The sequence below is a fragment of the Kitasatospora sp. NPDC001309 genome, assembly GCF_042896295.1.
In the GTDB taxonomy this organism is placed as follows: domain Bacteria; phylum Actinomycetota; class Actinomycetes; order Streptomycetales; family Streptomycetaceae; genus Kitasatospora.
The window spans coordinates 1-113,448 of the sequence record NZ_JBIAXC010000002.1; the positions used below are offsets into that span (position 1 = coordinate 1).

Sequence of the window (113,448 nt, forward strand, 5' to 3'; positions counted from 1 at the left end):
TTCCTGGTGGACGGCGGCATCTCCGGGGCGTACGTCACCCCGCTGTAGGCCCGCGCCCCTGCCCCAGGCAGGGCGCGGGCCATGGGCTCACCTGGCCATGGGCTCACCTGGCCGGGCGTCCTGGCCGTGTCGGCCCCGGGCGCCGGTCGGGTGGCTGCTGAGCCCCGCAGCCGCCCGGGCCGGTGCCCGGTGCGTTCCTCGTACCTCCTGTCCTCCTCGTGTCTCAGCCCGGCGGCAGTGGTTGCCACAGGCAGCCGCAGTCCGGGTGTCCTCGGAGCCGCAGGCGGCGGGGCATGCCGTCGCCTGCGGAGATCTCGCACCAGCCGTCGACGCTCGGCGGTCGGCCGCCGTCCAGGTACACCTGGACGTGCAGTGCCGCCAGGCCGGCGACGGCCGTGGCCAGGGCCGTGTCGCAGGCCGGGGTGCGGGCCCGGCCCGGGCCGTCGTCCGCGAGCTGGGCGAGGACCCGTGGCCAGGCGGCGTCCTCGTCCTCCCGGCGCAGCACCAGGCAGTGCCCGCAGGCCGACCGCCCGGGGATCACCAGCGGCCCGACGATGCCGAACTCCTCGACCACGCCCACGTACAGGTGCGGCACTCCGGCCCGGAGCAGCAGCCGGGCCTCGTACGTCCCGCCCGCGAAGGCCGCGCTGCCGTCCCGGGGTGCGAGGACCACGAAGTCGGGCGGTGGGTCGTCGCTCTTGGGCCGGGGCACCGGGGCCAGTGGGCGGCCGGTGGCGCGTTGCACCGCCTCGCGGGCGACCGTCGAGCGCAGCCGCCCGATGTCCGAGGGCGGCAGTCCGGCGGGGGAGCAGTCGTCGGGCCGGACCCGCCCGCTGTCGGCCACGGTGACGGTGCCGGCGCCGCCGGCCGCGAGCACGGTCGCCACGGCCGCGCCGACCCGGCCCGCGCCGCGCACCTCGATCCTGGACCTGGCGCGCCGGACCAGGACGGCCGGTGCGGCGCCCGGTCCGGAGTGGACCAGGGAGAGCGAGGCGAGGTCGGGCCCGAGGATGTCCTGGTGGGGCCGGGGGAAGTGCGACAGTGCCCGGCCGGTCGCCTCCGCGTCGTCGAGCAGCCCGGTCTCCTGCAGTTCGCTCAGCAGGGTGTCGGTGGGCTCGCGGCCGAGTCCGATCCGTTCGCCGGCGGAGAGGAGCTCGGGTCGTTCGCGCGTCCCGTCGAGCAGGTCGAGGAACTCGCACAGCGTCTTGTCGGCGTTGCCGAGCACCCCGGCGAACCGGGTGACGGTGCCGAACTGCAGGGTCTCGGAGTCCCGCCAGCTGCGGGACAGCGCGGGCTTGAGCATGAGGCGCACGGTGGTCTCCCTTCCGATCGTTTCCGGACGGCTGACCGCAGCATGCCCCATGGCGGCGGGGGCGTGCGGAAAGTTATCCACAGGCCCGGGCGCATGATCACACCATCTGTTCGGAGGCCCTGTGGATAACTGCCCATCCTTCCTGGCGTCGGTTTCCGGACACCCCTCGTCGGCCTTTCGTTCCCGATCGCTCCATGAAAGATTTCGGCCACGGCACCGGACTTCTGTCAGTGGTACCGGGTAACGTCGTGTGCCATGGCAGCCGAGCGGGACTCCCATCCACCGGCGTTGCGTCGGCGTGCCCGTGCAGCTTCCGGGTCGCAGATGGCGGCGCCGAGTACGCGCGGGCGCCCGGACGAGAAGCAGCGCGAGAAGCCGCACGACAAGCAGCAGGCGAGGCCGCAGCACCCGCCCGCCGGGGCGGTGCCCCCGGAGGCGCACGACCGCAGCCGGGTCGAGGTGCGGCGCAGCGCCCGGCGCAGCCGGACGGTCTCCGCCTACCGCGAGGGCGACCGCACCGTGGTGCTGATCCCGGCCCGGATGTCGCACGCCGAGGAGCAGCGCTGGGTCACGCAGATGCTGGAGAAGCTCGCGGCCCAGGAGCGTCGGCGGGTCCTCGGGGACGACGCCCTGATGGCACGGGCCCGGGAGCTGTCGGCGGCCTATCTGGAGGGCCGGGCCCAGCCGGTGCAGGTCCGCTGGGTGACCAACCAGAATTCGCGCTGGGGCTCGTGCACTCCCAGTGAGGGGACGATCCGGCTGTCGCACCGGCTGCAGGGCATGCCGGAGTACGTGCTGGACTACGTGCTGCTGCACGAGTTGGCGCACCTGCTGGTGCCGGACCACGGTCCGGCGTTCTGGGCGCTGCTGGAGGCCTATCCGCGGACGGAGCGGGCGCGCGGCTACTTGGAGGGTGTGGTGTCGGCGGCCCGGCTGCCGCACATCCCGGGGGCCCGGCACGGTGCGCCGGGGCCGGGGCCGGGGTCGGATCCGGGGGCTTCCTGCGGGTGAGGGCGGACGGCGAGAGGGGGCGCGGACCGTACGGTCCGCGCCCCCTCTTCGTGTCGCGCTTCGATCGGTCAGGCGGTCAGGCGGTCAGCGCCCGGGCCCGGGCGACGAGGTCGCGCACCGAGTGGTCGGTCAGCTCCGGCAGCCGGTCGTAGTCGAACCAGCGCAGGTCCAGCGACTCCTCGCTGATCAGCGCCTGCGCCCCGGCCGGGGCCACCGCGATGTACTGGACGTCCAGGTGGGTGTTCTCCGGCCGGTCCTTGCCGGTGCAGCGGACCTGGTGGCGGTCCAGCTTGGCGGGGACGGGCACGCCGTCCTGGCGCAGCAGGGTGAGGTCGGGGATGCCGGACTCCTCGACGGCCTCGCGCAGGGCGGCGGAGGCGAGGTCGGCGTCGCCCGGCTCGCAGTGCCCGCCCATCTGCAGCCAGATCCCGACCTTGGGGTGCAGGGTGAGCAGCACCCGCCCGGCGGCGGGGTCGACGACCGCCGCGCTCGCGGTGATGTGGGCGGGCAGGCAGGACCGGTAGAGGCCCTCGGGCTGCTCGGCGAGGTGCGCGAGGTAGTCGAGGCGCAGCTGTTCCTGGTCCCGCTCGGCGGGCCGCCAGTCGGTCAGGGTGCGGACGGCGTCCGCGTGGAGGGTGGACGTACCCGTCCCGGTGGCCGTCATGCGGTGGGCTCGCCCTTTCCGTCGGTGCCGTCCTGGTCGCCCTTCGGGGCGTCGTTCTGCGGAGCGTCGCCCTTGGGCGGGTCGTTCTTGGTGAGGTCGGGCTTGCCGGCCGCGGCCTCGCCGAGCAGCTTGTCGAGGGCGTCGAAGTCGAAGCCGCCCTCCAGGTCGCCGCTGCCGCGGTGCACGAAGGCGTCCGGGTCGTCCAGGTCGGCGGCGGTGGGCAGCATGTCAGGGTGCTCCCAGAGCGCGTCGCGGCCCTCGACGCCGCGGGCGTCGGCGAGCAGCGCCCAGAGCCGGGCGGCGTCGCGCAGGCGGCGCGGGCGCAGTTCCAGGCCGACCAGGGTGGCGAAGGTCTGTTCGGCGGGCCCGCCGGCGGCGCGGCGGCGGCGGACGGTCTCGCGCAGCGCGCCGGCCTGCGGCAGGTGGGGCTCGGCGGCGGCGTGCACGACGGCGTCGACCCAGCCCTCGACCAGGGCGAGGGCGGTCTCCAGGCGGGCCAGGGCGGCCTTCTGCGCGGGGGTGTCCTCGGGCTGGAGGAGGCCGCCGGCCAGGGCCTCCTGGAGGGCTTCCGGGTTGCTCGGGTCGAGCTGGCCGACGAGTTCCTCCATGCGGGAGGTGTCGACCTTGATGCCGCGCGCGTAGGCCTCGACGGCGCCCAGCAGGTGGGCCCGCAGCCACGGGACGTGGGCGAAGAGGCGCTGGTGGGCGGCCTCGCGCAGGGCGAGGTAGAGCCGGACCTCGTCGGCGGGAACGTTCAGGCCCTCGCCGAACTCGGCGACGTTCTGCGGGAGCAGGGCGGCCTTGCCGGCCGGGGCGAGCGGCAGGCCGACGTCGGTGGAGCCGACGACCTCACCGGCGAGGGCGCCGAGCGCCTGGCCGATCTGGGTGCCGAACATGGCGCCGCCCATGGAGCGCATCATGCCCATCAGCGGGCCGGCCATGGCCTGCATCTCCTCGGGCAGGACGCCGCCCATGGCGTTGCCGACCCGCTCGGCGACCGGGTCGACGAGGTCCTTCCAGACCGGGAGGGTGGCCTCGATCCACTCGGCGCGGCTCCAGGCGACGGCGGTGCCGGCGCCGGAGGGGAACTCGGTGACGCCGTCGAGCCAGAGGTCGGCCAGGCGCACGGCCTCGACGACGGCGGAGCGTTCGGCGTCGCCGACCGAGCGGTCCTTGCTCTTGCCCTCGGCGGGTTCGGCGACGACGCTCTGCCGGGCGATGTTCTGGGCGAGTTCCCAGTTCACCGGGCCGCCCTCGAAGGAGAGCATCTGGCCGAGCTGCTGGAAGGCGGCACCGAGGTCGCCGGGGTTCATGCCGCCGAACATGGCTGCGAAGGGGTTGTCGGCTCCGGCGCCGCCGGGGCCGCCCGGGGTGCCGGGCAGGCCGAACATCGCGCCGAAGGGGTTGCCGGCTCCGAAGCCGAACGGCTGGGGGCCGCCGGTGCCTTCCTGGCCCTGCTCCTTCTTCTTCTGCGCGTCGTCGGGCTTGGCCTTGCCGTCCTCGGGCTCCTCGGGGGGAACGCCGAATCCGAAGGGAAGGTCGCTCACGGGGTCCTCGATCCGGTCGGCCGTCATACGGGTGTGGCGGGCAGTGCGGTCCGCCCGGGGCTCCGGTGGAGCGGGGGACTCGTGGGCGGCTCCCGAGGGCCAGGCCCGCGCCGGGTGCACCGCCGGGCCTTCGCCTCGGGCAGGATGGACGTACGTGACACACGTCCGTACGCACATAAGCTAACCGTGGAGGATGGCCGGTGAGTTCCCCGCCTTCGGACGTTCGCTCTGGGCTGACCGCTGGAGAGGACGATCCGGACGCCACGGCGTCGCCGCCTCCAGCCTACGGCGGGCGGCCGTTGACCGTGGCCGTGACCGGTGCCGCGGGGGTGCTGGGCGAGCGGGTCGCCGCCCGGCTGGTGGCCTCCCCGCACGTGCGCAGGGTGCTGGCGGTGGACGACCGGCGCGGTGAGGTCCCGGGCGTGCAGTGGCGCGTCCTGGACGTGCGGGACCCCGCGGTGGCCGAGCGGCTGGCCGGGGTCGACGTGGTGGTGCACCTGGCGATGGACTTCGGCATGGAGTCCGATCCGCGGGCCCGCAGCGCCTACAACGTGCGCGGCGCCCAGACGGTGCTGACCGCGGCCGCGGCCGCCGGGGTGCACCGGGTGGTGCTGTGCACCTCCGCGATGGTCTACGGCGCGCTGGCCGACAACGAGGTGCCGCTGGCCGAGGACTCGGAGCTGCGGGCGACCGAGGAGGCCTCGCTGGTCGGGGACCTGCTGGAGATCGAGCGGCTGGCCCGGCGGGCGCCGCGCGCCCACCCGGGGCTGCAGGTGACGGTGCTGCGCCCGGCCGTGGTGGTGGGCCCCGGTGTGGACACCGTGCTGACCCGGCACTTCGAGGCGCCCCGGCTGCTGGTGGTGGCCGGTTCGCGTCCGTGCTGGCAGTTCTGCCACGTGGACGACCTGGCGGCGGCGCTGGAGTACGCGGCGCTGGGCCTGGTGGAGGGCGAGGTGACGGTCGGCTGTGACGGCTGGCTGGAGCAGGAGGACGTGGAGCGGCTGTCGGGGATCCGGCGGATGGAGCTTCCGGCCGCGCTGGCGCTCGGCACCGCGGCGCGGCTGCACCGGCTGGGGCTGACCCCGGCGCCGGCGGGCGACCTGGCGTACACGATGTACCCGTGGGTGGTGTCCGGGAGCAGGCTGCACGAGGCGGGCTGGCGTCCGGAGTTCACCAACGAGCAGGTGCTGGCCGAGCTGCTGGCGCAGGTGTCGGGCAAGCACGCGGTGGCGGGGCGCCGGCTGGGCGGCAAGGAGGCCGCGACCAGTCTGGGGGCGGCCGGGGCGACGGTGGCGCTGGTCGGCACGGCGGCGCTGGTGCGCCGGGCCCGCAAGCGGCGCCGTTTCTGAGTCGGCACCCGCTGGGGGCGCCCGGCGGGCGTCGTTTCTCACGATGCGAAATTTCGGAATCGTGATGCGGAAGCCCCTTGCCCCGATCGGCCCCCGATGGGGAATCATGGGGTCATGTCCGAGAACCACGACCCCATCCGGCTGCTCGCCGTCCGCGACACCCCGCTCTCGCTGGACGAGGTGTACGAGGCGGTCGGCGACGACGCGGCCGGCGGCACCACCGTCTTCGTCGGGACGGTCCGGGACCACGACGGCGGCAAGTCGGTCTCCGCGCTGGAGTACAGCTGCCACCCCACCGCCGAGGCGGAGATGCGCCGGATCGCCGAGAAGGTCGTCGCCGACTTCCCGGTGCGGGCGCTCGCCGCGGTGCACCGGGTGGGCCGGCTGGAGATCACCGACAAGGCCGTGATCGTCGCCGTCTCCTGCGCCCACCGCGGGGAGGCCTTCGCGGCCGCCCGCCGGCTGATCGACGACCTCAAGCACGAGGTGCCGATCTGGAAGCACCAGGTCTTCGCCGACGGCGAGGAGGAGTGGGTCGGCGCCGGGGGCTGCTGACCGGGATCCCGGCCCCCGGGGCCGCTGACCGGACTCCCGTTCCCGGGGCGGTGGGCGGCCGCCCGTCCGCGCGGACGCGGTGCAACCGCCCGCACACGGAGCACGTCCTTCGGGTCAGGCGCGCCGCGGCCTCACCCGAACGGGTCCGGCCGGGGGCGCCGGATACTCCCTGGAAGTGAGCCGATCGGCCGTCCCGTAACCCGGATGGCGCCGGCCGCGTTGTCCGCCGGGGTGGTTAATCTGCTCATAGACCCGAGGAGCTGGGAGTACTGACATGGGTGCGCTCGCCTGGCTGATCATTCCGGTTGTCGCCGTCCTGGTCGCGGCCGCGTGGGCGGGGTGGGCCCAGCGGGCCCCGAGGGCCACCGGCGACCCGGCCTCGCTCGCCGAACACCGGCGCTTCATGGCCGCGATGGAACGGACCACCGCGGGCTCCGCCGCCCCCGGGGAGGGTTCCGGCCGGTAGCCCGGCGGGCGCCGCGTCACGGGCGTCCCGTACTGTCGAGGCATGCCACGCCGCTCCGCGACGATGCTCGCTGCCACCCTGCTGCTCATAGCGCTGCTCTGCGTCTCGGTGCTGATGAAGGTGCCGTACACGGAGATGAGCCCGGGCCCGACGTACAACACGCTCGGGGAGCAGGGGGGCAAGCCGGTGATCACCATCACCGGCCACGACTCGTACCGGACGAGCGGCCACCTCAACATGACCACCGTCCAGGTCACCGGGGCCAAGTACGAGCCCAGCCTGGTCAACGCGGTGATCGGCTGGATGCGCGACGACGTGCTGGTGGTGCCGCACGACAACGTCTACCCCAAGGGGCAGTCGGACGCCGACGCCAAGAAGCAGAACGCCGAGGAGTTCGCCTCCTCCGAGGACAGCGCCCGCACCGCCGCGCTCAAGCAGCTGGGCGTCCCGGTCGGCAACGAGCTGATCGTGAAGTCGGTCACCGCGGGGGCCCCGGCCGAGGGCCGGCTGCACGCGGGCGACCAGATCGTCGCGGTGGACGGCGCCGCCGTCGACTCGGTGGACCAGGTGGTCGCCGCCGTCACCAAGCACAAGCCCGGTGAGTCGGTGGTCTTCACCGTGGTGCCGCGGGCCAAGGACACCTCCGGCAACGGCTCCGCCACCCCGGGGACGAGGACCGACGTCACCGTGCCGACCGTCCGGGCCAAGGACCTCGACCCGAAGGCGCCGGCCGAGCGGGCCGAGCTCGCGGTGGTCGGCATCGGCACCGGGATCCGGCACACCTACCCGTTCCAGATCGACATCGGCCTGCAGGACGTCGGCGGCCCGAGCGCCGGGCTGATGTTCTCGCTCGGCATCATCGACAAGCTCACCCCGGGCGGCGACCTCACCGGCGGCAAGTTCGTCGCGGGCACCGGCACCATCGACGACGACGGCAAGGTCGGCCCGATCGGCGGGATATCGATGAAGCTGATCGCCGCCCGGGACGCCGGGGCCGAGTACTTCCTCACCCCCGCCTCGAACTGCGCCGAGGCCACCAAGAACGTGCCGTCCGGGCTGACCCTGATCAAGACGGACACCCTGGACGGCGCGCTCAAGTCGCTGGAGCAGATCCGCTCCGGGCAGGCCTCGGCGCTGCCGTCCTGCCCCCGCTAGGCGGGCCCTGGGCGGGGGCGGGAACCGGCGTCAGGAGAAGGTCGCCAGCAGCGCTTCGGTCAGGCCGGGCACCAGGTCCGGGCCGGTCAGCACCTCGCGGGCGACGTCCTTGGAGCGCAGCCGCAGGGCGATCTCCTTCTTGCCGTCGCGCAGCACCGCGGCGGTGATCCGCACCTCCTCGCGCTTGGGGTGGTTGGCCACCCACTCGGCGAGCTGGGCGTCGCTGGCACCGCGCGGGCGGGACTGCTCGGCGCCCGGCGGCAGCATCAGCCGCTCGACCACCAGGGCGCAGCCGGCCACCGCGGCGGGCCAGGCGATGGTGCCGAGGAACTTGTCGAGCTCCATGCCGGCCGGGAGTTCGTCCTGCTCGACCGGGGTGAGGCCGGGCTCGTCGCTGTCGGCGAGGCCGAGCTGCTTGGCGATGCGCGGGTCGGCCTTGCGCAGGGCGGCGCTGTCCACCAGGGCGAACAGTCGGGCCGGGAGGTCCCAGCCGAGGGTGGCGGCGTACTCGTCGATCTCCAGCGCGGCCCGGGTGAGGGGGGTGGCGGCGGGGAGCTTGGAGACGTCGTCGGGGGAGTTGTTCAGATCAGGCGCGTCGGACATGACTCAATCCTCACACGCCGGGCGGCGCCCGCTCGCCGGGGCGGTCCCGGGGGCCCGGGGCGGGGTGTCCGGGCGGGGCGGCGGGGGGTTGCGGGCGAACGGTGTCGTAACCGTCTGCTAACGGTGGGAACTCGGTCGAAGACTGGTTAAGTTGCTCTGACGACCGACCGATTCCAGACGACACAGCTGAGGTGCCACCGTGGTATTCCAGATGCCGGAACGCTCAGGGCCGGGTTTCCGGCGGAGGGTGGGCCCGCCCTCCCGGCGGGCGCGGGTGGCCCTGCTGACCCTGGGCGTACTCGCGGTGCTGTTCCTGTTGTTCGTCATGTTCGCCGGGTTCTGGACGGACTGGCTGTGGTTCAGGTCGGTGCGCTACTCCTCGGTGTTCACCACCCAGCTGTGGACGAAGGTCGGGCTGTTCGGGGTCTTCGGCCTGCTGATGGCGGTGATCGTCGGCTTCAACGTGTGGCTGGCGCACCGGCTGCGGCCGCCGCTGTCGGCGATGTCGGTGGAGCAGCAGAGCCTGGACCGCTACCGGGCGGGCCTGGCGCCGTTCAAGCGCTGGGCGCTGATCGGGGTCTCGCTGGTGATCGGCCTGGTGGCGGGCGCGGCGGCGTCCGGCCAGTGGCGGACCTGGCTGATGTGGACGAACGCGACGTCCTTCGGTGAGAAGGACGCCCAGTTCGGCATGGACGTCTCGTTCTACGCCTTCGACCTGCCGTTCTACGAGTTCGTGCTGGGCTTCGCGTTCAGCGCGGTGATCGTCTCGCTGCTGACCTCGGCGCTGGTGCACTACCTGTACGGGGGGCTGCGGCTGCAGGGCCCGGGCCGGCGGGCGAGTGCGGGCGCGCAGGGGCACCTGGCGGTGCTGCTGGGCGTGTTCGTGCTGTTGAAGGCGGTGGCGTACTGGCTGGACCGGTACGCGCTGGCGGTGAAGACCGGCTCCTACAAGGGGGTCTCGGGCTGGACCGGCCTGCGCTACGTGGACGCCAACGCGTTCCTGCCGGCGAAGACGATCCTGTTCTTCGTCGCGATCATCTGCGCGGTGCTGTTCTTCCTGACGCCGATCCGCCGCACCTGGGCGCCGGCCCTGATCGGGCTGGGGCTGATGGTGCTGTCGGCGGTGCTGATCGGCGGGCTGTACCCGGCGATCGTGCAGCAGTTCCAGGTCAAGCCGAACGAGCAGGCCAAGGAGACGCCGTACATCCAGAAGAACATCGACGCGACCCGGCAGGCGTACGGGATCGCGGACGCGCAGACCACCCCGTACAGCCCGCAGGGCTCGACCACGGGTGACGCGTTGAAGCCGGACGCGCAGACCATCGCGGACGTGCGGCTGCTGGACCCGAACATCGTGTCGCAGACGTTCCAGTCGCTGGAGCAGCAGCGCAACTACTACGCGTTCCCGAGCACCCTCTCGGTGGACCGCTACAGCACGCCCACGGGCAAGCAGGACACCGTGATCGGCCTGCGCGAGCTGGACCTCAACGGGGTGCAGCGGAACTGGATCAACGACCACTTCAAGTACACCCACGGCTACGGCGCGGCGCTGGCCAAGGGCAACCAGGTCGACGACAAGGGCGGGCCGGTGTTCACCGAGTCCGGCCTGCCGGCCGCCGGTGCGCTGGGCGACTACGAGCAGCGGATCTACTACGGCGAGAAGACGACGACGTACTCGATCGTCGGCGGCTCGAACAAGGAGATCGACTACACCGACGTCAAGACCGGTCAGAACGTGGAGTACACGTACACCGGTGACAGCGGTGTCTCGCTGGACAACCCGATCACCCGGGCCGCGTACGCGGTGCGCTTCGCCGAGCCGCAGATGCTGTACGCGGGGGCGATCACCGACGGCGCCAAGGTGATCTACAACCGGACGCCCAAGGAGCGGGTGGAGAAGGTCGCGCCGTGGCTGTCGATCGACGCCGACCCGTACCCGGTGGTGCAGGACGGCCACGTGGTGTGGGTCGTGGACGGCTACACCACCTCGGACGGCTTCCCGTTCTCGTCGAAGACGACGCTGGGCACGGCGACCAAGGACTCGCTGACCAACCAGCGCGGTGAGCTGCTGACCGCCGCCAACCAGGTCAACTACATCCGCAACTCGGTCAAGGCCACGGTGGACGCCTACACCGGCGAGGTGAAGCTCTACCAGTGGGACGAGAAGGACCCGGTCCTCAAGACCTGGATGAAGGCCTTCCCGGGCACCGTGGAGCCGAAGTCGGACATCCCGGCGACGCTGCTGCCGCACCTGCGCTACCCGCAGGACATGTTCAAGGTGCAGCGCGACCTGCTCGGCCAGTACCACGTGACGGACGCCAACTCCTTCTTCAACGGCAGTGACATCTGGCAGGTCCCGGTGGACCCGACCAGTGACACCAAGCAGGTCCAGCCGCCGTACTACGTGACGGTGCGGATGCCGGACGCCCAGGCCGCGAGCTTCTCGCTGACCAGCACCTTCGTGCCCAACCAGCGGCCGAACCTGGCGGCCTTCATGGCCGTCAACGCGGACCCGGGCGAGGACTACGGGAAGATCCGCATCCTCAAGATGACCGGCGAGAGCGGCGCCCCCGGCCCCGGCCTGGTGCAGTCGAAGTTCAACTCCCGCCAGGAGGTGGCGAACCAGATCTTCGCGTTGAAGAGCGGCGGCGACACCGAGCTGGAGTACGGCAACCTGCTGACCCTGCCGGTCGGCGGCGGGCTGTTGAACGTCGAGCCGGTGTACGTGCGCGGGCGCGGCGCCAAGTACCCGACGCTGCAGAAGGTCCTGGCGGTGTACGGGGACGACAACGTGGCGTTCGAGAACACCCTGGACGACGCGCTGCGCAAGCTGTTCGCCGGGCAGGCCCCGCCGGCCACGCCGGTGGCGCCGTCCAGCCAGGGCGGGGCGACGCCGGGCACCGGGACGTCCCCGGGCACCGGGACGACGCCCGGCGGCGCCGGCACGCCGACTCCGACGCCCACCGCGCCGGGCACCCCGGCGCCGGGCGGGACGATCTCGCCGGAGCTCCAGCGGGCGCTCGGGGACGCGGAGAAGGCGTACAACGACAGCCAGACCGCGTTCAAGAACGGCGACTGGGTGGCGTACGGCAACGCCCAGAAGGCGCTCGGCGACGCCTTGAAGGCGGCCGAGGCGGCCCGGGCGGGCGGCCAGGCACCGGCGCCGACGGCGACGCCGACCGGCTCGGGGGCGGCCAGTCCGCACCCCTAGTCCCCGCTGAGCTGCGGTGACCGTTTTTGGGTCCACCCCGCGTCCGTGCTACGGTTCTCTTACCGACGCGGGGTGGAGCAGCTCGGTAGCTCGCTGGGCTCATAACCCAGAGGTCGCAGGTTCAAATCCTGTCCCCGCTACTCAGTAGCAGGAAGCCCGGAGGATCACATCCTCCGGGCTTCTGTCGTATCCGGGCCCCGGTCGGGTCCGGAGTCCTGCCGGGTCCGGGGGTGGCGGCCGCGGTGGGCGGGGGCCGCCGGCCGGTGGTGTCGGGCCCCGTCGAAACCGTGCTAGAGTTTGATCAACGACGCGGGGTGGAGCAGCTCGGTAGCTCGCTGGGCTCATAACCCAGAGGTCGCAGGTTCAAATCCTGTCCCCGCTACTCAGTGTCAGAGGCCCGGAGGATCATTCCTCCGGGCCTCTGTCGTACCCGGACGTTTCCGTCCGGAAGCGGCGGGAACCGCTCCGGTACTATCGACCGTCGCCAACGGGGACGGCACCGGGGTTTGTGGGGCGCAAGTGTCGGGAAATCGACAAAGCGCCGAAGCAATTCCGTCGGCTTCGGGTCCGCCCCACTCGAATTCGGCCGGGGCAGGTGTACGCGGGTAGCGGGTGATGCGACGATGGGACACATGGGGGACGGTGCACGGCCGCTGACGGGCCGTCCGGTCCGGCACCTCTCCTGGGAGTCCCCCCGGCCGTCGGCCGGGGCACGATGCCGCGACACTCTGGGGGAGCGGGAGTCGGCATGAGGCTGATCGGCAAGTCAGGCGCCAAGTCCGGTGCGGCCGTCGAGGCGGACACCGACGCCTGGGCGGAGAGCGCCGAGAGCCCCGAGAGCCGCCCCGGAGCCCTGCCCGCCCAGCGCACCAGCGGGCTGTCCGAGCGCCCCGCGGTCGGCGGCTCCGGGCCCGACAGCCTGGTGCACGTCTCCACCCGGCAGTTCTCCGCCGCCGTGGGCCCGTACGGGGCGGGCGGTGAGGAGGCGCCGGCCGGTGCCGCGCTGGACCCGGCCGGGCTGGACCCGACCAGCTTCGAGACCGCGCTGGCCGCCCGGGAGTCCGCCGCCCTGGAGGCCCGGCACCGGCAGGCCGCCGACGGCGGCGACCCGGACGCCGCGGGCCGCCTGGGCACCCTGCTGCTGCGCCGCGGCGACCTGGAGGACGCCGAGCCGTACCTGCGGGCCGCCGCGGCCGCCGGGGTGCGGGCCGCCGCCAACAACCTGGGCGTCCTGCTGCACCAGCAGGGCCACCGCGCCGAGGCCGGCCAGTGGTGGCGCCACGCGGCGGTGGCGGGCAGCGCCCCCGCCGCGCACGCGCTCGGGCTGCAGCTGCGCGACCAGGGCGAGGAGGAGGCCGCCGAGTACTGGTTGCACTACGCCGCCGACCACGGCCACCCGCTGGGCGCCTACGCCCTCGGCGACCTGATGGAGCACCGGCGCGACGTGCGGGCCGAGCGCTGGTTCAAGGTCTCCGCCGACGCCGGGCACCGTGAGGCCGCCTACCGGCTGGCCCGGATGCGCGAGGCCGCCGGGGACAAGGAGACCGCGGAGGCCTGGTACCGCACGGCCGCCGCCCGCAGCCACGCCCGCGCCGCGCTGCGCCTGGGCGTGCTGCTGGAGGAGCGGGCCCGCACCGACCGGTCGCTGCTGGAGGAGGCCGCCCGCTGGTACCGGCAGTCCGCGCAGAACGGGGAGCCGCGGGCCGCCTGCGCGCTCGGCTTCCTGCTGCGCGACTCCGGGGACGTCGCCGCCGCCGCCGAGTGGTGGCAGGAGGCCGCCGAGGCGGGCGACGGCAATGCCGCCAACGCGCTCGGCGCCCTGCACGCGAGCCGCGGCGAGGCCAAGGCCGCCGAGCACTGGTACCGCACCGCGCTCGACGCGGGCGACCAGAACGGCGCCTTCAACCTCGGCCTGCTCTGCGCCGGCACCGGCCGCGACCAGCAGGCCGAGCAGTGGTACCGCCGGGCCGCGTACGCCGGGCACCGGGAGGCCTGCAACGCGCTGGCCGTGGTGCTGCTGCAGCGCGGCGACGAGTCCGGCGCCGAGCCGTGGTTCTCCAAGGCGGCCGAGGCCGGCAGCGTGGACGGCGCCTTCAACCTGGGCGTGCTGCACGCCGGGCGCGGCGAGTCGCGGCAGGCCCAGGAGTGGTACGCGCGGGCGGCGGCCGAGGGGCACGGCGAGGCGGCGCTGCAGCTGGCGGTCGCCCAGGAGCAGCGCGGCAACCTGTCCGGCGCGCTGGAGCGCTACCGGCAGGCGGCGGCCGGCGGTTCGGCGGAGGGCGCCTTCCGGCTGGCCTCGGTGCTGGACCGGCGGGGGGACGCGGACGCCGAGGCCGAGCACTGGTACGCGCTGGCGGCCGATGCCGGGCACCGGCGTGCCCAGGTGCGGATGGGGGTGCGGGCGGCCGAGCGCGGGGCGCTGGAGATCGCCGAGAGCTGGTACCGGCGGGCCGCCGGGGCGGGCAGTCGCAGCGCGGCGTTCAACCTGGGGCTGCTGCTGGCCCGGCAGGACTGCGAGGCGGAGGCGATGCTCTGGTACACCCGGGCCGCCGACGCCGGGCACGGCCGGGCGGCGCTGCGGCTGGCGCTGCTGGCGCTGCGCCGGGGCGAGCCGGTGCAGGCGGAGAACTGGTGCCGGCGGGCGATCGACTACGGTCCGGCCGAGGTCGCGGAGCGGGCCGGGCGGCTGCTGGGCGCGCTGCACGCCGAGCTGAGCGCGTAGGGCCCGTCCGGGCCCGGGGCGTCAACTGCCGCTTCGGTGGCGGCAGTCGGGGCACAGGCCGCGGTAGGTGACCTCGGCGGTGGTGACGGCGAAGCCGAAGCGTTCGGCCGCGGGCAGCGCGGCGAGCGGGTCGCCGTGCGGATGGACGTCGCGGATCGCGCCGCAGCCGGAGCAGACCAGGTGCTGGTGGGCGCGGTGGGCGTTGGGGTCGTAGCGCTTGGCGCGGCCGTCGGTGGCGACCTCCAGCACCTCGCCGAGGGTGACGAGTTCGCCGAGCGTGTTGTAGACGGTGGCGCGGCTGATCTCGGGCAGGCGGGCGGCGGCGCGGGCGTGCACCTCGTCCGCGGTGAGGTGGACGTGCTCGCCGTCGAGGACCTCGGCCACCACGCGGCGCTGTGAGGTCAGCCGCCAGCCGCGTCCGCGCAGTCTCTCCAGCAGATCACTCATGGGACCAGAATAAGTCACGCTCCGGGATTAGGGCCAGTATTGACTTGGACGAAGTCCAAGTTAGGATCGTGTCATCACGATCGGATCCCCCGGAGGCAACCCGCCATGACCACGCAGGACGAGCTTCGCCCGACCCTCACCACCGAGGCGGGTGCCCCCGTCGCGGACAACCAGAACACCGAGACCGCCGGCCCCGGCGGCCCGGCCCTGATCCAGGACCAGCTGCTGTTCGAGAAGCTCGCGCACTTCAACCGCGAGCGCATCCCGGAGCGCGTGGTGCACGCCCGCGGCGCCGGCGCGTACGGCACCTTCACGGTGACCGCCGACGTGACGCCCTTCACCCGGGCGGGGTTCCTGTCCGAGGTCGGCAAGCAGACCGAGGTCTTCCTCCGGTTCTCCACGGTGGCCGGCAACCTCGGCGCGGCCGACGCGGTGCGCGACCCGCGCGGCTTCGCGCTGAAGTTCTACACCGAGGAGGGCAACTACGACCTCGTCGGCAACAACACCCCGGTGTTCTTCATCAAGGACGCCATCAAGTTCCCCGACTTCATCCACACCCAGAAGCGGGACCCGTACACCGGCTCGCAGGAGGCCGACAACGTCTGGGACTTCTGGGGCCTGTCGCCCGAGGCCACCCACCAGGTGACCTGGCTGTTCGGCGACCGCGGCATCCCGGCCAGCTACCGCCACCTGAACGGCTACGGCTCGCACACCTTCCAGTGGCAGAACGAGGCCGGCGAGCACTTCTGGGTCAAGTACCACTTCAAGACCGACCAGGGCATCCGCAACCTCACCCAGGCCGAGGCCAACCGGCTCGCCGGCGAGGACCCGGACAGCCACCAGCGCGACCTGCGCGAGGCGATCGAGCGCGGCGAGTTCCCCAGCTGGACGGTGCAGGTCCAGGTCATGCCGGCGGCCGACGCGGCCGGCTACCGCTTCAACCCCTTCGACCTGACCAAGGTCTGGCCGCACGCCGACTACCCGCCGATCGAGATCGGCCGGCTGGAGCTCAACCGCAACCCGGAGAACGTCTTCGCCGAGGTCGAGCAGTCGGTCTTCTCCCCGGCGCACTTCGTGCCCGGCATCGGCCCGTCCCCGGACAAGATGCTCCAGGGCCGGCTGTTCGCCTACGCGGACGCCCACCGCTACCGCGTCGGCATCAACGCCGACCACCTGCCGGTGAACCGCCCGCACGCCACCGAGGCCCGCACCAACGGCCGGGACGGGTACCTGTACGACGGCCGCCACGGCCGGCAGAAGAACTACGAGCCCAACAGCTTCGGCGGCCCGGTGCAGACCGGCCGTCCGCTCTGGGCCGCGACCGCGGTCGACGGCCCCACCGGCACCCACGCGGCGCCCTCGCACGCCGAGGACGACGACTTCGTGCAGGCGGGCGACCTGTACCGGCTGTTCACGGAGGACGAGAAGCAGCGGCTGATCGCCAACCTGGCCGGCTTCATCGCCAAGGTCTCGGCCGACCGCGAGGACATCGTGGAGCGGGCGATCGACAACTTCCGCAAGGCCGACGCCGACTACGGGCAGCGGCTGGAGGCAGCGGTCCGGGAGCTGCGCAAGCAGTAGGACGGGCCGGAACGAGCAGCGGGCCCTGTGACCAGCTCCCACTGGTCACAGGGCCCGCACCATTGCGCCCGGGGCCCCGGGAGCGCTCCGGGGGCGAACGGGCGAACAACAGCGGCTCAGACGGAGAGCCGCCGCAGGGTCTCGTCGTGCAGCAGGCCGTTGGTGGCCACCGCGTCGGCACCGCCCGGGCCGGGGACGCCGTCCAGGCCGGTGAAGCTGCCGCCGGCCTCCTCGACGACGATGCACGGCGCGGCCATGTCCCAGAGCGACAGCTCGGGCTCGGCGGCGATGTCCACGGCGCCCTCGGCGACCATCATGTAGGACCAGAAGTCGCCGTAGGCGCGGGTGCGCCAGCAGGCCCGGGTGAGGTCCAGGAACGGGTCGAGCCGGCCGCGGTCCTCCCACCCGGTGAGGGAGGAGTACGAGAAGGACGCGTCCTCGATCCGGGACACCCCGGAGACGTGGATCCGGGAGGCCTTGGTCAGGCTGCGGCCCGCGTAGGCGCCCAGGCCCTTGGCGGCCCACCAGCGGCGCTGCAGCGCCGGGGCGGAGACGATGCCGACCACCGGGCGCTCCACGCCGTCCGGGCCGTCCTCCAGCAGGGCGATCAGGGTGGCCCAGACCGGGACGCCGCGGATGTAGTTCTTGGTGCCGTCGATCGGGTCGATCACCCAGCGGCGCGGGCCGGAGCCCTGGAGGCCGAACTCCTCGCCGAGCACGGCGTCGCGCGGGCGGGCGCGCTGGAGGATGCTGCGCACGAGCTCCTCGGCGGCCTTGTCGGCGTCGCTGACCGGCGTCAGGTCGGGCTTGGTCTCGATCTTCAGGTCGAGGGCGCGGAAGCGCTCCAGGGTGACCGAGTCGGCCGAGTCGGCGAGGACGTGGGCGAGTCGGAGATCGTCGTGGTAGTCGGCCATGCCCGAAACCCTAGCTCAGCGGGTCGGCCGGGGAGGGCGGGCGCTCAGTGGGCGGAACCGCTGAGCTGGAGGCCGATCACGCCGGCGATCACCAGGGAGATGGACACCAGTTTGAGCACCGAGGTGGTCTCGTCCAGGAAGGCCATGCCGTAGATGGCGGTGCCGGCGGCGCCGATGCCGGTCCACACGGCGTAGGCGGGGCCGACCGGCAGGCTCTTGAGCGAGAGGGTGAGCAGCCCGAAGCTGCTGAGGGCGAACACGCAGAAGCTGATGGTGGGCCAGAGCTTGGTGAAGCCCTCGCTGAGCTTGAGGTTGATCGCGAAGCCGGTCTCCAGCAGGCCGGCCAGGATCACCAGGGCCCATGCCATCGCGCGCCCTCCCTGTCGATCGACGGACGGGCCGTGTCCGGCCCGACTTTCCTATGATCGCCAGGGAGGGGCGGTCCGACACCTCGAACGGGCCGCGAGCCTCGGGGAAGGGGCGGAGCCCCCGCCGGGCTCAGTCGCCCTCGCGGGCCTCCTTGCTGGCCAGCAGACGGCGCAGCGAGTAGAGCCGGGCGGCCTCGGCGTGGCCGTCGGCGACCCAGGCGTCCAGGGCGCAGTCCGGCTCGTCGTGGCTGCAGGCGCGCGGGCAGTCGACCGTGCCCGGCTCCAGGTCCGGGAAGGCGAGGATGACCCGGGACGGGTCGATGTGGGAGAGGCCGAAGGAGCGGAAGCCGGGCGTGTCGATCACCCAGCCCGGGTCGAGCGCCTTCTTCGAGCCGGGCTTGACGCCGGGCGGCGGGGGCAGCCGCAGGGCCAGGGCGGAGACGGTGGTGTGCCGGCCGCGGCCGGTGACGGCGTTGACGTGGCCGGTCTGCCGCCGCCGGTCCGGGACGAGGGCGTTGACCAGGGTGGTCTTGCCGACGCCGGAGTGGCCGATGAACACCGTGGAGAGTCCGCGCAGGTGCTCGCGGACGGCCTCGGCGCCGGCGGTCTCCAGCTCGTCCCGGCGGGTGACGACGTAGTCGATGCCGAGCGGGGCGTACGACTCCAGCAGCGGCCCGGCCGGGGCGAGGTCGGACTTGGTGAGCACCAGCAGCGGTTCCATGCCCGCGTCGTAGGCGGCGACCAGGCAGCGGTCGATCAGCCGGGGGCGGGGCTCCGGGTCGGACAGGGCGGTGACGATGGCCAGCTGGTCGGCGTTGGCGACGACGATCCGCTCGTACGGGTCGTCGTCGTCCGCGGTGCGCCGCAGCACGGAGCTGCGCTCCTCGACCCGGACGATCCGGGCGAGGGTGTCGGCGTCCCCGGAGAGGTCGCCGACCAGGTTGACCACGTCGCCGACGACGACGCCCTTGCGGCCCAGCTCGCGGGCCTTCATGGCGACGACCTCACGCTCCTGCTTGGTCCCCGGGTCGACCAGGCAGGTGATCCGGCCGCGGTCGACGGTCAGCACCATCGCCTCGTCGGCGTCCTCGTGCTTGGGCCGGATCCGGGTCCGCGGCCGGGAGCCCCGGCGGGCGGGGCGGTTGCGGATGTCGTCCTCGTCGGCGTCCTTGCCGTAGCGGCGCATGGTTCAAGTCTCCGCTCAGGCGTCCGCGGCCGCTCCGCCGAGCAGCTCCGCCCACATCTTGGGGAAGTCGGGCAGGGTCTTGGCGGTGGTGCCCACGTTCTCCACCTCGACGCCGGGCACGGCGAGGCCGAGCACCGCGGCGGCGGTGGCCAGGCGGTGGTCCTCGTAGGTGTGGAAGATGCCGCCGTGCAGCGGGCGGGGGCGGATCCGCAGGCCGTCCTCGGTCTCGCTGACGTCGCCGCCGAGGTCGTTGATCTCCTTGGCGAGGGCGGCGAGCCGGTCGGTCTCGTGCAGGCGCAGGTGGGCGATGCCGTACAGGTGGGACTCGGAGTCGGCGAGGGCGGCGACGGCGGCGATCACCGGGGTGAGCTCGCCGACGTCGTGCAGGTCGGCCTCGATGCCGTGGATCCGGCCGGTGCCGGTGAACTGGAGGCCCTCGTCGGTGTACTCGCAGGCGCCGCCCATCCGGGAGTAGAGGTCGCGCAGCTGGTCGCCGGGCTGGGAGGTGTGGCGGGGCCAGTCGCGGACGGTGACCCGGCCGCCGGTGACCAGGGCGGCGGCGAAGAACGGGGCGGCGTTGGACAGGTCGGGCTCGACGACCAGGTCGCGGCCGAGCAGGGCGCCGGGGGTGACCCGCCAGACGTCCTTCTCGCCGCCGTCCTCGGGGGCGTCGACCTGGGCGCCGGCCAGGCGCAGCATCTCGACGGTCATCCGGATGTGCGGCAGCGACGGGACGGGGCCGCCGACGTGCCGGACCTCGACGCCGTGGTGGTAGCGGGCGCCGGAGAGCAGCAGGGCGGAGACGAACTGGGACGAGGAGGAGGCGTCCAGCTCGACCGGGCCGCCGTCGAGGCCGCCGGTGCCGTGGACGGTGAGCGGGAAGCTGCCGCGGCCGCCGTCCTCGATCCGGGCGCCGAGCGCGCGCAGGGCGTTGATCACGCCGTGCTGGGGGCGCTCGTGGCTGCGCGGGTCGCCGTCGAAGTGGACCGGGCCGTCGGCGAGGGCGGCGAGCGGGGGCAGGAAGCGCATGACGGTGCCGGCGTTGCCGACGTCGACGTTGGCGGGGCCGCGCAGCGCGGGGGCGGGGATGACCCGCCAGGCCTCGCCGCCGCCGGTGCCGCCGGAGTCGTTGTTGACCTTCTCCTCGATGGTGACCCCGAGGGCGCGCAGGCCGTCGGCCATCAGCTGGGAGTCGCGGCTGCGCAGCGGGCGGCGCACCCAGCCGGGTCCGTCGGCGAGGGCCGCCAGCACCAGGGCCCGGTTGGTGACCGACTTGGAGCCGGGAATGGTGACGGTGGCGTCGACGGGGGCGCTGGCGACGGGGGCGGGCCACAAGGAGTCGGTCATGGGGGCCAGTCTAGGGTCCGTGACGGAACGGCCCCCGCTGCGGCCGGATGGCGGGACGGCGGTGATCTAGTGGAGGGGTTGCAGCAGCCAGGTGGCGCCGAGGGCGAGGCAGGCGAGGGCGGTGAGCAGGAAGACGGTGACCCAGGCCAGGGCCGGGACGTGGGTGAGCCGGGCGAGCTGGTCGGCGTCGGAGTCGCGGGCCCAGCCGGTGCGGCGCTGGTGCTGGAGTTCCAGGACCGGGCGGACCGCCCCGAACAGCAGGAACCAGCAGCCGAGGTAGGCGAAGCCGGCCTGGACCTGGGCGCTGCCGAACCAGGACACCAGGAAGAAGGCGCCGCCGGCGACGAGCACGGTGAACAGGCCGAAGGCGTTGCGGATCCGCAGGAGCAGGGCCAGCAGCAGGGCGATGGCGAGCCAGAGCAGCAGGGTGATCCGGTCGGCGGCGAGCAGGGCGGCGCAGCCGAGGCCGAGCAGGGCGGGGGCGGTGTAGCCGGCGGCGGCGGTGAGGACCATGCCGGGGCCGGTGGGGCGGCCGTAGGAGAGGGTGAGGCCGGAGGTGTCGGAGTGCAGCCGGATGCCGGCGAGCTTGCGGCCGGTGGCGAGCGCGGCGAGGCCGTGGCCGCCCTCGTGGGCGATGGTGACGGCGTTGCGGGTGACGTGCCAGAGCGGGCGGGCGAGGACGGCGAGCAGGGCGGCGCAGCCGGTCGCGAGGACGAGCCAGCCGGGCGGGGCGGCCTGGGTGCCGGTGACCCGGTCCCACAGTTCGCCGAGGTTCTGGTTGTTCGGGTTCATCGGCGGGCTGCGCCTCCGTTCGCTGTGCTGTGTCGTGATTCGCCGTTCGGGCCGGGTTGGGCCGTTCGGGGCAGCCTCCCATGCGGGGACGGGCGGAGGGGAGCGGGCGGTTCTGCTCCGTGGATGAGGAAGTGCTGAGCGGGCGCGGTGTGGTTGGCTGGCCCGCATGTGCGGTCGCTTCGCAGCCAGCAGCAAGCCGGAGGACGTCGTCGAGCTGTTCGACGTGGAGTTCTGGGACCCGGAGGAGTCCCTGGACCCGAACTGGAACGTGGCGCCGACCAACAGCGCGTACGTGGTGCTGGAGCGGTTGGCCAAGGGGGCGGCGCGGCCGGTGCGGCAGTTGCGGGCGCTGCGCTGGGGGCTGGTGCCGCAGTGGTCGAACTCCGCCGAGACGGCGGTGAAGATGATCAACGCGCGCTCGGACACGGTGCACGAGAAGCCGGCCTACCGGCAGGCCTTCGCCTCGCGCCGGTGCATCCTGCCGGTGGACGGCTACTACGAGTGGCAGACGGTGCCGGGGGAGCGGGGCAAGGCGCGCAAGAAGCCGTTCTTCGTGTCCCGGGCGGACGGCGCCCCGCTGGCGCTGGCGGGGCTGTACGAGTTCTGGCGCAACCGGGCGGTGCCGCCGGGGCACCCGGAGGCCTGGCTGGTGACCTTCACGATCGTGACCACGGACGCCGAGGAGTCGCTGGCGCCGATCCACGAGCGGATGCCGCTGTTCCTGGACCGGCGGGACTGGGGGCAGTGGCTGGACCCGGGGCTGGGCGACCCGGAGGAGGTGCGCCGGCTGCTGATACCCCCGCCGCCGGGGGCGCTGCTGGCCACGCCGGTGTCGCCGGCGGTCGGGAACATCCGCAACAACGGTCCGGAGCTCAAGGAGCCGTGGACCGAGGTCGAGTACGAGACCACACTGTTCTGAGACTTGGGAGCTGCCGGGATGACCACCTCCGAACTCGTCACCACCGGGGCCGGGGACGCCCGGATCACCTACCACCGGGCGGCCGCGCCGAGGGCGGTGCTGGCGCTGGGCCACGGGGCGGGCGGCGGGACCGGCGCCCGGGACCTGGTGGCGCTGGCCGGGCGGCTGCCGGAGCGGGGGATCACGGTGGCGCTGGTGGAGCAGCCGTGGCGGGTGGCGGGGAAGAAGCTGGGCCCGGCGCCGAGGACGCTGGACGTGGGCTGGCTGCCGGTCGCGGAGCGGCTGGCCGGGGCCGGGCTGCCGCTGGTGGTCGGCGGGCGCAGCGCGGGGGCGCGGGTGGCCTGTCGGACGGGGGCGGCGAGCGGTGCGGTGGGGGTGGTGGCGCTGGCGTTCCCGCTGCACCCGCCGGGGAAGCCGGAGAAGAGCCGTGCCGAGGAGCTGCTGGGGTCGGGGCTGCCGACGCTGGTGGTGCAGGGTGCGGCGGACCCGTTCGGCGGGCCGGCGGAGTTCCCGGAGCTGCCGGCGGGGCACGAGCTGGTGGCGCTGCCGTACGGGAACCACGGGTTCGAGGTGCCGAAGCGGGCGTCGGTGGGGCAGGACGAGGTGCTGGAGCTGATCTGCTCGGCGGTGGGGGACTGGGTGTTGGGGCTGCTGTGACGCCGGTGCCGCTGTGGCTCCGGTGCCCGTGTGAGGGGCCGTGAGCAGGGTGTTTCCGCTCGCTCACTCGTGCGAGTGAACGGCGGGTGCGGGCGGGAATGCGGGCGGGGCCGGTGTGGTTGTCGTGTCCGTCAGCATGAGTCACCGGTGAGAGGTAGGGCAGATGGGTTCGATCGCGTGCCCCGAACGGCCGGAGGAGCGCGAGGCCGCCGCGGCGTTCGCCCCCTCCTGGTCGGACTGGCTCGACGCGGGCGAGAAGCCCGTCAGCCCGATATCCTCCATTTCTGGGCGGCCCGCAGTGGGCCGTGCCCGTCATGCCGAGGAGGTGGGTCCGGTCGTCGGGACCGAGCACGAGGCCGATCCGGGCCGTGGCCCGGACGAGGCCCTGCCTGCGGGCGAGGCGCTCACCGGTGAGGAGCTGGCCGAGGCGATCGGTGAGGACACCTTCCGGGTGTCGGCGGAGGAGTCCGAGGAGGCCCGGCGGGAGCGCTTCGAGCGCGACGCCCTGGGCTACCTCGACCCGATGTACTCGGCGGCGCTGCGCATGACGCGCAACCCCGCGGATGCGGAGGACCTGCTCCAGGAGGCGTTCGCCAAGGCGTACGCGTCCTTCCACCAGTTCCGTGAGGGCACCAACCTCAAGGCCTGGCTGTACCGCATCCTCACCAACACGTTCATCAACTCGTACCGCAAGAAGCAGCGGGAGCCCCAGCGCACCGCGGCGGAGGAGATCGAGGACTGGCAGCTGGCCAGGGCCGAGTCGCACATGTCGACCGGTCTGCGCTCGGCCGAGACCCAGGCGCTCGACCACCTGCCCGACAGCGACGTGAAGGACGCGCTCCAGGCGATCCCGGAGGAATTCCGGATCGCCGTGTATCTCGCGGACGTAGAAGGCTTTGCGTACAAGGAGATCGCGGACATCATGGGTACTCCCATCGGTACGGTGATGTCCCGGCTGCACCGCGGCCGCCGGCAGCTGCGCGGCATGCTGGAGGATTACGCCCGTGAGCGCGGGCTGGTCCCGGCCGGCAGCGGGGCAGGGCAGGAAGCGAAGGGCTCGGGCTCATGAGCTGCGGCGATCCGCACGAAACCGAGTGTGGCGAGGTCCTCGACCACCTCTATGAATTCCTCGACAACGAGATGGCCGAGGGCGACTGCGCCAAGCTGCGCGTGCACTTCGAGGAGTGCTCGCCCTGCTTGAAGCAGTACGGGCTGGAGCAGGCGATCAAGGCGCTGATCAAGCGTTCCTGCGGCTGCGACGACACCCCGACGGACCTGCGCAGCAAGGTCCTGGCCAGGATCGACTCGATCCGGGCCGGGCAGCGCTCGGGCGAGCCGGTGGTGGTCGCCGTGGAGACGACCGTCGAGGTGCACGTCGAGGCGGCCCGTCCGGCGCCCAGACCGGTGCAGGCGCGCGAGGACGCGGGTGACGCGCCGGGCGTGCGCCCCGGTGCGCCGGTCGAGGCCGGAGCGCCGGCCGAGTAGTCCGGCGCAGCGGCCCGTACGGCCCGCCGGCGAGGGCGGTGCCGAGCGGTTCGGGCAGGGAGTTCAGCGGCCCCGGGAGCATGCGCTCCCGGGGCCGCTCCCGTTCTGCTCGCATGCGCCCTCACTCGTTCGAGTGAGTTGGCGGTGCGCCAACTGCGCCATTGCGCGATCATGCGTCCCCACGCCCGGACGGCGGCCTATCCTCCTGACGGACGCTCACCGCCGGTCAGCCCGGCGCGCTGAGGCAACAGGGCCCGGACGCGGGGAGGCCGAGATCGCTACCGACAGTGGAGGCGCGACCCTGCCGCGGGGGGCTGCGCGCTACCTGGTGGCCGTCCCGGTGGCGGCCCTGTGCTGCCTGCTGCCGCTGCTGCCCGAGACCGTCACGCCCGGGGTGCCGCGCTGGCTCGGACACCCGGCGGACTGGCCCAAGATCGGACTGCTCGGCTTCCTGCACGGCTGCTGGGAGTCGCTCGCCCAGGGCCTGCCCACCCCCTGCTCGATCCTGCTGCGCCGGCTGCTGCGCCGCCCCGCGCCCGCCGGACGGGTCCCCGCCCGCCCCGGGGCGAACGCCTTCTTCCCGGTGCTGTTCGCCGGGGTGCTGATGCTCCCGCCGGCCGCGGCCGCCCTGGTCGCCGCCCCCGCCGCCCTGCTCGGCGGCCCCACCGGCCCCGGCTGCCGAGGCCGCCAGCTGTTCAACGGCTCGCAGCTCGCGCTGTGCGCCTTCGCCTCCTCGGTCGCCTTCCACCTGCTGCACGGCCCGCAGCTGCTGCTCGGCTCCCGCTTCCCCGCCGCACTGCTGCCCGGCTTCGCCGCCGTCGGCGCGTTCTGCCTGGTCAACGGGCTGGTGGTGGGGGTGATGGTGGTGCTCAGCGAGAGCCGGCCGGTCACCGAGGTGCTCCGCGGGGCCTGCGCGGTGTGCGGGCTGCCGGTGCTGGTGCACGCGGCCGGCGGACTGATGGTCGCGGTGCTCTGGCAGGGCCCGTACGGGGCGTTCGCCGCCCTGCTGGCCCTGCTGCCGCTGTCCATCTCGGCCTGGGTCTTCGCCCAGGGCCAGCGCGAACGGGACGCCCACCAGGCCACCGTGCAGTCGCTGGTGCAGGCGGTGGAGATCAAGGACGCCTACACCCGGGGGCACAGCGAACGGGTCGGCCGCGCCTCGGTGCTGATCGCCGATCAGCTCGGCATGGAGCCCGAGCGGCTGCGCACCCTGCGCTTCGCCGGGATCCTGCACGACGTCGGCAAGCTCGGCGTGGCCACCGAGCTGCTGCGCAGAAACGGTCCCCTCGACGAGGACGAACGCCGCGCCGTGGAGGTCCACCCGGTGTACGGGTACGAGCTGGTGCGCGGGATCGACTTCCTCGGTGAGGCGCACGCCGGGATCCTGCACCACCACGAGCGGATGGACGGGCGCGGCTACCCGAGCGGACTGGCCGGCGAGCAGATCCCCGAGTTCGCCCGGATCATCTCCGTCGCCGACGCCTTCGACTCGATGACCTCCACCCGCTCCTACCGGCGCGGCCGCCCCGTCGCCGAGGCGGTGACCGAACTGGAGCGCTGCTCCGGCAGCCAGTTCGACCCGGTGATGGTGCGGGCGCTGATCGACGCGCTGGCCGTGCACGACTGGCAGCCGGTGGTGCACTCCGAGGACTGCGTACGGGCCGTCCCGGACATCCCGCTCGGGGTGCCCGAGCCGGTGCGGGCCGCGCCCGGACGGGTGCCCGCCCAGGGCGGGGTCCGCCCCGCGGCCGGGCAGCCGTGACCGGGCGCGCGGCCGGGGGCGGGGGCGGGGGCCGGGCCGAGGGCGGGGGCGGTTCGGGGCACGGGGTCGGGGCCGGTTCGGGGCACAGGAGCGGGCACGGGGCCGGTTCGGGGCGTGGGCGTGGGCGCACCGCGCGGGGTGTGCACGCGGCCGCCGCCGTCTTGGTGGTGCCGGCGTTCGGCGCGGTGGCGGTGCGGGGGATCGCCGAGCCGAGGGTCGCGCTGGCGTTCACCGCGCTGATCGCGCTCGGCGAATGCGTCCGGATCACCCTTCCGGGTGACCGTGAGCAGGCGCCCATCGGCGCGGCCGGCGCGCTGGCGTACGCCCTGCTCGGGCCGCTGCGCGGGGTGCCGACCGCGCACGGCACCCTCCAGGTCGTCGCGGTGACCGGGGTCGGCCTGCTGCTGGGCTGGCTGCCCGGGCTCGCCCTGCCGCACCGGCCGGGGCGCCCGCACCGGCGGCCGCCCTGGGCGGACCCGGCCCGGCGGGACAGCGCGGCCCGCCGGCTGCTCGCGGTCGGCTTCGCCGCTGCCGTGTTCCAGCCGCTCTACAACGGCGGCCTGGTCGACCGCTTCTCGCCCGAGGGGCCCGCCTACGGGGCCTTCCTGACCGCCGTCGCCGCGCTGGCCGCGCTCTGCGACGCGACGCTCGCGGCGCTGCTGCGCTCCTCGGGCCCGTCCTCGCCCGCCCGCCGTTCGACCGGAGGGCGGGCCGGGCGCAGCCGGGGGCACCTGCCCGGCGCCGCCCAGGGAGCCGTCGGCGACCGGCCACGGCGCGACGGGGCGTGCGCCCCGGCGGCGGCCCGCGGGCGGGAGCCCGAGGACGGGCCCGGGGCCGGCGGGCCGCGCTTCCCGGCCGCGCTGGAGGACGAACTGCGCTCGCTGTTCGGGATCGGCTCGGCGATCGTCGCCACCGGGATGCTGGTCAGCCTCGCGGCCGGCGAGGTCGGGCTGTGGGCGCTGCCGCTGTTCTGCACCCCGCTGCTGCTCGCCCAGGTCTCCTTCCGGCGGGCCGCCGCGGTGCGGGCCACCACCGGGCAGACCATCGCCAGCCTGGCCCGGGCCACCGAGGTCGCCGGGTACACCCCGCACGGGCACGCGCGCCGGGTCGCGGACACGGCGTGCGCGCTCGGCCGCGAGCTGGGGCTGGGCACCCGTGAGCTCGCCCTGCTGGAGTACGCGGCGCTGATGCACGACGTCGGGCAACTCTCCCTGGTCGAACCGGTGCCGGACGGCGCCACCGCGCTGCTGCCCGCCGTCGAGCAGCAGCGCATCGCCCGGCTCGGCAGCGAGGTGATCAGCCGCACCGGGGTGCCCCGGCAGGTCGCCGAGCAGGTCGCCCGACTGGCCGACCCCTGCCCCGGGCCGGTGGGCGGTGAGGGCCCGGTGCCGCTCGCCGCCCGGATCATCCGCGTCGCCAACGCCCACGACGACCTGCTCACCGCCGCCCGGGGGCGGGGCCTGGGCGAGGCGGTGGGGCGGCTGGAGGCGCTGGAGGTGCTGCGGCTGGGGCGCGGGCGGGTCTACGACGCCCGGGTGGTGGACGCCCTCGCCCGGGTCGGCGGGCAGGGGCGGGGCTGAGGGCCGGCTGCCGGGGGCGGGGGTCGGTGGGCAGGGTCGGGGCTGAGGGTCGGCCGCCGAGAGCGCCGTCCTCGCGAGGGGTGTGGTGGCGCCCGCCCGGGGGCCCGCCCGCCCGCCGGGGCGCGGCGGTGCGGTCGGGGCGCGGCCGGGCGGCGCCCGTCCGGGGTTGAGGAGGTGCGCTCCGACGGGCAGGCTGGGGAGGGGCGGCCCCAACCTCGGCGGTGGGGAGCGCGGGCGGGGGCGGGCGTGGTTGGATGCGGTCGTAGCGTGGAACACCGACCCGGAGCACCGGGACCCGGGCCCCGTCGAGGACGGGACGGGCCCGGCGGCAAGGGACTTGAGCGGACGACGACGGCAGGGACGAACGTGAGGATCTTCCACCGGGCACGGCACCGGCCGTCCGCCACCTGGCGGCAGACGACCGACCGGGCCTTCACGCTGATCGGCGACGGCCGCTACGAGGACGCCGGCGCCCTGCTGGTGATGGCCGCCGACCTGGAGCCCTGGCTGTCCGACTCCTGGTTCAACCTCGCCCTGCTGCACAAGTTCCGCCGCGACTGGGAGCAGGCCCGCTCGGCCGGCCTGCGCGCCGTCGCCCTGCTCGACCGCGAGCAGGGCGCCCCCGACTGGTGGAACCTCGGCATCACCGCCACCGCCCTCCAGGACTGGCCGCTCGCCCGCCGCGCCTGGCAGGCCTACGGGCTCAAGCTGCCCGGCGGCCCCGGCGGGGACGGCCCGGTCAGCCTGGAGCTGGGCACCACCCCGGTGCGGCTGTCCCCCGACGGCGAGTCCGAGGTGGTGTGGGGCCGGCGCCTCGACCCCGCCCGGATCGAGGTGCTGTCCATCCCGCTGCCCTCCTCCGGCCGCCGCTGGGGCGAGGTCGTGCTGCACGACGGCGCCCCGCACGGCGAACGGGTCACCGACGGCGTCGCCTACCCCGTCTTCGACGAGATCGAGCTGTGGGCGCCCTCCCCGGTGCCGACCTACGTGGTGCTGCTGCAGGCCGCCACCGCCGGCGACCGGGACGCGCTGGAACGGCTGGTCGCCGACGCCGGCTACGCCGCCGAGGACTGGACCTCCTCGGTGCGGCTGCTGTGCCGCGCCTGCTCGGAGAGCCGGATGGCCGCCGACGACGGGATCGTCGCCCACCACGACCCCCACGACGACGGCGACGCCGCCCACCCCGGGCACCTCAGCCACCTCAGCCAGGGCGGCGCGGCCGGGATGTCCTGGCTGGTCGAGCGCGAGTGCGGGCTCGCCGCCCCGGCCCACCTGGTCCGCTCCCTGCTCGACCGCTGGGTCGCGGCCGCCCCCTCGACCAGGGCCTACCGGGATCTCGAAGAGGTCTGCTGATCCCGCTGAGTACCCTGGTGAGGTACGCGTAGACCTATGGGAGCGGAAGACAATGGCGGAGCAGCACGACCACCAGCACGAGCACGACGTGGAGGGGGCGGCGCCCGAGGCCCCCGCGAAGGTGATCGGTGAGGAGCCCGACCTCACCAAGGGCACCGCGCGCCCGATCACCGTGGTCGGCAATCCCGTGCTGCACCGCGAGGTCAAGGACGTCACCGCGTTCGACGCCGAACTCTCCGCGCTGATCGACGACATGTTCCAGTCGATGTACGCCGCCGAGGGCGTCGGCCTGGCCGCCAACCAGATCGGCGTCGACCTCAAGGTCTTCGTCTACGACTGCCCGGACGACGACGGCGTGCGCCACATCGGCCACGTGATCAACCCGAAGCTGGAGGAGTACCCGGCCGACCGGCGCCGCGTGCTCGACGACAGCAACGAGGGCTGCCTCTCCGTCCCGACCGCCTACGCCGAGCTGCCGCGCCCGGACTACGCGGCCGTGACCGGCGTCGACAAGGACGGCACCCCGATCCGCGTCGAGGGCACCGGCTTCTTCGCCCGCTGCCTGCTGCACGAGACCGACCACCTGTACGGCACCCTCTACATCGACAAGCTGTCGAAGCGGGACCGCAAGGACGCCCTCAAGCAGATGGCCGAGGGCACCGCGAAGTACGCGACGGTGCCGAACGAGTAACGGCTGAGCGGTAGTCGGCGAAGGCCGGTGCGGATCTCCCGCACCGGCCTTCGGCGTTTCCGGGGGGCGTATCTTCCGAAACGCATTCCCTTTTCCCGAGGGATGTTGGAGGATTTCACACTGGCCCGAGGAGCCGTCCGGGCGGTATTCGGCAGTCGTCGGGGAAATCTTCGTGAACACGTTTCCCGGGTGGCGGTTCACATGGATTCCGGCCGCTCGGTGATCACATTTCGCCAACCCGCGTACGGGACTTGCGGAGCTCCCGCGCGGCAGCGGTAGTTTCAGGGCGCCGCAGCCCCACCAGGTGCACACGGCACTCCGGGTGAACTCCCCCCACCCGCCGTGCACCTCTGCGAATTCCCCCACATCCCCATGAACGCCCAGTCCGTGACCACTGCTGTGATGTGGAGGCAAGGCATGCGCGACGCCCTCCGGGACGAGCGCCCGACGGTGATTCCGTCGGGCGGGTACGAGGCACTTCCGTATTCCCGCCGCTGCCAGGAGATCTGGCGGCGCGGCGAGCACCTGCTCATCGGCGTCAGTTCCGGCAACAGCTATTTCAGCGCCCGGCGGATCACCGAACTCGTCCGGTGGGGGCGGGAGTTCTTCGAGCGGATCGACATCGTCTACGCCGACCTGCTCGTCGGCACCCAGTTCGAGACCTTCGGCTACGCCCCCGAGCAGGCCGAGCGCCGGGCCCGCAAGGAGGTCAAGGCCACCGCCCGCCGGATCGAGCGGGGCGTCGAGGAGGCCGGCCCGCGGGGCGACGTCCGGGACGTCCCGGACGTCCGGGTGCACGCCCTCTCCTCCTTCACCGGCGACCGCGCCTACCAGCGGCTGCACCGGCGGGCCGTCGACGCCCTGCGGACCGACCCGGAGTTCCGGGCGGCCGCCGAGGGCATGGCCCGCGGCTTCCTGGCCGCCCGGCTGGACGAGGGCCTCGCCCCCAGCGAACCCCAACTCGCTGCCGGTCTGCGGTACATCGCCGCCGAACTGCCGTTCTTCCTGGACACCCCGGCGCTGCTCGGCGTGCGCTCCTCGGTCAGCTGCTACCACCTGCAACTCCCGCTCACGCCCGTCCTGTTCGGCCGGGACGAAGGTCTGCGCGCCGCGGCGGGCCAGGCGTACGCGGTGATCCGGCCGGCTGCCGCGTCCTCCGTCGTCGAGGCCGTAGAAGCCGCTGTGCCCGCGTAGTCGACCGTCCGGACCGCCGAACTTCCCCGAGGAGCAACGCCCGTGAGCACGACCGTGACCGTGAACCACCCGCCGACCACCGACATCGCCTTCCCGCTCTCCCGCCGGGGCGACGTCCTGCCCGCCGAGGCGAACCGGCTGAGGGAGGAGACCCCGATCGCCAGGGTCCGTACCCTGACCGGCGATCCGGCCTGGCTGGTCAGCAGCTACGCGCTGGCCAAGCAGGTCCTGGAGGACGAGCGGTTCAGCCTCAAGGACACCGCCAACCCCGGCGTCCCCCGCCAGTACGCGCTGACCATCCCGCCCGAGGTGGTCGACAACATGGGCAGCATCAACAGCGCCGGACTGCGCGACGCCGTCATGAGGACCCTCTCCCCACGGGCCGACCGCGCCCTCGACGGCTGGCTCCAGGCCGAGGCCCACCGGCTGATCGACGTACTCACCGCCCAGGGCGCCCCCGGCGAACTCCGCGACGGCTTCGCCGACCCCTACTCCGCCGCACTGCACTGCCGACTGCTCGGCATCCCGGCCGAGGACGGGCGGCGGCTGATGGCCGGTGTCGACCTCGCCTTCCTCACCAGCCCGGTGCCCTTCGCCGGTGCGGTCCCCAACTGGTACAAGGACCTCGGCCACGTGCTCGGGCGGTTGAACGCCGATCCGGAACCGGTGGACGGCCTGCTCGGCCGGTTCGCCGCGCTGCGCCGTTCCCCGGACGTCGCGGACCGGGTCGGCGACGAACTGCTCGCCACCGTCGCGCTGTCGCTGTTCGGCGCGGGAGCGGTGTCGACCTCGGCGTTCCTGCTGAACGCGGTCGTCTACCTGTGCGAGCGGCCCGAACTCGCCGACCGGCTCCGGCGGGAGCCGGCGCTGATCGGGCGCGCGGTGGACGAGTTGCTGCGGGTGAACCTGTCGATCGGCGACGCCCTGCCGCGGCTCGCGCTCGCGGACGTCCCGGTGGGCGGGGTGCTGGTGAAGGAGGGCGAACTCGTGCTCGTCCTGGTCGAGGGCGCCAACTACGACCCGGCGGTCTTCCCGGATCCGGAGCGGATCGACTTCGACCGGCCGAGCAACCCGCACCTCGCCTTCGGCGCGGGCCGGCACTTCTGCCCGGCCTCGGCGCTCGGCCGCACCCACGCCGAGATCGCCCTCACCGCGCTCGTCGAACGGCTCCCGGGCCTGCGGCTCGCCGTTCCCGCCGACCAGCTGGCCTGGCGGCCGGGGTTCATCAAGCGGCTGCCGGAGCGGCTGCCGGTGGTGTGGTGAGCCGAGGGCCTTCGGGGCCGGTACGGACCCGTCCGTACCGGTCCCGTCGGTATCGGCCCCGTCGGTATCGGCCCCTGCGCCGTTCGGTCACACCAGGAGCCACTCCGGGCCGTAGGTGAAGCGGGGGTCGGCCGGGAGCTCGACGTCGACGATCTGCTGGGCGGTGTCGCGCAGTTGGCCCATCAGGCCGATCGCGGTGCCGAGCTGGGACGGGTCGCCGCCCCAGGCGCGTTCGAGGGCGTGCAGCATGGCGCTGTCGTGCTGGTTGAAGGCGTCCAGCAGCCCGGCGGTGGGCCCGTCGCGCGAGTTGGGGTCGCCCTGGCGGGGCCAGCCGCCCTTGGGGACCCGGGCGACCGGGAAGGTGTCCGGCAGCGGGACGTCGGCGCCGGCGAACTCCCACGTCTTCGTCGTGGGGTTCTGGACGAGCTTCCGGCCGACGGCGATCTCCTGGAAGGCGTAGTAGTGGGCGAGTTCGCCCGGGGCACTGGGGAACGGGTCCTCCGGGGAGGCGGGCGTACGTGGGGAAGACGTTGGCGATGCGCTGGTAGAAGGCGCCGATCGTGTTGCCGTCGGCGGCGTAGGCGAGCGGGTTCTCGGGCTTCTCGATGCCGGTGCGGCCCGGGAGTTCAGTCGGACGGGCGGCGCGCGGTGGCCGTCGACGCGGTCGCTAGCGCGGGGCGGCTCGGACGGATGTGGCGTCGAGGGCTGCCTCGTTGACGGGTGTGGCGTCGAGGGCCGGGGCGATGGCGGTGAAGGCCTGGTCGGTCAGGGCGGCCGGGTCCGCCGTTCCGCCGCTCGCGCTCCAGCACTGGAGCACGACGTCGAAGGCGGTCAGGGCCATTCCCGCGGCCATCCGGGGGCGGAGTCCGGCCGCGGCGTCCACTCCCAGCCGGTCGGCGAGTTCGGCGGCCAGCTCCTCCCGCCACTGCGACTGGTGCTCCAGGAGGCGGGCGCGCAGCGCGGGTGTGCCGAGGATCAGCCGGACCACGCGCAGGGTTTGCTCGGAGTGGCCGGCGCACGCGTCGACGGCGGCCCAGACGGTGTGCCGCAGGGCGGTGGAGGGGCTCTCCCCGGCGGGCCGTGCGGCGAGTTCGGCGCGCATGCCGTCGCCCAGCTCCGCGAGGAAGCGGACGACCACGTCCTCCTTGGAGGCGAAGTAGCGGAAGAACGTCCGCTTGGACATGCCGGTGGCGGCGGCGATCTCGTCGACCGTGACCGCGTCGAACCCGTGCTCGGCGAACAGGCCCAGTGCGGCCCTGGTCAGTTCGTCGGCGACGAGCCGGCGCTTGCGCTCGGCCAGGCTCGGGGCGGGGAGGGTGGTCATCCCGTGATGCTACACGCGGGGCCGTTCCTGGCGCATGGAGTCGCACTTGACACTTGGTGACATGAGCGGCAGCGTGTGTCGCATGACGAAGCCTCAAGCGTGGAACGCCGACCGGATCCCGGACCAGACGGGGCGACTCTTCGTCGTCACGGGTGCCAGCAGCGGCCTCGGGCTGGCGACCGCCCGCGCCCTCGCCCACCGGGGCGGCCGGGTCGTCCTCGCCGTCCGCGACGAGGCCAAGGGGCGGCGCGTCGCCGCGGAGATCACCGCCGAGCGCCCGGGGGCGTCCCTGGAGGTGCGGCGCCTCGACCTGGCCGACCTCGACTCCGTCCGCGCCTTCGCCGAGCGGCTGCGCTCCGACGGCCTCCGCCCGGACGTCCTCGTGAACAACGCGGGTGTGCTGGCCCCGCCGCGCACGCTCAGCGCGCAGGGGCACGAGCTCCAGTTCGCGGCCAACCACCTCGGACACTTCGCGCTCACCGGCCTGCTGCTCGACCTGCTGGCCGGCGGGACCGACCCCCGGGTGGTCACCGTGAGTTCGGCCAACCACCGGCAGGGGCGGTTCCACTTCGACGACCTCATCGGCGAGCGCGGGTACTCGCCGATGGGGCGCTACAACCAGTCGAAACTGGCCAACGCCGTCTTCGGCCGGGAGCTCCACCGGCGTCTCACCGCCGCAGGCAGCCCGGTCCGCAGCCTGCTCGCCCACCCCGGGTACGCGGCCACCGGCATCCAGGCGGGCTCGGTCGGCCCGGTGAAGCTGCTCTTCGGCCGCCTCCTGCGCCCGCTCGCCCAGACCCCGGACCGGGGCGCGCTGCCCCAACTCTTCGCCGCCACCGCCCCGGACGCCCTCGGCGGGCAGTTCATCGGCCCGGGCGGGATGGGGGAGCTGCGCGGCGCCCCGAAGGTCGTGCGGCTCGCCCCGAGGGCGACCGACGCCGAGACGGCGCGGCGGCTCTGGGAGCTCTCGGAGCGGCTGACGGACGTCCGCTTCGCGCTCTGACGGAGCAATTTTCGCCCTGCGGGGGCGAGTCGGGCGGCGCGCAGGAAGTCGGGCCGGCCGACTTCCTGCGCTGGTGGGGGATTCGGCTCCGCTGTCGGAGGGTGGGTCTAGCGTGCCCGGCAAGATCATCGGCAGGTTCGCCGGGGTCGGGCGGAGCGATCGTGCGGGGGTGTGTCCTGGTGGGCTGGTGGGAGCGGAAAGCGGAGGAGGAGCGGGCCCGGTGGGTGCTCGATCCGCTGGTGGGGGTCGGGCCGCTCCGGTTCGGGATGAGCCCCGACGAGGTCAGGGACGTCCTTGGGGAACACCCTTCCCCGGTGCAGAGCACCCAGGACCGGGTGTGCTGGCAGGGGTACCACCACGGTACGGGCGTGACCGCGATCTACGGGCCGGACGAGCGGCTGGCGGCGGTGGCGGTCGACGCGAACACCGGACCACTGGTGCGGCTGCGAGAGGTGGAGCTGATCGCCCGGGTGCCGTCCGAGGTCCGGGCTGAGGTCCACGCGCTCGCCGGCCGGGAGGGCGTTCCGGTCGGGGTGAACTGGAGCGGCGATCCGGAGGTCGCGGCCTGGGGCGTGTCCATGGGCGCCGATCAGGAGTGGGGCACGTCGCCCGACGGGTACCTGGAGCGGCGGGACGCGATGCTCACCGGTGCCCTGCTCGTCGGCCCTGAGCTGGCCGAGGACCCGTACGGGGCCGAACCGGTGCTCGCCTGGCGCGACGTCCGCAGGCTGGAGACGAACTCCGGCTCCTGGCCGGTGACGTCCGACCAGAACCGGCCCCGCTGGGACTGGACGCCGCTGGAGCGGGTCGGCCCGCTGCGGTTCGGGATGCGGCCGAGGCAGGTGGCGGCCGCGTTGGGCGGTGAGACGCCGGCCGCCCGGCGGGGGTGGGGCTACCAGTCGATGCGGCACTACGGGGCCCGGCAGTGGATCCTGTCGGAGGACCAGTTCGACCGGGCCGGAGTGACCGCGCACTACTGGTACCAGCAGGGGTTTCCCACCCTGGCGGCCGTGACCGTGAACGGCCGTACCGGGCCGCAGCTGGAGTTCGAGGGCCTGCCGCTGATCGGCCGGACGGTCTCCGAGGTCGATGCGGCCCTCACCCGGTACGTCGAGAGCCATGACGGGACGCTGCTCATCGGCTGCGACGGAGACCTCGGGCCGGACGGCTCCGGCATGTCCGTGCGCGCCACCAGGGCCGGGGACACCGTGGTGAGCGGTGCCCGGTTCCATGCGGAGGACTGGGACGACCACGGCTGACCCGGTGCGGTGCGGTGTGGCGTTGTGTGGTGCACGGGAAGTCGGCCCGGCCGACTTCCTATGCAGGGGGCAGGGCGGCGCTGGTGGGGGACTCGGCTCCGCCGTCGGAGGGTGGGTCCAGCGAGGGTGTGGCGTGGTGATCTGGTGGAAGCGGAAAGCGGAGGCGGAGCGGGCCCGGTGGGTGCTCGACCCGCTGGTGGGGGTCGGGCCGCTGCGGTTCGGGATGAGTCGTGAGGAAGTCGAGTCGGCCCTGGACCAGGTGGTCCCCGACCCCGCGTGGGACAGGGGCGGAAGCGCGCCCTGGCAGGAGTACCGTGACGAGGGCGTGACCGTGTTCTACGGGCCGGGGTCGCGGTTGGTCGCGGTGGCGATCGATGCCCTGTCCGGTCCGCTGGTGCGGCTGCGGGGCGTCGAGCTGATCGCCCGCGTCCCGTCCGAGGCTCGCGTGGACCTCCTCGAAGTCGCCCGTCAGGAAGGGCGGTCGGTCGGGGTCAACCGTGGTGGTGACCCGGAGGTGGCCGGATGGGGCGTCTCGATGGGGGCGGACCAGGAGTGGGGGCGGGCGGCGGAGGGCCATAACGAACGGAGGAACCGGGCGATCACCACCGCCCTGCTGGTTGGGCCCGAGCTGGCAACGGATCCGTACGGGTCCGAGCCGGTCGTCCGATGGCGCGGCGTTCGGAAGGTGGGGGCGAAAGCCGGGGCGTGGCTGTCGACTTCGGGGCGGGAGCGGCCCCGCTGGGGTTGGACGCCGATGGAGAGCGTCGGTCCGCTCCGGTTCGGTATGAGCCCGTCGCAGGTGGCGGCCGCACTGGGCGGCGCGGCGCCGGCAGCCCGCGAAGGGGCCTATCCCCGGTCCTGGCCCTCGGTCCCGCCCGAGGCCGGGCAATGGCGCTTGCACGAGGACGTCTTCGAGGAAACGGGGGTGACCGCCCACTACGGGTACTGGGCAGACGTCCCAGTGTTGGGCGCCGTGACCGTGCACGGGCTGACCGGACCGCAGATCGAGTTCGAGGGCATCCCGCTGATCGGCAGGCCGGTCGCCGATGTCGACGCGGACATCATCCGCCACATCGAGGATCGGGGCGCGGGCCTGCGCCTCACCTGTGCCGGAGACCAGGGGCCGGACGGCACCAACATGTACGTCCGAGCTGTCAGGGCCGGGGACACCATGCTCAGCGAGGCCCGGTTCTGCGTGGAGGAGTGGTGGGAGGAGTAGGCCGCACGTGCTGCGCGGGAAGTCGGCGGGGCCGACTTCCTGTGCAGGCTGTCCCTACTGCTGAGGCATCGGCTCCAGGACGAAGCCGCGGAGCGGCACGTCATCGGTGGGCGGGCCGTAGGTGGGTCCCTCGGGCGTTGCCTGTTGCCTGCGGTAGCAGGCAACCAGCTCTGCGTACCGGGGATCGATCCACTCTTCCATTCGTGGTGCCTCCTGTCGGTCGCTCGGCAGCGTACGCCGCTCAGGCCACCTTCGGCTTGTGGCAAGGGTGTTCGGGCTTCGGCATCGGCTTGACCGGGCCGTCCTTGGCGGGGGCGTGCTGGCAGCCAGCGGCGACGGTCACCAGGCTGTCGTCGTCGGGAGCCCGCCACAGGTCCAGGTCGATGTCGAAGTCGGCCGCGCGGATGGCGGCCTGCGTGTGTCGGAGGATGCTTGGGTCGTAGTTCTCGGTGCCGTTTTCCATGACGGGAAAGCGGTTCGGTCGCCCCGGCCCGGCGTGTACGCCGGGCCGGGGCGGGGAGTTCAGGGGCGGTGGCGGGTGGTGATGGTGAGCGGGTGGGCGGTCCAGTCGATGGTGTCGCCGAGGTAGAGGGTGATGGACCAGCGGCCGCTGCGGGCGAGCGAGTGGGCGACGCCGGTGCCGCCGCCCGGGCCGATGCAGAGGCGGAGGAAGTCCCGGTGGGCGGCCCGGACGGGGTGTCGGCGGACATGCTCCCAGAGGACGGGGAGCGCGTGGTCGAGGCTGGGGAAGACGGTCGGCAGCATGATGCCCGCGATCCCGGCTCGGACCGGCTTCACGCGGCGGCCTCGGCGGCGGGCGCGGTGATGTGGCACCAGATGAACTTGCCGATGCCGCCCCTGCGCGGGCAGCAGCCCCACTGGGAGGCCAACTCCTGGACGAGGAGCAGGCCCCGGCCGCAGTCGGAGGTGAGGGAGGCGGGCCGGAGCGAGGGCTTCTCGCTGTCCGCGTCGTGCACCTCGATGCGGAGCGTGGTGGGGGAGGGGAGCTGGAGGCGGACGAAGATCAGGCGGTCGCGCGGGGTGCGGGTGTGGGTGACCGCGTTGGTGACGAGTTCGCTGAGGAGCAACTCCCCGGTGGGGAGCAGGGGTTCGGCGGAGGGGTGGGGGAGGAGGAAGGAGCGGAGCTCCTGGCGGGCGTTGCGGGGGGACTTGGGGTGCCGGGGGAGCCAGCAGGTCTGTTCGCGCATGGCAGGGCCACCTCTGGAGTGTGCAGGTGAGAGCGCTGGAGAAGGCATGGGGATGCCCGGTGAGAGCCCGCCATGATCACTGTGTGTCGCTCGGCGAGCTACGTTTAGTAGCATCCTCCTGGGGACTTCTAAAGTGCAAGTCCCCACTTTGGAAGTGATCAAAGATTGTTGTCGGTGCCGCAGGGGGGCAGACTGGCAACTCACAGAAGTGGGGAGGTCGCGGCGGTGCCTGTGAACAGGAATCCGACGGTTCGGCAGCGGCGGCTGGCCCGAATGCTCAAGGAGCTGCGAGTAGGGGCTGATCTGACGATCGCGCAGTCGGCGCGGCAACTCGATTGCGCGGAGAGCAAGATCAGTCGAATCGAGGCAGCCCAGTCTGGCATTCGACTGGTGGACCTTCGGCTGCTGCTCGACCTGTACGGGGTGAAGGATCCGGAGACGCGGGGCCGGATGGAGGCTCTGTCGAGAGAAGGCCGTTTGCGTGGATGGTGGGATCGATACTCGGACACGCTCTCGCCGCTCTACGCTGACTACATCGCGCTGGAGTCCGACGCATCGGACATGTACAGCATTCAGACCCTGTTGGTGCCCGGGATCTTGCAGACCGAGGACTACACCAGGGCCGTCGTGCGGGCGCAGATAGAGGATGCGACGGCCGAGCAGGTCGAGACGCTGACGAAGGTTCGCCAGGAACGTCGGTCGGTTCTGACGAGGGACGTGCCGTTGCGGGTGTGGGCTGTGCTCTCCGAGTCAGTGCTCAAGCATCAGGTGGGTGGCCCGGTGGTCATGCGCGAACAGCTTGAGTTCCTCGCGGCTTCGGCTGAGCGCCCCAACATCAACGTCCAGGTCCTGCCAGAGGCGTCGGAGATTCACGCGGCGCTCTTCGGGCCGGTCACCATCCTCGGTTTCCCAGAGGTGACCGAGACGGATGTGGTGTACGTCGACAGCCTTCTCAGCACCTTGTACATCGAGGAGCCGGAGGAAGTCTTCAAGTACGCGAATCTGTTCCGTCGCGCGTTGGCGGAGTCGCTGCCCCGCAGTGAATCGATCGCGCTCATCGGGCGCATGGCGAGCGGGAAGGTCTGAGGATTGTGAACGAGCTCTCGGGACTTGTGTGGCGCAAGTCCTCGTTCTCCGGGGCGCAGAGTGAATGCGTGGAGGTGGCCGACGGTGTGATCGGCCTCGTGCCGGTCCGGGACTCGAAGGACCCAGCTGGGCCGGTGCTCTTCTTTCCGGCCGGGGTGTGGGCGTCGTTCGTGGCCGGGGTCAAGGGTGGGGAGTTCTCGGCCGAGTAGAGGAGCGGTGGTGCCCCGGGTGGGGCACCACCGCTTTCTCACGTGAGGTTGTCGGTCCAGAAGAACACTGTCCGCAGGACGATGCCCGGGGCGCCGGCGCCGAAGGCGAGGACCATGGCCTGGCCGACGGCCACGTCCGTCGGGTCGATGGCCTGGGACCAGGTGACCTCGGCGTGGAGGCCCGGGATGCTGCTGCCCGGGGCGTAGGAGCGGAACGAGCCCTGGGCGTGGGCGATGACGGCGCCGTTGCGGCGCAGTTCGGCCTTGCGCAGGCTGGTGGCCCGGAGTTCGTAGGTGCGGTCGCCCAGAACGGCCGTGCGGGTGCGGGACTTCCGGGTCGTCGGCACGTTGTGGCCGTTGACGTTGATCGCGCCGTGGTCGCGGTCGGGCACCACCGTGACGGTGGGCATCCCCGCCCCCTGGACCCGCGCCACGACGGACGGCCAGCGGTCATGACTGATCTGTATCGGTCCGAACGGGCCTTCGATCACGCGTTGTTGGAGCTTGGGCATTCCTGAGTCACTCCCCCGTGAACCGACAGCGGAGCTGCCGTGGTGGCAGCTCCGCTGTCGTGCTGAACGTCGTCGATCTAGTTGATCTAGAAGTCGTCGTCGAAGGCGACGGTGCCCTCGACCGCGACCTGGTACGCCGACACGCGGCGCTCGAAGAAGTTGGTCAGCTCCTGGACGTTCTGGAGCTCCATGAAGCCGAACGGGTTGGTCGACCCGTACCGGATCGGCATCCCGAGCCGCGCGAGGCGCTGGTCCGCAACCGCCTGGAGGTACTCGCGCATCGAGGCGGTGTTCATGCCGGGCAGGCCGTCGCCGCACAGGTCCTGGGCGAACTGGAGCTCGGCCTCGACGGCCTCCTCCAGCATCTCGGTGACCTGCTTGGCCATCTCGTCGTCGAAGAGGTCGGGCTCCTCCTCGCGGACGGTGTCGACCACGGAGAACGCGAAGTCCATGTGCATGGACTCGTCGCGGAACACCCAGTTGGTGCCGGTGGCCAGGCCGTGCAGCAGACCGCGCGACCGGAACCAGTACACATACGCGAAGGCGCCGTAGAAGAACAGGCCCTCGACGCAGGCCGCGAAGCAGATCAGGTTCAGGAGGAACGCGCGGCGGTCCTCCTTGGTCTGCAGCGAGTCGATGTGGTCGACCGCGTTCATGTACTTGAAGCAGAACTGGGCCTTCTGGTGGATGGAGGGGATGTTCTCCACCGCGGCGAAGGCCGCGTTGCGGTCCTCCGGGTCCGGAAGGTAGGTGTCCAGCAGCGTCAGGTAGAACTGGACGTGCACGGCCTCCTCGAACAGCTGGCGCGACAGGTACAGCCGCGCCTCCGGGGAGTTGATGTGCTTGTAGAGGCTCAGCACCACGTTGTTCGCGACGATCGAGTCACCGGTCGCGAAGAACGCCACCAGGCGGCCGATCATGTGGCGCTCGCCCTCGCTCAGCTTCGCCAGGTCGGCGACGTCCGAGTGCAGGTCCACCTCCTCGACGGTCCAGGTGTTCTTGATCGCGTCGCGGTACCGGTCGTAGAACGACGGGTAGCGCATCGGGCGCAGGGTCAGCTCGAAGCCGGGGTCGAGCAGCATCTTCTGGCGATCGTCGGACATTACTGGCAGGCCTCGCAGGACTCGGGGTTCTCCAGGGAGCAGGCCAGTGCGGCCTCTTCCTCGGGGGTGAGGGTCGGGGTGTTCACCGGCACCGGCGTACCAGCGGCGGTGCGGGCGGCACCCGAGGCGGCCTGGGCGATCCGGGTCGCGGGGCGCGAGCGCAGGTAGTAGGTGGTCTTGAGACCGACCTTCCACGCGTAGGCGTACATCGAGCTGAGCTTGCCGATGGTCGGCGCCGCCATGAAGAGGTTCAGCGACTGGCTCTGGTCCAGGTACGGCATACGGGCCGCGGCCAGGTCGATCAGCGCGCGCTGCGGCAGCTCCCACGCGGTGCGGTACAGCGACCGGACCTGCTCCGGCAGCCAACCGAGCTCCTGGACGGAGCCGTTGGCGTCGCGCAGGGCGTCGCGGGTCTGCTGGTCCCAGACGCCGAGCTCCTTGAGCTCGCGCACCAGGTACGGGTTGACCTGGAGGAACTCGCCCGAGAGCGTCTCGCGCTTGAACAGGTTGGACACCTGCGGCTCGATGCACTCGTAGACGCCGGCGATGGAGGCGATGGTCGCGGTCGGGGCGATCGCGAGCAGCAGCGAGTTGCGCAGGCCGGTCTCGGCGATGCGGGCGCGCAGCGTCGTCCAGCGGTCGGTCCACTCCGGGGCGGCGCTCGGGAAGTGGTCGATGTGCAGCTCGCCGCGGGCGGCGCGGGTTTCGCCGTAGGCCTCGTGGCGGCCGAGCTGCTCGGCCAGATCGGCGGAGCGCTCGTAGGCGGTGAGCATGATGCGCTCGGCGATCAGCGTGGACAGCCGGGCGGCCTCGGCGGAGTCGAAGTCGATCCGCAGCTTGAAGAAGACGTCCTGGAGGCCCATCACGCCGAGGCCGACCGGCCGCCAGCGGGAGTTGGAGGTGCCGGCCTCGGTGGTCGGGTAGAAGTTGATGTCCACCACGCGGTCGAGGAAGGTCACGGCGGTGCGGACGGTGGCGTCGAGGCGCTCCCAGTCCATGGCGCCGAGCAGGTCCTCGACGGACGCGCCCTCGGCCACGTGCGCGCCGAGGTTGACCGAGCCCAGGTTGCAGACGGCGGTCTCGGAGTCGTCCGTGACCTCCAGGATCTCGGTGCACAGGTTGGAGGAGTGCACCGTGCGGCCGGGCAGCGCGGTCTGGTTGGCGGCGCGGTTGGAGGCGTCCTTGAAGGTCATCCAGCCGTTGCCGGTCTGCGCGAGGGTGCGCATCATGCGGGCGTAGAGGGTCTGCGCCGGGATGGTGCGGACGGCCTTGCCGGCCAGCTCGGCCTTGAGGTAGGCCTCGTCGAAGTCGGCGCCCCACAGGTCGACCAGCTCGGGGACGTCGGCGGGGGAGAACAGCGACCAGTCGGCGTTGGCGTTCACGCGGCGCATGAACTCGTCCGGGATCCAGTGGGCCAGGTTGAGGTTGTGCGTGCGGCGCGCCTCCTCACCGGTGTTGTCGCGGAGCTCCAGGAACTCCTCGATGTCGGCGTGCCAGGTCTCCAGGTAGACGCAGGCCGCGCCCTTGCGGCGGCCGCCCTGGTTGACGGCGGCGACCGAGGAGTCGAGGGTGCGCAGGAACGGGACGATGCCGTTGGACTTGCCGTTGGTGCCGCGGATCAGGCTGCCGCGCGAGCGGATGCGCGAGTAGGACAGGCCGATGCCGCCGGCGTGCTTGGAGAGGCGGGCGATCTGCGCGTAGCGGTTGTAGATCGAGTCCAGGTTGTCCAGCGGCGAGTCCAGCAGGTAGCAGCTGGACATCTGCGGGTGCCGGGTGCCGGAGTTGAAGAGCGTCGGCGAGGAGGTCAGGTACTCCAGGCGGCTCATCAGGCCGTACAGCTCGGACACCTCGCGCACCGACTGCTCGGAGTCGCCGACCGCCAGGCCGCAGGCGACGCGGAGCAGGAAGTGCTGCGGGGTCTCGATCACCTTGCGGGTGATCGGGTGGCGCAGCAGGTAGCGGGACTGGACGGTGCGCAGGCCGAAGTACTCGAAGCGGTCGTCGCCCTTGGTGTCGACGAGCGCGTTCAGGGCGTCGGCGTGCTTGGCGACGAAGGCCGCGGTGGTGTCGCCGATCAGGCCCTCGGCGTGGCCGACGGCGATCGAGGCGGAGAAGGAGACCGAGCCCTGGCTGTTCGCCTCGTCGACGATCTCCAGGGCGAGCAGGCGGGCGGCCAGCTTCGAGTACTGGGGGTCCTCGGCGATCATCGACGCGGCGGCGTCCACGGCCAGACCGCGCAGCTCGGCGAAGTCCGAGCCGGCGTGGCGGCCGCGCAGCGCGGCGGCGGCGACATGGCCGGGGTCGACCTCGGTGAGGTCGGCGCTGCGGTCGGTGAGCAGCCGCAGGAGAGCACCGCCGGGGTCGGAGACCGTCGGGTCGGTGAAGGCGGTACCGGAGCCCTGGGCGGGCAGGGTGACTGAGGCAGCGGTGGTCAAGGCGCTCTCTCCTGGCGGCGATCGTGCGGCGGTGATCGGGGTCACCCGGGCCGATCTGGGCAGGGGAGCACGGCGCGAACGCAAAAAGCGTCGCGCGAGGTGTCTCCCCGGCCCGCCCGCGAGGCCCGGAGGGGTGGTGCTGGTGCTTGGCGCGGCCTCTGCGGGAGGGCCGTGGCGCACGCTGTTCGGCAGGTACTCGGACTCGCGGTACGGCTGCTGGAGCCGCCCGCACACCGCTGCGGGGCAGTCCCGGATTCCCACCGGGTTCCCCTGCATCGACAGCAGAAGCGAGCATACATGTAGTGGTGTCTCCTCGATGCGACACCACATGTAGTACGGCGTGGTGTGTTGTCGCGATGACGGGTTGTGCCCGGGCCGGTGGCGGTTCGTGGACGTCCGAGGCCCGGAACCACGCTCCGGACGTGTCGCGGCCGCCCGCCGGACACCCCGGATCCGGGTGCCGGACACCCGGGCCCGGCGCGCCGGGCGTCCTGGTTTCGATACGGAACGGTCACCGGGCCGAGGGACGGTGCGGGTGATGCCCTACGATCTGGGCGCATGAGCGACGGAACTGGTGTACCTGGGCACGGGCCGCAGGGGACGCCTCCCGCCGGGCCGGGGGGCGCACAGAATCAGCAGCCGGTGGGGCCGGGTCCGGTACCGCCGCCGGGCGGTGGTTTCGGCCCGCCGCCGGCCTCGTACGGACCGGTGGCGCCGGCGGCGCAGCCGTTCTCCCAGCCCGTCCCGCCGGTGCCCCAGCCGGCGCCCCAGCCGGTTCAGCCGCCGGCTCCGCAGCCGCAGTGGCAGCAGGCCCCGCAGCAGCCGGGTCCCCCGCAGCAGCCGGTTCCCGCGCAGCAGCCGGTGCCGCCGCAGCGCGTCGAGCCGGACTGGGCGGCGCTGGCGGACCGCAACGAGGCCGACGGCAGGCGCAAGCGCCGGGTGAGGATCATCGGCGGCGCGGTGGCCGTCGTCCTGGTGGGTGGTCTGGCCGCGGGCGGAGTGCTGCTGTTCGGCAAGAAGGACGACCCGGCCAAGCCCGGTGGCGGTGCGGTCGCGTCCGCGTCCGTCTCGGGCAAGCCGACCCCCGGCCCGTCGAACGGCGGCCCGTCGACCCCAGGCCCGTCGAACGGCGGTGCGGCCGCGGGAGGGCAGCCGGACGACCCGTCGAAACCGATCTGGGAGGTCGCCACCGACCCGGCGCCGCAGGACGCGGGGGCGCTGTTCTCCGCGCTGCAGGTGACGGTCAACGGCGTGTCCTGGAACCGGACCGTGGTCGCGCTGGACCAGCCCTGCTGGGACGGCAACTCCACCACCGGCGGGCTCGGCAAGGTCCTCGGCGACCAGGGCTGCCAGAAGGTGCTCCGGGCGACGTACGTCTCCGGCGACAGCGCGGTGACCGTCGGCGTCGCGGTCTTCGACCACAAGATCCAGGCCGAGACGGCGATGAAGAACTACGCCGGGCAGCTCAAGGGCCTGCCCGCGCCGGGCGGCCCGGCGTTCTGCGCCAACCCCGGCTGCACCGGCACGCACAGCAGCCTGGGCCGGTACGCCTACTTCACCGTCGAGGGCTCGGCGAAGGGCGGCAACGCCCCTGACGCCGCCGCGACCGCGGCGTCCGCCGGGTTCGCCGAGCACGTGAAGGGCCAGCTGCTCCAGCGGGCCAAGGCGGCGGGCTCGGCCACGCCGGGTTCGCAGGGCACTCCGGCGGCCGCCGCGACCGGCTGACCCGCGGTGACACCCCGGTCCCGGCGGACCCGTTCGCCGGGACCGGGGGAGTGTGGCAGGCTCTCGTCGGAGTCATTCGTACGCGTGTTCCGGTTGCGTCCGCGGGGGTCGGCGCCGGCGAGAAACCGGAGGAGCGGTCGTGGCCCTGCCCAGAGTCCTGCGCGGTAGGCCGGCCGTGCTGGCCGCGGCCGGCATCGTGGTCGCCGCCGGCAGTCTCGTGCTGCTGGACCGCGACGACCGGACCGACGTCGGACCGCCCGTCCGGGTACCGGTGTCGGTCGGCGCCCCCGGCCGCACCCTGCCGCCGGACGTGGGCCGGGACCTGCTGGCCCGGGACCCGCAGGCCTCGCCGAACGCCCGTGCCGTCCAGCAGTTCCTCGCGGACCTGGAGGCCCAGGCCCGCACCGGGCACAGCGGCGGCACGGTGATCGGCCAGCACGTCGAGGCGCACAACGAGCGCAACAACCCCGAGTACGGCGACTACCGGGGCACCAAGCAGGTCGGTTACTACTACAAGAAGGCCGCCGACATCACCGGCCGCCTGCCCGGCTTCATGGAGACCGACCTCGGCCCCGGCTACGGCCAGAACGCCTGGGGCGTCGGCAACCCGCGCTCCTACTCGGCCGGCCGCTGGCCCACCTGCCGCACCGGCTGGCAGTACACCGACGACGCCGTCGACCTGATGACCGCCGTCTGGTCCGGCCACCCGCGCGCCGACGACGGCACCTACGACGGCTCCGGCGTCCAGCAGAACTGCGACGGCAGCACCACCGAACTCCCGGACAACGGCGGGGCCCCGGCCGGGATCGTCGGCATGTCCTTCCACGAGCCCTACCCCGGGTCCGCCGTCAAGTCCTTCGACCGGGTGCTCTGTTCGAACTCCCCGGCGGCCAAGGACCCGGGCTGGTTCGGCCGGGTCGTGGACGCCGGGGGCGACACCCCCGAGTACCGCGCACTCGTCACCGACCTGTCCTACCTGGCCGACCACCTGGAGTACCTGGCCGCCCACGACGTGCCGGTGCTGCTGCGCCCCTACCACGAGATGAACGTCCAGGACTGCGCCAGCCGGTTCTGGTGGGCGGGCCAGAAGCCGGCCGACTACCAGGCGCTGTGGCGGATCACCTACAAGTACCTGGTGGAGACCAGGGGCCTGCACAACCTGCTGTTCGTCTGGACACCGGTGTCCTGGGACGGCGCCCCGGGCGTGGACCCGTGGGACTACTACCCGGGCTCCCAGTACGTCGACGTGGTCGGGGTGGACGACTACAGCGGCAGCCCCGCGCACCCGATCGGCACCGGCGAGGTCTGGACCAAGCGCTACTACGACGGGCTCGCCGCCTACCACAAGCCGAGGATGCTCGCCGAGTCCTTCGCCGTGCCGGTCAACTCCCGCCAGCCGGACACCCTCGGCCGCACCCCCTGGACGATCTGGACGGTCTGGGGGCAGTCCCTCACCTCCGACAACCTGGCCCCGGACCAGCCGCGCAACTCCGGAGCGGACGTCAACGCCACCTACCACAGCCCGTTGGCGATCACCGGCGGCTCCGGACCGTCCGGCGGGAGCATCGACTGGGGCGGGCTGCACGTCCGCTGATCGGGCCCGGATCCGTTGAACGGGCGGAATTCCGGGTCCGTTGTGCCGTGTGGCATCCTGTGGCGGCGAAGCCCGAGGGCTCGGTGAACGGTCGGGAGAGGACCGAAGGGGCGGGGGTACGGGGATGACACAGGCACGTCCGATACGCGGGGCCGGTGGCCTGGCGGTCGGTTGGGGCGTGGTGCTGCTCGGCTGGGCGGCCTACAACTGCTTCGGGCAGGTCGGCTTCGCGACCTACCTCAAGGGCATCTTCTACTACGGCGGGACCTCGGTGGACGCCGAGACCGGAAGCCTCAACTACGGCCTGCTGTACCTGGCCGCGGGCATCCTGCTGCTGCGCGGGCGCTCCTGGGCGCTCGGCGTGGCGGCGGGCGTGGCACTGGTCGAGGGCTACAACCGGGTGCGCAGCCTGACCGGCGCGCTGCTGGACGAACCGCAGCGGCAGTGGTTCACGGGGACGACCGAGGGCGGACTCAAGCTCGCCACCTTCGCGCTCGGCGTGGTCGTCACCGCGACGCTGATCGTGCTGCTCGCCCGCTCCAAGTGGCGGGAGCAGCCGGAGGGTTCTCCGGCCGGGACGCCCTGGCCGCTCGCGCAGGGCGCGGTTCCGGCCGCGCCGCTGCCGTCCGCGCCGCAGCCGGGTCCGTACGGAGTGCCGCAGCCGGGGCAGCCGCAGCCCGGGTGGTCGGCCCAGCCGCCGGCTCAGCCGGTGTGGTACCAGCAGCCGCAGCCGCAGGCCCAGCCCGCCGCCTGGCCGCCTGCGCAGCCCCAGCCGGTGCCGCCCGTGCCGGGTCCGTACGCCCAGCAGCCGCCCCAGGCGGCGCCGACGTACCAGCCGACCGCGCTCCAGCAGCAGTGGCCCGCCGCCCCGCCCGCGCCCGCCCCGCCCGCGCCCGGCCCGCAGGGCGCCGCTCCGGTGGCCCCCGGCCCGGTCGTGCCGCCGCCCGCGGACGCGCCGCCGGCCCCGCACCCGCCGCAGGCCTGACCGACCGACCGGACCGACCGACACCAGACGAGGAACGACTTCCGCCATGACGTCCACAGCCCCTGCGCGGACGGTGCTCACCACGTCCCGCGAGGCCGCCCGGCTCGCCGAGCGACAGATGTCCTGGAAGCCCCGGGTGCTGCCGTTCTACACCGCCTTCGCGATCATCTTCACCTTCTCGATCTGGGCGTACGTGCCCAACCCGACCCCGCTCGGCTGGGCGATCACCATCCTGTGGGGCATGCCGGTGTTCGGTGTGCTGATCGGCTTCCAGGGCGTGCTGATGGTCCGCCGACGGCTGCGGCAGGTGGACCGGATGACCCCGCCCGCGCCGGCCGAGGACGACTTCCTGATCGTGCTGGTGCCGACCATCGGCCGGCACGACACCTACCCGGCGCTGGAGCGCTCGGTGCTCTCGTACGTCGAGCACCTGCCGTCGTACTTCCCCTGGATGAGGGTGGACATCCTCACCGAGGAGGGCTGTGCCGCCGCCGAGAAGATCGACGAGCTGGCCGAACGCCACCCGCTGATCCGGGTGGTGACCGTGCCGAAGGCGTACGAGACGGCCAACGGCACCAAGTTCAAGGCCCGTGCCAACCACTACTCGCACGAGCTGCGGATCGAGGAGGGCGAGGCGCAGGACGACGTCTGGGTGCTGCACATGGACGACGACACCGGAGTCGGGCCGGACACCGCGGCCGCCGTCGCCCAGTTCGTCAACCGGCAGCGCCGGGCCGGGGACGACGCCAAGCACATGGCGCAGGGCATCCTGACGTACCCCCGGGAGAACGCCGTCTCCACCTTCACCTGGCTCGCCGACGCGATCCGCCCGGCCGACGACATCGCCCGCTTCCGGGCGATGACCGGCACCGGAACCCCGATCGCCGGCGTGCACGGCGAGCTGCTGATCGTGCGCTCCTCGGTGGAGGCCACCATCGGCTGGGACTTCGGGCCGAAGACCATCGTCGAGGACGCCCAGATGGCGCTGAACTTCTGCCAGCGCTACCCGGGCCGCAGCGACTGGTTCAACGGGCGCTGCTACGGCGCCTCGCCGGCCGGCGTCAAGGACTTCCTCAAGCAGCGCGAGCGCTGGGCCTGGGGCCTGGTCGCGCTCTGCTTCAACAAGACCATCCCGCTGCGGTACCGGCTGTTCATCGGGATGGGCATGGTCAGCTGGGTGCTCGGCCCGCTGCAGCACGTCGGCCTGGTGCTGATGGTCGCCTGGTTCACCGGCACCTGGAACACCTCGCCGGTCACCCAGTCCGTGGTGCTGCTGTGGGCGATCAACTTCGCCTACGTGATCTGGACCTACTGGGAGGGGCTGCGGCTGAACGTGGTCGCCTCGGCCAACCACCGGCGCAAGTGGTGGGAGCCGATCGTCGTGGTGGCCTGCATCCCGGTGTTCTCCTTCCTGGAGGGCTGGGGCGGGCTGCGGGGGCTGATCAAGTTCCTCAAGCGCGAGGAGAACAAGTTCGTCGTCATCGCCAAACCGGCCTGATCGGAAGTCACGACCGTTGAAGCGCCCCGCCATCTTCATCCTGCCCACCGTCGTCGTCGCCGTCGCCGTGGCCGTCCCCGTGGTGTGGGGGGACCACCCGATCCGGTTCGACCACCAGCGGCCCACCACCGTCCACCTCGCCGCCCCCACCGAGCAGGGCCGGGTCTGGGGCTTCGGCAAGGACGCGCCGCCGGTCGAGGACACCGGCCCCAAGGTGGCCCGCCCGTGGACCAAGGGGAGCCCCGAGTGGGGCGTGCAGGTGTACTGGCTGGACGACCCGGCGGACCCGGACAACTTCGTCCAGGGCAAGGTCGACCGCATCGTCAGGTACGTGGTCGGGTTGAACGCCAACTCCCTGTCGGTGACGTTCCCGTACTACACCACGGGTACCAAGTCGAACGCCGTCGCCGCCCGGCCGACCTCGCCCACCCCGGAGCGCCTCGCCCTGCTGCTGGAGGCCGCCCACCGGGCGGGTCTGCGCACCACCGTGCGTCCGATCATGGACGAGGACGTGTTCGACTACGTCCACACCCTCAAGTGGCGCGGCAACATCACGCCGACCGACCGGGACGCCTGGTTCGCCAGCTACGCCGCCTTCCTGGCGCCGTACCTGAAGACCGCCCAGGAGCACTCCGCGGCGGAGTTCACCCTCGGCACCGAGTTCAACTCGCTGGAGGGCGACCCGCGCTGGCAGGGGCTGGTCGACGAGGCCAGGAAGACCTTCCACGGCGAGCTGGCGTACGACGCGAACTTCGACAACTGGGCCAAGGGCCCGATCGCGGTACCCGTCGACGGGACGGGCGCGGACGCCTACCCGCCGGCCAAGAACTCCGACGACGACGCCCCGATCGCCGACCTGAAGGCCAGCTGGAACGCCTGGCTCGACAAGCGCGGCACGGGGCCGCAGCCGACCACCAAGCTCACCGAGGTGGGCATCCCGGCGCAGAAGGGCGCGTACAAGACGCCCGGTGAGTACTACAAGAAGACCGAGGTGAACGAGGCCGTCCAGGCCACCTGGTTCACCGCGGTCTGCCAGGTCGCCCAGGAGCGCAAGCTGGGCGGGGTCTACTTCTGGTCGCTGTACTTCGGCATCGACCCGACCCTGCCGGTCACCCCGGACACCCCGCGGATGGACTACGCCGGGCGCCCGGGCTCCGAGAAGGCGATCCGCGACTGCTTCGCGCAGACCTACCAGGTCCCGCAGCCGTAGCGGGTCCGCTACGGCTGGGGCTCGGCGGGGTGCTCGCCGGCGCCCGGGGTCCCCTTGGGGGTCGGCGTCCGGGCCGGCTTGGCCGTGGTCGGACGGCCCGTCGGCCGGGTGCTCGCCGTCGGCGTGGGCGTGGGGGTGGGCGTCGGGGTGGAGCTCGGTGTCGGGGTCGGCGTCGGCGTCGGGGTGGCCGTCGGCGCGGCCGGGGACTGCGGCTGGGCCCCGGACAGCCCGTCCGCGATCTGCTTCTCCAGCCACGGGGTCACGAACCGCATGCCGGCCGGGGTCAGGTGCACCCCGTCGTTGGCCGGGGTGACCCAGTGGCCGTCCTTGTCCTTCCACACGCAGGTGTCGTACGGGCAGTAGAAGGTGTCGAGGTCGACCAGCCGGACGGTGCCGCCGGCGGCCTTCACGAAGTCGCCGACCTGCTGGTTGTAGCAGGTGCCCCAGGCCTTGCCGATGGCGCCGTTCTCGACGCGTTCGTTCATCAGCAGCACCCGGGCGGCGGGCGCCCGCCGGTGGACCTGCTCGACGGCCTGGGTGAGCTCGGTGCGGTACCGGCTGCGGTAGTCGTCGTCGCAGGGGTTGAGCCAGGTGCCGTCCAGGTACTGCTCGGCGGCGTCCCAGCCGAGGTGGATCACCACGGCCTCCGGCGCGGTGGCGGCGACCTGGCGGTCCCACTCGGCCGCCCGGTTCCGGCAGTCGGAGCTGGTCTCGAACTCCGTCCCGGAGACGGTGCGCACCTTGTCCGGGTCGAACACCCCGCAGCCGCTGATGCCGCCGTCGACCACCCGGTAGCCGTCGCCGTCCCGGTACAGCCCGGTGGCGAGGTCCTGGGCGAAGGAGTCGCCGAGCACCAGGACCATCGGCCTGCCGCTCGGCCCGGACCGCATGTCGTGGGTGACCCAGGCCGGCAGGTACCAGGCCCCGGCGGTGGCCACCGCGGCGGTGACGGCCAGCAGTGGGACGGCCGGGAGGGCCCGCCAGCGCAGCACCCGCAGCTTCTCGGTCGCGGTGTGCAGCAGCCAGGCCAGCACCCAGGAGACCGGGCCGCCGATCAGCAGCAGCTTCTGCGGCGAGATGTCGTCGACGAAGTGCTGCAGCAGCCAGTACACCGGCAGGTGGAGCAGGTAGAGGCTGTACGAGATGGTGCCGGTGAGCCGCAGCGGGGGAAGCGACAGCAGCCGCACCAGGGGGCCGCGGTCGTGGCAGAGCGAGGCGGTCAGCACGGCGGCGAGCGCCGCGACGAGCGCCAGTCCGCCCTGGTAGAGCCAGGGTTCGTGGTAGCTGCCGACGGACAGGCTGGCCCAGACCAGGCCGCCGAGGGCCGCCGTGCCGACCAGGGTGGGCAGGGCGGCGCCGCCTCGGCGGGCCGAACGGGGGCCGTCGGCGGCGGCGCGGGCCTTGCGGCGCAGCCACAGGTGGACCCCGAAGGCGGCGGTGGCGCCGGCCGCGAAGCCGACGGCGCGGGTCTCGGTGCCGAGGTAGAGGCGGTCGCTGTTGCCGCCGTTCCACATCAGCGGGGCGACGAGCGCGGAGGCCGCGAACAGGACGGCGGTGACGATGCCGGCGGCGCGCAGCGAGCGGCGGCACAGGCCGAAGACCATCAGCAGCAGCAGCGGCCAGACCGCGTAGAACTGCTCGGTGATGCTGAGCGACCACATGGCCGCCAGCGGGTCGATCGAGGCGAAGTGCTGCCAGTAGGCGTCGCCGCGGGACAGCTGGGCCCAGTTGGCGACCTGGGCGAGCGTGGCGAGCGCCTGCGGGCGCAGGTCCCGGACGTCCCGGAGCGGGCTGACCAGGGCGGACAGTCCGACGACCAGGATGATGGTGGCGAGCAGTCCGGGCAGCAGCCGCTTGGCGCGGCGGCGGTAGAAGACGCCGAGCCGGATGCCGTCGGTGCGGTCCAGCTCGCGGATCAGCACCAGGCTGACCAGGAAGCCGGAGAGCACGAAGAAGACGTCCACGCCGAACAGGCCGTTCTGGAACCAGTCGGTGTGGTAGAGCAGCACGGAGGCGATCGCGAGGCCGCGCAGCCCGTCGACCGCCTTGAAGCGGACCGACGGCGGCAGCGGGCCGCGGGGCGCACGGACGGGTGCGGGGATCGCGTAGCGGCTGGAGGCCGGGGCCTCGATGCCCCGTGCCTCGCGCATGTCCTGGAGCGTCGGGCCGCTTCCGGGCGTGCTGGGGCCGGGCCCGTCGTCCATGTGGTGCGTCCCCCCGGTCGATCGACTGTCGCGACCTGTCGACGACATGTCTTGATCTGTGGTTTATATCAAAAGACGCCTGTTGATCGTCTGCCCGTCACGGGGGTGGGGGAGGGGCCGGTGGACTGCCGCCGGGCCGTCAGAACGCCATGGTGTAGACCATCAGGTCCATCCCCGGGTACGGCGCCCAGTCCCGCTCGGGGGTGCGGCGGAAGCCGACCCGCTTGTAGACGCGGTGGGCGGCGGTCATCTCGGGGCGGGTGGAGAAGGCCATGCCGGTCAGGCCGAGTTCGCGGCTGCGGGCGACGCAGGCGCGGACCAGGGCCTCGCCGACGCCGCGGCCGCGGGAGGCGGCGGCGGTGGCGAGCATCCGGATCTCGCCCTCCTGCGGGGTGGCGATGTCGGCCCACTCGGTGCCGCCGACGGCGAAGGTCACGCAGCCGAGGACCTGCTCGTCGGCCGCGTCGGCGGCGACCAGGAGCTCGGCCTCGCGGGAGCGCCGCCCGGCGTCGCGGAGCAGCTCGACGTAGCCGCTGGTGGGCTTGGTGTAGCCGTCGCCGACGAAGGCCTCGACGGTGATCCGGCCGGCGTCTTCGAGGTCCCGGGGGAGGGCGTGGCGGATGAGGTAGTCCATCGGGCCAGTGTGCCGGAGCCCGGTACGGCGACGGGCCCGGGGGTCGGGCGGAGCGGCAGGTCAGCGGGGACGGCGGGGTCAGCGGGGGCGGTGGCAGGAGCGCCGTCGGCGTCGGCGCGGCCCGCGGCCGGGGAGCCGTGCAGCCGGTCGGCGCGGTGCGGGTCGGCGGGGTAGCCGCCGGGGCGGTGGTAGTTGTCGCGGCCGGCCGCGGGGCCGCGGGAGAGCTCGCGGCCGATCAGGGAGCCGAGCAGGCCGAAGCCGCCGACCGCGCCGGCCAGGGCGAGTGCGCTTGCGAGGGTGCCGGATTCCATGGCCACCACTGTGGCCGGGAGCCGGCGGGGCCGACGAGTGGCAGGAACGCCGGGTTGCCTCGAAATCCTGCCAGCCGGGGGCTTCCCGGCGCCCGGCCCGGCGGGGCATCCTGGGCGGCATGCTGAGGAACGTGGTCGCGGTGGTGCTGGAGGAGGTCCACCCCTTCGAACTGGGCGTGGCCTGCGAGGTGTTCGGCCTGGACCGCACCGCGGACGGGCTGCCCGGCTACGACTTCGCGCTGGCCGGCGCCCACCCCGGGCCGCACGCCACCCACTCCGGGTTCACGGTGGACGTCCCGTACGGCCCGGAGCGGCTCGCCGACGCCGACCTGGCGGTGGTCACCGCCTCGGGGATCCGCGACGCCTACCCGGAGCCGCTGCTGGCGGCGCTGCGCGCGGTGGTGGCGCGCGGCGGCCGGGTGCTGTCCATCTGCAGCGGCGCGTTCGTGCTGGGCGCCGCCGGGCTGCTGGACGGCCGCCGCTCCACCACCCACTGGCGCTACACCGACGACCTGGCCGGCCGGTTCCCGGGGACGGCGGTGCAGCCGGACGTGCTGTACGTGGACGACGACCCGGTGGTCACCTCGGCCGGTACGGCGGCCGGCATCGACGCCTGCCTGCACCTGGTGCGCAAGTTCCAGGGCGCCGAGGTGGCCCGGGGGATCGCCCGCCGGATGGTGGTGGCGCCGCACCGGGAGGGCGGCCAGGCGCAGTTCGTGAACCGCCCGCTGCCGGAGGGCGGCGGCGACTCGCTGGCCCCGCTGCTGGACTGGATGCGCCACCACCCGGACCAGGAGGCGACCGTCGAGCAACTGGCCGCCCGGGCGCACATGTCGCCGCGCACCTTCGCCCGGCGCTTCCAGCAGGAGACCGGCACCACCCCGCACCGCTGGCTGGTGGGGCAGCGGGTGCTGCTGGCCCAGCGGCTGCTGGAGTCCACCACCGAGTCGGTGGACGCGATCGCGGCCCGCTGCGGCTTCGGCAACGCGGCGGCGCTGCGGCACCACTTCGGGCGGCGGCTGGGCACCACACCGCTGGCCTACCGCCGCTGCTTCGCCGATCCGGCGGTCGCGCAGCACTGACCCGACGGCCGACGGTCCGTCAGCTGCCTCCACCCATCAGTTGTCCTCCCCCGGCAGCTGCCTCCGCCCGTCAGCTGTCCCCGCCCGTCAGGTGGTCGACGCCGTTCCAGCGGTCCGGCCGCAACCGCCCGTCCTGGGCCCGCCACAGGCTGGTGGAGCAGTTGTGCACCGCCCCGAGCTCGGTGAGCTGCTGCTCGGTGAGCCGGTCCAGCGCGTAGCGCAGCATCAGCACCGTGCAGTCGTGGGCGACCAGCAGGACGGGCCGGCCGGCCTCCTCCTCGCAGACGTCCCGCAGCAGGCTGCGCACCCGCAGGGCGACGTCGGCCCAGGACTCGCCGCCGGGCGGGCGGTAGTACAGCTCGCCCATCTTGCGCCGCCGGGCGGCCTCCTCCGGGTGCTTGGCCTCGATGGCGGCCTTGGGCAGCATCTCCAGGATGCCGAGCTCGCGGTCGCGCAGCCGCTCGTCGTAGCGGACGGCCAGGGTGACGGGCACGGCGCCGAGGCCGGCCGCCTGGGCGAGCGCGATCCGGGTGGTCTCGGCGGTGCGCACGTACGGCGAGCACCAGACGCTGCGCGGGCGGTCGGCGCTGGGCAGGGCGGCCCACCAGCGGCCGAACGCCTGGGCCTGCTGCTGGCCGCGCAGGGACAGCGGGATGTCGGCGTCCCGGCAGCTGATCGGGACGCTGAGCGCGCCGACGGCCTCGGCCAGCTGGAACTCGACGTTGGCGGTGGACTCGCCGTGCCGGGTGGCGATCAGCACGGACGGCAGTCGGGTGGCCGCCGCGGGGCGGTGGGCGGTGACGTGGGGGTGGTGCTGGTTCTGGGTCGACTGGTGCTGGGTGACCTGGTGCGGGGCCGACTGGTGCTGGGCGGCCTGGTGCGGGGCCGACTGGTGCTGGGTGGTCTGGTGCTGGCCGTTGAGGGTGGTGCCGAGTTCTGCCATGGCCGCGAGCTCCCCGTGGGTCGATCAGGTTCCGGCCGGATGCCGGTCCGGTCTGGTGGTGCCCGGCGTGCACGCCTGTTCATACATATGATCGCGCCGCCTCCTCCAGTGTTCACGGAGAAGGCGGCGCGATCACAGGGCGCGCGCACGGCCAATCAGTGCGCCGCTACGGGCTCCGGCGCGTTCTCCCGCTCGCCGCCGCCGGTCTCGGCGCTGTAGTCGGAGGGCTTGGTCTCGTCCGGCCCGTCGGGCGTCCTGAACGCCCGCAGCACCAGGGTGAGCACCACCGAGACGACCAGGTTGAGCACGAAGGCCGTCATGCCGATGTAGCCGATCTCGCCGATGCCGGGGATCTCGGCCGCGTTGCCGCCGAAGTGCTTGGTGGCCGGGCTGGCCAGCCCGTACGCCGTCCAGGTGCCGTAGCCCATGCCCGCCGCCCAGCCGGCGAACAGCGCCCAGTGGTGGAACCAGCGGGTGAACAGGCCGCCGACGATCGCCACGAAGGTCTGCAGGATCCACAGGCCGCCCAGCAGCTGGAGGTTGATCGCGGCCTGCTTGTCCATGCCGAGCACGAAGACCAGCGCGCCGACCTTGACCAGCAGCGAGACCAGCTTGGCGACCCGGGTCTCGTCGGCCGGGGTGGCGGCGGGCTTGAGCCACTCCCTGTAGACGTTGCGGGTGAACAGGTTGGCCGCGGCGATGGACATGATCGCGGCCGGCACCAGTGCGCCGATCCCGATCGCGGCGAAGGCCACGCCGGTGAACCAGTCCGGGAACATGTTCGCGAACAGCTGCGGCACCGACAGCTGGGCGTTGTAGCCCTTGACGCCGCTGCCCACGCCCGCCGCGATCGCCATGAAGCCGAGCAGCGCCAGCAGCCCGAGCATCAGCGAGTACGCGGGCATGATCGCCATGTTGCGGCGCACGGTGTTGCGGGACTTGGAGGCCAGCACGCCGGTCACCGAGTGCGGGTACATGAACAGCGCCATCGCCGAGCCGATCCCCAGCGTGGCGTACGTCCACTGCTTGTTGTCGGGGAGGGTCAGCCCGCCGGCCTTGGCCTGCTTGAAGTGCGCCGCGGCCGCGTCGAAGACGTGCCCGTAGCCGCCGAGGCGCAGCGGGATGTAGATCACCGCGACGATGATCACGATGTAGACCAGGGCGTCCTTGACGAAGGCGATCAGCGCCGGGGCGCGCAGGCCGGAGGAGTAGGTGTAGGCGGCCAGCACGCCGAAGGCCAGGAACAGCGGCAGGTCCTTGACGAACCAGTTGGCGTCCGCGCCGCCGCCGAGGCCGAGCACGTCCAGCACGGCCTGGATGCCGACCAGTTGCAGGGCGATGTACGGCATGGTGGCCAGGATCCCGGTCAGCGCGATGACCAGGGACAGCGGCCGCGAGCCGTACCGGCCGCGGACGAAGTCGGCCGGGGTGACGTAGCCGTGCACCCGGGAGACCGACCAGAGCCGGGGCAGGAACAGGAAGACCAGCGGGTAGGCGATGATCGTGTACGGCACCGCGAAGAAGCCGGCCGCGCCGGTCGCGTACACGGCCGCCGGGACGGCGACGAAGGTGTAGGCGGTGTAGAGGTCGCCGCCGAGCAGGAACCAGGTCACCCAGGTCCCGAAGCTGCGCCCGCCCAGGCCCCACTCGTCCAGGTGGGCGGCGTCGTCCGCACGGCGCCAGCGGGAGGCGAGGAAGCCCATCACGGTGACCAGCAGGAAGAACAGGACGAAGACCACGAGGGCCGGCACGTTGACGTCCTTCATCGCGCACCGCCCTCGCGGGCCGCGCCGCGGGCCTTCTCGTCCCGGTTGATCAGCAGGTAGGCGGCGACCGTGAAGACCGCCGAGACCGGCACCCAGAGCAGCTGGTACCAGTAGAAGAAGGGGATCCCGGCCACCGCCGGGTCGGTCTTGTCGTAGGAGGAGACCCAGAGCATCGCCACGATGGGCACGAGCAGGGCGAGTCCGGCGAGCACCCGCTCGGGGGTCACGGCCGGGACTGGGGTCCCGGCTGGCTCGGGCATGACAGCTTCGCTGGGGGCTTGGTCAGACGGCATCTTCTGCTCCGCTCCGGAGGGTTCCGTCGGCGCCGCAGCCCCGGAGGTGCCCGGCACCCCCGTGAGCCCGCCGGGCAGCACCATCGGTGATCGGCAGTCAGTACGGCTGCGCAATCTAGGGCATGGGGTGATCCATGTCACCCGATATGACGCAACTTTCCGCCATCCGGACACGAACGGGCACCGGTGCGCGGGTCGCGCACGCCGGTGCCCGTGGTGAGGGGGAGGGGTCCGTTCGAGGTGAGGGCCCCGGACGGGGACGACTACTCCGGCCGCTGGAGCCGGGTGATGAACTTGTAGCGGTCGCCGCGGTAGATGGAGCGCACCCACTCGACCGGGTTGCCGTCGGCGTCGAAGGAGTGCCGGGAGAGCTGGAGCATCGGCAGGCCCAGGTCGGAGCCGAGCAGGCCGGCCTCCCGCGGGTTGGCGAGGGTGGTCTCGATGGTCTCCTCGGCCTCGGCCACGGTGACCCCGTAGACCTCGCGCAGCGCCGCGTACAGCGAGTTGTGCTTGGCCAGGTTGCGCCGCAGGGCGGGGAAGCGCTTGGCGGAGAGGTGGGCGACCTCGATGGCCATCGGGTCGCCGTTGGCCAGGCGCAGCCGCTCGATCCGCAGCACCCGGCCGCCGGGCTTGATGTCCAGCAGCGGGGCGAGCCGGTCGTCGGCGGTGATGTAGCCGATCTCGATCAGCCGGGAGGTGGGCTCCAGGCCCTGGGCGCGCATGTCCTCCGTGTAGGAGGTGAGTTGCAGCGCCTGGGCGACCTTGGGCTTGGCCACGAAGGTGCCCTTGCCCTGGATGCGCTCCAGCCGGCCCTCGACGACCAGTTCCTGGAGGGCCTGGCGCACGGTGGTGCGCGAGGTGTCGAACTGGGCGGCCAGCGCGCGCTCGGGCGGGACCGGGGTGCCCGCGGGCTGGGTCTCGGTGAGCTGGAGGAGGTGGCGCTTGAGGCCGTAGTACTTGGGGACGCGCGCGGTCGGATCGGCGCCGGCCTGCGTCGGGAGGTTCTTCACCTCGGGGTCGTCGGCCTGGGCGGTGGATCCCCCGTCGCTGCTCATCGGACCTGTTCTCCCGCTTCTCGCGGAGCCTTTTACCGCCCCGCCACATCGTTAACGGACCACATCGTTGCATGTATGGCTACGGAACGAATACCTCATCACGCGATGAACGATGTGCGGTGTCGGCTTGATAACGGGTGGTCGAGATCGGTCGAACAGCCGTTGACAGGCCCATTGGTCTAGGCCAAGCTCCAGGCATCTGGTCTACACCACTAGGCCGGTAACGATGAATCCCCCCACCCGCTCGAAGGGGTCCGCGGCACCTAATCTCCCGCTTTGCGTGGGTCTGCCGCTGCCGCCCGACGGGGGTAACCCAGGCATCCCTCAGGAGGATGGCGTGAAGCGTCAGCTCATCGCGGCGGTCGGCGTCGCAGCAATGGTCGTCGGTCTCGCGGCCTGCAGCTCGGACGGCAAGAAGGACGACGGCGGTTCCTCGTCCTCCACGTCGGCCGACCGGTACAAGGGCAAGACGCTCAAGGTGTGGACCATGACCGGCTCCGCCCCCAAGGGCTGGACCGACGCGGTCAAGACCGAGTTCGAGACCACCTACCCGGGCTCCAAGGTCGACTTTCAGGCCCAGGAGTGGACCGACATCGGCCCGAAGATCACCGCCGCGCTGTCCGAGGGCTCGGTCGACGTCCTGGAGCTGGGCAACACCCAGACCTCCGGCTACGCCGCCACCGGCGGTCTGCTCGACATCACCAAGGACAAGTCCGCGCTGGGTGGCGACGCTTGGGCCGCCAACCAGAACGAGGCCGCGATGCTGGACGGCAAGCAGTACGCCGCCCCGTGGTGGGTCTCCAACCGCGTGGTCGCCTACAACAAGGACCTCTGGAAGGCCGCCGGCCTGACCGACGCGCCGAAGACCCTGGACGAGTTCTACGCCGACCTGGACAAGCTCAAGACCACCCCCGGCGTCGTCGACCCGCTCTACCTGCCGGGCCAGGAGTGGTACACCTACTTCGGCCTGCTCACCGGCGAGGGCGGCAAGATCGCCAAGCAGGAGGGCGGCAAGTGGGTCGGCGGCCTGGAGTCGCCCGAGGCGCAGCGCGCCTTCGAGACCTACAAGACGCTGCAGAGCCACTCGCTCACCGGTCCGAAGGACAAGGACGAGGCGACCCCGCAGCAGAAGGACGTCTTCGCCAAGGGCAACGTCGGCACCATGATCGCCCTCGGCTGGGAGCTCCCGCTCGAGAAGGAGATGCCGAAGGACAAGATCGGCTTCTTCCCGATCCCGGGCAAGACCGCCGACAAGCCCTCCGGCGTCTTCATCGGTGGCTCGAACCTCGCGATCTCCGCGCAGAGCAAGAACACCGCGATGGCGAAGGACTTCCTGAAGATCGCCCTCAACGACAAGAACGAGGGCATGGTCGCCGCGGCCGGCAACATCCCGAACAAGCCGGCGCTGAACAGCCAGCTCACCGGTGACTTCGCGAAGGCCGCCCAGGCCGCCACCGCGGTCGGCGGGATCACCCCGAACACCCCGAACTGGGCCAGCGTCGAGAACACCCCGAACCCGATCAAGGACTTCCTGACCGCGGTCCTCCAGGGCGGCGACTACGCGTCCACCGCGAAGAAGTACGACGACGAGATCGCCAAGCGGCTCAACCAGAAGAACTAGTGCATCGAGCGGCGTCGCTCACCGGCCCCCGGCGGGGGGTCGGTGGGCGGCGCCCGTCCGTCGTGGCCGGGTTGTGAGGAAGTGAGAACGATGGCTGTGCATTCGGACCGGGTGCAGACGCAGTCCCCGGAGTCAGGGGAGGCTGTGGTGGCCGAGATTGACACCAGTGCCGCCGGCGGCGGAGCCAAGGGCACCGCGCCGAAGGGCACCAGACCCGCGAGCGGCCCCGGTCTCGGCGCCCGCTCCGCGCCGTACCTGCTGCTGCTGCCGGCCATCGTGGCGACCATCGTCCTGCTCGGCTGGCCGCTGCTGAAGACCTTCCTGCTGTCGTTCCAGGACCTCAACCGGCGCCAGCTGGTGATGCACCTGACCGAGTGGACCGGCTTCGACAACTACAAGGAGCAGCTGAGCGACCCGGAGTTCTGGTCGGTCACCGGTCGCACCGTCGCCTTCACCCTGGTCAACGTGGTGCTGATCATGGTCGGCGGCACCCTGGTCGGCCTGCTGCTGAACGTCCTCGGCAAGAAGATGCGGCTCGCGCTGTCGGTCGCGCTGCTGATGGCCTGGGCGATGCCGGTGGTCGCCGCGACCACCGTCTACACCTGGCTGTTCGACGAGCAGTGGGGCGTCGTCAACTGGTGCCTGGACAAGCTCGGTTGGCACTCGATGGCGAACTACAACTGGATGAGCGACGAGTACTCGACGTTCTTCGTCGTCATCCTGCTGATCGTCTGGATGTCGATCCCCTTCGTGGCGTTCAACATGTACGCCGGGCTGACCACCATCCCCAAGGAGCTCTACGAGGCCGCCCGGATGGACGGCGCCGGCTCCTCGAAGATCTTCAGCTCGGTGATCTTCCCCAACCTCAAGCCGTTCTTCCTGGCCACGACCTTCCTCGAGGTCATCTGGGTCTTCAAGTCCTTCACCCAGATCTACGCGATCAACGGCGGCGGCCCCGAGAAGCTCACCCGGACCCTTCCGGTGCACGCCTTCCTGGAGGGCTCGGGCAGCCAGCACTACGGCGTCGGCGCCGCGATCGCGGTGCTCACCATCCTGATGCTGGGCGTCCTGATGGCCTACTACTTCCGCATCATGATCAAGCAGGAGGACGAGCTGTGAGGCGCTCTCTCTTCGGACGTACCTGGCCGAACGTGATCGCGGTCGTCCTCATCGTCTTCTTCATCTTCCCCGTCTACTGGATGATCGCGACCGCGTTCAAGCAGAACAACGACATCATCAGCAAGACGCCGGTCTTCATCCCGCTCGACGCGACCTTCGAGCACTTCACCACCGCGGTCAACGCACCGGACTTCTGGACGTACGTCACCAACAGCATCACCGTCACGGTCGGCGCGGTGCTGATCTCCCTGGTGATCGCGACCCTGGCGGCCTTCGCCATCGCCCGGATGAGGTTCCGCGGCCGCAAGGCCTTCGTACTGGTCATCATGCTGGCCCAGATGGCGCCCTGGGAGGTCATGACCATCGCGGTCTACATGATCTCCCGCGACAACGACATGCTGAACAGCCTGCTGCCGCTGACCTTCTTCTACATGATGATGGTCCTGCCCTTCACCATCTGGACGCTGCGCGGCTTCATCGCCGCGGTGCCGAAGGAGCTGGAGGAGTCGGCCATGGTGGACGGCTGCACCCGTACCCAGGCCTTCGTGAAGGTGATCTTCCCGCTGCTGGCCCCGGGCCTGATGTCGACCTCGCTGTTCGGCTTCATCACGGCGTGGAACGAGTTCCCGCTCGTCCTGATCGTCAACAAGGAGCAGGGCAAGACCCTCCCGCTCTGGCTGTCCTCCTTCAAGACGGCCTTCGGCAACGACTGGGGCGCGACCATGGCGGCCTCCACGATGTTCGCCGTCCCCGTGCTGATCCTGTTCGTCTTCCTGCAGCGCAAGGCAGTCGGTGGTCTGACCGACGGCGCCGTGAAGGGCTGAGCCACCGTGAGCATCCTCGTACCCACCGTCCCGGACAGCGACCAGCTCCACCGGGACGCCCTGACCGTCCTGCAGCCCGGCTTCGTCGGCACCGAGCCGCCCGCCTGGCTGCGCCGCCACCTGGCCGCCGGGCTCGGCTCGGTCGCGCTGTTCGACCGCAACGTGGTCGACCTCGACCAGCTGTCCGCCCTCACCGGCGCGCTGCGCGCGGAGAACCCCGACCTCCTGATCGCGATCGACGAGGAGAGCGGCGACGTCACCCGGCTGGAGGCCGGCTCCGGCTCGTCCTGGCCGGGCAACCTCGCCCTCGGGGCGATCGACGACCCGGCGCTGACCCGGGACGTCGCCCGCGAGCTGGGCCGGGCGCTGGCCGCGGCCGGCGTCAACTACAACTGGGCGCCCACCGCGGACGTCAACTCCAACCCCCGCAACCCGGTCATCGGCGTGCGCTCCTTCGGCGCCGACCCGGAGCTGTGCGCCCGGCACACCGCCGCCTGGGTGGAGGGCCTCCAGTCGGCCGGCGTGGCCGCCTGCTCCAAGCACTTCCCCGGCCACGGCGACACCGCGGTGGACTCGCACCACGGCCTGCCGGTGATCGACGTCGACCTGGACGTGCTGCGCACCCGCGACCTGATCCCGTTCCAGGCCGCGATCGCGGCCGGCACCAAGGCCGTGATGACCGCCCACATCATGGTCCCGGCGCTGGACCCGAAGCTGCCCGCCACCCTGAGCCCGACCGTGCTGCGCGACCTGCTGCGCGCCGCCCCGGCCGACGGCGGCCTCGGCTACCAGGGCCTGATCGTCAGCGACGCGATCGAGATGGGCGCCATCGCCGACACCTTCGGGATGGGCCAGGGCACCGTGCTGGCGCTGGCGGCCGGCGCGGACGCGATCTGCGTCGGCGGCGGGCTGGCCGACGAGGAGACCGTGCTGATGCTGCGCGACGCCATCGTGGCGGGCGTGCGCTCCGGCCGGCTCACCGAGGAGCGGCTGGCGGACGCCGCCGACCGGGTCCGGGCGCTGGGCAGCTGGGGCCGGATCGCGGCCCAGGGCGAGCAGGCCGAGCCGGACCTCGCAGTGGGCCTGCGGGCCGCGCGCCGGGCGCTCAAGGTGGTCCGGGCGCCGGGCCGCGAGGTGCTGCCGGTGAGCGAGCGCCCGTACGTGGCCTCGTTCTCGGACGAGCCGAACATCGCGGTCGGCGACGTGACCCCGTGGGGCGTGGCCGGCATGCTGGCCGACCGCTTCCCGGGCACCCGGACCCGTGCGGTGTCCGCGGCCGAGGCCGCGCCGGAGCTGCTGGAGGCGCTGGTCGCCGAGCTGGTGGCCGGGGCCCAGGGCCGCCGCCTGGTGCTGGTGGTCCGGGACGCCCACCGGCACGCCTGGATGGCCGCCGCGCTGGCCCGTCTGGTGGCGGCCCGGCCGGACGCCGCGGTGGTGGAGATGGGGCTGCCCCAGTCCGAGCCGGTCGGCGCGCTGTACATCGCCACCCACGGCGCCGCCCGGGTCTGCGGGCTGGCGGCCGTGGAGGTGCTCACCGGGCAGCCGGGAGCGGTCGGCTGAGACCGTACGGACGCCGCCGGCCGGAGCCGGGGGCGTCCGCCGACGGGCCCGTCATGCGCATGTCGCATGGCGGGCCCGTCGCGTTTCCCCGCCGTCGACCCGGACGTTCTCCGGATGACCGTGCTCCCTCAAGGCAGCCTTAAATCCACCTTAAGTCCCACTGAGGGTGACGACCCGACGACTGATCGCCACGCGGTACAACGGGTCGGCAACAGCCTTGCTGACAAGGCCTGTTGGCCGTTGACACCACAGTTGGTCTAGGCCAGAGTCCATGCAACCGGTTCGAAATTGAACTCACCGGTTGTGGTATTGCGCCCTCCTCGAAGCTCTTCGCCGCCCCCGCCAGGACTCTCCGCCGCGGGCGCCAATCACGCTGTCGGCGGGCACCACCGTTCTTGGACAACCCTCGGAGGATGGCGTGAAGAAGCGTCAGCTCGGTTCGACGCTCGGGATCATGGCGCTGGCAGTCGCCCTGACGGCCTGTTCCTCGTCCGGATCACCCTCGGCCGACGGCCGGAGCTCCGCCGCGGACCCGCAGGCCGCCTCCGGCACCGTCACCGTCTGGTTGATGGACGACGCCCAGAAGAACTGGCCGGACCTGGTCCAGCGGGTCAACGACGAGTTCGCGGCGAAGTACCCCAAGGTCGGCCTCAAGCTGGTCTACCAGGGCTGGGCCGACAAGGTCTCCAAGCTCGACAAGGCGATCGCCGACGGCAGCGCCCCCGACGTGGTCGAGCTGGGCAACACCGAGACGATGAAGTACGTGCTCTCCGGCGCGCTGGCCCCGGTGGACCGCACCACCTTCGACAACTCCGACAGCTGGATCAAGGCGCTCGCCAACACCTGCACCTACCAGGACAAGCTGTGGTGCGTGCCCTACTACGCGGGCGCCCGGGTCGCGGTCTACAACTCCAGCGTCTTCCAACAGGCCACGGGCAGCGCGGAGTTCCCCAAGACCGAGGGCGAACTGATGACCGCCCTGGACAAGATCGCGGACAAGAACAGATCGGACCGGACCTTCTCCCCGCTCTACCTGCCCGGGCCGTACTGGTACGCCGCGATGAGCTACGTGGCCGCGTACGGCGGCAGCATCGCCAAGTTCGACAGCTCCGGCAACTGGCACGGTACTCTGCACGACGCCAAGTCCCAGCAGGGCATCGGCCACTTCGCGGACCTCGTCCGCAAGTACAACAAGGGCGACCTGACGCAGAACGAGCAGAACCAGTTCGAGGCCATGGCGCGCGGCCACGCCGCGTCCTTCTACGGCAACGGCTTCGAGGCCGCCAGCGTGATCGCGCCGGTCACCGGCGACTCGGGCCTCAAGGACAGCGTCAAGGTCGCCACCATGCCCGGCCCGGACGGCAAGCCGCTGCCCACCTTCATCGGCGGCTCCGACCTCGCCGTCACCGCCAAGTCCCAGCAGGCGGGGCCAGCCGCCGACTGGATCCGGATGTTCACCAGCACCAAGTCCGAACAGGCGCTGGCCGACAAGGACATCCTGCCGAACAACCTCAACCAGCTGAACCCGTTGAAGAACAAGCCCAACACCGCCGCCGCGGCCAACGCCGTCCCGGACGCCTGGTTCACCCCGCTGGCCCCCGGCTGGGGGGCGGTCGAGAAGCAGAAGATCATCCCGGACATGCTGACCGCGATCCTCAAGGGCAAGTCCGTCGACCAGGCCACCAAGGACGCCGACGCGGCGATCGACCAGCTGATCAACAACCCGTCCTGACGCCCGGCCCGCCGCACCGCTCGCCGCGCCACCCCCGATCCGCCCCGGGGCGGGGGTGCCGCGGCGGGGGCCCGCTCGTAGGATTGCCCAGCAGGAACCGCAGCGAGTGTGCGGACTCGCCGCCGTAGAGGTCCCCGTCGGGCAACCCGCCCGGGCGGGGTCGACCCATCTCATCGGAGGCAATCCAGATGTCCGACCCGCAGACTGTTTCCGTCCCCGGCCGGATCATGGCGGCGGAGATGGCCGAGCAGCCGGCCGTCCTCCGGCGCATCCTCGACGAGGGTGCCCCGAAGATCCGCGAGATCGCGGCCGGGATCGCCGCCCGCAGCCCCCGCTTCGTCCTGCTGACCGCGCGCGGCACCTCCGACAACGCCGCGCTCTACGCCAAGTACCTGATCGAGATCCTGCTCGGCAAGCCGGCCGGCCTGACCTCGATGTCCACCACCACGGCGTACGGGGCCCAGCCGGACCTCACCGACGTCCTGGTGATCACCGTCAGCCAGTCCGGCGGCTCGCCGGACCTGGTCGCCTCCACCAAGGCCGCCCGCGAGGCCGGGGCGATCACCCTGGCCGTCACCAACAACCCCGACTCCCCGCTCGCCGAGGTGTCCGAGTTCCACATCGACGTGCTGGCCGGGCCGGAGAAGGCGCTGCCGGCCACCAAGACCTACACCGCCGAGCTGCTGGCGCTCTACCTCCTGGTCGAGGGCCTGCGCGGCGGGGACGGCTCGGCGGCCGAGGTGCTGCCGGGCCTGGCCGCCGGGGTGCTGGCCCGCCAGGCGGAGGTGAAGGCGCTGGCCGAGCGCTACCGCTTCGCCCAGCGCCTGGTCATCACCTCGCGCGGCTACGGCTACCCGACCGCCCGCGAGGCGGCGCTCAAGCTGATGGAGACCACGTACATCCCGGCCACCCCGTTCTCCGGCGCCGACCTGCTGCACGGGCCGCTGGCCATGGTGGACAACGTCTCCCCGGTGATCGCGATCGTCCCGGACGGCAAGGGCGGCGAGGCCCTCCAGCCGGTGCTGGACCGTCTGCGGGGCCGCGGCGCGGACCTCGTGGTGATCGGCCAGCAGGCGCAGGTGGACGCCGCCTCGGCGGGCTTCGCGCTGCCCGCCGGCGTGCCCGAGGAGGTCCAGCCGATCCTGGAGATCCTGCCGCTCCAGCAGCTCGCCTACGAGGTCACCATCGCCCGCGGCCAGGACCCGGACGCCCCGCGCGCCCTGGCCAAGGTCACCGAGACGCACTGATACTCGCCCGCTCGCCTCCGGGGCGCTCCGACCCGGTGCCGACGGTCGTCGCTCCGATGCCCCTCGTTCCTCGGGGCCTCCTCGCTCCTCCCTCTCGACACCGGCGCGCCCCTTCGGCTCGGGGCGGGTGCTCGCCCGCTCGCCTCCGGGGCGCTCCGACCCGGTGCCGACGGTCGTCGCTCCGATGCCCCTCGTTCCTCGGGGCCTCCTCGCTCCTCCCTCTCGGCACCGGCGCGCCCCTTCGGCTCGGGGCGGGTGCTCGCCCGCTCGCCTCCGGGCGGGGGCGCCCGCCGGAACGGAACCGGCCCCCGTCCACAGGCTGTGGACGGGGGCCGGTTCACTGAGCGGCGGAAACGGGTCCGGAATGCACTACGGGCCACGGCGCCGACACGGGACCCTCAACCCATGCGGCACCGCAGCCCGGAGCTGTCGTCGGGCACCGGTGTCGATCGAGGACTGTGCGGGGTCCTCGTTCGCCGGCGTCCGACCGAGGAGAAGCCGCGCGCGGTCAGGGCAGTTGCGCGGTGGGCCTCTCCTTGGTGCCCTTTCATTGTGGACTAGACCAATCTGCGTTGTCCAGGCCGCTCGGTGAATTGGTCTAAACAACTCCGGACAGTCATCCGGCGCCAGCGGACAGTCCGCCGAGCCCCCCGCCGGGCCTCGGCGCTACGCTCGCCATGTGCCCTCGCTGAACGAACTCGTCCGCCGCCACACCACCCTGACCGGGGCCGACGTGGAATGGCTCCACATGCTGGTCTCGGAGTGGCAGCTGCTCTCCGACCTCTCCTTCGCCGACCTGGTGCTGTGGATCCCCACCTGGGACGGCATCCGCTACGTCTCGGTGGCACAGATGCGGCCCAACACCGGGCCGACCTCCTACCAGGACGACATGGTCGGCCACCTCGTCCCGCGCGGGCGCCGCCCGCTGCTGGACGCCGCCTTCGACGAGGGGCGGATCGTGCGCGAGGGCGATCCGGAGTGGCGCGAGGAGGTCCCGGTCCGGGTCGAGTCGATCCCGGTCCGGCGCGAGGGCAAGGTGCTCGGGGTGATCGCCCGCAACACCAACCTGCTGACCGTGCGCACCCCCAGCCGGCTGGAGCTCACCTACCTCCAGAGCGCCTCCGACCTGGCCCAGATGATCGCGGCCGGCAGCTTCCCGTTCCCCGGCGTCGAGCAGGCCGACATGGACGCCGCGCCCCGGGTCGGCGACGGCCTGATCCGCCTGGACGCGGACGGCATCGTCACCTACGCCAGCCCCAACGCGCTCTCCGCCTACCACCGGCTGGGCCTCACCACCGACCTGGTCGGCAGCCACCTCGGCCGGGCCACCGCCGACCTCGTCCCGCCCTCCCGCTCGGCCGTCCACGAGGCCCTGGTGAAGCTGGCCAGCGGCTGGGCGCCCCGGCAGACCGAGGTGGAGGTGCAGGGGGGAGTGGTGACCCTGCGCGCGATCCCGCTCAAGCCGAAGGGGACGCTGACCGGCTCCCTGGTGCTCTGCCGGGACGTCACCGAGCTGCGCCGCCGCGACCGCGAGCTGATGACCAAGGACGCCACCATCCGGGAGATCCACCACCGGGTGAAGAACAACCTGCAGACGGTCGCCGCCCTGCTGCGGTTGCAGTCCCGCCGGATGGAGTCCGAGTCGGCCCGGGCCGCGCTGGACGAGGCGGTGCGCCGGGTCGGCTCGATCGCGATCGTGCACGAGACGCTCTCCCAGGCGCTGGACGAGCAGGTGGCCTTCGACGAGATCGCCGACCGGGTGCTGGCGATGGCGATGGAGCTGTCCCAGGACGGCCGGGTGGCGACCCGCCGCAGCGGAAGCTTCGGCATCCTCTCCGCCGAAGTGGCCACCCCGCTGTCGATGGTGTTGACCGAGCTGCTGCAGAACGCCCTGGAGCACGCCTTCGGCCCGACCGCCTCCGGGAACCTGGAGGTCAGCGCGCTGCGCGGGCGGGCCCCGGCGACCGGCATGGGCTGGTCGGACAGCTGGAACGGCGGTGCCAAGCCGGAGGAGTACCTGCTGATCACCGTGCAGGACGACGGGCGCGGCATGCCGGAGGGCTTCGACCCGAAGACGGCCGGCAACCTCGGGCTGCAGATCGTCCGGACGCTGGCCACCGGTGAGCTGGGCGGGACCTTCGACATGGTGGCCGGCCCGAACGGCGGCACCAAGGTCATCCTGGAGATCCCGGTGCGTTGATGCGTCGGGTTGCGCGGCGGGGGCGTGCGTGCGGCGGAAGCGCCGGGTGCGCGCTTCACGCGCCCGGCGTGCAAAGGCGGGGCACGGCCGGGTCGGGCGCCGGGCCGGAAACAGAAACGAGGCCCTGTCGACCGGGGGGGTGGGTCGACAGGGCCTCTCAACCCGTTCCGGCCGTCGGGGGGAGTCGGCCGGAACGGGGGCTCTAGGTGGTGCGACACCTCGCATGTGCGTTGCACACGGTGAGCGCCTCAGCTCCACAATATTGCTCTAAGTGAACAGTATCAAGTGGCTGGACGGTTCGGTGTCGCGGGACCTCGCGTGGCAAGGCCCTTGGTGCGGAAGGCTTCACCAGGAGGTGCAGGGAAGCCTTTGATCATGTGTTGATCGGTTGTTGATCGGTACTACGGTTACTGCTGGTGCTACGGCGTGTGACCAGATGCTGCTGATCAGGCGGTGCGGGCGCGGTTGCGGGCGGCACGGCGCTTCATCGCGCGACGCTCGTCCTCGCTCATGCCGCCCCAGACGCCGGCGTCCTGGCCGGTCTCGAGGGCCCACTGGAGACACTGCTCCATCACCGGACAGCGGCGGCACACGGCCTTGGCTTCCTCGATCTGCAGCAGAGCAGGACCGGTGTTCCCGATCGGGAAGAACAGCTCCGGGTCCTCTTCGCGGCAGACAGCGCGGTGGCGCCAGTCCATGGTCGTCCAACTCCTCCTGCCGCGGGGGGTGGCCCGATCGGCATAATCGAATGGCTTGTGAATGTGAACGCTTTCACGAATCCCACAACAGCAAAAGAGACCAAAGGCCCATCGGGCCCGGGTGGTCTGTGCTGGGGGGGATTCGGCGATTCGAGGGACACCCCGCGGTCGGCGCTCCTGTGGTTCCGGAGTTGCCGTCGCTGCGATGTGTCCCGATCGCCATGTAGAGGTTCGCAAACCTCGGGCTCGGATACAACCCCCTTCGGGGAGGAATTTTTGATTCTTCGGTGTCGCCTAGCTCACAGCCAGTACTTCTATGGAGTGAAGGGGGCTTGTGCGTTCGAGAAGAAGGGCGAAGCCCCCTTCCGGTCACACAATCACACGCAGTGCCCGCCGAACGCCTGTGAAACTGACGCGACTCCGGTCTCCAAGATGGTCCCCGTCGACCTGGAACGGCACAGGTTCCTGGGAAACCAAGGTGAAGTGTCTGACGTCGTGATAGGAGACGACGTGCTTTCCGGACGGGCCGGCCGGCGGGGCGCCGTCGCTCGAAGGCGCGTACGACCGCAGGATCTGACGGATCGTTCGAGCAGTACCGAACGCCGTCATCCGGGTGATGCCGAAGACGTCCAGATCCGTGTCGAAGGAGGCGAGGGGCGAGGGGTAGACCGGACGGCTGCCGAGGAACGTCCACGGCGAGGTGTTGCTGACTATCGTCAGCGCCAGGCCCGGAACGGCCTCGCGGCCCGGTATTTCCAAGGCCACCGGGCCCGAGCGGCGCTGCTCACGCTGGGTGAAGTAGTGCCGGAGGGCCTGCCCGACGTACAGGGCGTGGGTGGACTTGCGCCCGGCCCTGCGCTGCTCCTCGACCCGGCCCACCACGCCGGCGTCGAAGCCGAGGCCGGCGGTGAAGGTGAACCAGCGGTCCGGCAGCCCCTCGGTCATCGCCTTGCCCAGGCCGATCGGCCGCTCGTGCCCCTGCTCCAGTGCGTTCAGCAGGGCGCCGGTGGCCTCCACCGGGTCGTTGGGCAGGCCCAGTGCGCGGGCGAAGACATTGGTCGAACCGCCCGGCACCACGGCCAGTCGCGGGACCTTCTCGCCCGGGCCGTGCGCCAGCAGCCCGTTCACCACCTCGTTGACGGTGCCGTCCCCGCCCAGCGCCACCACCAGGTCGACCGTGCCGTCCTGGGCGGCGTCCCGGGCCAGGTCGTGCGCGTGCCCCCGGTACTGGGTCTCGGCGACGTCCAGCTTGAGGTCGCTGCGCAGCGCGTGGATCAGTACGTCCCTGGTCCGGCCACTGGTGGTGGTGGCCTTGTGGTTCACGACCAGGAGAGCGCGCATGGGGAAAGCCTACGGGGCCGTACGGACCGACCGGCGGCTACCCTGCTGGAGTGACCGCAGAATCCTCCGCACCCGTACCCGCCCGCCCGGTCCCGCTCACCCTGGGCGCCGCCATCACCGCCCTGGAGGGCGCGGCGCTCGCCGTCGTCGGCGTCTCGGACATGGTGTCCGCACTGTCCGGCCAGGCCAAGCAGCTGGCCCTGAACGAGTTCGGCGGCCTGGTCATCGTGCTGCTCGGGGTGCTGCCGATACTGGCCGCCCGCGCGCTGCTCAAGGAGCGCCGCTGGGGCCGCAGCCCCGCCGTGCTGACCAACTCGATCTGCCTGCCGGTGGCTTACTACATGGTCCAGAGCGGCGGCGCGATGATCGCGGTCGGTGCGCTGGTCGGCCTGCTCGGCCTGGTGGGCATCGGTGCGCTGCTGAACCCGAGGTCGACGGCGGCCCTGTACGCGCAGCAGGAGGGCTGAGCGCCCCCACCGCCCCGAACACGAACGGACGGCCGCCGCAGCACCCGCTGCGGCGGCCGTCCGTTCGTGCCGGTCCTGCTACTCCTCGACGAGGAGCTTCTCCCGCAGCTGGGCCAAGGTCCGGGCCAGCAGGCGGGACACGTGCATCTGGGAGATCCCCACCTCGGCGGCGATCTGCGACTGGGTCATGTTCCGGAAGAACCGCAGCACCAGGATCTTCTGCTCCCGGGGCGGCAGTTGGGCCAGCAGGGGCTTGAGCGACTCGCGGTACTCGACGCCCTCCAGTGCCTCGTCGGTGGCGCCCAGGGTGTCCGCCACGGCCGGCGACTCGTCGTCGCTGTCCGGGACGTCCAGGGACAGCGTGGAGTACGCGTTGGCGGACTCCAGGCCCTCCAGCACGTCCTCCTCGGAGATGCCCAGGTGCTCGGCCAGCTCGTGCACCGTGGGGGAGCGGCCGTGCCGCTGGGAGAGCTCGCTGGTCGCCGTGGTGAGCGACAGCCGCAGCTCCTGGAGGCGGCGCGGGACGCGCACCGCCCACCCCTTGTCGCGGAAGTGCCGCTTGATCTCGCCGACGATGGTCGGCGTCGCGTAGGTGGAGAACTCGACCCCGCGCTCGTGGTCGAAGCGGTCCACCGACTTGATCAGTCCGATGGTGGCGACCTGGGTCAGGTCGTCCAGCGGCTCACCCCGGTTGCGGAACCGCCGGGCCAAGTGCTCGACCAGCGGGATGTGCATCCGGACCAGCTGGTTGCGCAGCTCCACGCGCTCCGGGGAGCCCTCGGGCAGCGCGGCCAGCCGGACGAACAGCGCGCGGGCGGCCTCCCGGTCCGGTGCGCCGGTGCGGTGCGAGCCCTGGGCGGGCACGGCGCCGTGCAGGTCCGCGCCCTCCGCCGCCGGTTCCGGCGGGGGAGTGGAGGCGGGCGTCGGCTCAGACGTCGGCTCGGTCGGGTGGCTCATCCGGTGGGCGTCCTTCGGGTGCGCTTCGTCGTTGGCGGCGAGGCCGGAAACGCTCGCCTGGGTCGGTACGGCAGGTCCCGCCGTCGCGAGGCCGGTACGGTCCAGATCACTCACGGCCATTCCCCCGTTCCGTTCCGGGAGCACCGGGGCCGTCGGCCCCGGCATCGTCTCGTTGGTCGTACCGCCGGTGGGCGGTACCGGGAGCCGCCCACCGGCCCCGGGTGGGGTGCGGCGGACGGCCCTTGCAGGGTGCTGCTGCTCGGTGCCCGGTCAGTGGGCGGCGGACCCGCCGCGCTTCTTGTGCAGGCTGATCGTCACGGTGTTGTCCTCGGCGACCGAGGAGTCCACCTCGCCGGCCAGCGCGGAGAGCACCGTCCACGCGAAGGTGTCGCGTTCGGGCGCCTTGCCGTCCGTGGTCGGAGCGGAGACCGTCACCTTGAGCGAGTCGCCGACCAGCCGGAACTCGCAGGACAGGACGGAGCCGGGCACCGCCTGCTGGAGCAGGATGGCGCAGGCCTCGTCCACCGCGATCCGCAGGTCCTCGATCTCGTCGAGGGTGAAGTCCAGCCGGGCGGCAAGCCCGGCCGTCGCTGTTCGCAGCACGGAGAGGTAGGCCCCTGCCGCGGGCAGCCGGACCTCCACGAAGTCCTGAACTCCGAGATCGCTGTCGATCTGGGACACCCTTGCCTCCTGGGTGACGCGCTGTGCTTGCTTGGTACCCCCGAGGGGGCGTCCTCCGCACCCGGTGCGGGAGTTACTCATGGTAAGGCATTGCGACGCAGGGTGGCAGGGGCTTTGCCCCTACTCCGTGCGTGGGTTCAACGCTTCCCGGCGGCCGTGAGTGCCTCATCGGTGAGCCGGTAGACCGTCCACCCGTTCATCGGCACCGCGCCGAGCGAGCGGTAGAAGTCGATCGAGGGCTGGTTCCAGTCCAGCACCGACCATTCGACCCGGGCGTAGCCGCGCTCGACGGCGATCCTCGCCAGCTCCAGCAGGAGCGCCTTGCCGTGGCCGCCGCCGCGGGCCTGCGGGCGGACGTAGAGGTCCTCCAGGTAGATCCCGTGGGTGCCGCGCCAGGTCGAGAAGTTGAGGAACCAGAGCGCGAAGCCGACCGGTTCGCCGGTGGCCGGGTCCTCCGCGATCAGGCCGAACAGCGCCGGGGCGGCGCCGAACAGCGCCTCGCGCAGCTGCTCCTCCGTGGCCACCGCCTCCTGGGGGGCCTTCTCGTACTCCGCGAGCTCACGGATCATGGCCAGGACGACGGGAACGTCGGTGACGACGGCGGTGCGGATCATGCCGCGAGCCTACTGCGCGGGCCCCGCCCGGGCCCAGGGCCGGAGCGGGGTCCGATCGTCGGTCGCGCCGGTCAGCGGGCCGGGACGGTGCGCAGGAACCCGGCCAGGGTGCTGATCGCGGCCGGGTTGCGCGGACTCTCGACCAGGTCGACGTAGTCCATGACGAAGATCCGGTCGTTCCTGATCGCGGCGACGTTCGCCAGCGGCGGGAAGGACTTGAGGAACGTCCGCTTCTCCTCGGCGCCCGGGGTCGCGTAGTTGTTGATCACGATCACCTCGGGGTCGCGCTGCACCACGCTCTCCCAGCCGGCGGTGACCCAGGTGTCCGCGAGGTCGCCCATGACGTTGGTCCCGCCGGCCTTCGCGATGATCTCGTTCGCGGCGGCGAACTTCCCGGCGGTGTACGGCTTGTCCTGCCCGCTGTCGTACAGGAAGACGGACGGGCGGCGCTCCGGCTGCGGCACGGCGGCGATGGTGGCCCTGGACTCGGCGATCAGCTTGTCCGCGCGGTCCTCGACGTCGAAGATCGCGCCCAGGTTGGCCAGGTCGGTGTAGAGCGCCTCCAGCGGGTCCATCACCCCGCGCTCGGAGCCCTTGCCGCTGCGGCAGGACTCGCTGAGCACGTAGGAGTCCACGCCGAGCGCCTTGAACGCCTGCGGAGTGACCCCGCTGCCCTCGTCGAAGCCGTAGTGCCAGCCGGCGAACACCAGGTCGGCCTTGGCGTCCAGGGCGATCTCCTTGGTGAGCACCTTCTTGGAGAGCCAGCTGGTCTGCCGGTAGCCGTCCTTCCAGGCCACCTTGTCGACCTGCCCCTTGTCGTCGGGCATCACGTAGCCGGCCATCCGGTCGGCGAGGCCGAGGGAGAGCATCAGTTCGGTGATGTTGACGTCGTTGGTCACCACCCGGGCGGGCTTCTGCGCGAAGGTGAGCCGCTCGCCGCAGTTCGTCACGGTCACCGGGTAGTGGCCGGAGGCGGTGGCGGCGCCGGGGCGGGGGGCGATCTCGGCGCCGCAGGCGGTCAGCCCGAGGGTGAGCAGGGCGGTGGCGGCAACGGCCTTGGTGCGCATACGGGTTCCTTCGGATCGGAACGGTCCCGGGGATTCGCGGGGGGTCAGGCGAGACGGTCGAACAGCAGCTGGAGGGCGCCGGTCCCGGGGTGGCGGACGGGGGTGGCCCGGACGCCGAACACCTCGGCCAGCAGTTCGGGGCGGAGCACCTCGTGGGGCTCGCCGGCGGCGACGATCCGGCCGGCCTCCAGCACGTACAGCCGGTCGCAGTGGCCCGCCGCCAGGTTGAGGTCGTGCAGGGCGGTGAGCACCGTCGGCCCGGCCTCGCGGGCGAGTGCCAGCACCTCCAACTGGTGGGCGATGTCGAGGTGGTTGGTGGGCTCGTCCAGCACCAGCAGGCGCGGTTCCTGGACGAGCGCGCGGGCGATCAGCACCCGCTGCTTCTCGCCGCCGGACAGGCTCGGGAAGGCGCGTTCGGCGAGGTGGTCGGCCCGGACCCGGCGCAGCGCGGCGGCGCAGCGCTCCCGGTCCCCGGCGGTCGGGCCGGCGGCGAGGCCGCGCCGGTGCGGCAGCCGGCCCATGGCGACCACCTCGGCCACCGTGAACTCGAACTCGGCGGGGTGCTCCTGGGTCAGCGCGGCCACCCGGCGGGCGGTGTCGCGGGCGGTGAGCGCGTGCAGGTCGTCGCCGCCCAGCCTGACGGTCCCGCCGGCCGGGCGCAGCACCCGGTAGACGCAGCGCAGCAGGGTCGACTTGCCGCTGCCGTTCGGGCCGATCAGTCCGATCACCTGCCCGGCGGCGGCCGTCAGGCTCACCTCGTGGACCAGCCGGGCGCCGGCCAGTTCCACCGAGACGCCGTCGACCCGCAGGTCCTCCGCGCCGGTCGAAGGGGTCGGGGCCGTCATCGCCGGCCTCCGAAGGCCTGGCCGCGGCGGCGCATCATCAGCAGGAAGGCGGGCACCCCGAGCACCGCGGTGAACACCCCGACGGGCAGTTCGGCGGGTGCCAGCAGGGTGCGGGAGGCGATGTCCACCCAGACCAGCAGCAGCGCCCCGGCGAGCGGCGCGATCGCCAGCACCCGGCGGTGCCCGGCGCCGACCAGCATCCGGGCCAGGTGCGGCATCAGCAGTCCGACGAAGCCGATCGCCCCGCTGACGGCGACCACGGTGCCGGTGACGGCGGCGGTGACCACGAACAGTTCCCGGCGCAGCCGGTCCGGGTCGACGCCGAGCGAGGCGGAGGTCTCGTCGCCCATCGCGAGCGCGTCCAACCGTCCGGCGGCGCAGGCCAGATAGGCCAGTCCGGCCAGGACGGTGGCGGCCGCGATCGGCACCGAGCCCCAGGTGGCGCCGCCGAGGCTGCCGAGCAGCCACATCATGGCGTCCCGGGCGGCCTCGGCGTGGTCGGCGGAGAAGACCATCAGGGTGGTCAGGGCGGAGAAGCCGTAGGAGAGCGCGGTGCCGGTGAGCACCAGCCGCAGCGGGGTGAGCCCGTACGCGGTGCGGGCGGCGAGGTAGACCAGCACCATGGCGAGCAGCGCGGAGCCGAACGCGGAGACCGAGATCGCCCACACCCCGAGCGAGGCGAAGGCGCCGAGCAGCAGGACGGCGTTGGCGCCGACGGCGGCGCCGGAGGAGATGCCCAGGACGAACGGGTCGGCGAGGGCGTTGCGCACCAGGGCCTGGACGGCGACCCCGGTGGCGGCGAGCCCGCCGCCGACCACGGCGGCCAGCAGGGTGCGCGGCAGCCGCAGCTCCCAGACGATCGCGTACGCCGCCGCGTCGCTCGCGTCCAGCCGTCCGCCGGTCAGCCCGGCGCCCAACAGTCGCAGGACGTCCGGGAGTTCGATTCCGGAGGCGCCGAGCGCGACGCCGCAGACCAGGGAGAGCAGCAGGGCGGCGGCGAGGCCGAGGGCGAGCGGGAGGGTCGGTATTCGGCGAACGGGGTCACTCACGGGCGGGCGTGCCTTGCCTCGGGCCGCGGGTGTGCCGGGGCGGGCGCCGGCCGGGGTCGGGCCCGGGCGCCTTCCCCTCGCAGTCCACGGCGAGTTGTCGGGAGTTCAGCGGCCGGGGGCGATCGGGCTGGCCCGGCCCCGGGACCGCGGGCCGTGCTCACCGTTGCGGGTCAGCGCCGGATTCTCACCGGACTTCCCCCTCGGACGCCCTGGCAGCATAACAGCCACTCAGGGTAGGCAACCCTTACCGGGGTCCGTTCCCGGGGCGGGGGCACGGGAACGCACGACCGCCCCCGTCCGACGGTGCGGACGGGGGCGGCCGGGTGGCGACGCGTCAGGCTCAGGCCTGCTTGGTCTCCCAGAAGATCTTGTCGACCTCGGCGATCAGGTCCAGCAGGGCCTGGCCGGTGGCCGGGTCGGTGGACGCCTTGGCGGCCGAGGCGGCCTTCAGGGTGTCGTTGATCAGCTGGTGCAGCTGCGGGTACTTCTCGAAGTGCGGGGCCTTGAAGTAGTCGCTCCACAGCACCGAGATGTGGTGCTTGACGGCCTCGGCGCGCTGCTCCTTGATGATGATGGCGCGGGCGCGGAAGTGCGGGTCCTCGTTGGCCTGGTACTTCTCCTGGGTGGCCTTGACCGACTCGGCCTCCAGCTTGGCCTGGGCGGGGTCGTAGACACCGCACGGCAGGTCGCAGTGGGCGTGAGCAGTGGCACGCGGTGCAAACAGACGAGAGAACATGGGAGTCCTTCCTTAGATCGTCTTCCCGCGCCCGAGATTACCCTTCCGGCCTCCGGGTTTCGCGGCCGGGCGGTGGGCCTAGGGCGAAAGACGGACCCGGAACCGGGGTAATCCGGACATCGAACGGATGACGGTCCGTACGGCAGACTGGGGCGGTCGGTCCGGGAGGAGGAGCCATGGCGCGGAGCGCGGAGCCGCAGGGCGGCGGGCAGGGCGGCGCGGTGCCGTTCGGGCTGGTCGACGTGACGGGCCCGTCGATGGTCCCGACCCTGCGCGAGGGCGACCGGCTGCTGGTCCGCTACGGGGCGCCGATCCGGCCCGGCGCGGTGGTGCTGTTCCGGCACCCGTTCCAGCAGGACCTGCTGGTGGTGAAGCGGGCCGCCGAGCGCCGCCCGAAGGGCTGGTGGCTGCTGTCCGACAACCGTCCGGTGGACAGCGACAGCCGCAGCTACGGCCCGGTCCCGGACGAGCTGGTGCTCGGCCGGGTGCTGCTGCGGCTGCGGCCGAGCCCCGCCTGGCTGGCGCCGGGCCGCGGGCTGGAGCGGCTGCTGCTCGGCCCCCGGCTGGCCCGGGTGCCGGGCCTGGCCCGGCGGTTCGGGGTCTTCGTCGACGAGCTCTGAGCCCCGGCCGGCTACTGCCCGGTGCCCAGCGCGGCCTCGGCCTCCAGCCGCTTGCGGGCCCGGTACGCGGCGACGTTGGCGCGGGTCGCGCAGCGGTCGGAGCAGTAGCGGCGGGAGCGGTTGGTCGAGGTGTCCAGGTAGGCGTTGCGGCACGGCGCGGCCTGGCAGATGCCGAGCCGGTCGGCGCCCAGTTCGGTGAGGTGCACGGCCAGGCCCATGCAGGCGACGGCGCTGAAGTGCGCGGTGGCGGTGGGCGAGTTGTCGGCCAGGTGCAGGTGCCAGCGCGGCCGGCCGGCGTCGTCCAGGTAGTCGTGCCCGGAGACCAGCGGGCTGACGGGGTACTCCATCAGCAGGCTGTTCAGCAGGTCGACGGACCGGATCTCGTCCCCCTCGGCGGCGGCCTCGAACACTCCGCGCAGCCTGGTCCGCACCGCCCGCAGCCGGGGCACGTCGGACTCGTCGGCCAGCGCGGCGGCGCGGGAGGAGTCGGAGAAGAGGGCGCGCACGGCGTCCACCGAGGTCAGCGTGTCGGTGCCGCGCTCGGGTTCCTCGGTGTTCACCAGCCGAACGGCGAGGTCGGCGTACGAGGCGAGCTCCACGGCGGTCCTTCCAGTGGTTGCGTAACGGGCCCGGATGGTTCCGGTAACGGGCTGGGCGCTTCCAGCCTATTACCCGGCTGGGGAAAACGTCGGCGCCCGGCAGGAAGTCGTCTGCCGGGCGCCGACCGTACGGGCTCAGAGGACCTTGGAGAGGAAGGCCCTGGTGCGCTCGTGCTGGGGGTTGGTGAGCACCTCGCGGGGGTTGCCGGACTCGACCACCACACCGCCGTCCATGAACACCAGGGCGTCGCCGACCTCGCGGGCGAAGCCCATCTCGTGGGTCACGACCACCATCGTCATGCCCTCCTCGGCCAGGCCGCGCATGACGTCCAGGACGTCGCCGACCAGCTCCGGGTCGAGCGCCGAGGTGGGCTCGTCGAAGAGCATCAGCTTGGGCTTCATGGCCAGCGCGCGGGCGATCGCCACGCGCTGCTGCTGGCCGCCGGACAGCTGCGAGGGGTAGTTCTTCGCCTTGTCGGCGAGGCCGACCCGCTCCAGCAGGGCCATCGCGCGCTCCCGGGCCTCGGCCCTGCTCTCGCGCTTGACCTGGACCGGCGCCTCGATGACGTTCTCCATCGCGGTCATGTGCGGGAACAGGTTGAAGCGCTGGAAGACCATGCCGATGTCGCGCCGCTTGACGGCGACCTCGCGGTCCTTGAGCTCGTGGAGCTTGTCGCCCTTCTGCCGGTAGCCGACCAGTTCGCCGTCCACCCAGAGGCGGCCGCCGTTGATCTTCTCCAGGTGGTTGATGCACCGCAGGAAGGTCGACTTGCCGGAGCCGGACGGGCCGATGAGGCAGAACACCTCGCCCTGCTTGACCTCCAGGTCGATGCCCTTGAGCACCTCGACCATTCCGTAGGACTTGTGCACGTTCTCGGCCCGGACCATCGGCTCACCGGTGGACGCGGAGTCGGTGGGGGTCTTGCTCAGATCGGTCATACGTGACCACCTCCCTCGAGCCCCGGGACGACGTCGGCGGTGGTCTTCGGGGCGGGCTTCCCGGCGAACAGGCCCCGCAGTCGCTGCAGCGGGGTGGGCGGGAGGGTGCGGTTGGAACCTCGGGCGTAGTGGCGCTCGATGTAGTACTGGCCGATGGTCAGCACCGAGGTGAAGAACAGGTACCAGAGGCTGACCACGATCAGCAGCGGGATGTTCTGGTAGTTCCGGGAGTAGATGACCTGGCCGGCCCGGAAGATCTCCTCCAGGGAGATCACGGAGACCAGCGAGGTGGTCTTGAGCATCGAGATGGTCTCGTTGCCGGTCGGCGGGATGATCACCCGCATGGCCTGCGGCAGGACGATCCGCCGCATGGTCTGGAACCGGCTCATCCCGAGCGCGTGGGCGGCCTCGGTCTGGCCCTCGTCGACCGACTGGATGCCGCCGCGGACGATCTCCGCCATGTAGGCGGCCTCGTTGAGGCCGAGGCCCAGCAGGGCGGCGACGAAGGTCGGGATCAGGACGTTGGTCTCGCCGGACCAGAACTCCGGTCCCCACGGTACGCCGATCGACAGCTTGGCCCAGATCAGGCCGAGGAAGTTCCAGAACACCAGCTGCACCAGGACCGGGGTGCCGCGGAAGATCCAGATGTAGACCCAGGCGGTGCCGGCCAGCAGCGGGTTCGGGGAGAGCCGCATCACCGCGAGGATGATGCCGCCGACCACACCCATGAGCATGGAGAGGGCGGTCAGCTCCAGTGTCACGAGCAGCCCGTGCATGATGCTGTCGTGGAACAGGTACTGCCCGACGATGTCCCACTTGAAAGCGGGGTTGGTGAAGAGGGCGCTCAGCAGCATCGCCGCGAGCAGGGCGATGACGACGGCACCCGCCCAGCGTCCGGGGTGGCGGACCGGGACGGCCTTGATGGTCTCAGGCCGTCCCTTCGGCGCCGTCCCCTTGTCCAGAGAGTTCACGGTGTGGCCTCGGGGGAGAGATGAAGCGTACGAGGGGTCAGCTGGTGGCGCCGTTGACGACGGACTTGTCGAGGGCACCGGCCTCGACGCCCCACTTGGTGAGGATCTGCTTGTAGGTGCCGTCGTCGATCAGCGACTGGACGGCGCCCTGGATCGCCGGGGTGAGCTTGGAGCCCTTGGCGAGGGCGACGCCGTAGGGGGCCACGCCGTAGGTGTCGCCGAGCTTCTCCAGCTGCCCGCCGGACTGCTTGATCGCGTAGTCGACGACCTGGGAGTCGGCCATCATCGCGTCGTCGCGGCCGGAGACCACGGCGTTGGTGACGTCCGTCTGGAGGTCGAACTTGTCGCCCTCGTTCTGGATGCCCGGCTTGCCGGCCTTGGCGCAGTCCGGGTTGCGGGTGTCCTTGATCTCGTCGGCCTGAGTGGTGCCGGTCTGGACGGCGACCTTCTTGCCGCAGAGGTCCTTCGGGTCGACCTTGCCCGGGTTGCCCTTCTTGACCGCGATGGCGCTGCCCGAGTTGAAGTAGGTCACCATGTCGACGACCTGCTCGCGCTCCTTGTTGTCCGTGAAGGACGACATGCCGAGCTGGAACTTGTTCGACTGGATGCCGGGGATGATCGCGGTGAAGCCGGAGTCCTGGACCTCGGCCTTGAGGCCGAGCTTGGCGGCGATCGCGTTGGCGAGGTCGACGTCCATGCCGATGACCTTGCCGCTGTCGTCCTTGAACTCGTCCGGCGCGTACGAGGCGTCCGCGCCGACCAGGAGCTTCCCGGCCGACTTGACGTCGGCGGGGACGAGGGCGGCCAGCTTGTCGTCGGCCTTGACCGTGTTCACGGTCGCGGAGGCGTTGGGGGCGCCGCTGCCGTCGCTGCTCTTGCTGCTGCTACAGCCGGTCAGTGCCAGGGACACGGACACGGCAGCCACGCCGGCCGCGAAGAGGCGGGTGCGCTGGGTACGGACGGTCATGAGGGGGATCTCCTCCTGGGGAGAGAAATCGGGCGGAGCGCGCCGCGGGAGCGGCGCACCGGGGCAGCTGGCCGTACGGAGCCGTACGGGTGGTCACTCGCTGTACGTCGTCGTACGTGCGTTGCCGGGTGGTGCAGTTGCCTGGGCGCAGGTGGCCGCCCAGGGTGGTGCGGGTACTGCTTCCGCCACCCTCCGCCGAGGTGGACGTCGACCTGAACCGCCTCGACCGGTGGTCGGCTCGATCCGAGATGGGGGGAATCCTGCCATCTGATGACGGTCAGGTGGCCCTCATCCAGATCAAAATCGGATAACGAGGGCTCGTGCTGTCCGCTATTCGGACGGATCGCGTGCCCCTGTCACCCTGCGTATAAGTATGCAGATCCGGCAGTGGTGTTCCCGGACGCCCCGCCGCTGCCCCGCGGCCCCGCCCGTTCCCCGCTCCCGCCCCGCCGCCCCGGGCGGGTCAGATGCCCCCGTTGACCACCGCGTTCTGCGCCGCGCCCGCGCTCACGTTCCACTTGGCGAGGATCTTGTCGTACTCGCCGCTGCGGATCAGCTGGTCCACCGCCTTGGCCACGGTGTCGCGCAGCTCGGTGTCCTCCTTGCGGACCGCGATGCCGTACGGGTTGGAGGTCGACTTGGCCCCGGTCACCTCGAAGCGGCCCCCGCCGTCCGTGGTCTTCGCCGCGTAGGCGGCCACCGGGAAGTCGTTCAGCCCGGCCGCGGCGGTGCCGGCGGCGACCTCGGCCAGCGCCTTGGCGTCGGTGTCGAAGCGGTGCACGGTCAGCTGCTTGCCGGCGCGCGAGCAGACGGCGACCTGCCGGGTGGCGATCTCGTCCTGGGTGGTGCCCTGCTGGAAGGCGATCGTCCGGCCGCACAGGTCGTCCAGGGTCCGGATGCCCTTGGGGTTGCCCTTCGGGACGACGATCGAGGTCCCGGCGATGAAGTAGTCGACGAAGTCGACGCCCGGGTTGACCTGCTTGCCGTCGGCGTCCAGGCCCTCGCGGCGCGCACGGACGTCGCTGAGCGCGGACATCGCCACGTCGAACTGCTTGCCCTGGAGGTTCGGTATCAGCTTGTCGAAGGGGGTGTCCACGAACTCGACCCGCACGTCGAGGATCCGGCCGAGGGCGGTGGCGAGCTCCGGGTCGAGGCCGGCCGGCTTGCCGTCCGAGCCGCGGAACTCCACCGGCGCGTAGTTGACGTCCATGCCGACGCGCAGCACCCCGGCGGAGCGCTGCGCCTTCGGCAGCTTGCTGCGGACGTCCTTGACCGGGTCGCTCGCGGCGGCCTGCCCGTCACCGCCGCAACCGGTGAGCAGCAGGGCGCCGGCGGCGGCCAGGGCGGCCGCGGCGAAGGCCGGGCGACGGGCGGGAGGGCGGAGAGGCATGAGGGTGCTCCTGAGGGCGGAACCGGGGTCGCCGCGGTGTCGCGCGGGTGTACGCGGAACGGCGGACAAGCGATCCTGCCATCCCGCCCTGCCGGGCCCGGCAGCGGGTGTGTCAGAATTCGGTACCGGGTGACCCCCGAACGCTCGAACCAGACCGACGAGCCCCGACAGGCTCGGGGTGCCCAGGACCGGAAGTCATCACGTGGCTCCGTATCCGGGGCACCGATCCCCTGCGGATCTGCGTTCACACTTGCGGGTGCGCGTGCCTCAGCGCCGTTGCCGCCGCCGGAGCCCGGCACTTCCGACACCGGGCCCCAGCCGACGCGACAGCACGGCGATGAACTGCGCGTGACGAGGACGAAAAGGCATAGGTGCGATGCCTCCGTCCGACCTACGCTCGGCCCGGTAGCACAAGCGGACAACACAAGACCCCATAAAAACCCTCATCCGAGGGCGCCACCCGACGGCAGCGCCCCCGCCCCGACCCCGGGTCCGCTCAGGCGTACCCGGTTTCCGGCTTACGGCCGGGGCGCCCAGTCCGTCGGCCGCGCACCTCGCCGGAAACAATGACGAAGAGGTCATCGTGGCAGCGGAGATCATCAGCAGCACCCAGGACACCGTCGATCCGGTCGACGCCGTTTTCGCGCTCCACCGCGGCGGCAAGATGGAGATCCGGGCGACCGTGCCGGTGCGCGACGCGGACGACCTGTCCCTCGCCTACACCCCCGGTGTCGCCCGGGTCTGCACGGCCATCGCCGAGCAGCCGGAGCTGGTCAACGACTACACCTGGAAGTCCAACACCGTCGCGGTGGTCACCGACGGCACCGCCGTGCTGGGCCTGGGCGACATCGGCCCGGAGGCCTCGCTCCCCGTGATGGAGGGCAAGGCCATCCTGTTCAAGCAGTTCGGCGGGGTGGACGCGGTGCCGATCGCGCTCGCCTGCACCGAGGTGGACGAGATCGTCGAGACGGTGGTCCGGCTGGCCCCGTCCTTCGGCGGCGTCAACCTGGAGGACATCTCCGCCCCCCGCTGCTTCGAGATCGAGCGCCGGCTCCAGGACGCCCTGGACATCCCGGTCTTCCACGACGACCAGCACGGCACCGCGATCGTCACCACCGCCGCCCTGTGGAACGCTGCCAAGGTGACCGGCCGGGAGATCGGCGCGCTGCGGGCCGTGATCTCCGGCGCCGGCGCGGCCGGCATCGCCATCGCCAAGATGCTGCTGGCCGCGGGCATCGGCGACGTCTCCGTCTGCGACCGCAAGGGCGTGGTGTACCGGGGCCGCGAGGACCTGACCGACGTCAAGGCCGAGATCGCCGAGCTGACCAACCGTTCGGAGCTCAAGGGCTCGCTGGCCGACGCGCTGGCCGGCGCCGACGTGTTCATCGGCGTCTCCGGCGGCACCGTGCCGGAGGAGGTCGTGGCGACCATGGCCGAGGGCGCGTTCATCTTCGCGATGGCCAACCCCAACCCGGAGATCCACCCCGAGGTGGCGCACAAGTACGCGGCGGTCGTCGCCACCGGGCGCAGCGACTTCCCGAACCAGATCAACAACGTGCTGGCCTTCCCGGGCATCTTCGCGGGCGCCCTCCAGGTGCGGGCCTCCCGGATCACCGAGGGCATGAAGCTGGCCGCCGCCAAGGCGCTGGCCGCCGTGGTGGCCGACGAGCTGACCCCGCAGAAGGTCATCCCCTCGCCGTTCGACGAGCGGGTCGCCCCGGCCGTCACCAAGGCCGTGGCCGAGGCCGCCCGCGCCGAGGGCGTGGCCCGGATCTGACGCGGTGCCGGGGGAGCGCGCCGGCCACGACGGCCGCTCCCCCCCCCGCGCCCTGCCCTCCCCCCCCCGAGCCGAAGGGGCGCGCCGGTGCCGAAAGGGAGCGACGCAGGAGCGAGGGAGCGCCGACCGTCGGCACCGGGTCGGAGCGCCCCGGAGGCGAGCGGGGGAGCGACAGCCGGGACACGCGTCACACCCACGTGTGGTTCCCGGCCCCGGCCGTCCCGGCTAGTGTCCGGGGCATGTTTGCTGCCTATGCCGCCCGTATCGACGCCGACGACCCGCTCAGCGGGCTGGAGTTGGGCGAACTCCCCGAGCCGCAGGCCCGTCCCGGGTGGAGCGTGGTCACGGTCCGGGCCGCCAGTCTCAACCACCACGACCTGTGGTCCCTGCGCGGCGTCGGCCTGCCCGCCGAGAAGCTGCCGATGATCCTCGGCTGCGACGCCGCGGGCGTCGACGAGGACGGCAACGAGGTGGTCGTCCACTCGGTGATCGGCCAGTCCGGTCACGGGGTGGGCCCGACGGAGCCCCGGTCCATCCTGACCGAGCGTTACCAGGGCACCTTCGCCCAGCGGGTGGCCGTGCCCACCTGGAACCTGCTGCCCAAGCCGGCCGAGCTGAGCTTCGAGGAGGCCGCCTGCCTGCCCACGGCCTGGCTGACGGCGTACCGGATGCTGTTCACCAACGCCGGGGTCAAGCCCGGTGACACGGTGCTGGTGCAGGGGGCCGGCGGCGGGGTGGCGACCGCACTGATCGTGCTCGGCAAGGCGGCCGGCCTGCGGGTGTGGGTCACCGGCCGGGACGAGGCCAAGCGCGAGCGGGCGGTCGGGCTCGGCGCGGACGCGGCCTTCGAGAGCGGCGCCCGGCTGCCCGCCCGGGTGGACGCGGTGATGGAGACGGTCGGCGCCGCGACCTGGTCGCACTCGGTGAAGTCGCTGCGCCCGGGCGGCAGCATCGTCATCTCGGGTGCCACCTCCGGCCCCAGCCCGAAGGCCGCCGAGCTGAACCGGATCTTCTTCCTGGAGCTCAAGGTGGTCGGTTCGACCATGGGCACCAAGGAGGAGCTGGCCGGGCTGCTGTCCCTGTGCGCCACCACCGGGGTCCGTCCGGTGATCGACTCGGTGCTGCCGCTGGCCGAGGCCCGGGACGGCTTCGCCCGGCTCGCCAAGGGTGACGTCTTCGGCAAGATCGTGCTCAACCCCTGACGCGCGGCGGCCCGGCACCCCCGACCAGGGGGCGCCGGGCCCGCGCGGGCGGCCGGGTCAGCCGAGCAGCCGCTTCAACCGTTCGCCGGCGGTGCCCAGCACCGAGCGGGCCTCGGCCAGCGCGTCGGCGCTCACCCCGCCGTCCCGGGCCGCGTCGCGGACCTGGTCGCGGAAGCGGTCGAGCAGCCGCTCCAGTTCGCGGGCGGGGTCGCCGTCCGGATCGGTGCGCGCCCACGGCGGCAGGTCGGCGGTGGCGGTCGGTCCGTCCTGGCTCCTGCCCGAGTCCTCGTTCGAGCCCTTGTCCAGGTCGATCCGGGTGACGGTGACCCGCTCGGAGGACCCGGCGCCCTCGGCCGTCCCGGCGCCCTCGCCGGTCGGGTGGCCCCAGCGGGCCGCGTCGGCCAGCCCGGCCAGGCCCTTGGTCAGCTCGGACAGGCCCTCGGCCAGCCCGGTCGGCCAGTCGCCCTTGGCGGCGTGCTCGCGCACCTGCTGCTCGACCCGGCGCTTGATCCGCAGCGCCTCCTGCTGGGCGGCGGTGCGGGAGGCCTTGGCCTGCTCGCGCAGCCGGCGGGCCTCCTCCTCGGCGGCCTTCGCCTTGGCCTTGGCGGCCCGCTCCTGCTCCCGGGCGCGCTTGGCCTGCTCCTTGGCCTGCCGCTTGAACTGGGCGAACTCCTCCTTGGCGCGCTGCCAGGAGTCGTTGTCGCCCCAGGGCCCGGCCCACGGGTCGCCGCCGGTCTCGGTGCGGTCCGGCCGGGGAGCCTGCTTGGCGGCCTGCCAGAGCTCCTCGCGCAGGTCCTTGGCGCTGTCCCGGACGTCCTCCCGGATCGCCCCGGCGAGCTGCGCCACCGAGTCGTGGATCTCCAGCTCCAGCTCGTCCAACTCGACCTGCCGGGCTTCGAGTTCGGCGCGCCCGGCGTCGGTCAGCTGGTAGACCTTGCGGCCGCCCTCGGTGCTGTGGCTGACCAGGCCCTCCTGCTCCAGCTTCGCCAGCCGCGGGTAGACCGTGCCGGCGGACGGCGCGTACAGGCCCTGGAAGCGCTCCTCCAGCAGGCGGATCACCTCGTAGCCGTGCCGCGGGGCTTCGTCCAGCAGCTTGAGCAGGTAGAGCCGGAGCCGGCCGTGGCCGAAGACGGGGCTCATCTCAGGCCTCCTTGGTGAGGTCGGGGCCGGTGGGCGCGTCGGAGGCGGGGCCGGCCGGGAGCTCCCGGACCACCACGGGGGCGTCGTCCTCCGACTCGGGGCGGCGCAGGACGGTGACGGCGCCGGAGACGGTGGTGACGTTGAGGCTGCCGCGGCCCTCGCCGATCTGGCCGGTGATCTTCTTGGCGCCCCAGGTGCTGCTCATCGTGAGCTCGTCGAAGGTGCTGGAGACGTCGCCGCTGGTGGAGCCGGCCTCGACGGTGGCGTCGGCCAGCGAGGGGATCCGGACCACGACCGGGCCGCTGACGGTGTTGACCTTGACGTCGGTCTCGCCGGCCACGTCGAGGTCCAGGGTGACTGCGCCGGTGACGGTGTTGGCCTGGACCCGGTCGGCGGTGCCGGCGATCACGGTGAGCTGACCGGAGACGGTGTTGACCTTGAGCTGGCCGCCGACCGCCTGGGCGTCCACGTCGCCGGTGACGGTGCTCGCGTCGATCCGGCCGGTGACCCCGGCCAGGGTGGTGTCGCCGCTGGCGCTCTGCACCGAGACGTGGCCGTCGATGCCGCTCACGGTGGCGTGGGCCGACACGGTGCCGACCTTGACCTCGGTGCCGGCCGGCACGGTCAGGGTGACGCCGACCGAGCGCTTGCGCTTGAAGGAGTCGAAGAAGCTGCGGACCGAGCCGACCGACTTGATCCAGGTGCCGAACTCGCCCCAGCTGTTGATGTCCTTGTAGGTGACGGTCAGGACGCCGTCGACCAGCGTCAGGTGCAGCGGGTCGCCGGTGAGGTCGGTGACCTCCAGGCGGGCCGGGCCCTCGGCCGCGACCACGTTCACCGTGCCGTCGATGACGCGCACGTGCAGCGCGCGGACGGCGTCCTCGAACGTGGTCCTGCCCGGCTCCTCGATCGTCCACTGGCTCATCTCTGCCGCCTCCCGTAGCGGATCGCGATGTATCGCGTTCTCTTCCAAAGACGATATATCGCGTGCCGGGAAAAGCAAGCGGTTCCACCCCTGAACCCGGCCCGGAAGCATCCCGGAGCCGTCCCCTACGGGAGACGTGCGAGGGCCCGGAAGGCGGTGCGCCTCCCGGGCCCTCTCACGAGCGGCCGCCGGGGCTCACTCGTCGTCGTCCTCGTCGTCGAGCCGGGCCAGCCAGGTGGCCAGCCGCTCGACCGGGATCTCGAAGTCCGGGTTGAGGTCGACGAACTCGCGCAGGCGCTCGGCGAGCCACTCGAAGGTGACCTCCTCCTCGCCGCGCCGGCTCGCCAGCTCCTCGATGCCTCGGTCGGTGAAGTACACGGTCAGGTCCTCTCTCTCGAATCACGCCGGGCGGTACGCCCGCGGCCCCGCCCCCCTGGTGTCGGGGGGCGGGGCCGCGGGCGTCGGTGGTACTGCGGAGCCTGCGCGCGTCAGAGCGCGAAGATCTCCTCGAGCAGCGCCTGCTGCTCGGCCGCGTGCCGCTTGGCGGAGCCGACCGCCGGCGACGAGGCCGCGGTGCGGGCCACCCGGCGCAGGCGGGCGTCGCCGCCGCTGCGGCCGATGACGACCTGGAGGTGGTCGACCAGGTTCATCGCGATGAACGGCCAGGCACCCTGGTTGGCCGGCTCCTCCTGCGCCCAGACGAACTGGACGTTGTCGCCGTAGCGGGCCAGCTCCTCCTGGAGCTCGGCCACCGGCAGCGGGTAGAGCCGCTCGACCCGGACGATCGCGGTGTCGGTGACCCCGCGCTCGGCACGGGCGGCCGCCACGTCGTAGTAGAACTTGCCGGCGGTGATGACCACCTTGCGGACCTGTGCCGGGTCGACGGTGGTGTCGCCGATGACCGGGCGGAACGAGCCGGACAGGAACTCCTCGGTCGCACTCGCCGCGGCCTTGAGACGCAGCATCGACTTCGGGGTGAAGACGACCAGCGGCTTGTGGTGCGGGTTGTGCGCCTGCCAGCGCAGCAGGTGGAAGTAGTTCGACGGCAGGGTGGGCATCGCGACCGTCATGTTGTCCTGCGCGCACATCTGCAGGAAACGCTCCGGGCGGGCGGACGAGTGGTCCGGTCCCTGGCCCTCGTAGCCGTGCGGCAGCAGCAGGGTGACGCCGGAGTGCTGGCCCCACTTCTGCTCGGCGGAGGCGATGTACTCGTCCACCATGGTCTGCGCGCCGTTGACGAAGTCGCCGAACTGCGCCTCCCACATGACCAGCGAGTTCGGGCGGGTCAGCGAGTAGCCGTACTCGAAGCCCATGGCCGCGTACTCCGACAGCAGGCTGTCGTAGACGGTGTAGCGGGCCTGGTCCTCGGTGAGGTACTGCAGCGGGGTGTAGTCCTCGCCGGTCTTGCGGTCGATCAGCACGGCGTGCCGCTGGCCGAAGGTGCCGCGGCGGCTGTCCTGGCCGGCCAGGCGGACCGGGTGGCCCTCCATGAGCAGCGAGCCGATGGCGAGGGTCTCGCCCATCGCCCAGTCGATGGTGTTGTCCTCGACCGAGGCGGCGCGGCGCTGCAGCTGCGGCAGCAGGCGCGGGTGGACGGTCAGCCAGTCCGGCAGGTTGACCTGCGAGGCGGCGATCCGCTTGACCATCTCCTGGGAGATGCCGGTCTGGATGTTGACCGGGAAGTCGGCCTGCGGCTTGCCGCCGGAGGTCGGGGCGGGCGCCTGGGCGGCGTCGCGGACCTCGGCGAAGACCTTCTCCAGCTGGCCCTGGAAGTCCTGGAGCGCCTGCTCCGCCTCTTCCATGGTGATGTCGCCGCGACCGATCAGGCCCTCGGTGTACAGCTTGCGCACCGAGCGCTTCTTGTCGATCAGGTCGTACATCAGCGGCTGGGTGAACGACGGGTTGTCGGCCTCGTTGTGACCGCGGCGGCGGTAGCAGATGAGGTCGATCACGACGTCCTTGTGGAACGCCTGGCGGAACTCGAAGGCGAGCCGCGCGACGCGGACCACGGCCTCCGGGTCGTCGCCGTTCACGTGGAAGATCGGGGCCTCGATCATGCGGGCCACGTCGGTGCAGTACATCGAGGAGCGCGAGGACGCCGGGGCGGCGGTGAAGCCGACCTGGTTGTTCACCACGACGTGCACGGTGCCGCCGGTGCGGTAGCCGCGCAGCTGCGACATGTTCAGGGTCTCCGCGACGACGCCCTGGCCGGCGAAGGCCGCGTCGCCGTGGATCTGGATCGGCAGCACCGGGAAGGTGGTGCCGCCCTGGTCCAGGATGTCCTGCTTGGCGCGGGCGATGCCCTCGACGACCGGGTCCACGGCCTCCAGGTGGGAGGGGTTCGCGGCGAGCGAGACCTTGATGGTCTCGCCGTCCAGGCCGGTGAAGGTGCCCTCGGCGCCCAGGTGGTACTTGACGTCGCCGGAGCCGTGCATCGACTTCGGGTCGAGGTTGCCCTCGAACTCGCCGAAGATCTTGCCGTACGGCTTGCCGACGATGTTGGCCAGCACGTTCAGGCGGCCGCGGTGGGCCATGCCGATGACGGCCTCGTCCAGGCGGTGCTCGGCGGCGGCGTCGATGGTCGCGTCCAGCATGGCGATCAGCGACTCACCGCCCTCCAGCGAGAAGCGCTTCTGGCCGACGTACTTGGTCTGCAGGAAGGTCTCGAAGGCCTCCGCCGAGTTCAGCCGGCGCAGGATCCGCAGCTGCTCCTCGCGCTCCGGCTTCGAGTACGGCTTCTCCAGGCGCTCCTGCAGCCACTTGCGCTGCTTCGGGTCCTGGATGTGCATGTACTCGATGCCGACGGTGCGGCAGTAGGTGTTGCGCAGCAGGCCGAGGATGTCGCGGAGCTTCATCATCTTCTGGCCGCCGAAGCCGCCGACCGCGAACTCGCGCTCCAGGTCCCACAGGGTGAGGCCGTGGGTGGTGACGTCGAGGTCGGGGTGCTTGCGCTGCTTGTACTCCAGCGGGTCGGTGTCGGCCATCAGGTGACCGCGGACCCGGTAGGAGTGGATCAGCTCCATGACGCGCGCGGTCTTGTTGACCTCGTCGTCGTGGGTGGTGGCGACGTCGGTGGCCCAGCGGACCGGCTCGTACGGGATCCGCAGCGACTCGAAGATCTCGTCGTAGAAGCCGTTCTCACCGAGCAGCAGGCGGTGGATCTCGCGCAGGAACTCGCCGGACGCCGCGCCCTGGATGACGCGGTGGTCGTAGGTCGAGGTCAGCGTCATGATCTTGGAGACGCCCAGGCGGGACAGGGTCTCCGGGGCGGAGCCCTGGAACTCGGCCGGGTACTCCATGGCGCCGACACCGACGATGGTGCCCTGGTTCTGCATCAGGCGCGGCACGGAGTGCACGGTGCCGATGCCGCCGGGGTTGGTCAGCGAGACCGTGACGCCGGTGAAGTCGTCCATGGTCAGCTTGTTGGCGCGGGCCCGGCGGACGATGTCCTCGTAGGCCTGCCAGAAGCCGAAGAAGTCGAGGGTCTCGGCCTTCTTGATGGCCGCGACGACGAGCTGGCGGTCGCCGTTCGGCTTGACCAGGTCGATCGCCAGGCCGAGGTTGACGTGCTCCGGCTTGACCAGGAAGGCCTTGCCGTCCTCCACCTTGTAGCTGTGGTTCATGCCCGGGGCGGCCTTGATGGCCTGGACCAGGGCGTAACCGATCAGGTGGGTGAAGGAGACCTTGCCACCGCGGGCGCGCTGCAGGTGGTTGTTGATGACGATGCGGTTGTCGATCAACAGCTTCGCCGGGACGGCGCGGACCGAGGTCGCGGTCGGCACCTCCAGCGAGGCGTCCATGTTGGTGGCGACGGCCTTGGCCGGGCCGCGCAGCTGCACCAGCTCGGGGCCGGCCGCGGCGGTGGCGGCGGGCGCGGCCGGAGCGGCGGCCTTGGGGGCCGGGGGCGCGGCGGGCGCGGCGGCGAGCGGGGCGGCGGGCGCAGCCGGCGCAGCAGCAGCGGCGGGCGCGGGGGCAGCGGCAGGGGTCGGCGTGGGGCCGGCCTGGGTCGCGGCCTGGGTCACTGGGGTCACCTCGGTACCGGGCTTGTAGTCGGCGAAAAAGTCCCACCAGGCTCGGTCGACCGAGTTCGGGTCCTGGAGGTACTGCTGGTAGATCTCATCGACGAGCCACTCATTGGGGCCGAAGCCAGTGGAGCTTGCCGAGCTGTTGGGGGTTTCAGGGGACTGTGGCGACACGGCGGCAACCGCCCTCTTCCGCTTCCTTTTGGGATGTTTGGACAGCGGGGATTAAGGCTACGCCCCTGACCAGTGATCGCGCAGTCCCCGGGCCCCAGGCGTCGCCCAGATCACAGTCCTGACCTGCAGATTGGCTGAAAAAGTGCGTTAGAAAGCCGTATCTGCGGGGAACCGATCGGGCCCGATCACCCCATAAATCGGGGCGAAAGCGGACAAAAGCCCAGGTTCATCCGTCGACGATCTTCGTATGCGTCTGTGCCGGATCTGTGACAAATGTCCCGACCGGCTCAGGACTGCCCGGGCAGCCGGACCTCGATCCGGCAGCCGCTCGGCGACTCGGCGACGGCGATCCGTCCGCCGTGCAGGTCCACCGCCCAGCGGGCGATCGCCAGGCCCAGCCCGGTGCCGCCGTCCGAGCCCGGCCCGGAGGCCGTCGCGGTGCCGCTGCGGCTGAACCGCTCGAAGACCCGGCCGCGGTCCGCCGGCGGGATGCCGGGGCCCTCGTCCTGGACCTCCAGGAGCAGGCCGCCGTCCTCGCCGTCGGGCCGGGCGCGCACCGTCACGGTGCCGCCGGGCGGGGAGTGCTTGCAGGCGTTGTCGACCAGGTTGGCGACCACCTGGTGGAGGCGTTCCGGGTCCGCCACGGCGGTCAGGCCGACCGGGCTGACCTCCAGGGCGAGCCGGACGTCACCGCGCCGGGAGAAGGCCCCGCCGGCCGTCGCGCCGTCCACGGTGACCCCGCGCAGCACGCCGTCCAGGAACTCGCGCACCTCGAACGGGCGGGCGTCCAGGTCGACCACGCCGTCGTCGATCTTGGAGAGGTCCAGCAGGTGGGTGACCAGGCGGCCGAGCCGCTCGGTCTGCTCCAGGGCCGCCCCCAGGGTCGCCGGATTGGGCTGGACGACGCCGTCCACCACGTTCTCCAGCACGGCGCGCAGCGCGGCGATCGGCGTGCGCAGCTCGTGCGAGACGTTGGCGACGAGTTCGCGGCGGTGCCGGTCGGCGGCCTGGAGGTCGGCGGCCATGCCGTTGAAGGCGGCGGCCAGCTCGCCGATCTCGTCGCGCGAGTTCACCTCGACCCGGCGGCTGTAGTCGCCGGAGGCCATCGCGCGGGCGGCGTCCGTCATCTCGCGCAGCGGGGCGGTGAGCCCGTGCGCGAGGAACTGCATGAACAGCAGCGAGGCGATCATGGAGAAGACCATGATGATCCGGATCTGGGTCTCGGACCGGATCGCCACGACCACCATCCCGGTGGCCAGGAACACGGAGACGATCACCAGCAGGGCGAGCTTGCCCTTGATGGAGCGGACCGGGTCGAGCGGACGGATGTCGGCCCAGACCCGGCTGGCCGCACGGGCGGCCAGGGTCTGCGGGCGCGCGCCGTCGGCGTCCCCGTTGCGTTGCTGTGGAAAGGTCATTGCTCCCCTGTGATCCCCGCGTGTTGTCACGGCGGTGCCGGGACACGGGCCCCCCGGTGGCCCGTCGCCCGGAGCCCCCGTCAGGAGAGCGGGGCCTCCAGCGCGTATCCGACGCCGTGGACGGTGCGGATCCAGCTGGCGCCGATCTTGCGGCGCAGCGCCTTCACGTGGCTGTCCACGGTCCGGGTGCCGGACGCGTCGGTCCAGTCCCAGACCTCGGCCAGCAGCTGCTCGCGGGTGAGCACCGCGCGCGGCTGGGCGGCCAGGCAGGCCAGCAGGTCGAACTCGGTCGGCGTCAGGTGGACGTCGCCCGAGGCGAGTCGGACCCGGCGCTGCACGTGGTCGATCTCCAGTTCGCCGAAGCGAAGGCTGCCGAGCGCGGGCGTGCGGGCCGCCTGCTGGGCGCGCTCGACGCGGCGCAGCAGCACGTTGACCCGGGCGGCCAGTTCGCGCATGGAGAACGGCTTGGTCATGTAGTCGTCGGCACCGACGCCGAGGCCGACCAGCAGGTCCGTCTCGTCGTCGCGGGCGGTCAGCATCAGTACCGGCACCGGGCGTTGGGCCTGGATCCGGCGGCACACCTCCAGCCCGTCGAAGCCGGGCAGCATGATGTCCAGGACCACCAGGTCCGGCTGCCAGGTGTGGAAGCCGTCCACCGCGCCGGGGCCGTCGTGGGCCACGGCGACCTTGAACCCCTCGGCGCCCAGTCGCGCCGCGATCGACTCGGCGATCGTGGGTTCGTCCTCCACCACCAGCACTCTGCGCTGGCTGCTCACAGTGCCGCCGGTGTTGGGGTTGTCCTGCTGAATTTCTGTCACGGTCACGCCACCGCCCCCAGGGCTGCGGGCCGGCCACCTGTGGGGATGGCGGGGCTCCGCTCGTAGTCTTGTTCCGTCGTGGACTGTGCCGGGTCCGCCGTCCCGTTCGTGCACCGGGGAGTGGAGGACGGATGGTCTTCCGCCCACTCCTCCCACGCACTTCGCAGCGTACGGACAGCGGATGCCTCCCGGCAGGCGGACCGGACGTTTCCGGCCCGCTGGGCCGGCTGTCCGGCCGCCCTCGGGCCCACCGAAGGAGTGGGCACGGGCCGATACCTTACCCGGCGAATTTTCACTGCGTAACGGTACGTATGCAGTCCAGTTGACGCCAAGTCGCCGGTCAGAGGCCCTACTGACGCGTTAATCGGGAGAAGGTCTGGACCAATGTCGGGAATCCGGCCGGTCCCGTCGTCGACGGTCTTCACGGGCTTTTCTCAGGTGCCTCTCAGAACCTCGACGTAGCGTGGCCGCGACAACGCCCCGCAGGGCGGAATCCGGCCTCCGCGCCGGGGCGTCGGGCGCCCTCCGGGCGCCGTGCGGCTGCGGGTGTGGGAGCGGAGGCGTCATGGCTGGACTGCGGTGGGGTGCCGGCGGGCGCGCGCCTTCGGGGGCGCCGTACGGAATGCTCCCGGCCCGGTTGCGCGGCGGTCCCGTCGAATGGCTGCTGGAACGCGTGCCGACACCTCGGCGGACCCCGTTCACGATCGGATATCTCGCGGTCGTCGGCGTCACCTCGACCTTCGCCGGGATCGCCGATCCGGAACTCGTCCAGCGTTTGCAGGAAGCCTCCAGCTCGGACGGCCACAACCTGCTCCAGCACCCGCTGCGCGCCCTGTTGCTGAGTGGTTTCTGGGTGGCCGGGGGATCGTGGCTGCCCTACCTGTGGGGTTTCGCCTTCACCCTGGCCCCGCTGGAGCGCCGGGTCGGCCCGGCCCGGGCGGCGGCGGTGTTCGCCGCCGGGCACGTGGCGGCCACCCTGCTCTCCCAGGGCGTGGTGATCACCGCGGTGGAGACCGGGCGGCTGGCCCCGGCGGCGATGGACCAGCTGGACATCGGCGTCAGCTACGGCGTGCTCGCCTGCCTGGGCGCGGCCGCCGGGGCGCTGCCGCCGCGCGCGCGGGCGGTGGCGCTGGCCGGCGTCGGGCTGATGCTCGCCCAGCAGATCGCCACCCAGAAGGACCTGGTCACGGCGGTGGGGCACCCGGCCGCGCTGCTCACCGGGATGGCGCTGTGGCGCTGGCTGGGCCGGATCGAGCGGCGCCCGCCCGGGCCGCGGCTGCGCCCGGCCCGGGTGCGGGCGGCCGGCTCCGCCGCTTCCCCGTCCGCCTCCTCGGTGCTCTCCTCCGTGCTCTCCGCGGTCGTCCCCTCGATCGTCCCCCCGGCCGCCGGGGCGGTGCGGGCCGGGCGCCGGCCGTCCACCGCGCGCTGACGCCGGGGCCCTCTTGGGCCGTTCTTTCCGCTCCCTTTTGACGAGGCCTCCCCCCGGCCGTTCCGGTGACGGCCCTGTTCGCTCACAGCGAACAAGGTGCGGGGAACAACCGGCGCCCGCGAATCCTTAGTCAGGTCGACTCAAGTTCACTGACCGGGGAGAGATCATGGCATCGACGTCCACACCGCTCACCCTGCCCGTGCTGCCCCTCGACGACGAGGTCGTGCTCCCGGGCATGGTCGTCCCGCTGGACCTCAAGGACACCGAGGTGCGCGCCGCGGTCGAGGCCGCCCGTGCCGCGGCCACCGGCTCCGGCAAGCCCCAGGTCCTGCTGGTCCCGCGGGTGGACGGCTCGTACGCGGCGGCCGGCACGCTGGCCACCGTGGAACAGGTCGGCCGGCTGGCCGACGGCGACCCGGCGGCGCTGGTGCGCGCCGTGCGCCGGGTCCGGATCGGGGTCGGCACCACCGGCCCCGGCGCCGCCCTCTGGGTGGAGACCACACCGTTCAAGGAGTCCTCGGTCGGCACGCCGGTGGCCGGGCGGGCCGCCGAGCTGGTCAAGGAGTACAAGGCGCTGTCCACCCAGTGGCTGCGCAAGCGCGGCGCCTGGCAGATCGTCGACCGGGTGGCGCAGATCGAGGGCGTCGGCGAGCTCGCCGACAACATCGGCTACGCGCCCTTCGCCACCGCCGAGCAGAAGCTCAAGGTGCTGCTGGAGGCCGACCAGGTCGCCCGCCTGGAGTACGCGCTCACCCTGCTGCGCGACCACCTCGCCGAGGAGGAGGTCAACGACACCATCCGCAAGGACGTCGAGGAGGGCGTGGCCAAGCAGCAGAAGGAGTTCCTGCTCCGCCGCCAGCTGGAGGCCGTCCGCAAGGAGCTGGCCGAGCTGAACGGCGACCCGGCCGACGAGGAGGGCGACTACCGCGCCCGGGTCGAGGCCGCCGACCTGCCCGGGAAGGTCCGCGAGGCCGCGCTCAAGGAGGTCGACAAGCTGGAGCGCTCCTCCGACCAGTCGCCCGAGGGCTCCTGGATCCGCACCTGGCTGGACACCGTCCTGGAGCTGCCCTGGAACGAGCGCACCGAGGACGCGTACGACATCGCCGGCGCCCGCGCCGTGCTCGACGCCGACCACGCCGGCCTCGGCGACGTCAAGGAGCGGATCGTCGAGTACCTGGCCGTCCGCAAGCGCCGGACCGACCAGGGGCTCGGCCAGATCGGCGGCCGCCGAGGAGGCGCGGTGCTCGCCCTGGTCGGGCCGCCCGGCGTCGGCAAGACCTCGCTCGGCGAGAGCGTGGCCCGCGCGATGGGCCGTACCTTCGTCCGGGTCGCGCTCGGCGGCGTCCGGGACGAGGCGGAGATCCGCGGCCACCGGCGCACCTACGTCGGAGCCCTGCCCGGCCGGCTGGTGCGGGCGATCAAGGAGGCCGGATCGATGAACCCGGTCGTCCTGCTCGACGAGATCGACAAGGTCGGCTCCGACTACCGGGGCGACCCGTCCGCCGCCCTGCTGGAGGTGCTGGACCCGGCCCAGAACCACACCTTCCGCGACCACTACCTGGAGGTCGAACTCGACCTCTCCGACGTGGTCTTCCTCGCCACCGCCAACGTGCTGGAGGCCATCCCCGAGCCGCTGCTCGACCGGATGGAGCTGGTCCGCCTGGACGGCTACACCGAGGACGAGAAGGTCGTCATCGCCCGCGACCACCTGCTCCCGCGCCAGCTGGAGAAGGCCGGCCTGGCCGACGGACAGGTCGCCGTGGACGAGGAGGCGCTGCGCCGGCTCGCCGGGGAGTACACCCGGGAGGCGGGCGTGCGCACCCTGGAGCGCTCGATCGCCCGGGTGCTGCGCAAGATCGCCGCACAGGCCGAGCTCGGCGAGCGCGAGCTGCCCGCCGCGGTCGGCGCGGCGGACCTGCCCGCCCTGATCGGCCGCCCGCACCACGTGCCGGAGGCCGCCCAGGCACCCGCCGAGCGGCGCACCGCCGTCCCCGGGGTGGCCACCGGCCTCGCCGTCACCGGCGCCGGCGGCGACGTCCTCTACATCGAGGCCTCGCTGGCCGACGCCGAGACGGGCGGCACCGGGCTGACCCTGACCGGGCAGCTGGGCGACGTGATGAAGGAGTCCGCGCACATCGCGCTCTCCTACCTCCGCTCGCGCGGCGCCGAGCTGGAACTGCCGGTCACCTCGCTGCGCGACCGCGGCGTGCACCTGCACGTCCCGGCCGGGGCCGTCCCCAAGGACGGGCCGAGCGCCGGCATCACCATGACCACGGCGCTGGCCTCGCTGCTCTCCGGCCGCAAGGTGCGCACCGACGTGGCGATGACGGGCGAGGTGTCGCTGACCGGGCGGGTGCTGCCGATCGGCGGGGTGAAGCAGAAGCTGCTCGCCGCCGACCGGGCCGGCGTCACCACGGTGATCATCCCCAAGCGCAACGAGGCCGACCTGGACGACGTCCCGGCCGAGGTGCTGGAGCGGCTCACCGTCCACCCGGTGGCCGACGTGCGCGAGGTGCTGGCGCTGGCCCTGGAGCCGGCCGGGGTGCTGGTCGCCGCGGCCTGAGGCGGTCGGCGGGGCCGGTCCGGCGGATCCGCCGGACCGGCCCCGCCGCGTGCCACACTGCGGAGATGCCGTCCCCCACGCAGCGCGTCCTGGCCCGGGTGCCGGCGCGGCTGCGGCCGTTCCTGGTGCGGCACCGCCGGCTGGTGAAGTTCCTGACGGTCGGCAGCGGCTGCTTCGTCCTCACCACGGTGATCGACGTCGAGCTCAAGTTCACCGTCCTGCAGCACCAGCCGGTGGTGGCCCTGACGGTGGCGACGGTGATCGCCACCGTCGTCTCCTACGTGCTCAACCGCCGCTGGGCCTTCCGGACGGACGGGCGCCGACCGGAGGCCCTGCTGTTCTTCCTGGTCAGCGCGGTGGCGATCGGCGTCAACGACATCCCGCTGGCGCTCTCCCGGTACGCCCTCGACCTGCGCGAACCGTACGTCGACCCGTTCCAGCAGGAGGTCGCCGACTTCCTCAGCGGGATGGTGGTCGGCACCTTCGTCGCCATGCTGTTCCGCTTCTGGGCGATGCGGCGCTGGGTCTTCACCAGCCCCGCCGCCCGGGCGCACGCGGAGCCGGAACCCGGTTACGCTGCACCCGAGATGCCACGGGATGTGCCATAGGGCGTGTCTTGCGGATCCCTGCCGGGTCCGCGACGCCAGGGCACGCACCTCGCCGCGTTGTCGTCGGTCGCCCGATGCTCCGCATCGCCTCCCTCCTCCGCCTTGCGATGCACGCACCCCGACGCCGCGGCCCATCCGACAAGATCCACAAGACACGCCCTACGACCGTGAGGTGAGGTTATGCGCGGGGAGCCGGACGGCGTCCGGACCGGGCCCGCCAGTCAGCAGGGGATGCGCCGGGCCAACCTGGCCCTGGTGCTCGGCCTGATCGCGCGCGGCCCCCGCTCGCGCGCCGAGGTGGCCGCCGGAACCGGGCTGACCAGGGCCGCGGTCTCCTCGCTCGCCGAACAGCTGATCTCGGCCGGCCTGGTCGTCGAGGAGGGCCCGGCCGCCCCCAGCGGCAAGGTCGGCCGCCCCGGCACCGCGCTCGGCCTCAACCCGCTCGGGCCCGGCGGCCTCGGCGCCGAGATCGGGGTCCGCCACCTCGGCGTCTGCGTGGTCGACCTGCGCGGCGAGGTCCGGGCCTGGCGGCGCGAGGAGAGCGCCAACCACGGCCGGGAACCCGCCGCGGTGATGGCCGACCTGGCCCGGCTGGTGCGTTCGGCCGTCGCCGAGTCCGGCCTGCGCCCGGCCGGGCTGACCCTGGCCGTGCCCGGGCTGGTCGGCAGCGGCGGGGTGCTCCAGCGGGCCGCCAACCTCGGTTGGCAGGACGTCCCGCTGGCCGCCGAACTGCGCCCGGCGCTGCGCGTGGTCGGCGACGGCCTGGCCGAGCTGCCGGTCGACGCGGACAACGAGGCCAACCTCGGCGGCCTGGCCGAACGCTGGCTGGGCGAGGGCCCGGAGGACTTCCTCTACGTCTCCGCCGAGGCCGGCGTCGGCGCCGCCGTGGTGGTCGGCGGCCGGCTGCTGCGCGGGGCGCGCGGCTACGCGGGCGAGCTGGGCCACGTGCCCGTCCACCCGGAGGGGCGGCGCTGCGCCTGCGGGTCGCACGGCTGCCTGGAGCAGTACGCGGGCGAGGCGGCGGTGCTGCGGGCGGCGGGGCTGGCCGGGGTGCGCGGGGACTGGGTGACGCTGCTCGCCGAACGCGCCGGCGCCGGGGACGAGCCGGTCCGGGCGGCGCTGGCCGGGGCCGGTGCCGCGCTCGGCATCGCCGCCGCCGGGGCGGTCAACCTGCTGGACCCGGCCGAGGTGGTGCTGGGCGGCGGCTACGCCCGGCTGGCGCCCTGGCTGCTGCCGGCGATGCGGCACGAGCTGGCGGCCCGGGTGACGGTCCGGCCCTGGGCGCAGGACCGGCTGACGGTGTCCCGGCTCGGCCGGCGCGGGCCGCTGCTGGGGGCGGCGGTGGGCGTGGTGCGCGCGATCGTCGCCGACCCGGGGCCGCTCACGGGCGGCTGAGGCACGGACCCGCAGGAGCGGACCGGGCCCCTCGCCGCGATCGCGGCGAGGGGCCCGGTGGTACGCGGGGGAGCGGCGGCTCAGGCCGCGGCGGGGGCCTCGGCGTCGAGCTCGCGCCCGGCCTCGCGCGGGGTGCGCAGGACGGCCAGGAAGGCGACGGCGATGCCGACCAGCGCCCAGACCACCAGGACCAGGATCGGCATGCCCAGGTTGGTGGAGCCGAAGTAGGCGATCGACTTGGTGGCGCTGGTGCCGGCGCCGTTGGGGATCAGCGAGCCGATCGCCCGCCAGAACGGCGGCATCATCGGGGCCGGGTAGACGCCGCCGGCGCTCGGGTTGCCGAGCACCACGAAGACCAGCACCGCGAGGCCGATGCCGATGATGCCGAACAGGCACTGCAGGGCCATGGTGAAGGCGCCGACGGTGAACACCACCAGGGCGCCGATGGCGGTCAGCGACAGGATCGATCCGGGCATCGCGTCCAGGACCGGCCCGGCGATGACCGTGCCGCCGAGGCCGGCGCCGACCGAGTACAGCGCGAGGACGCCGAGGCGGATCAGCAGGCGGTGGAGGTTGGCCGGCTTGGAGCCGGCGCTGATGCCGAGGATGGAGGCGACCAGGTAGCCGCCGACGCACCAGCCGATGACCAGGTAGAAGGCGGTCAGGCCGTTGGTGTCGCCCTTGGCGAGCGGCACGACGTCCTCGACCTTGACGGTGCGGCCCTGGGACTTGTCCAGCGCGGTGGTGATGCTCTCGGCGGCCTTGGCGGCCGAGGTGCCGCGGGCGCCGGCGGTCAGCAGGGTGTCCTCGGTGCCGGTCGGGTTCACGACCAGCGCGGCGTAGATCTTCTGGTCCTTGATCTGCTGGGTCGCCGTCTCGGCGTCCGGCGCGGTGACCGGCTTGACCGCCTCGTCCGGCACCGACTCCAGGGCCTGGACCAGCTTGGGCGTGACCTGCGGCGGGGCGACCACCGCGATCGACAGCTTGTGCGGGGCCGGGTGGTGCAGCGCCCCGACGTACGAGGTGATGAACCCGAGCTGCAGCAGCAGCACGCCGATCACCAGCAGTGCCGCACGCGGTGTGACCGCGCCCTTCAGTTCGGCGACGAATCCCTGCCCCGGGGCGGTCATCCACATCTCCTTGCGTATCGGCGGAAAACGGATACTTAATACCATGAACTAACTCGCTTGTCCTACCTCCCTCGCCGGTTCTCGGCCACGGTCGCCGGGCGGTGCCGACGCCGTGGCGGACGAGGAACGCCTGGTGGTGACGGGGCGTCGGGTCGGGGCGGGGGCCCGACGGGCCGCGGGGGAGTGGCGGAACTCTCACGTCGGGCGGGGCTTTACTTGGACTTGAAGAAGGTTGCCTTACTCAACTATCGGTCGTATGGTTGCTTAAGGCAACGAATTTTCCCGCGCGAAGGACCCAGATGACCGTGACCGCCCAGGCCTCGACCGGAGCCGCAGCCGCCGTCGACGACGACCGCCCGATGACCCACCGGCAGGTGATGGAGGCGCTGTCCGGCCTGCTGCTCGGCCTGTTCGTGGCCGTGCTCTCGTCGACCGTCGTCTCCAACGCCCTGCCGCACATCCTCACCGACCTGCACGGCGGCCAGTCCGCCTACACCTGGGTGATCACCGCGGCCCTGCTCACGCTGACCGCCTCCACCCCGATCTGGGGCAAGCTCTCCGACCTGGCCAGCAAGAAGCTGCTGCTCCAGATCGCCCTGCTGATCTACATCGCCACCTCCGCGCTGGCCGGGCTCTCGCAGAACACCGGCGAACTGATCGCCTGCCGCGCCCTCCAGGGCATCGGCGCCGGCGGCGTCGTCGCGCTCGGCCAGATCTGCCTGGCCGCGATGGTCCCGCCGCGCGAGCGCGGCCGGTACAGCGGCTACTTCGGCGCGGTGTTCGCCCTCGCCACCATCGGCGGCCCGCTGATCGGCGGCGTCATCGTCGACACCTCCTGGCTCGGCTGGCGCTGGTGCTTCTACGTCGGCATCCCGTTCGCGCTGGCCGCGATCCTGGTGGTGCAGCGCACCCTCAAGCTGCCGGTGGTCAAGCGCCCGGCGAAGATCGACTACCTGGGCGCGCTGGTCATCACCGGCGCCGTCAGCCTGCTGATGATCTGGATCACGCTGGCCGGCACCAACTACCCGTGGCTGTCCTGGCAGACCGCGGCCATGGTCGGCGGCGGCCTGCTGCTGGCCGCGCTGGCCGTCGTGGTCGAGCGCCGCGCCGCCGAGCCGGTCATCCCGCCGTCGCTGTTCAAGTACCGCACCGTCACCCTGGCCGCGATCGCGAGCGTGCTGGTCGGCGTCGGGATGTACGGCGCGACCACCTTCCTCAGCCAGTACTTCCAGCTGGCCCGGGACAAGTCCCCGACGACGGCCGGCCTGATGACGCTGCCGATGATCATCGGCCTGGCGGTCTCCTCCGCGGTGGCCGGCCGGCTGATCACCAAGTACGGCAAGTGGAAGGCCTACCTGGTCGCCGGCACCGCGCTGCTCGCGATCGGCTTCGGCCTGCTCGGCACCGCCCGGGCCGACACCGACTACGGGCTGCTCTCCCTCTACATGGCGCTCACCGGCATCGGCCTCGGCCTGACCAGCCAGAACCTGGTGCTCGCGGTGCAGAACACGGTGCCCCGGCACGAGCTCGGCGCGGCCAGCTCCGTCGTCACCTTCTTCCGCACCATGGGCGGCGCGATGGGCGTCTCCGCGCTGGGCGCGCTGATGTCCAACAAGGTCGGCCACTACCTGGCCGAGAACCTCGCCGCGGCGCACATCCCGGCCGGGGCCGCGGCCTCCGGCGGCGGCATCCCGGATCTGGCGAAGCTGCCGGCCCCGATCCTGCCGCTGGTCACCGACGCCTTCGGCCACGGCGTCGGCACGGTCTTCCTGTGGGCCGCGCCCTTCGCGGCGCTGGCCTTCGTCACCGTGCTGTTCATCCGGGAGACCGCGCTGCGGACCACCCAGGAGAGCTGACCGGGGACGGGGAGCGCGCGGGCGCGAACGCCGACGGGCCGGGGAGAGTTCGACTCTCCCCGGCCCGTCGGCGTTGCTCGGTGCCGTGACGCCTTACGGCGCCGCGATCAGCACCAGGCCGTAGACCACGGCGCAGGCGCAGAGCGCGAAGCAGGCGTACGCGCCGGCCAGCAGGGCCGGCCTGCCGCCGCCGGCCGCCTGACCGCCCGCCTCACGGGAGCTCAGCGCGGCCTCCCGGCGGGACAGTGCCAGGATGCCGAGGGCGAAGACGGCGACCACGGCGACGGTGACGCCGAAGCTGATGCCGGCGGTCTGGGCCAGGGCGTTCCACTTGATGTGCATGGTGAAGGCTCCTCGATCGACGGCGCTCAGGCCGCGACCGTGGTCGAGGCGGGGGTGGGGGCGGCGGTGGCCGGGGTGGTGGCGACCTCGACCGGGGTGACCTCGGGGACGTCGTTGACGTTGTCCGCGCCGACCGGCTGGCGGCGGGAGATCATCCACATCGTGGCCGAACCGGCCACCAGCACGGCACCGACCAGGGCGACGCCCCAGGCGCCCTGGCGGGCCAGCGCGGCGGCCCCGCCGGCGACCAGGCCGGCGGCCGGCAGGGTCAGGCCCCAGGTGTAGACCATGCGGCGGACCAGGCTCCAGCGCAGCTCCGGCTTCGGGCCGCCGAGGCCGGCGCCCATGATGCCGCCGGTGCAGACCTGGGTGGTGGAGAGGCCGAAGCCCATGTGCGAGGAGGTCAGGATGACGGTGGAGACGGCCGACTCGGAGGCGAAGCCCTGCAGCGGCTTGATGTCCGCCAGGCCCTTGCCCATCGAGCGGATGATCCGCCAGCCGCCCATGTAGGTGCCGAGCGCGATCGCGGCGCCCGCCGAGACGATCACCCAGGTGGGGGGCAGCGCGCCGTGCGGCAGGGCGCCGACCGAGACCAGGGTCAGGGTGATGATGCCCATCGTCTTCTGGGCGTCGTTGGTGCCGTGCGCCAGCGAGATCAGCGAGGAGGAGAAGATCTGGCCGGTCTTGAAGCCCTTGTCGGTCGCGGCGCCGTTGCCCTTGCGGGTGATCGCGTAGGCCAGCTTGGTGGCGCCCCAGGAGGCGAGGCCGGCGACCAGGGGGGAGGCGACCGCCGGGATGATGATCTTGGTGATCACGGTGTCGAAGTTGACGCCGTTCATCCCGACGCCGACGATCGTGGCGCCGATCAGGCCGCCGTACAGGGCGTGCGAGGAGCTGGACGGCAGGCCGCGCAGCCAGGTCAGCAGGTTCCAGAGGATCGCGCCCGCCAGGGCGGCGAAGATCACCTCGGGGTGGATGCCGGCCTTCTCGTTGACGATGCCACCGGAGATGGTGGTGGCGACCTTCACCGACAGGAACGCGCCTGCGAAGTTCAGCAGGGCCGCGATGGTGACCGCGACCTTCGGACGAAGGGCCCCGGTCGCGATCGCGGTGGCGGACGCGTTGGCGGTGTCGTGGAACCCGTTGGTGAAGTCGAAGGCGAGCGCCGTGATGATCACAACGGCTACCAGGAACGAGATGTGTTCCATACCCAAACAATCGTCGTAGTTGTCGCACGGACGTTGATGACGTCGCGACCGTAGGTCTGTTGGGTAAACGGAAGGTGAACTGAGCCGGGAATCGTGGTTCCGCTGGTGGCCCGCCGGTGTCCGGGAGCTTTCGGAGGGATGACCTGGGCCGCGCTGAGCTGGACATTAGCGGAGAACGTCCTGTTTCGCCCCCGTTTGCTGAGACCTGTCTCACAACGGCCGTGCGGATCGACGGATCAATCGAGAATTAACCTCCTGGTCCGCGTGCGCCCTGTTTCCGGCGAGTAACCCGTGGGAGGATCTGCGGGATCGTCCCCGGGGAGCCCGCGGACGGCGCCACCGGGGCAGGGCAGGGCAAGGGCGGGGAGGACCACCCATGGGCGGGGCTGCACAGCGCACGGAGACGTCAGGAGTGCGCCCCTGGGTGCGGGCCGCCCTGAGGTGCGGAGCCGTCCTCGCGGCCGCCGCCCTCGCGCTGCCGGTCGCCGCCCAGGCCGCGTACGCCGCACCCGACCCGGGCGCCGGCATCGCCGTCGCCCCCGGAGCCGACCCGCTCGCCGCGGCCAAGGCCACCCTCGGCCCGCTGCTCGACCAGCTGCACGGGCTCTACCAGAGCGCCGAGGCCGCCACCGAGCAGTACAACGGCGCGGTCGCCAAGGTCACCGAGCAGCAGACCACGCTCACCGACCTCCAGGGCAAGCTCGACAAGCAGCAGAAGCAGGTCGACGCCGGGACGGACATCGCCTCCCAGCTCGCCGCCGCCCAGTACCGCAACGGCGCCTCCTCCGCCTACGCCGAGCTGCTGCTCTCCAAGGACCCGTACGAGGCCGTCACCATCGCCGAACTGCTCGCCGCGGCCAGCCGCTCGCAGTCGGAGTTCCTGGACAAGCTGAAGGCCGACCGGGACGCGCTCGACGGCTTGAAGAAGCAGACCGAGGAAGCCCTCAAGACCTCGCAGGCGCTGGTCGTCCAGCAGGACGCCGCCAAGGCCAAGGTCACGGCCGACCTCGCCTCGGTCGAACAGCTGGTCTCCTCGCTCACCGGCGCCCAGCGCACCGAACTCGAACAGCTGGAGAAGGCCAAGGCCGACGAGGCCCAGCTCGCCTTCCTCGCCTCCGGGGCCCTCGGCAAGGGCGAACGCACCCCCTCGCTGGCCGGCCGCGGCGCCGTCGCCTTCGCGCTCGCCCAGCTCGGCAAGCCGTACCTGTGGGGCGGCACCGGCCCGGACTCCTACGACTGCTCCGGCCTCACCTCGCAGGCCTGGCTGCACGCCGGCAAGCCGATCCCGCGCACCAGCCAGGAGCAGTGGGCGCAGCTGCCGCACGTCCCGCTGAACCAGCTGCGGCCCGGCGACCTGGTGGTCTACTTCCAGGACGCCTCGCACGTCGCGATGTACATCGGCGGCGGACTCGTCGTCCAGGCGCCGCGGCCGGGTGCGTTCATCAAGGTCTCGCCGGTCGGCTCGATGGCGATCCTCGGCGCCGTCCGCCCCGACCCGGACGGCGCGTCCGACGACGCCGGCGGCGCCTGGAAGGTGCCGGACCTGCCGAAGGGCTGGGACACCGTCACCCCGATCGCGCCGAGCCCGGCCAACCAGACCCCGGCCCCGCCGGCCCCCGGCGGCACCCCGGCCACGCCCACCCCGGGCGGCACCGGCACGCCGACCGGAACGCCGTCCGGCACCGGCACCCCGAGCCAGACGCCGACCGACCCGGGCACGCCGACCGGGACGCCCACCGGCACCCCGACCCAGACGCCGACGGGCACGCCGACCCAGACGCCGAGCGACAAGCCCACCCCGACCCCGACGGGCACCCCGACCGGCACCGGGACTCCCTCCGGCACCGGCAGCCCGAGCGGCACCGGCTCGGCGAGCGCCCCCGCGCCGGGCAGCCCCAGCGCGACGCTGCCGCTGGGCGGCCTGCTGCACTGACCGCGCACGGCCCGGCACGGAGGAGGCCGCCCCGCGTCCCAGGACGCCGGGCGGCCTCTCCCGTGCCGGGCCGGGGGAAGGGCCCTACCCGGCCGCGCCGGTGTCGGGCTCGAAGCGGATCACCACGGCCTTGGAGGTCGGGGTGTTGCTGATGTCGGCCGTGGAGTCGAGCGGCACCAGCACGTTGGTCTCGGGGTAGTAGGCCGCCGCGCCGCCGCGGGCGACGGGGTAGTGGACGACCCGGAAGTGCGGGGCGCGGCGTTCGGTGCCGTCCGTCCACTCGCTGACCAGGTCGACGTACCGGCCCTCGGCGAGGTCGAGTTCGGCGGCGTCCGCCGGGTTGACCAGGACGACGCGGCGGCCGCCCTTGATCCCGCGGTAGCGGTCGTCCAGGCCGTAGATCGTGGTGTTGTACTGGTCGTGCGAGCGCAGGGTCTGCAGCAGCAGCCGGCCCGGCGGGACCTCGGGGGCGGTCAGCGGGTTGACCGTGAAGTTGGCCTTCCCGGTGGCGGTGGGGAAGGTGCGGGTGTCCCGGGGGCCGTGCGGGAGGGTGAAGCCGCCGGGGCGGCGGACCTTCTCGTTGAAGTCCTCGAAGCCCGGCACCACACGGGCGATCCGGGCGCGCAGGGTGTCGTAGTCGGTCGCGAAGTCCTCCCACGGCAGGGTGTCCCGCGGGCCGAGGACGGCGCGGGCGAGGCGGCAGACGATCGCCGTCTCGGAGAGCAGTCCCGGCGCGGGCGGGCGCAGTCCGCCGCGCGAGGAGTGGACCTGGCCCATCGAGTCCTCGACGCTGACGAACTGGGCGCCGGCGGCGGTGACGTCCCGGTCGGTGCGGCCCAGGGTGGGCAGGATCAGGGCGCGGGCGCCGGTCACCACGTGCGAGCGGTTGAGCTTGGTGGAGACGTGGACGGTCAGCCGGCAGCGGCGCATCGCGGCCTCGGTGACCTCGGTGTCCGGGGTCGCGGCGACGAAGTTGCCGCCCATCGCGAAGAACACCTTGACCTTGCCGTCGCGCATCGCGCGGATGGTGTCCACCGAGTCGAGGCCGTGCGCGCGCGGCGGCTCGAAGCCGAACTCGTTCTCCAGCGCGTCGAGGAAGGCCTTGGCGGGCCGCTCGAAGATGCCCATGGTGCGGTCGCCCTGGACGTTGCTGTGCCCGCGCACCGGGCAGACCCCGGCGCCCGGGCGGCCCACGTTGCCGCGCAGCAGCAGGAAGTTGACCACCTCGCGGATGGTCGGCACCGCGTGCTTGTGCTGGGTGAGGCCCATCGCCCAGCAGACGATGATCTTCTTCGAGGCCAGCACCAGCCGGCCGAGCTCCTCGATCTGCTCCCAGGGCAGACCGGTCGCCGCGAGCACCTCGTCGCGGTCCGTCTTCCCGGCCTGCTCCTCGAACTCCTCGAAACCGTGGCAGTGTTCGGCGACGAAGGCGCGGTCGACGCCGTCCGCCTCCAGGATCATCCGGTTGAGCGCGCGGAACAGCGCCAGGTCGCCGCCGAGGCGGATCTGCAGGAAGAGGTCGGTCAGCTTGGTGCCGTGGCCGACCAGGCCGCGGGCGTTCTGCGGGTTCTTGAACCGCTCCAGGCCCGCCTCCGGCAGCGGGTTGACGCTCACCACGGTGGCGCCGGCCCGCTTGGCGCGCTCCAGCGCGGAGAGCATCCGGGGGTGGTTGGTGCCCGGGTTCTGGCCGGCCACGATGATCAGGTCGGCCTGGTAGAGGTCCTTGAGGCTGACGCTGCCCTTGCCGACGCCGAGCGTCTCGGTGAGCGCCGAACCGGACGACTCGTGGCACATGTTGGAGCAGTCCGGCAGGTTGTTGGTGCCGAGCCGGCGGGCGAACAGCTGGTACGCGAAGGCGGCCTCGTTGCTGGTGCGGCCGGAGGTGTAGAAGGCGGCGCCGTCCGGGGTGTCCAGGGCGCGCAGCTCCTCGGCGATCAGCGCGAAGGCGTCGTCCCAGGAGACCGGGGTGTAGTGGGTGGCGCCCTCGTCCAGCAGCATCGGCTCGGTGAGCCGGCCCTGCTGGCCCAGCCAGTAGCCGGAGCGGTCGGCCAGGTCGGCGACCGGGTGGGCGGCGAAGAACTCGGCCCGGATCCGGCGCTCGGTGGCCTCCTCGGCGACGGCCTTGGCGCCGTTCTCGCAGAACTCGGCGGTGTGCGTCTTCCCCGGCTCCGGCCAGGCGCAGCCGGGGCAGTCGAAGCCGTCCGGCTGGTTGATCTTGCGCAGGGTGGCGAGGGTGCGCCGGGCGCCCATCTGCTCGGCGGCCATCCGCAGGCTGTGACCGACGGCGGGCAGGCCGGCGGCCGCGTGCTGGGGCGCGGACACCTCGGGGGCGTCCTGCACCGGGTCGCTCTGCGGGGCCTGCTTGGCCATGACTGCGCTCCTCGGGCTGTACGGGTGGAGCCGTCGCACCGTCGCGGGGCTCCTCCCCATCCTTCCACCTGGGCCGTCGGGTGGGGAGGGCCGTCGGGTGGGGAGGGCCGTCGGTAGAGTCTGGGCGTCACCACGGGAGGGGGAGGGCGCGTGCGAGTCGGGGACGTTCTGGACGGCCGGTACGAGCTGCAGGAGAAGCTCGGCCAGGGCGGGTTCGGAGTGGTCTGGCGGGCCCAGGACACCCGGATGCGGCGGCCGGTGGCGGTCAAGGTCATCGGGCACCACGGCGGCGACCGGGCGAAGGCCGCACTGCGCTTCGTCCGGGAGGCCTGCGCGGCCGGGAACCTCTCGCACCCGCACATCGTCACCGTGCACGACCTGGGGCAGAGTGAACTCGGCGACCAGCAGGTCACCTTCCTGGTGATGGAGCTGCTCACCGGCCGCACCCTGACCGAGGTGCTCCGGGCCGGACCGCCCGAGCCCGCGCTCAGCCTGCGTTGGGGGCGGGAGATCTGCGGGGCCCTGGCGGCCGCGCACGACGCGGGCATGGTGCACCGGGACATCAAGCCGGACAACGTGATGATCACCGACGCCGGGCACCTCAAGGTGCTGGACTTCGGCATCGCCCAGCTGGACACCGGCGCCGGCGGGCTGACCACCACCGGCACGATCGTCGGCAGCCCCGCCTACATGGCGCCGGAGCGGTGGACCGGCGGCCGGGTGGACGGGCGGGCGGACCTCTACGCGCTGGGCTGCGTCCTGGTCGAACTCTTCACCGGGGCACGGCCGTTCGGCGGGGACTCGACGCCGGTGCTGATGTACCAGCACCTCAACGAGCCACCCCCGGCCCTCGACCCGGCCCGGTTCGGGCTGCCGCCGCAGGTGGCCGGGCTGGTCGCGGAGCTGCTGGCGAAGGAGCCGGCGGAGCGGCCGGCCGACGCCCGGACGGTCGAGCGGCGGCTCGCCGAGCTGGCCACGCCTGCTGCGCCCGTCGCCCCTGCTGCGCCCGTTTCCCCTGCCGTGCCCGTCGCCCCTGCTGTGCCCGCTGCTCCGCCCGCGCCGCCTGCGGTGCCGCCGGTCGTACCGCCGGCGCGGCCCGTGCCTTCGGTGCCTTCGCCGCCTGCGGTGCCGCCCGCGGCTCCCGCGATTCCCGCGGCGCCCTCCGTACTGTCCCCGCTGACCACCCCGCCGGTGGTCGCGGCCCCCGCGTCCGAGGACGCCGTCCGGGCCGGGCTGCGCGAGCGCCGGGCGGCCGCGTACCGGGCCGCGACGGCGGGCGAGTCGGCGATCCTGCTGCAGGCGGTCGCCCAGGAGAGCGTCACCGCGCTCGGCGCGGCCGACCGGGACACTCTGGGCGCCTGGCGGGACTTCACCTGGTACCTCAGCCGGACCGGGGACCTGGACGGCGCGATCCGGCTGCTCTCCAGCGTGGTGGCCGACATGCGCTCCGCGCTCGGCCCGACCGACCCGGACACCCTCGGAGCCCGCTACCACCTTGCCTGGTGCATCGGCGAGAGCGGTTCGGCGGTCACCGCGGTCCGGCTGCTGCGCGAACTGCTGCCCGACCTGGCCGCGGTCTGGGGCCCGCAGGACGGCCGGGTCCTCAAGGCCCGGCACGACCTCGCCGTCCACCAGGCCAACCGGGGCGACCTCCAGGGCGCGGTGGTGCACTTGCACGGGCTGCTGCCCGAACTGGCCCGGGCCCTGGGCGACCACCACCCGAGCACCGTCCAGGCCTGGCAGGACCTGGCCGGCTACCAGCAGCGGCTGGCGCAGACCGGCCGCAAGGGCGGCGGCCACCGCCGCCGGGCGCCGCGGATGAGCCCGATCGAGGCCCTGGTGCTGGTCCGGCGGCTGCGGGTGTGGGACTTCGGCACCGACGAGGAGGCGGCCGCCTGCGTCGGCGCGCTGGAGCGGGGCATCGGCCTCAAGGGCGTCGCCGACCTGGTGTTCGAGGCGCCGGACCACGTCTCGGACGAGGACGTGGTGGAGGAGATCTTCGGCCCCTGAGGGCGGGGCGGGGCGCTGCCCGGGCCGCTCGCTAGAGTCGGTGGGTACACAGCCGATGGGGGGAGGGCAGGTGCGGGTCGGTGACGTCCTCGACGACCGGTACGAGCTCCAGGAGAAGCTCGGCCAGGGCGGGTTCGGGGTGGTCTGGCGGGCTCAGGACACCCGGGTCGGGCGGCCGGTGGCGGTCAAGGTCATCCGGCACGACGACGGCGACCAGGCGAAGGCCGCGCTGCGGTTCGCCCGGGAGGCCTCGGCGGCGGGCAACCTGTCGCACCCGCACATCGTCACGGTGCACGACCTCGGCCACGGCGAGGCCGACGAGCAGCAGGTCACCTACCTGGTGATGGAGCTGCTCACCGGCCGCACCCTGACCCAGGTGATCCGGGAGGGCCGGCCGGATCCGCAGGTGGGCCTGCGCTGGGCCCGGCAGATCTGCGAGGCGCTGGCGGCCGCGCACGACGCGGGGATGGTCCACCGGGACATCAAGCCGGACAACGTGATGATCACCGAGGACGGCCTGCCCAAGGTGCTGGACTTCGGCATCGCCCAACTGGACGTCGGGGCGAGCGGGTTGACCACCGTCGGAACGGTGATCGGCAGCCCGCCGTACATGGCGCCGGAGCGGTGGACCGGCGGCCGGGTGGACGGGCGGGCGGACCTCTACGCGCTGGGCTGCGTCCTGGTCGAACTCTTCACCGGGAAGCGGCTGTTCACCGGGGACTCGACGCCGGTGCTGATGTACCAGCACCTCAACGAGCCGCCCCCGGCGGTGGATCCGGTGAAGTACGGTCTGCCGCTCGGGCTTCCCGAGCTGTTGGGCCGGTTGCTGGCGAAGGACCCGGCGGAGCGGCCGGCCGACGCCCGGACGGTCGCCCGGTGCTTCGCGGACCTGGCGGAGGGCCGGGAGCTGCCGCCGACGGCGACACCGGTCGACCGGGTCGGGGCTGAGTCGGCTGCCCCGGAAGCGACTGCCCCGGAACCGACGGTCCCGGACCCGACTGTCCTGGAGTCGGCCGCCCCGGAGCCGGCCGCCCCGAGAGCGGCGCCGGTGAAGCGGTCCGCGCCCGTCCGGCGGCGTGCTCCGGCCCGGGAGCCGAGGCTCCGGCCGGTGGGGCGGCCCGCGCTGCTGTACCCGGCGCCCCGGCAGATCGGGCGCCCCGTCGAACCGCCCGTGCCGGTCCAGGACGCGGCGGTCGTCCGGGCCCGGCTGGAGCGGGTCGTACGGGCGGTGCGGGACGAGCGTCCCGCGCTGGCCGCGCACCAGCTGCGACCGGTGGTGGAGGCCGCCGTACGGGCGCTCGGCGGGGCCGATCCGGAGGTGGTCGCCGCCCGGCGGGACCTCGCGTGGTACCTGGGCCGGTCCGGCCGCCCGGCCGATGGGGTCCGGCAACTGGAGGGCCTGATCGAGGACTTGACCTCGGCGTCCGGGCCGATCGATCCCGTCACCCTGGACGCGCGGTACGCGCTGACCGCACTGGTCCGGGAGAGCGGCCGCCCGGTCACCGCGATCCGGCTGCTGACCGCGCTGCTGCCCGCACTGAGGTCGGCCCAGGGCCCGCGCGGTCCGCTCGTCCTCCAGGCCGGGGCCGACCTCGCGGCCTGCCAGGCCGGGCGGGGCGACTTCGCGGGCGCGGTGGCCCGGCTGGAGGAGCTGCTGCCCCAGCTGGTCGAGGCCTTCGGCCCGACCGACCGGCGGTGCACCCAGGCCCGGCTGGACCTGGCGGAGTACCGGCAGCGGGCCCGGTCCCACCGTGGGCCGAACCGGCTCGCCCGGGCCTGGCGGGCGCGGATCGACCGCGACCGGGTGCTGGGGCTGGTCGGGTGGATCCGGAAGGCCGGCCAGGAGCCCGTCCCGGAGCTGGTCCGCGAGCTGGAGCGCGGGACGGGCGTCAAGGGTGCCGGGGAACGGGTGATCGCCGCGCCGCCCTTCGTCACGGACGAGGACCTGGTGGCGGAGATCCTCGGCCCCTGAACCCCTGAACCCCTGAACCCCTGACCCCCCCGGGTCTCACCCCACCAGGGCCGCCGCCGGGAGTGCGGCCAGGGCGCGGAGCAGGGCCCGGGCGGCGGCGTCGTTCTGGCGGAAGCCCGG

Annotated in this window: 97 protein-coding genes, 2 tRNA genes and 2 riboswitches (1 of these 101 only partly in view); of the genes, 50 read left to right on the forward strand and 49 right to left on the reverse strand. The window is 72.6% G+C overall.

The genetic code is table 11. The features are described 5' to 3' along the window. Positions 1-223: 223 nt before the first annotated feature. Positions 224-1,303 carry a ThiF family adenylyltransferase gene (locus tag ACFY2K_RS02260; RefSeq protein WP_375894189.1) on the reverse strand — a complete coding sequence of 360 codons (1,080 nt, stop codon included), beginning with the start codon at positions 1,301-1,303 and terminating at the stop codon, positions 224-226. Positions 1,304-1,636: 333 nt separating this feature from the next. On the opposite strand from ACFY2K_RS02260, the gene ACFY2K_RS02265 reads away from it, so the two are divergent. After that, positions 1,637-2,323 carry a M48 family metallopeptidase gene (locus ACFY2K_RS02265; protein ID WP_380530032.1) on the forward strand — a complete coding sequence of 229 codons (687 nt, stop codon included), beginning with the start codon at positions 1,637-1,639 and terminating at the stop codon, positions 2,321-2,323. A gap of 76 nt (positions 2,324-2,399) precedes the next feature. On the opposite strand, the gene ACFY2K_RS02270 is transcribed toward ACFY2K_RS02265, so the two are convergent. Both ACFY2K_RS02270 and ACFY2K_RS02275 read right to left on the reverse strand, forming a co-directional pair. Next, positions 2,400-2,987 (reverse strand): NUDIX hydrolase, encoded by a 588-nt coding sequence (locus tag ACFY2K_RS02270; protein WP_380530034.1) that lies wholly within the window; start codon positions 2,985-2,987, stop codon positions 2,400-2,402. Beyond that, positions 2,984-4,534: a zinc-dependent metalloprotease gene (locus tag ACFY2K_RS02275; protein WP_375894172.1), complete on the reverse strand. Its 1,551-nt coding sequence runs from the start codon at positions 4,532-4,534 to the stop codon at positions 2,984-2,986. Before ACFY2K_RS02275 ends, ACFY2K_RS02270 begins: the two co-directional genes overlap by 4 nt. Positions 4,535-4,734: 200 nt before the next feature. On the opposite strand from ACFY2K_RS02275, the gene ACFY2K_RS02280 reads away from it, so the two are divergent. The 4 genes from ACFY2K_RS02280 (at position 4,735) to ACFY2K_RS02295 (ending at position 8,059) form a co-directional block, all read left to right on the forward strand. Further along, positions 4,735-5,883 (forward strand): NAD-dependent epimerase/dehydratase family protein, encoded by a 1,149-nt coding sequence (locus ACFY2K_RS02280; protein WP_188303064.1) that lies wholly within the window; start codon positions 4,735-4,737, stop codon positions 5,881-5,883. Positions 5,884-5,997: 114 nt separating this feature from the next. Then, a complete protein-coding gene (locus ACFY2K_RS02285; protein ID WP_375894168.1) occupies positions 5,998-6,438 on the forward strand; it encodes a molybdenum cofactor biosynthesis protein MoaE in 441 nt (146 codons plus the stop codon). A 274-nt stretch (positions 6,439-6,712) separates the two neighbouring features. Continuing rightward, positions 6,713-6,904: a hypothetical protein gene (locus ACFY2K_RS02290; RefSeq protein ID WP_375894165.1), complete on the forward strand. Its 192-nt coding sequence runs from the start codon at positions 6,713-6,715 to the stop codon at positions 6,902-6,904. A gap of 42 nt (positions 6,905-6,946) precedes the next feature. Continuing rightward, positions 6,947-8,059 carry a PDZ domain-containing protein gene (locus tag ACFY2K_RS02295; protein ID WP_375894162.1) on the forward strand — a complete coding sequence of 371 codons (1,113 nt, stop codon included), beginning with the start codon at positions 6,947-6,949 and terminating at the stop codon, positions 8,057-8,059. 30 nt (positions 8,060-8,089) lie between these two features. Here ACFY2K_RS02295 and ACFY2K_RS02300 read toward each other — a convergent pair whose 3' ends face one another. Then, positions 8,090-8,662, reverse strand: a complete 573-nt coding sequence (locus ACFY2K_RS02300) for a PPA1309 family protein (protein ID WP_375894159.1) — start codon at positions 8,660-8,662, stop codon at positions 8,090-8,092. Positions 8,663-8,873: 211 nt separating this feature from the next. Here ACFY2K_RS02300 and ACFY2K_RS02305 point away from each other — a divergent pair, with 211 nt between their 5' ends. From ACFY2K_RS02305 to ACFY2K_RS02320, 4 genes are all read left to right on the forward strand, one after another. Beyond that, on the forward strand, positions 8,874-11,873 hold the full coding sequence (locus ACFY2K_RS02305; RefSeq protein ID WP_387709442.1) for a UPF0182 family protein: 3,000 nt from the start codon (positions 8,874-8,876) through the stop codon (positions 11,871-11,873). A 66-nt stretch (positions 11,874-11,939) separates the two neighbouring features. Beyond that, positions 11,940-12,013: transfer RNA gene (locus ACFY2K_RS02310), tRNA-Met, on the forward strand. Positions 12,014-12,181: 168 nt separating this feature from the next. Continuing rightward, a tRNA-Met gene (locus ACFY2K_RS02315) sits at positions 12,182-12,255 on the forward strand. Positions 12,256-12,621: 366 nt separating this feature from the next. After that, a complete protein-coding gene (locus tag ACFY2K_RS02320; protein ID WP_375894153.1) occupies positions 12,622-14,595 on the forward strand; it encodes a tetratricopeptide repeat protein in 1,974 nt (657 codons plus the stop codon). Between the two features lie 21 nt (positions 14,596-14,616). Here the strand turns inward: ACFY2K_RS02320 and ACFY2K_RS02325 are convergent, their stop codons facing one another. Then, a complete protein-coding gene (locus ACFY2K_RS02325) occupies positions 14,617-15,042 on the reverse strand; it encodes a Fur family transcriptional regulator (protein WP_380408749.1) in 426 nt (141 codons plus the stop codon). Positions 15,043-15,147: 105 nt separating this feature from the next. Here ACFY2K_RS02325 and ACFY2K_RS02330 point away from each other — a divergent pair, with 105 nt between their 5' ends. Beyond that, positions 15,148-16,623, forward strand: coding sequence for a catalase (locus ACFY2K_RS02330; RefSeq protein ID WP_380591239.1), 1,476 nt, complete (start codon positions 15,148-15,150; stop codon positions 16,621-16,623). Positions 16,624-16,739: 116 nt separating this feature from the next. Here ACFY2K_RS02330 and hisN read toward each other — a convergent pair whose 3' ends face one another. The 5 genes from hisN to ACFY2K_RS02355 form a co-directional block, all read right to left on the reverse strand. Then, a complete protein-coding gene (gene hisN / locus ACFY2K_RS02335) occupies positions 16,740-17,537 on the reverse strand; it encodes a histidinol-phosphatase (RefSeq protein ID WP_375894145.1) in 798 nt (265 codons plus the stop codon). Between the two features lie 44 nt (positions 17,538-17,581). Next, positions 17,582-17,905: a multidrug efflux SMR transporter gene (locus ACFY2K_RS02340; protein ID WP_188303055.1), complete on the reverse strand. Its 324-nt coding sequence runs from the start codon at positions 17,903-17,905 to the stop codon at positions 17,582-17,584. A gap of 130 nt (positions 17,906-18,035) precedes the next feature. Then, positions 18,036-19,091 carry a ribosome small subunit-dependent GTPase A gene (rsgA, locus tag ACFY2K_RS02345; RefSeq protein ID WP_375894142.1) on the reverse strand — a complete coding sequence of 352 codons (1,056 nt, stop codon included), beginning with the start codon at positions 19,089-19,091 and terminating at the stop codon, positions 18,036-18,038. A gap of 15 nt (positions 19,092-19,106) precedes the next feature. Next, positions 19,107-20,438, reverse strand: a complete 1,332-nt coding sequence (gene aroA / locus ACFY2K_RS02350; protein WP_380530040.1) for a 3-phosphoshikimate 1-carboxyvinyltransferase — start codon at positions 20,436-20,438, stop codon at positions 19,107-19,109. Between the two features lie 66 nt (positions 20,439-20,504). Further along, positions 20,505-21,230 (reverse strand): M50 family metallopeptidase, encoded by a 726-nt coding sequence (locus tag ACFY2K_RS02355; RefSeq protein ID WP_375894136.1) that lies wholly within the window; start codon positions 21,228-21,230, stop codon positions 20,505-20,507. 166 nt (positions 21,231-21,396) lie between these two features. On the opposite strand from ACFY2K_RS02355, the gene ACFY2K_RS02360 reads away from it, so the two are divergent. The 10 genes from ACFY2K_RS02360 to ACFY2K_RS02405 all read left to right on the forward strand — a co-directional run bounded on the left by ACFY2K_RS02360 (position 21,397) and on the right by ACFY2K_RS02405 (position 32,134). After that, entirely contained in the window at positions 21,397-22,149 is a 753-nt protein-coding gene (locus ACFY2K_RS02360) for an SOS response-associated peptidase (RefSeq protein ID WP_375894133.1), read from the forward strand. A gap of 18 nt (positions 22,150-22,167) precedes the next feature. Beyond that, positions 22,168-22,806 carry an alpha/beta family hydrolase gene (locus ACFY2K_RS02365; protein ID WP_375894131.1) on the forward strand — a complete coding sequence of 213 codons (639 nt, stop codon included), beginning with the start codon at positions 22,168-22,170 and terminating at the stop codon, positions 22,804-22,806. Positions 22,807-22,969: 163 nt separating this feature from the next. Continuing rightward, on the forward strand, positions 22,970-23,875 hold the full coding sequence (locus ACFY2K_RS02370; RefSeq protein WP_375894128.1) for a sigma-70 family RNA polymerase sigma factor: 906 nt from the start codon (positions 22,970-22,972) through the stop codon (positions 23,873-23,875). Then, positions 23,872-24,291 (forward strand): mycothiol system anti-sigma-R factor, encoded by a 420-nt coding sequence (gene rsrA, locus ACFY2K_RS02375; RefSeq protein WP_375894125.1) that lies wholly within the window; start codon positions 23,872-23,874, stop codon positions 24,289-24,291. Before ACFY2K_RS02370 ends, rsrA begins: the two co-directional genes overlap by 4 nt. Before the next feature lie 328 nt (positions 24,292-24,619). Further along, positions 24,620-26,053, forward strand: a complete 1,434-nt coding sequence (locus ACFY2K_RS02380; RefSeq protein ID WP_387709252.1) for an HD-GYP domain-containing protein — start codon at positions 24,620-24,622, stop codon at positions 26,051-26,053. Positions 26,054-26,193: 140 nt separating this feature from the next. Next, positions 26,194-27,633, forward strand: coding sequence for an HD-GYP domain-containing protein (locus tag ACFY2K_RS02385; RefSeq protein WP_380642893.1), 1,440 nt, complete (start codon positions 26,194-26,196; stop codon positions 27,631-27,633). 366 nt (positions 27,634-27,999) lie between these two features. Continuing rightward, positions 28,000-28,986 (forward strand): hypothetical protein, encoded by a 987-nt coding sequence (locus ACFY2K_RS02390; protein ID WP_360233351.1) that lies wholly within the window; start codon positions 28,000-28,002, stop codon positions 28,984-28,986. A gap of 52 nt (positions 28,987-29,038) precedes the next feature. Beyond that, on the forward strand, positions 29,039-29,677 hold the full coding sequence (gene def, locus ACFY2K_RS02395; protein WP_375894116.1) for a peptide deformylase: 639 nt from the start codon (positions 29,039-29,041) through the stop codon (positions 29,675-29,677). A gap of 417 nt (positions 29,678-30,094) precedes the next feature. Beyond that, positions 30,095-30,871 (forward strand): tRNA-dependent cyclodipeptide synthase, encoded by a 777-nt coding sequence (locus tag ACFY2K_RS02400; protein ID WP_380525159.1) that lies wholly within the window; start codon positions 30,095-30,097, stop codon positions 30,869-30,871. Between the two features lie 42 nt (positions 30,872-30,913). Next, the gene (locus tag ACFY2K_RS02405; RefSeq protein WP_387709255.1) at positions 30,914-32,134 is read left to right on the forward strand and encodes a cytochrome P450; all 1,221 of its coding nucleotides are present in this window, start codon (positions 30,914-30,916) and stop codon (positions 32,132-32,134) included. Positions 32,135-32,221: 87 nt separating this feature from the next. Here the strand turns inward: ACFY2K_RS02405 and ACFY2K_RS02410 are convergent, their stop codons facing one another. After that, complete coding sequence (locus ACFY2K_RS02410; protein WP_380591251.1) at positions 32,222-32,383, reverse strand: hypothetical protein; 162 nt, start codon at positions 32,381-32,383, stop codon at positions 32,222-32,224. A 418-nt stretch (positions 32,384-32,801) separates the two neighbouring features. Further along, entirely contained in the window at positions 32,802-33,458 is a 657-nt protein-coding gene (locus ACFY2K_RS02415; protein ID WP_380525157.1) for a TetR family transcriptional regulator, read from the reverse strand. Positions 33,459-33,540: 82 nt separating this feature from the next. Here ACFY2K_RS02415 and ACFY2K_RS02420 point away from each other — a divergent pair, with 82 nt between their 5' ends. The 3 genes from ACFY2K_RS02420 (at position 33,541) to ACFY2K_RS02430 (ending at position 36,939) form a co-directional block, all read left to right on the forward strand. After that, positions 33,541-34,461 carry an oxidoreductase gene (locus ACFY2K_RS02420; RefSeq protein WP_387709258.1) on the forward strand — a complete coding sequence of 307 codons (921 nt, stop codon included), beginning with the start codon at positions 33,541-33,543 and terminating at the stop codon, positions 34,459-34,461. A gap of 314 nt (positions 34,462-34,775) precedes the next feature. Further along, positions 34,776-35,720: a hypothetical protein gene (locus ACFY2K_RS02425; protein WP_387709260.1), complete on the forward strand. Its 945-nt coding sequence runs from the start codon at positions 34,776-34,778 to the stop codon at positions 35,718-35,720. A 181-nt stretch (positions 35,721-35,901) separates the two neighbouring features. Beyond that, positions 35,902-36,939: a hypothetical protein gene (locus ACFY2K_RS02430; RefSeq protein ID WP_380525154.1), complete on the forward strand. Its 1,038-nt coding sequence runs from the start codon at positions 35,902-35,904 to the stop codon at positions 36,937-36,939. A 241-nt stretch (positions 36,940-37,180) separates the two neighbouring features. On the opposite strand, the gene ACFY2K_RS02435 is transcribed toward ACFY2K_RS02430, so the two are convergent. The 3 genes from ACFY2K_RS02435 to ACFY2K_RS02445 are packed head-to-tail and all read right to left on the reverse strand — an operon-like array spanning position 37,181 to position 38,147. Further along, entirely contained in the window at positions 37,181-37,402 is a 222-nt protein-coding gene (locus tag ACFY2K_RS02435; protein ID WP_375894095.1) for a hypothetical protein, read from the reverse strand. A 59-nt stretch (positions 37,403-37,461) separates the two neighbouring features. Beyond that, positions 37,462-37,737 (reverse strand): hypothetical protein, encoded by a 276-nt coding sequence (locus ACFY2K_RS02440; protein WP_387709262.1) that lies wholly within the window; start codon positions 37,735-37,737, stop codon positions 37,462-37,464. Then, positions 37,734-38,147, reverse strand: coding sequence for an ATP-binding protein (locus ACFY2K_RS02445; RefSeq protein ID WP_387709264.1), 414 nt, complete (start codon positions 38,145-38,147; stop codon positions 37,734-37,736). Before ACFY2K_RS02445 ends, ACFY2K_RS02440 begins: the two co-directional genes overlap by 4 nt. Before the next feature lie 273 nt (positions 38,148-38,420). Here ACFY2K_RS02445 and ACFY2K_RS02450 point away from each other — a divergent pair, with 273 nt between their 5' ends. Together ACFY2K_RS02450 and ACFY2K_RS02455 are read left to right on the forward strand one after the other, a co-directional pair. After that, positions 38,421-39,233 (forward strand): DUF5753 domain-containing protein, encoded by an 813-nt coding sequence (locus ACFY2K_RS02450; protein WP_387709266.1) that lies wholly within the window; start codon positions 38,421-38,423, stop codon positions 39,231-39,233. 26 nt (positions 39,234-39,259) lie between these two features. Then, on the forward strand, positions 39,260-39,442 hold the full coding sequence (locus ACFY2K_RS02455) for a DUF397 domain-containing protein (protein ID WP_387709444.1): 183 nt from the start codon (positions 39,260-39,262) through the stop codon (positions 39,440-39,442). Positions 39,443-39,480: 38 nt separating this feature from the next. Here ACFY2K_RS02455 and ACFY2K_RS02460 read toward each other — a convergent pair whose 3' ends face one another. The 3 genes from ACFY2K_RS02460 to ACFY2K_RS02470 form a co-directional block, all read right to left on the reverse strand. Then, a complete protein-coding gene (locus ACFY2K_RS02460; protein WP_387709267.1) occupies positions 39,481-39,852 on the reverse strand; it encodes a hypothetical protein in 372 nt (123 codons plus the stop codon). Positions 39,853-40,040: 188 nt separating this feature from the next. Continuing rightward, on the reverse strand, positions 40,041-41,057 hold the full coding sequence (locus ACFY2K_RS02465) for a ribonucleotide-diphosphate reductase subunit beta (protein WP_387709269.1): 1,017 nt from the start codon (positions 41,055-41,057) through the stop codon (positions 40,041-40,043). Beyond that, positions 41,057-43,468, reverse strand: a complete 2,412-nt coding sequence (locus ACFY2K_RS02470) for a ribonucleoside-diphosphate reductase subunit alpha (protein ID WP_387709446.1) — start codon at positions 43,466-43,468, stop codon at positions 41,057-41,059. Before ACFY2K_RS02470 ends, ACFY2K_RS02465 begins: the two co-directional genes overlap by 1 nt. Positions 43,469-43,661: 193 nt before the next feature. Next, positions 43,662-43,794, reverse strand: a riboswitch (cobalamin riboswitch). A 448-nt stretch (positions 43,795-44,242) separates the two neighbouring features. On the opposite strand from ACFY2K_RS02470, the gene ACFY2K_RS02475 reads away from it, so the two are divergent. The 5 genes from ACFY2K_RS02475 to ACFY2K_RS02495 all read left to right on the forward strand — a co-directional run bounded on the left by ACFY2K_RS02475 (position 44,243) and on the right by ACFY2K_RS02495 (position 50,504). Then, the gene (locus tag ACFY2K_RS02475; protein WP_387709271.1) at positions 44,243-45,217 is read left to right on the forward strand and encodes a Fis family transcriptional regulator; all 975 of its coding nucleotides are present in this window, start codon (positions 44,243-44,245) and stop codon (positions 45,215-45,217) included. A gap of 139 nt (positions 45,218-45,356) precedes the next feature. Further along, positions 45,357-46,811 carry a glycoside hydrolase family 26 protein gene (locus ACFY2K_RS02480; protein WP_387709273.1) on the forward strand — a complete coding sequence of 485 codons (1,455 nt, stop codon included), beginning with the start codon at positions 45,357-45,359 and terminating at the stop codon, positions 46,809-46,811. A 124-nt stretch (positions 46,812-46,935) separates the two neighbouring features. Beyond that, complete coding sequence (locus ACFY2K_RS02485) at positions 46,936-47,796, forward strand: hypothetical protein (RefSeq protein WP_387709275.1); 861 nt, start codon at positions 46,936-46,938, stop codon at positions 47,794-47,796. Between the two features lie 46 nt (positions 47,797-47,842). Beyond that, the gene (locus ACFY2K_RS02490) at positions 47,843-49,294 is read left to right on the forward strand and encodes a glycosyltransferase family 2 protein (protein WP_380525144.1); all 1,452 of its coding nucleotides are present in this window, start codon (positions 47,843-47,845) and stop codon (positions 49,292-49,294) included. 16 nt (positions 49,295-49,310) lie between these two features. Next, complete coding sequence (locus ACFY2K_RS02495; protein ID WP_375894067.1) at positions 49,311-50,504, forward strand: glycoside hydrolase family 113; 1,194 nt, start codon at positions 49,311-49,313, stop codon at positions 50,502-50,504. An 8-nt stretch (positions 50,505-50,512) separates the two neighbouring features. Here the strand turns inward: ACFY2K_RS02495 and ACFY2K_RS02500 are convergent, their stop codons facing one another. Both ACFY2K_RS02500 and ACFY2K_RS02505 read right to left on the reverse strand, forming a co-directional pair. Next, positions 50,513-52,654: an acyltransferase family protein gene (locus ACFY2K_RS02500; protein ID WP_387709278.1), complete on the reverse strand. Its 2,142-nt coding sequence runs from the start codon at positions 52,652-52,654 to the stop codon at positions 50,513-50,515. Between the two features lie 193 nt (positions 52,655-52,847). Continuing rightward, positions 52,848-53,342 (reverse strand): GNAT family N-acetyltransferase, encoded by a 495-nt coding sequence (locus ACFY2K_RS02505; protein WP_387709280.1) that lies wholly within the window; start codon positions 53,340-53,342, stop codon positions 52,848-52,850. 430 nt (positions 53,343-53,772) lie between these two features. Between ACFY2K_RS02505 and ACFY2K_RS02510 the strand changes: the two genes are divergently transcribed. Then, positions 53,773-54,735 carry a helix-turn-helix domain-containing protein gene (locus tag ACFY2K_RS02510; RefSeq protein WP_387709282.1) on the forward strand — a complete coding sequence of 321 codons (963 nt, stop codon included), beginning with the start codon at positions 53,773-53,775 and terminating at the stop codon, positions 54,733-54,735. 70 nt (positions 54,736-54,805) lie between these two features. Here the strand turns inward: ACFY2K_RS02510 and ACFY2K_RS02515 are convergent, their stop codons facing one another. The 4 genes from ACFY2K_RS02515 to ACFY2K_RS02530 form a co-directional block, all read right to left on the reverse strand. Then, positions 54,806-55,678, reverse strand: coding sequence for a histidine phosphatase family protein (locus tag ACFY2K_RS02515; RefSeq protein WP_380525140.1), 873 nt, complete (start codon positions 55,676-55,678; stop codon positions 54,806-54,808). A 155-nt stretch (positions 55,679-55,833) separates the two neighbouring features. Next, positions 55,834-57,444 carry a monocarboxylate uptake permease MctP gene (gene mctP / locus ACFY2K_RS02520; protein ID WP_387709284.1) on the reverse strand — a complete coding sequence of 537 codons (1,611 nt, stop codon included), beginning with the start codon at positions 57,442-57,444 and terminating at the stop codon, positions 55,834-55,836. After that, the gene (locus ACFY2K_RS02525; RefSeq protein WP_375894050.1) at positions 57,441-57,704 is read right to left on the reverse strand and encodes a DUF3311 domain-containing protein; all 264 of its coding nucleotides are present in this window, start codon (positions 57,702-57,704) and stop codon (positions 57,441-57,443) included. The genes mctP and ACFY2K_RS02525 overlap by 4 nt, the downstream gene beginning before the upstream one ends. A 296-nt stretch (positions 57,705-58,000) precedes the next feature. Beyond that, complete coding sequence (locus ACFY2K_RS02530; protein ID WP_387709286.1) at positions 58,001-58,792, reverse strand: GntR family transcriptional regulator; 792 nt, start codon at positions 58,790-58,792, stop codon at positions 58,001-58,003. Between the two features lie 337 nt (positions 58,793-59,129). On the opposite strand from ACFY2K_RS02530, the gene ACFY2K_RS02535 reads away from it, so the two are divergent. From ACFY2K_RS02535 to ACFY2K_RS02565, 7 genes are all read left to right on the forward strand, one after another. Continuing rightward, positions 59,130-60,413: an extracellular solute-binding protein gene (locus tag ACFY2K_RS02535; protein ID WP_380525139.1), complete on the forward strand. Its 1,284-nt coding sequence runs from the start codon at positions 59,130-59,132 to the stop codon at positions 60,411-60,413. Positions 60,414-60,503: 90 nt separating this feature from the next. Beyond that, positions 60,504-61,532, forward strand: coding sequence for a carbohydrate ABC transporter permease (locus ACFY2K_RS02540; RefSeq protein WP_375894041.1), 1,029 nt, complete (start codon positions 60,504-60,506; stop codon positions 61,530-61,532). Then, entirely contained in the window at positions 61,529-62,356 is an 828-nt protein-coding gene (locus tag ACFY2K_RS02545; RefSeq protein WP_375894038.1) for a carbohydrate ABC transporter permease, read from the forward strand. Before ACFY2K_RS02540 ends, ACFY2K_RS02545 begins: the two co-directional genes overlap by 4 nt. A 6-nt stretch (positions 62,357-62,362) precedes the next feature. Continuing rightward, the gene (locus ACFY2K_RS02550) at positions 62,363-63,916 is read left to right on the forward strand and encodes a glycoside hydrolase family 3 protein (protein WP_375894036.1); all 1,554 of its coding nucleotides are present in this window, start codon (positions 62,363-62,365) and stop codon (positions 63,914-63,916) included. A 454-nt stretch (positions 63,917-64,370) separates the two neighbouring features. Further along, on the forward strand, positions 64,371-65,648 hold the full coding sequence (locus ACFY2K_RS02555; RefSeq protein WP_375894181.1) for an extracellular solute-binding protein: 1,278 nt from the start codon (positions 64,371-64,373) through the stop codon (positions 65,646-65,648). Positions 65,649-65,836: 188 nt separating this feature from the next. After that, positions 65,837-66,895, forward strand: coding sequence for an SIS domain-containing protein (locus tag ACFY2K_RS02560; RefSeq protein WP_375894033.1), 1,059 nt, complete (start codon positions 65,837-65,839; stop codon positions 66,893-66,895). 679 nt (positions 66,896-67,574) lie between these two features. Further along, positions 67,575-69,095: a sensor histidine kinase gene (locus tag ACFY2K_RS02565; RefSeq protein ID WP_375894031.1), complete on the forward strand. Its 1,521-nt coding sequence runs from the start codon at positions 67,575-67,577 to the stop codon at positions 69,093-69,095. A gap of 446 nt (positions 69,096-69,541) precedes the next feature. Here the strand turns inward: ACFY2K_RS02565 and ACFY2K_RS02570 are convergent, their stop codons facing one another. Both ACFY2K_RS02570 and ACFY2K_RS02575 read right to left on the reverse strand, forming a co-directional pair. Continuing rightward, positions 69,542-69,793 (reverse strand): WhiB family transcriptional regulator, encoded by a 252-nt coding sequence (locus tag ACFY2K_RS02570; RefSeq protein ID WP_014138019.1) that lies wholly within the window; start codon positions 69,791-69,793, stop codon positions 69,542-69,544. A 369-nt stretch (positions 69,794-70,162) separates the two neighbouring features. Continuing rightward, complete coding sequence (locus ACFY2K_RS02575; RefSeq protein ID WP_375894028.1) at positions 70,163-71,134, reverse strand: diacylglycerol/lipid kinase family protein; 972 nt, start codon at positions 71,132-71,134, stop codon at positions 70,163-70,165. Between the two features lie 50 nt (positions 71,135-71,184). On the opposite strand from ACFY2K_RS02575, the gene ACFY2K_RS02580 reads away from it, so the two are divergent. Next, a complete protein-coding gene (locus ACFY2K_RS02580; RefSeq protein WP_375894025.1) occupies positions 71,185-71,601 on the forward strand; it encodes a hypothetical protein in 417 nt (138 codons plus the stop codon). A gap of 78 nt (positions 71,602-71,679) precedes the next feature. Here the strand turns inward: ACFY2K_RS02580 and ACFY2K_RS02585 are convergent, their stop codons facing one another. The 7 genes from ACFY2K_RS02585 to sodN form a co-directional block, all read right to left on the reverse strand. After that, positions 71,680-72,672 carry an RNA polymerase sigma factor SigF gene (locus ACFY2K_RS02585; protein ID WP_375896638.1) on the reverse strand — a complete coding sequence of 331 codons (993 nt, stop codon included), beginning with the start codon at positions 72,670-72,672 and terminating at the stop codon, positions 71,680-71,682. Between the two features lie 156 nt (positions 72,673-72,828). Next, the gene (locus ACFY2K_RS02590; RefSeq protein ID WP_360233452.1) at positions 72,829-73,239 is read right to left on the reverse strand and encodes an anti-sigma regulatory factor; all 411 of its coding nucleotides are present in this window, start codon (positions 73,237-73,239) and stop codon (positions 72,829-72,831) included. Between the two features lie 137 nt (positions 73,240-73,376). After that, positions 73,377-73,853 carry a GNAT family N-acetyltransferase gene (locus tag ACFY2K_RS02595; protein ID WP_375896636.1) on the reverse strand — a complete coding sequence of 159 codons (477 nt, stop codon included), beginning with the start codon at positions 73,851-73,853 and terminating at the stop codon, positions 73,377-73,379. A 71-nt stretch (positions 73,854-73,924) separates the two neighbouring features. Continuing rightward, positions 73,925-74,920, reverse strand: a complete 996-nt coding sequence (locus ACFY2K_RS02600; RefSeq protein ID WP_387709289.1) for an ABC transporter substrate-binding protein — start codon at positions 74,918-74,920, stop codon at positions 73,925-73,927. Between the two features lie 44 nt (positions 74,921-74,964). After that, positions 74,965-75,765 (reverse strand): ABC transporter ATP-binding protein, encoded by an 801-nt coding sequence (locus tag ACFY2K_RS02605; RefSeq protein ID WP_387709291.1) that lies wholly within the window; start codon positions 75,763-75,765, stop codon positions 74,965-74,967. Continuing rightward, positions 75,762-76,814, reverse strand: coding sequence for a FecCD family ABC transporter permease (locus ACFY2K_RS02610; RefSeq protein WP_380403862.1), 1,053 nt, complete (start codon positions 76,812-76,814; stop codon positions 75,762-75,764). The genes ACFY2K_RS02605 and ACFY2K_RS02610 overlap by 4 nt, the downstream gene beginning before the upstream one ends. Before the next feature lie 95 nt (positions 76,815-76,909). After that, positions 76,910-77,055: riboswitch (cobalamin riboswitch) on the reverse strand. 99 nt (positions 77,056-77,154) lie between these two features. After that, the gene (gene sodN, locus ACFY2K_RS02615; protein ID WP_045699892.1) at positions 77,155-77,550 is read right to left on the reverse strand and encodes a superoxide dismutase, Ni; all 396 of its coding nucleotides are present in this window, start codon (positions 77,548-77,550) and stop codon (positions 77,155-77,157) included. 176 nt (positions 77,551-77,726) lie between these two features. On the opposite strand from sodN, the gene sodX reads away from it, so the two are divergent. After that, positions 77,727-78,170 (forward strand): nickel-type superoxide dismutase maturation protease, encoded by a 444-nt coding sequence (gene sodX / locus ACFY2K_RS02620; protein ID WP_380525131.1) that lies wholly within the window; start codon positions 77,727-77,729, stop codon positions 78,168-78,170. Positions 78,171-78,181: 11 nt separating this feature from the next. Here the strand turns inward: sodX and ACFY2K_RS02625 are convergent, their stop codons facing one another. The 5 genes from ACFY2K_RS02625 to ACFY2K_RS02645 form a co-directional block, all read right to left on the reverse strand. Beyond that, positions 78,182-78,769: a CGNR zinc finger domain-containing protein gene (locus tag ACFY2K_RS02625; protein WP_375896623.1), complete on the reverse strand. Its 588-nt coding sequence runs from the start codon at positions 78,767-78,769 to the stop codon at positions 78,182-78,184. A gap of 135 nt (positions 78,770-78,904) precedes the next feature. Next, positions 78,905-79,708, reverse strand: a complete 804-nt coding sequence (locus ACFY2K_RS02630; protein WP_375896620.1) for an amino acid ABC transporter ATP-binding protein — start codon at positions 79,706-79,708, stop codon at positions 78,905-78,907. Continuing rightward, complete coding sequence (locus tag ACFY2K_RS02635; RefSeq protein ID WP_380525130.1) at positions 79,705-80,679, reverse strand: amino acid ABC transporter permease; 975 nt, start codon at positions 80,677-80,679, stop codon at positions 79,705-79,707. The genes ACFY2K_RS02630 and ACFY2K_RS02635 overlap by 4 nt, the downstream gene beginning before the upstream one ends. A 37-nt stretch (positions 80,680-80,716) precedes the next feature. Continuing rightward, on the reverse strand, positions 80,717-81,646 hold the full coding sequence (locus ACFY2K_RS02640; RefSeq protein WP_375896615.1) for an ABC transporter substrate-binding protein: 930 nt from the start codon (positions 81,644-81,646) through the stop codon (positions 80,717-80,719). Positions 81,647-82,109: 463 nt separating this feature from the next. Then, positions 82,110-83,036, reverse strand: a complete 927-nt coding sequence (locus tag ACFY2K_RS02645) for an ABC transporter substrate-binding protein (protein WP_387709295.1) — start codon at positions 83,034-83,036, stop codon at positions 82,110-82,112. A 583-nt stretch (positions 83,037-83,619) separates the two neighbouring features. On the opposite strand from ACFY2K_RS02645, the gene ACFY2K_RS02650 reads away from it, so the two are divergent. Together ACFY2K_RS02650 and ACFY2K_RS02655 are read left to right on the forward strand one after the other, a co-directional pair. After that, entirely contained in the window at positions 83,620-84,813 is a 1,194-nt protein-coding gene (locus ACFY2K_RS02650; RefSeq protein WP_375896610.1) for an NADP-dependent malic enzyme, read from the forward strand. 239 nt (positions 84,814-85,052) lie between these two features. Continuing rightward, positions 85,053-86,015: a zinc-binding dehydrogenase gene (locus ACFY2K_RS02655; RefSeq protein WP_387709297.1), complete on the forward strand. Its 963-nt coding sequence runs from the start codon at positions 85,053-85,055 to the stop codon at positions 86,013-86,015. Positions 86,016-86,072: 57 nt separating this feature from the next. Here ACFY2K_RS02655 and ACFY2K_RS02660 read toward each other — a convergent pair whose 3' ends face one another. The 6 genes from ACFY2K_RS02660 to ACFY2K_RS02685 all read right to left on the reverse strand — a co-directional run bounded on the left by ACFY2K_RS02660 (position 86,073) and on the right by ACFY2K_RS02685 (position 94,512). Further along, positions 86,073-87,155 (reverse strand): PadR family transcriptional regulator, encoded by a 1,083-nt coding sequence (locus ACFY2K_RS02660; RefSeq protein WP_380644744.1) that lies wholly within the window; start codon positions 87,153-87,155, stop codon positions 86,073-86,075. A 1-nt stretch (position 87,156) separates the two neighbouring features. Then, positions 87,157-88,080, reverse strand: coding sequence for a DUF4097 domain-containing protein (locus ACFY2K_RS02665; RefSeq protein WP_375896602.1), 924 nt, complete (start codon positions 88,078-88,080; stop codon positions 87,157-87,159). 195 nt (positions 88,081-88,275) lie between these two features. Beyond that, positions 88,276-88,458: a DUF6104 family protein gene (locus ACFY2K_RS02670; RefSeq protein WP_375896601.1), complete on the reverse strand. Its 183-nt coding sequence runs from the start codon at positions 88,456-88,458 to the stop codon at positions 88,276-88,278. 110 nt (positions 88,459-88,568) lie between these two features. After that, the gene (locus tag ACFY2K_RS02675) at positions 88,569-92,276 is read right to left on the reverse strand and encodes a multifunctional oxoglutarate decarboxylase/oxoglutarate dehydrogenase thiamine pyrophosphate-binding subunit/dihydrolipoyllysine-residue succinyltransferase subunit (RefSeq protein ID WP_387709300.1); all 3,708 of its coding nucleotides are present in this window, start codon (positions 92,274-92,276) and stop codon (positions 88,569-88,571) included. 287 nt (positions 92,277-92,563) lie between these two features. Beyond that, a complete protein-coding gene (locus ACFY2K_RS02680; RefSeq protein WP_375897243.1) occupies positions 92,564-93,694 on the reverse strand; it encodes a sensor histidine kinase in 1,131 nt (376 codons plus the stop codon). Positions 93,695-93,774: 80 nt separating this feature from the next. Beyond that, positions 93,775-94,512: a response regulator transcription factor gene (locus tag ACFY2K_RS02685; protein WP_094742879.1), complete on the reverse strand. Its 738-nt coding sequence runs from the start codon at positions 94,510-94,512 to the stop codon at positions 93,775-93,777. A gap of 565 nt (positions 94,513-95,077) precedes the next feature. Between ACFY2K_RS02685 and ACFY2K_RS02690 the strand changes: the two genes are divergently transcribed. From ACFY2K_RS02690 to ACFY2K_RS02705, 4 genes are all read left to right on the forward strand, one after another. Then, positions 95,078-95,941 (forward strand): rhomboid-like protein, encoded by an 864-nt coding sequence (locus ACFY2K_RS02690; RefSeq protein ID WP_380595261.1) that lies wholly within the window; start codon positions 95,078-95,080, stop codon positions 95,939-95,941. Between the two features lie 166 nt (positions 95,942-96,107). Beyond that, positions 96,108-98,504, forward strand: coding sequence for an endopeptidase La (gene lon / locus ACFY2K_RS02695; protein ID WP_387709303.1), 2,397 nt, complete (start codon positions 96,108-96,110; stop codon positions 98,502-98,504). A 65-nt stretch (positions 98,505-98,569) separates the two neighbouring features. Continuing rightward, positions 98,570-99,112, forward strand: coding sequence for a GtrA family protein (locus ACFY2K_RS02700; protein ID WP_375893038.1), 543 nt, complete (start codon positions 98,570-98,572; stop codon positions 99,110-99,112). A gap of 180 nt (positions 99,113-99,292) precedes the next feature. After that, positions 99,293-100,507, forward strand: coding sequence for an ROK family protein (locus ACFY2K_RS02705; protein WP_375893036.1), 1,215 nt, complete (start codon positions 99,293-99,295; stop codon positions 100,505-100,507). Positions 100,508-100,587: 80 nt separating this feature from the next. Here ACFY2K_RS02705 and ACFY2K_RS02710 read toward each other — a convergent pair whose 3' ends face one another. Beyond that, positions 100,588-101,637 carry an ABC transporter permease gene (locus ACFY2K_RS02710; RefSeq protein ID WP_387709305.1) on the reverse strand — a complete coding sequence of 350 codons (1,050 nt, stop codon included), beginning with the start codon at positions 101,635-101,637 and terminating at the stop codon, positions 100,588-100,590. Positions 101,638-101,936: 299 nt separating this feature from the next. Between ACFY2K_RS02710 and ACFY2K_RS02715 the strand changes: the two genes are divergently transcribed. Further along, positions 101,937-103,493 carry an MDR family MFS transporter gene (locus ACFY2K_RS02715; protein WP_375893033.1) on the forward strand — a complete coding sequence of 519 codons (1,557 nt, stop codon included), beginning with the start codon at positions 101,937-101,939 and terminating at the stop codon, positions 103,491-103,493. 93 nt (positions 103,494-103,586) lie between these two features. Here ACFY2K_RS02715 and ACFY2K_RS02720 read toward each other — a convergent pair whose 3' ends face one another. Both ACFY2K_RS02720 and ACFY2K_RS02725 read right to left on the reverse strand, forming a co-directional pair. Next, positions 103,587-103,835, reverse strand: a complete 249-nt coding sequence (locus tag ACFY2K_RS02720; protein ID WP_375893031.1) for a hypothetical protein — start codon at positions 103,833-103,835, stop codon at positions 103,587-103,589. A 26-nt stretch (positions 103,836-103,861) separates the two neighbouring features. After that, positions 103,862-105,043, reverse strand: a complete 1,182-nt coding sequence (locus ACFY2K_RS02725; protein ID WP_375893030.1) for an anion permease — start codon at positions 105,041-105,043, stop codon at positions 103,862-103,864. 424 nt (positions 105,044-105,467) lie between these two features. Between ACFY2K_RS02725 and ACFY2K_RS02730 the strand changes: the two genes are divergently transcribed. Beyond that, the gene (locus ACFY2K_RS02730; protein ID WP_387709308.1) at positions 105,468-106,976 is read left to right on the forward strand and encodes an NlpC/P60 family protein; all 1,509 of its coding nucleotides are present in this window, start codon (positions 105,468-105,470) and stop codon (positions 106,974-106,976) included. 84 nt (positions 106,977-107,060) lie between these two features. Here the strand turns inward: ACFY2K_RS02730 and ACFY2K_RS02735 are convergent, their stop codons facing one another. After that, positions 107,061-109,346, reverse strand: coding sequence for an FdhF/YdeP family oxidoreductase (locus ACFY2K_RS02735; protein WP_387709309.1), 2,286 nt, complete (start codon positions 109,344-109,346; stop codon positions 107,061-107,063). Positions 109,347-109,496: 150 nt separating this feature from the next. Here ACFY2K_RS02735 and ACFY2K_RS02740 point away from each other — a divergent pair, with 150 nt between their 5' ends. Further along, the gene (locus tag ACFY2K_RS02740; protein ID WP_387709311.1) at positions 109,497-111,356 is read left to right on the forward strand and encodes a protein kinase; all 1,860 of its coding nucleotides are present in this window, start codon (positions 109,497-109,499) and stop codon (positions 111,354-111,356) included. Positions 111,357-111,426: 70 nt separating this feature from the next. Continuing rightward, the gene (locus ACFY2K_RS02745) at positions 111,427-113,328 is read left to right on the forward strand and encodes a protein kinase (RefSeq protein ID WP_387709313.1); all 1,902 of its coding nucleotides are present in this window, start codon (positions 111,427-111,429) and stop codon (positions 113,326-113,328) included. A 36-nt stretch (positions 113,329-113,364) separates the two neighbouring features. Here ACFY2K_RS02745 and ACFY2K_RS02750 read toward each other — a convergent pair whose 3' ends face one another. Beyond that, on the reverse strand, positions 113,365-113,448 hold the 3' end of the coding sequence (locus ACFY2K_RS02750; RefSeq protein WP_380522048.1) for an FAD/NAD(P)-binding protein. 1,845 nt of this gene lie beyond the right edge of the window; only the last 84 of its 1,929 coding nucleotides appear in the window; its start codon lies beyond the right edge, outside the window; the stop codon is at positions 113,365-113,367.

Coding starts and splice junctions, on each gene's coding strand:
- ACFY2K_RS02260 (WP_375894189.1), bottom strand. CDS start 1,303: ATGCTCAAGCCCGCGCTGTCCCGCAGCTGGCGGGACTCCGAGACCCTG.
- ACFY2K_RS02265 (WP_380530032.1), top strand. CDS start 1,637: ATGGCGGCGCCGAGTACGCGCGGGCGCCCGGACGAGAAGCAGCGCGAG.
- ACFY2K_RS02270 (WP_380530034.1), bottom strand. CDS start 2,987: ATGACGGCCACCGGGACGGGTACGTCCACCCTCCACGCGGACGCCGTC.
- ACFY2K_RS02285 (WP_375894168.1), top strand. CDS start 5,998: ATGTCCGAGAACCACGACCCCATCCGGCTGCTCGCCGTCCGCGACACC.
- ACFY2K_RS02290 (WP_375894165.1), top strand. CDS start 6,713: ATGGGTGCGCTCGCCTGGCTGATCATTCCGGTTGTCGCCGTCCTGGTC.
- ACFY2K_RS02295 (WP_375894162.1), top strand. CDS start 6,947: ATGCCACGCCGCTCCGCGACGATGCTCGCTGCCACCCTGCTGCTCATA.
- ACFY2K_RS02300 (WP_375894159.1), bottom strand. CDS start 8,662: ATGTCCGACGCGCCTGATCTGAACAACTCCCCCGACGACGTCTCCAAG.
- ACFY2K_RS02305 (WP_387709442.1), top strand. CDS start 8,874: ATGCCGGAACGCTCAGGGCCGGGTTTCCGGCGGAGGGTGGGCCCGCCC.
- ACFY2K_RS02320 (WP_375894153.1), top strand. CDS start 12,622: ATGAGGCTGATCGGCAAGTCAGGCGCCAAGTCCGGTGCGGCCGTCGAG.
- ACFY2K_RS02325 (WP_380408749.1), bottom strand. CDS start 15,042: ATGAGTGATCTGCTGGAGAGACTGCGCGGACGCGGCTGGCGGCTGACC.
- ACFY2K_RS02330 (WP_380591239.1), top strand. CDS start 15,148: ATGACCACGCAGGACGAGCTTCGCCCGACCCTCACCACCGAGGCGGGT.
- hisN (WP_375894145.1), bottom strand. CDS start 17,537: ATGGCCGACTACCACGACGATCTCCGACTCGCCCACGTCCTCGCCGAC.
- ACFY2K_RS02340 (WP_188303055.1), bottom strand. CDS start 17,905: ATGGCATGGGCCCTGGTGATCCTGGCCGGCCTGCTGGAGACCGGCTTC.
- rsgA (WP_375894142.1), bottom strand. CDS start 19,091: ATGCGCCGCTACGGCAAGGACGCCGACGAGGACGACATCCGCAACCGC.
- aroA (WP_380530040.1), bottom strand. CDS start 20,438: ATGACCGACTCCTTGTGGCCCGCCCCCGTCGCCAGCGCCCCCGTCGAC.
- ACFY2K_RS02355 (WP_375894136.1), bottom strand. CDS start 21,230: ATGAACCCGAACAACCAGAACCTCGGCGAACTGTGGGACCGGGTCACC.
- ACFY2K_RS02360 (WP_375894133.1), top strand. CDS start 21,397: ATGTGCGGTCGCTTCGCAGCCAGCAGCAAGCCGGAGGACGTCGTCGAG.
- ACFY2K_RS02365 (WP_375894131.1), top strand. CDS start 22,168: ATGACCACCTCCGAACTCGTCACCACCGGGGCCGGGGACGCCCGGATC.
- ACFY2K_RS02370 (WP_375894128.1), top strand. CDS start 22,970: ATGGGTTCGATCGCGTGCCCCGAACGGCCGGAGGAGCGCGAGGCCGCC.
- rsrA (WP_375894125.1), top strand. CDS start 23,872: ATGAGCTGCGGCGATCCGCACGAAACCGAGTGTGGCGAGGTCCTCGAC.
- def (WP_375894116.1), top strand. CDS start 29,039: ATGGCGGAGCAGCACGACCACCAGCACGAGCACGACGTGGAGGGGGCG.
- ACFY2K_RS02400 (WP_380525159.1), top strand. CDS start 30,095: ATGCGCGACGCCCTCCGGGACGAGCGCCCGACGGTGATTCCGTCGGGC.
- ACFY2K_RS02410 (WP_380591251.1), bottom strand. CDS start 32,383: ATGCTGCACGCCCTCGAACGCGCCTGGGGCGGCGACCCGTCCCAGCTC.
- ACFY2K_RS02415 (WP_380525157.1), bottom strand. CDS start 33,458: ATGACCACCCTCCCCGCCCCGAGCCTGGCCGAGCGCAAGCGCCGGCTC.
- ACFY2K_RS02420 (WP_387709258.1), top strand. CDS start 33,541: ATGACGAAGCCTCAAGCGTGGAACGCCGACCGGATCCCGGACCAGACG.
- ACFY2K_RS02435 (WP_375894095.1), bottom strand. CDS start 37,402: ATGGAAAACGGCACCGAGAACTACGACCCAAGCATCCTCCGACACACG.
- ACFY2K_RS02445 (WP_387709264.1), bottom strand. CDS start 38,147: ATGCGCGAACAGACCTGCTGGCTCCCCCGGCACCCCAAGTCCCCCCGC.
- ACFY2K_RS02450 (WP_387709266.1), top strand. CDS start 38,421: ATGCTCAAGGAGCTGCGAGTAGGGGCTGATCTGACGATCGCGCAGTCG.
- ACFY2K_RS02460 (WP_387709267.1), bottom strand. CDS start 39,852: ATGCCCACCGTCACGGTGGTGCCCGACCGCGACCACGGCGCGATCAAC.
- ACFY2K_RS02465 (WP_387709269.1), bottom strand. CDS start 41,057: ATGTCCGACGATCGCCAGAAGATGCTGCTCGACCCCGGCTTCGAGCTG.
- ACFY2K_RS02485 (WP_387709275.1), top strand. CDS start 46,936: ATGACACAGGCACGTCCGATACGCGGGGCCGGTGGCCTGGCGGTCGGT.
- ACFY2K_RS02490 (WP_380525144.1), top strand. CDS start 47,843: ATGACGTCCACAGCCCCTGCGCGGACGGTGCTCACCACGTCCCGCGAG.
- ACFY2K_RS02500 (WP_387709278.1), bottom strand. CDS start 52,654: ATGCGCGAGGCACGGGGCATCGAGGCCCCGGCCTCCAGCCGCTACGCG.
- ACFY2K_RS02505 (WP_387709280.1), bottom strand. CDS start 53,342: ATGGACTACCTCATCCGCCACGCCCTCCCCCGGGACCTCGAAGACGCC.
- ACFY2K_RS02510 (WP_387709282.1), top strand. CDS start 53,773: ATGCTGAGGAACGTGGTCGCGGTGGTGCTGGAGGAGGTCCACCCCTTC.
- ACFY2K_RS02515 (WP_380525140.1), bottom strand. CDS start 55,678: ATGGCAGAACTCGGCACCACCCTCAACGGCCAGCACCAGACCACCCAG.
- mctP (WP_387709284.1), bottom strand. CDS start 57,444: ATGAAGGACGTCAACGTGCCGGCCCTCGTGGTCTTCGTCCTGTTCTTC.
- ACFY2K_RS02525 (WP_375894050.1), bottom strand. CDS start 57,704: ATGCCCGAGCCAGCCGGGACCCCAGTCCCGGCCGTGACCCCCGAGCGG.
- ACFY2K_RS02530 (WP_387709286.1), bottom strand. CDS start 58,792: ATGAGCAGCGACGGGGGATCCACCGCCCAGGCCGACGACCCCGAGGTG.
- ACFY2K_RS02540 (WP_375894041.1), top strand. CDS start 60,504: ATGGCTGTGCATTCGGACCGGGTGCAGACGCAGTCCCCGGAGTCAGGG.
- ACFY2K_RS02555 (WP_375894181.1), top strand. CDS start 64,371: ATGGCGCTGGCAGTCGCCCTGACGGCCTGTTCCTCGTCCGGATCACCC.
- ACFY2K_RS02560 (WP_375894033.1), top strand. CDS start 65,837: ATGTCCGACCCGCAGACTGTTTCCGTCCCCGGCCGGATCATGGCGGCG.
- ACFY2K_RS02570 (WP_014138019.1), bottom strand. CDS start 69,793: ATGGACTGGCGCCACCGCGCTGTCTGCCGCGAAGAGGACCCGGAGCTG.
- ACFY2K_RS02575 (WP_375894028.1), bottom strand. CDS start 71,134: ATGCGCGCTCTCCTGGTCGTGAACCACAAGGCCACCACCACCAGTGGC.
- ACFY2K_RS02595 (WP_375896636.1), bottom strand. CDS start 73,853: ATGATCCGCACCGCCGTCGTCACCGACGTTCCCGTCGTCCTGGCCATG.
- ACFY2K_RS02600 (WP_387709289.1), bottom strand. CDS start 74,920: ATGCGCACCAAGGCCGTTGCCGCCACCGCCCTGCTCACCCTCGGGCTG.
- ACFY2K_RS02605 (WP_387709291.1), bottom strand. CDS start 75,765: ATGACGGCCCCGACCCCTTCGACCGGCGCGGAGGACCTGCGGGTCGAC.
- sodN (WP_045699892.1), bottom strand. CDS start 77,550: ATGTTCTCTCGTCTGTTTGCACCGCGTGCCACTGCTCACGCCCACTGC.
- sodX (WP_380525131.1), top strand. CDS start 77,727: ATGGCGCGGAGCGCGGAGCCGCAGGGCGGCGGGCAGGGCGGCGCGGTG.
- ACFY2K_RS02630 (WP_375896620.1), bottom strand. CDS start 79,708: ATGACCGATCTGAGCAAGACCCCCACCGACTCCGCGTCCACCGGTGAG.
- ACFY2K_RS02640 (WP_375896615.1), bottom strand. CDS start 81,646: ATGACCGTCCGTACCCAGCGCACCCGCCTCTTCGCGGCCGGCGTGGCT.
- ACFY2K_RS02645 (WP_387709295.1), bottom strand. CDS start 83,036: ATGCCTCTCCGCCCTCCCGCCCGTCGCCCGGCCTTCGCCGCGGCCGCC.
- ACFY2K_RS02655 (WP_387709297.1), top strand. CDS start 85,053: ATGTTTGCTGCCTATGCCGCCCGTATCGACGCCGACGACCCGCTCAGC.
- ACFY2K_RS02660 (WP_380644744.1), bottom strand. CDS start 87,155: ATGAGCCCCGTCTTCGGCCACGGCCGGCTCCGGCTCTACCTGCTCAAG.
- ACFY2K_RS02665 (WP_375896602.1), bottom strand. CDS start 88,080: ATGAGCCAGTGGACGATCGAGGAGCCGGGCAGGACCACGTTCGAGGAC.
- ACFY2K_RS02680 (WP_375897243.1), bottom strand. CDS start 93,694: ATGACCTTTCCACAGCAACGCAACGGGGACGCCGACGGCGCGCGCCCG.
- ACFY2K_RS02690 (WP_380595261.1), top strand. CDS start 95,078: ATGGCTGGACTGCGGTGGGGTGCCGGCGGGCGCGCGCCTTCGGGGGCG.
- lon (WP_387709303.1), top strand. CDS start 96,108: ATGGCATCGACGTCCACACCGCTCACCCTGCCCGTGCTGCCCCTCGAC.
- ACFY2K_RS02700 (WP_375893038.1), top strand. CDS start 98,570: ATGCCGTCCCCCACGCAGCGCGTCCTGGCCCGGGTGCCGGCGCGGCTG.
- ACFY2K_RS02705 (WP_375893036.1), top strand. CDS start 99,293: ATGCGCGGGGAGCCGGACGGCGTCCGGACCGGGCCCGCCAGTCAGCAG.
- ACFY2K_RS02710 (WP_387709305.1), bottom strand. CDS start 101,637: ATGACCGCCCCGGGGCAGGGATTCGTCGCCGAACTGAAGGGCGCGGTC.
- ACFY2K_RS02715 (WP_375893033.1), top strand. CDS start 101,937: ATGACCGTGACCGCCCAGGCCTCGACCGGAGCCGCAGCCGCCGTCGAC.
- ACFY2K_RS02720 (WP_375893031.1), bottom strand. CDS start 103,835: ATGCACATCAAGTGGAACGCCCTGGCCCAGACCGCCGGCATCAGCTTC.
- ACFY2K_RS02725 (WP_375893030.1), bottom strand. CDS start 105,043: ATGGAACACATCTCGTTCCTGGTAGCCGTTGTGATCATCACGGCGCTC.
- ACFY2K_RS02735 (WP_387709309.1), bottom strand. CDS start 109,346: ATGGCCAAGCAGGCCCCGCAGAGCGACCCGGTGCAGGACGCCCCCGAG.